This is a genomic window from Isoptericola sp. Y541 (assembly GCF_059445465.1).
In genome coordinates this window covers 674,867-777,563 of the sequence record NZ_JCAIUJ010000002.1, presented here as the reverse complement: position 1 = coordinate 777,563, position 102,697 = coordinate 674,867, and the positions used below count along the sequence as shown (strand labels likewise).

General features: G+C 73.2%; 103 protein-coding genes, 1 tRNA gene, 2 pseudogenes and 1 riboswitch (1 of these 107 only partly in view). Of the genes and pseudogenes, 58 read left to right on the top strand and 48 right to left on the bottom strand.

Translation table 11 applies throughout. The annotated features are described in order from the left end of the window. The 4 genes and pseudogenes from AC1C2V_RS08385 to AC1C2V_RS08370 form a co-directional block, all read right to left on the bottom strand. A pseudogene (locus tag AC1C2V_RS08385) lies at nucleotides 1-109 on the bottom strand (superoxide dismutase); the annotation flags it as partial. Nucleotides 110-203: 94 nt separating this feature from the next. After that, nucleotides 204-1,526, bottom strand: a complete 1,323-nt coding sequence (locus AC1C2V_RS08380) for an L-fuconate dehydratase (protein ID WP_495389116.1) — start codon at nucleotides 1,524-1,526, stop codon at nucleotides 204-206. 141 nt (nucleotides 1,527-1,667) lie between these two features. After that, nucleotides 1,668-1,949 carry a hypothetical protein gene (locus AC1C2V_RS08375; protein ID WP_495389115.1) on the bottom strand — a complete coding sequence of 94 codons (282 nt, stop codon included), beginning with the start codon at nucleotides 1,947-1,949 and terminating at the stop codon, nucleotides 1,668-1,670. A gap of 131 nt (nucleotides 1,950-2,080) precedes the next feature. Then, entirely contained in the window at nucleotides 2,081-2,854 is a 774-nt protein-coding gene (locus AC1C2V_RS08370; RefSeq protein ID WP_495389114.1) for an alpha/beta fold hydrolase, read from the bottom strand. 92 nt (nucleotides 2,855-2,946) lie between these two features. On the opposite strand from AC1C2V_RS08370, the gene AC1C2V_RS08365 reads away from it, so the two are divergent. Next, nucleotides 2,947-3,486, top strand: coding sequence for a PadR family transcriptional regulator (locus AC1C2V_RS08365; protein ID WP_495389113.1), 540 nt, complete (start codon nucleotides 2,947-2,949; stop codon nucleotides 3,484-3,486). Nucleotides 3,487-3,499: 13 nt separating this feature from the next. On the opposite strand, the gene AC1C2V_RS08360 is transcribed toward AC1C2V_RS08365, so the two are convergent. Further along, the gene (locus AC1C2V_RS08360; RefSeq protein WP_495389112.1) at nucleotides 3,500-3,922 is read right to left on the bottom strand and encodes a GrpB family protein; all 423 of its coding nucleotides are present in this window, start codon (nucleotides 3,920-3,922) and stop codon (nucleotides 3,500-3,502) included. Then, nucleotides 3,919-4,470: a GNAT family N-acetyltransferase gene (locus AC1C2V_RS08355; RefSeq protein ID WP_495389111.1), complete on the bottom strand. Its 552-nt coding sequence runs from the start codon at nucleotides 4,468-4,470 to the stop codon at nucleotides 3,919-3,921. Before AC1C2V_RS08355 ends, AC1C2V_RS08360 begins: the two co-directional genes overlap by 4 nt. Nucleotides 4,471-4,613: 143 nt before the next feature. Here AC1C2V_RS08355 and AC1C2V_RS08350 point away from each other — a divergent pair, with 143 nt between their 5' ends. From AC1C2V_RS08350 to AC1C2V_RS08330, 5 genes are all read left to right on the top strand, one after another. Beyond that, entirely contained in the window at nucleotides 4,614-5,153 is a 540-nt protein-coding gene (locus AC1C2V_RS08350; protein WP_495389110.1) for a helix-turn-helix transcriptional regulator, read from the top strand. Between the two features lie 58 nt (nucleotides 5,154-5,211). Further along, entirely contained in the window at nucleotides 5,212-5,493 is a 282-nt protein-coding gene (locus tag AC1C2V_RS08345) for a VOC family protein (RefSeq protein WP_495389109.1), read from the top strand. Between the two features lie 68 nt (nucleotides 5,494-5,561). Further along, nucleotides 5,562-7,280, top strand: coding sequence for a PP2C family protein-serine/threonine phosphatase (locus tag AC1C2V_RS08340; protein ID WP_495389108.1), 1,719 nt, complete (start codon nucleotides 5,562-5,564; stop codon nucleotides 7,278-7,280). 127 nt (nucleotides 7,281-7,407) lie between these two features. Next, the gene (locus tag AC1C2V_RS08335) at nucleotides 7,408-9,495 is read left to right on the top strand and encodes a bifunctional copper resistance protein CopD/cytochrome c oxidase assembly protein (protein ID WP_495389107.1); all 2,088 of its coding nucleotides are present in this window, start codon (nucleotides 7,408-7,410) and stop codon (nucleotides 9,493-9,495) included. A gap of 55 nt (nucleotides 9,496-9,550) precedes the next feature. Next, nucleotides 9,551-11,008 carry an ATP-binding protein gene (locus tag AC1C2V_RS08330; protein WP_495389106.1) on the top strand — a complete coding sequence of 486 codons (1,458 nt, stop codon included), beginning with the start codon at nucleotides 9,551-9,553 and terminating at the stop codon, nucleotides 11,006-11,008. 13 nt (nucleotides 11,009-11,021) lie between these two features. Here the strand turns inward: AC1C2V_RS08330 and AC1C2V_RS08325 are convergent, their stop codons facing one another. Then, the gene (locus tag AC1C2V_RS08325; protein WP_495389105.1) at nucleotides 11,022-12,125 is read right to left on the bottom strand and encodes an FAD-dependent oxidoreductase; all 1,104 of its coding nucleotides are present in this window, start codon (nucleotides 12,123-12,125) and stop codon (nucleotides 11,022-11,024) included. Between the two features lie 139 nt (nucleotides 12,126-12,264). Here AC1C2V_RS08325 and AC1C2V_RS08320 point away from each other — a divergent pair, with 139 nt between their 5' ends. Further along, on the top strand, nucleotides 12,265-14,487 hold the full coding sequence (locus AC1C2V_RS08320) for a S9 family peptidase (protein ID WP_495389104.1): 2,223 nt from the start codon (nucleotides 12,265-12,267) through the stop codon (nucleotides 14,485-14,487). Between the two features lie 137 nt (nucleotides 14,488-14,624). Here the strand turns inward: AC1C2V_RS08320 and AC1C2V_RS08315 are convergent, their stop codons facing one another. Next, nucleotides 14,625-15,167 (bottom strand): TetR/AcrR family transcriptional regulator, encoded by a 543-nt coding sequence (locus AC1C2V_RS08315; protein ID WP_495389103.1) that lies wholly within the window; start codon nucleotides 15,165-15,167, stop codon nucleotides 14,625-14,627. A 261-nt stretch (nucleotides 15,168-15,428) separates the two neighbouring features. Between AC1C2V_RS08315 and AC1C2V_RS08310 the strand changes: the two genes are divergently transcribed. Together AC1C2V_RS08310 and AC1C2V_RS08305 are read left to right on the top strand one after the other, a co-directional pair. After that, entirely contained in the window at nucleotides 15,429-18,341 is a 2,913-nt protein-coding gene (locus AC1C2V_RS08310; RefSeq protein ID WP_495389102.1) for an MMPL family transporter, read from the top strand. After that, entirely contained in the window at nucleotides 18,338-20,617 is a 2,280-nt protein-coding gene (locus tag AC1C2V_RS08305; protein ID WP_495389101.1) for a YhgE/Pip family protein, read from the top strand. The genes AC1C2V_RS08310 and AC1C2V_RS08305 overlap by 4 nt, the downstream gene beginning before the upstream one ends. Nucleotides 20,618-20,648: 31 nt before the next feature. Here the strand turns inward: AC1C2V_RS08305 and AC1C2V_RS08300 are convergent, their stop codons facing one another. After that, complete coding sequence (locus AC1C2V_RS08300) at nucleotides 20,649-20,855, bottom strand: hypothetical protein (protein WP_495389100.1); 207 nt, start codon at nucleotides 20,853-20,855, stop codon at nucleotides 20,649-20,651. A gap of 70 nt (nucleotides 20,856-20,925) precedes the next feature. On the opposite strand from AC1C2V_RS08300, the gene AC1C2V_RS08295 reads away from it, so the two are divergent. Next, nucleotides 20,926-21,942, top strand: coding sequence for a chymotrypsin family serine protease (locus tag AC1C2V_RS08295; protein WP_495389099.1), 1,017 nt, complete (start codon nucleotides 20,926-20,928; stop codon nucleotides 21,940-21,942). A 192-nt stretch (nucleotides 21,943-22,134) separates the two neighbouring features. Here the strand turns inward: AC1C2V_RS08295 and AC1C2V_RS08290 are convergent, their stop codons facing one another. From AC1C2V_RS08290 to AC1C2V_RS08275, 4 genes are all read right to left on the bottom strand, one after another. Further along, the gene (locus tag AC1C2V_RS08290; RefSeq protein ID WP_495389098.1) at nucleotides 22,135-22,596 is read right to left on the bottom strand and encodes a PTS sugar transporter subunit IIA; all 462 of its coding nucleotides are present in this window, start codon (nucleotides 22,594-22,596) and stop codon (nucleotides 22,135-22,137) included. Beyond that, nucleotides 22,596-22,826, bottom strand: a complete 231-nt coding sequence (locus AC1C2V_RS08285) for a PTS sugar transporter subunit IIB (RefSeq protein WP_495389097.1) — start codon at nucleotides 22,824-22,826, stop codon at nucleotides 22,596-22,598. Before AC1C2V_RS08285 ends, AC1C2V_RS08290 begins: the two co-directional genes overlap by 1 nt. A gap of 72 nt (nucleotides 22,827-22,898) precedes the next feature. After that, nucleotides 22,899-23,156 carry a PTS sugar transporter subunit IIB gene (locus AC1C2V_RS08280; RefSeq protein ID WP_344247124.1) on the bottom strand — a complete coding sequence of 86 codons (258 nt, stop codon included), beginning with the start codon at nucleotides 23,154-23,156 and terminating at the stop codon, nucleotides 22,899-22,901. Beyond that, nucleotides 23,153-23,992 carry a GntR family transcriptional regulator gene (locus AC1C2V_RS08275; protein ID WP_495389096.1) on the bottom strand — a complete coding sequence of 280 codons (840 nt, stop codon included), beginning with the start codon at nucleotides 23,990-23,992 and terminating at the stop codon, nucleotides 23,153-23,155. Before AC1C2V_RS08275 ends, AC1C2V_RS08280 begins: the two co-directional genes overlap by 4 nt. Nucleotides 23,993-24,220: 228 nt before the next feature. Here AC1C2V_RS08275 and AC1C2V_RS08270 point away from each other — a divergent pair, with 228 nt between their 5' ends. Beyond that, nucleotides 24,221-25,597, top strand: coding sequence for a PTS transporter subunit EIIC (locus AC1C2V_RS08270; RefSeq protein WP_495389095.1), 1,377 nt, complete (start codon nucleotides 24,221-24,223; stop codon nucleotides 25,595-25,597). Beyond that, nucleotides 25,594-27,276, top strand: coding sequence for a phosphoenolpyruvate--protein phosphotransferase (gene ptsP, locus AC1C2V_RS08265; RefSeq protein ID WP_495389094.1), 1,683 nt, complete (start codon nucleotides 25,594-25,596; stop codon nucleotides 27,274-27,276). Before AC1C2V_RS08270 ends, ptsP begins: the two co-directional genes overlap by 4 nt. A gap of 78 nt (nucleotides 27,277-27,354) precedes the next feature. Here the strand turns inward: ptsP and AC1C2V_RS08260 are convergent, their stop codons facing one another. The 3 genes from AC1C2V_RS08260 to AC1C2V_RS08250 all read right to left on the bottom strand — a co-directional run bounded on the left by AC1C2V_RS08260 (nucleotide 27,355) and on the right by AC1C2V_RS08250 (nucleotide 29,129). Beyond that, nucleotides 27,355-27,915 carry a vitamin K epoxide reductase family protein gene (locus tag AC1C2V_RS08260; RefSeq protein WP_495389093.1) on the bottom strand — a complete coding sequence of 187 codons (561 nt, stop codon included), beginning with the start codon at nucleotides 27,913-27,915 and terminating at the stop codon, nucleotides 27,355-27,357. 59 nt (nucleotides 27,916-27,974) lie between these two features. Beyond that, nucleotides 27,975-28,244, bottom strand: coding sequence for an HPr family phosphocarrier protein (locus AC1C2V_RS08255; RefSeq protein ID WP_495389092.1), 270 nt, complete (start codon nucleotides 28,242-28,244; stop codon nucleotides 27,975-27,977). Between the two features lie 75 nt (nucleotides 28,245-28,319). Continuing rightward, entirely contained in the window at nucleotides 28,320-29,129 is an 810-nt protein-coding gene (locus tag AC1C2V_RS08250) for a TetR/AcrR family transcriptional regulator (protein ID WP_495389091.1), read from the bottom strand. A gap of 89 nt (nucleotides 29,130-29,218) precedes the next feature. Between AC1C2V_RS08250 and AC1C2V_RS08245 the strand changes: the two are divergent. Further along, nucleotides 29,219-29,563 (top strand): annotated as a pseudogene (locus AC1C2V_RS08245) (ATP-binding cassette domain-containing protein); the annotation flags it as partial. 773 nt (nucleotides 29,564-30,336) lie between these two features. Further along, nucleotides 30,337-30,480 carry a hypothetical protein gene (locus AC1C2V_RS08240; protein WP_495389144.1) on the top strand — a complete coding sequence of 48 codons (144 nt, stop codon included), beginning with the start codon at nucleotides 30,337-30,339 and terminating at the stop codon, nucleotides 30,478-30,480. A gap of 26 nt (nucleotides 30,481-30,506) precedes the next feature. Here AC1C2V_RS08240 and AC1C2V_RS08235 read toward each other — a convergent pair whose 3' ends face one another. Further along, nucleotides 30,507-31,346 (bottom strand): aldo/keto reductase, encoded by an 840-nt coding sequence (locus AC1C2V_RS08235; protein WP_495389090.1) that lies wholly within the window; start codon nucleotides 31,344-31,346, stop codon nucleotides 30,507-30,509. A 167-nt stretch (nucleotides 31,347-31,513) separates the two neighbouring features. Here AC1C2V_RS08235 and nrdI point away from each other — a divergent pair, with 167 nt between their 5' ends. Next, entirely contained in the window at nucleotides 31,514-31,999 is a 486-nt protein-coding gene (gene nrdI, locus AC1C2V_RS08230) for a class Ib ribonucleoside-diphosphate reductase assembly flavoprotein NrdI (protein ID WP_495389089.1), read from the top strand. Nucleotides 32,000-32,037: 38 nt separating this feature from the next. Here the strand turns inward: nrdI and AC1C2V_RS08225 are convergent, their stop codons facing one another. Beyond that, nucleotides 32,038-32,760: a cation diffusion facilitator family transporter gene (locus tag AC1C2V_RS08225; RefSeq protein ID WP_495389088.1), complete on the bottom strand. Its 723-nt coding sequence runs from the start codon at nucleotides 32,758-32,760 to the stop codon at nucleotides 32,038-32,040. 139 nt (nucleotides 32,761-32,899) lie between these two features. Between AC1C2V_RS08225 and AC1C2V_RS08220 the strand changes: the two genes are divergently transcribed. Beyond that, nucleotides 32,900-33,121 carry a hypothetical protein gene (locus tag AC1C2V_RS08220; protein WP_495389087.1) on the top strand — a complete coding sequence of 74 codons (222 nt, stop codon included), beginning with the start codon at nucleotides 32,900-32,902 and terminating at the stop codon, nucleotides 33,119-33,121. A gap of 12 nt (nucleotides 33,122-33,133) precedes the next feature. On the opposite strand, the gene AC1C2V_RS08215 is transcribed toward AC1C2V_RS08220, so the two are convergent. Continuing rightward, nucleotides 33,134-33,682 (bottom strand): TetR/AcrR family transcriptional regulator, encoded by a 549-nt coding sequence (locus AC1C2V_RS08215; RefSeq protein WP_495389086.1) that lies wholly within the window; start codon nucleotides 33,680-33,682, stop codon nucleotides 33,134-33,136. Nucleotides 33,683-33,785: 103 nt separating this feature from the next. On the opposite strand from AC1C2V_RS08215, the gene AC1C2V_RS08210 reads away from it, so the two are divergent. The 4 genes from AC1C2V_RS08210 (at nucleotide 33,786) to AC1C2V_RS08195 (ending at nucleotide 38,199) form a co-directional block, all read left to right on the top strand. Next, entirely contained in the window at nucleotides 33,786-34,982 is a 1,197-nt protein-coding gene (locus tag AC1C2V_RS08210; RefSeq protein ID WP_495389085.1) for an FAD-dependent monooxygenase, read from the top strand. Nucleotides 34,983-35,085: 103 nt separating this feature from the next. After that, the gene (locus AC1C2V_RS08205) at nucleotides 35,086-37,098 is read left to right on the top strand and encodes an NHL domain-containing thioredoxin family protein (RefSeq protein ID WP_495389084.1); all 2,013 of its coding nucleotides are present in this window, start codon (nucleotides 35,086-35,088) and stop codon (nucleotides 37,096-37,098) included. A 43-nt stretch (nucleotides 37,099-37,141) separates the two neighbouring features. Continuing rightward, nucleotides 37,142-37,333 (top strand): hypothetical protein, encoded by a 192-nt coding sequence (locus AC1C2V_RS08200; protein ID WP_495389083.1) that lies wholly within the window; start codon nucleotides 37,142-37,144, stop codon nucleotides 37,331-37,333. Then, nucleotides 37,330-38,199, top strand: coding sequence for a carbohydrate kinase family protein (locus AC1C2V_RS08195; protein WP_495389082.1), 870 nt, complete (start codon nucleotides 37,330-37,332; stop codon nucleotides 38,197-38,199). The genes AC1C2V_RS08200 and AC1C2V_RS08195 overlap by 4 nt, the downstream gene beginning before the upstream one ends. 219 nt (nucleotides 38,200-38,418) lie before the next feature. Here AC1C2V_RS08195 and AC1C2V_RS08190 read toward each other — a convergent pair whose 3' ends face one another. Together AC1C2V_RS08190 and AC1C2V_RS08185 are read right to left on the bottom strand one after the other, a co-directional pair. After that, on the bottom strand, nucleotides 38,419-39,129 hold the full coding sequence (locus tag AC1C2V_RS08190; protein ID WP_495389081.1) for a response regulator: 711 nt from the start codon (nucleotides 39,127-39,129) through the stop codon (nucleotides 38,419-38,421). Continuing rightward, entirely contained in the window at nucleotides 39,126-40,517 is a 1,392-nt protein-coding gene (locus AC1C2V_RS08185; RefSeq protein WP_495389080.1) for a sensor histidine kinase, read from the bottom strand. The genes AC1C2V_RS08190 and AC1C2V_RS08185 overlap by 4 nt, the downstream gene beginning before the upstream one ends. Nucleotides 40,518-40,648: 131 nt before the next feature. Here AC1C2V_RS08185 and AC1C2V_RS08180 point away from each other — a divergent pair, with 131 nt between their 5' ends. Next, nucleotides 40,649-41,512 (top strand): GAP family protein, encoded by an 864-nt coding sequence (locus AC1C2V_RS08180; protein WP_495389079.1) that lies wholly within the window; start codon nucleotides 40,649-40,651, stop codon nucleotides 41,510-41,512. Nucleotide 41,513: 1 nt separating this feature from the next. Here the strand turns inward: AC1C2V_RS08180 and AC1C2V_RS08175 are convergent, their stop codons facing one another. Together AC1C2V_RS08175 and AC1C2V_RS08170 are read right to left on the bottom strand one after the other, a co-directional pair. Beyond that, a complete protein-coding gene (locus tag AC1C2V_RS08175; RefSeq protein WP_495389078.1) occupies nucleotides 41,514-42,506 on the bottom strand; it encodes a phosphotransferase family protein in 993 nt (330 codons plus the stop codon). Nucleotides 42,507-42,557: 51 nt separating this feature from the next. After that, entirely contained in the window at nucleotides 42,558-43,202 is a 645-nt protein-coding gene (locus AC1C2V_RS08170) for an HAD family hydrolase (protein ID WP_495389077.1), read from the bottom strand. A 200-nt stretch (nucleotides 43,203-43,402) separates the two neighbouring features. On the opposite strand from AC1C2V_RS08170, the gene AC1C2V_RS08165 reads away from it, so the two are divergent. Beyond that, a complete protein-coding gene (locus tag AC1C2V_RS08165; protein ID WP_495389076.1) occupies nucleotides 43,403-44,275 on the top strand; it encodes a sugar phosphate isomerase/epimerase family protein in 873 nt (290 codons plus the stop codon). A gap of 16 nt (nucleotides 44,276-44,291) precedes the next feature. On the opposite strand, the gene AC1C2V_RS08160 is transcribed toward AC1C2V_RS08165, so the two are convergent. Beyond that, nucleotides 44,292-44,894: a TetR/AcrR family transcriptional regulator gene (locus AC1C2V_RS08160; protein ID WP_495389075.1), complete on the bottom strand. Its 603-nt coding sequence runs from the start codon at nucleotides 44,892-44,894 to the stop codon at nucleotides 44,292-44,294. Nucleotides 44,895-44,946: 52 nt separating this feature from the next. Between AC1C2V_RS08160 and AC1C2V_RS08155 the strand changes: the two genes are divergently transcribed. From AC1C2V_RS08155 to AC1C2V_RS08140, 4 genes are all read left to right on the top strand, one after another. Next, nucleotides 44,947-45,513, top strand: a complete 567-nt coding sequence (locus AC1C2V_RS08155) for a DinB family protein (RefSeq protein WP_495389074.1) — start codon at nucleotides 44,947-44,949, stop codon at nucleotides 45,511-45,513. Between the two features lie 840 nt (nucleotides 45,514-46,353). Continuing rightward, entirely contained in the window at nucleotides 46,354-47,421 is a 1,068-nt protein-coding gene (locus tag AC1C2V_RS08150) for a pirin family protein (protein ID WP_495389073.1), read from the top strand. Between the two features lie 147 nt (nucleotides 47,422-47,568). Further along, nucleotides 47,569-47,871, top strand: coding sequence for a putative quinol monooxygenase (locus AC1C2V_RS08145; RefSeq protein ID WP_495389072.1), 303 nt, complete (start codon nucleotides 47,569-47,571; stop codon nucleotides 47,869-47,871). Between the two features lie 46 nt (nucleotides 47,872-47,917). Continuing rightward, the gene (locus AC1C2V_RS08140; RefSeq protein ID WP_495389071.1) at nucleotides 47,918-48,670 is read left to right on the top strand and encodes an AraC family transcriptional regulator; all 753 of its coding nucleotides are present in this window, start codon (nucleotides 47,918-47,920) and stop codon (nucleotides 48,668-48,670) included. Here the strand turns inward: AC1C2V_RS08140 and AC1C2V_RS08135 are convergent. From AC1C2V_RS08135 to AC1C2V_RS08110, 6 genes are all read right to left on the bottom strand, one after another. Beyond that, nucleotides 48,615-49,151, bottom strand: a complete 537-nt coding sequence (locus tag AC1C2V_RS08135; RefSeq protein ID WP_495389070.1) for a nitroreductase family deazaflavin-dependent oxidoreductase — start codon at nucleotides 49,149-49,151, stop codon at nucleotides 48,615-48,617. The two genes, AC1C2V_RS08140 and AC1C2V_RS08135, sit on opposite strands and share 56 nt — an antisense overlap. Nucleotides 49,152-49,240: 89 nt before the next feature. Then, a tRNA-Gly gene (locus AC1C2V_RS08130) sits at nucleotides 49,241-49,314 on the bottom strand. Nucleotides 49,315-49,382: 68 nt separating this feature from the next. Then, on the bottom strand, nucleotides 49,383-49,760 hold the full coding sequence (gene crcB, locus AC1C2V_RS08125) for a fluoride efflux transporter CrcB (protein WP_495389069.1): 378 nt from the start codon (nucleotides 49,758-49,760) through the stop codon (nucleotides 49,383-49,385). Further along, complete coding sequence (locus tag AC1C2V_RS08120; RefSeq protein WP_495389068.1) at nucleotides 49,757-50,230, bottom strand: fluoride efflux transporter FluC; 474 nt, start codon at nucleotides 50,228-50,230, stop codon at nucleotides 49,757-49,759. The genes crcB and AC1C2V_RS08120 overlap by 4 nt, the downstream gene beginning before the upstream one ends. After that, complete coding sequence (locus AC1C2V_RS08115) at nucleotides 50,230-50,748, bottom strand: universal stress protein (RefSeq protein ID WP_495389067.1); 519 nt, start codon at nucleotides 50,746-50,748, stop codon at nucleotides 50,230-50,232. Before AC1C2V_RS08115 ends, AC1C2V_RS08120 begins: the two co-directional genes overlap by 1 nt. 47 nt (nucleotides 50,749-50,795) lie before the next feature. Beyond that, on the bottom strand, nucleotides 50,796-54,050 hold the full coding sequence (locus AC1C2V_RS08110) for an FUSC family protein (RefSeq protein ID WP_495389066.1): 3,255 nt from the start codon (nucleotides 54,048-54,050) through the stop codon (nucleotides 50,796-50,798). 443 nt (nucleotides 54,051-54,493) lie between these two features. Between AC1C2V_RS08110 and AC1C2V_RS08105 the strand changes: the two genes are divergently transcribed. The 8 genes from AC1C2V_RS08105 to AC1C2V_RS08070 are packed head-to-tail and all read left to right on the top strand — an operon-like array spanning nucleotide 54,494 to nucleotide 61,354. Beyond that, a complete protein-coding gene (locus AC1C2V_RS08105; RefSeq protein WP_495389065.1) occupies nucleotides 54,494-54,799 on the top strand; it encodes an urease subunit gamma in 306 nt (101 codons plus the stop codon). Nucleotides 54,800-54,802: 3 nt separating this feature from the next. Further along, nucleotides 54,803-55,708 (top strand): sirohydrochlorin chelatase family protein, encoded by a 906-nt coding sequence (locus AC1C2V_RS08100; protein ID WP_495389064.1) that lies wholly within the window; start codon nucleotides 54,803-54,805, stop codon nucleotides 55,706-55,708. Between the two features lie 51 nt (nucleotides 55,709-55,759). Next, nucleotides 55,760-56,245, top strand: a complete 486-nt coding sequence (locus tag AC1C2V_RS08095) for an urease subunit beta (RefSeq protein WP_495389063.1) — start codon at nucleotides 55,760-55,762, stop codon at nucleotides 56,243-56,245. Beyond that, a complete protein-coding gene (ureC, locus tag AC1C2V_RS08090; protein WP_495389062.1) occupies nucleotides 56,245-57,969 on the top strand; it encodes an urease subunit alpha in 1,725 nt (574 codons plus the stop codon). Before AC1C2V_RS08095 ends, ureC begins: the two co-directional genes overlap by 1 nt. Nucleotides 57,970-57,977: 8 nt before the next feature. Continuing rightward, nucleotides 57,978-58,673, top strand: a complete 696-nt coding sequence (locus tag AC1C2V_RS08085) for an urease accessory protein UreF (protein WP_495389061.1) — start codon at nucleotides 57,978-57,980, stop codon at nucleotides 58,671-58,673. Between the two features lie 58 nt (nucleotides 58,674-58,731). Next, a complete protein-coding gene (gene ureG / locus AC1C2V_RS08080; RefSeq protein ID WP_495389060.1) occupies nucleotides 58,732-59,367 on the top strand; it encodes an urease accessory protein UreG in 636 nt (211 codons plus the stop codon). Then, on the top strand, nucleotides 59,364-60,404 hold the full coding sequence (locus tag AC1C2V_RS08075) for an urease accessory protein UreD (RefSeq protein WP_495389059.1): 1,041 nt from the start codon (nucleotides 59,364-59,366) through the stop codon (nucleotides 60,402-60,404). The genes ureG and AC1C2V_RS08075 overlap by 4 nt, the downstream gene beginning before the upstream one ends. Nucleotides 60,405-60,418: 14 nt before the next feature. Further along, nucleotides 60,419-61,354 carry an urea transporter gene (locus tag AC1C2V_RS08070; protein WP_495389058.1) on the top strand — a complete coding sequence of 312 codons (936 nt, stop codon included), beginning with the start codon at nucleotides 60,419-60,421 and terminating at the stop codon, nucleotides 61,352-61,354. A 120-nt stretch (nucleotides 61,355-61,474) separates the two neighbouring features. On the opposite strand, the gene AC1C2V_RS08065 is transcribed toward AC1C2V_RS08070, so the two are convergent. After that, nucleotides 61,475-61,678 carry a cold-shock protein gene (locus AC1C2V_RS08065; RefSeq protein ID WP_495389057.1) on the bottom strand — a complete coding sequence of 68 codons (204 nt, stop codon included), beginning with the start codon at nucleotides 61,676-61,678 and terminating at the stop codon, nucleotides 61,475-61,477. 561 nt (nucleotides 61,679-62,239) lie between these two features. Here AC1C2V_RS08065 and dcd point away from each other — a divergent pair. The 9 genes from dcd (at nucleotide 62,240) to AC1C2V_RS08020 (ending at nucleotide 71,732) form a co-directional block, all read left to right on the top strand. Beyond that, entirely contained in the window at nucleotides 62,240-62,815 is a 576-nt protein-coding gene (gene dcd, locus AC1C2V_RS08060) for a dCTP deaminase (RefSeq protein WP_495389056.1), read from the top strand. Nucleotides 62,816-62,892: 77 nt separating this feature from the next. Next, a complete protein-coding gene (locus tag AC1C2V_RS08055; RefSeq protein ID WP_495389055.1) occupies nucleotides 62,893-64,017 on the top strand; it encodes a hypothetical protein in 1,125 nt (374 codons plus the stop codon). A gap of 80 nt (nucleotides 64,018-64,097) precedes the next feature. Continuing rightward, the gene (locus tag AC1C2V_RS08050; RefSeq protein WP_495389054.1) at nucleotides 64,098-67,055 is read left to right on the top strand and encodes a Na+/H+ antiporter subunit A; all 2,958 of its coding nucleotides are present in this window, start codon (nucleotides 64,098-64,100) and stop codon (nucleotides 67,053-67,055) included. Then, the gene (locus AC1C2V_RS08045; RefSeq protein ID WP_495389053.1) at nucleotides 67,052-67,687 is read left to right on the top strand and encodes a Na(+)/H(+) antiporter subunit C; all 636 of its coding nucleotides are present in this window, start codon (nucleotides 67,052-67,054) and stop codon (nucleotides 67,685-67,687) included. Before AC1C2V_RS08050 ends, AC1C2V_RS08045 begins: the two co-directional genes overlap by 4 nt. Further along, nucleotides 67,684-69,306, top strand: a complete 1,623-nt coding sequence (locus AC1C2V_RS08040; RefSeq protein WP_495389052.1) for a Na+/H+ antiporter subunit D — start codon at nucleotides 67,684-67,686, stop codon at nucleotides 69,304-69,306. The genes AC1C2V_RS08045 and AC1C2V_RS08040 overlap by 4 nt, the downstream gene beginning before the upstream one ends. Then, nucleotides 69,303-69,905, top strand: a complete 603-nt coding sequence (locus tag AC1C2V_RS08035; protein ID WP_495389051.1) for a Na+/H+ antiporter subunit E — start codon at nucleotides 69,303-69,305, stop codon at nucleotides 69,903-69,905. Before AC1C2V_RS08040 ends, AC1C2V_RS08035 begins: the two co-directional genes overlap by 4 nt. Before the next feature lie 11 nt (nucleotides 69,906-69,916). After that, on the top strand, nucleotides 69,917-70,291 hold the full coding sequence (locus AC1C2V_RS08030) for an MrpF/PhaF family protein (protein WP_495389050.1): 375 nt from the start codon (nucleotides 69,917-69,919) through the stop codon (nucleotides 70,289-70,291). Continuing rightward, complete coding sequence (mnhG, locus tag AC1C2V_RS08025; RefSeq protein ID WP_495389049.1) at nucleotides 70,288-70,644, top strand: monovalent cation/H(+) antiporter subunit G; 357 nt, start codon at nucleotides 70,288-70,290, stop codon at nucleotides 70,642-70,644. Before AC1C2V_RS08030 ends, mnhG begins: the two co-directional genes overlap by 4 nt. Before the next feature lie 23 nt (nucleotides 70,645-70,667). Continuing rightward, nucleotides 70,668-71,732, top strand: a complete 1,065-nt coding sequence (locus AC1C2V_RS08020; protein WP_495389048.1) for a cation diffusion facilitator family transporter — start codon at nucleotides 70,668-70,670, stop codon at nucleotides 71,730-71,732. Between the two features lie 178 nt (nucleotides 71,733-71,910). On the opposite strand, the gene AC1C2V_RS08015 is transcribed toward AC1C2V_RS08020, so the two are convergent. The 4 genes from AC1C2V_RS08015 to AC1C2V_RS08000 form a co-directional block, all read right to left on the bottom strand. Then, nucleotides 71,911-72,522 carry a methylated-DNA--[protein]-cysteine S-methyltransferase gene (locus tag AC1C2V_RS08015; RefSeq protein WP_495389047.1) on the bottom strand — a complete coding sequence of 204 codons (612 nt, stop codon included), beginning with the start codon at nucleotides 72,520-72,522 and terminating at the stop codon, nucleotides 71,911-71,913. A gap of 63 nt (nucleotides 72,523-72,585) precedes the next feature. Next, the gene (locus tag AC1C2V_RS08010) at nucleotides 72,586-74,205 is read right to left on the bottom strand and encodes an AlkA N-terminal domain-containing protein (protein WP_495389046.1); all 1,620 of its coding nucleotides are present in this window, start codon (nucleotides 74,203-74,205) and stop codon (nucleotides 72,586-72,588) included. 151 nt (nucleotides 74,206-74,356) lie between these two features. After that, complete coding sequence (locus AC1C2V_RS08005; protein WP_495389045.1) at nucleotides 74,357-75,349, bottom strand: alpha/beta hydrolase; 993 nt, start codon at nucleotides 75,347-75,349, stop codon at nucleotides 74,357-74,359. Further along, nucleotides 75,342-76,322 carry an LppM family (lipo)protein gene (locus AC1C2V_RS08000; protein ID WP_495389044.1) on the bottom strand — a complete coding sequence of 327 codons (981 nt, stop codon included), beginning with the start codon at nucleotides 76,320-76,322 and terminating at the stop codon, nucleotides 75,342-75,344. Before AC1C2V_RS08000 ends, AC1C2V_RS08005 begins: the two co-directional genes overlap by 8 nt. Before the next feature lie 250 nt (nucleotides 76,323-76,572). Here AC1C2V_RS08000 and clpB point away from each other — a divergent pair, with 250 nt between their 5' ends. Further along, a complete protein-coding gene (gene clpB, locus AC1C2V_RS07995; protein ID WP_495389043.1) occupies nucleotides 76,573-79,215 on the top strand; it encodes an ATP-dependent chaperone ClpB in 2,643 nt (880 codons plus the stop codon). A gap of 120 nt (nucleotides 79,216-79,335) precedes the next feature. On the opposite strand, the gene AC1C2V_RS07990 is transcribed toward clpB, so the two are convergent. The 4 genes from AC1C2V_RS07990 to AC1C2V_RS07975 all read right to left on the bottom strand — a co-directional run bounded on the left by AC1C2V_RS07990 (nucleotide 79,336) and on the right by AC1C2V_RS07975 (nucleotide 83,086). Beyond that, nucleotides 79,336-80,181, bottom strand: a complete 846-nt coding sequence (locus tag AC1C2V_RS07990; RefSeq protein WP_495389042.1) for a C40 family peptidase — start codon at nucleotides 80,179-80,181, stop codon at nucleotides 79,336-79,338. Nucleotides 80,182-80,184: 3 nt separating this feature from the next. Further along, nucleotides 80,185-80,350, bottom strand: a riboswitch (cyclic di-AMP (ydaO/yuaA leader). Nucleotides 80,351-80,606: 256 nt separating this feature from the next. After that, nucleotides 80,607-81,275, bottom strand: a complete 669-nt coding sequence (locus AC1C2V_RS07985; protein WP_495389041.1) for a septum formation family protein — start codon at nucleotides 81,273-81,275, stop codon at nucleotides 80,607-80,609. A 50-nt stretch (nucleotides 81,276-81,325) separates the two neighbouring features. After that, nucleotides 81,326-82,222, bottom strand: a complete 897-nt coding sequence (locus tag AC1C2V_RS07980) for an exodeoxyribonuclease III (protein ID WP_495389040.1) — start codon at nucleotides 82,220-82,222, stop codon at nucleotides 81,326-81,328. A gap of 48 nt (nucleotides 82,223-82,270) precedes the next feature. After that, entirely contained in the window at nucleotides 82,271-83,086 is an 816-nt protein-coding gene (locus AC1C2V_RS07975) for a MerR family transcriptional regulator (protein WP_495389039.1), read from the bottom strand. A gap of 203 nt (nucleotides 83,087-83,289) precedes the next feature. On the opposite strand from AC1C2V_RS07975, the gene AC1C2V_RS07970 reads away from it, so the two are divergent. Continuing rightward, nucleotides 83,290-84,294, top strand: a complete 1,005-nt coding sequence (locus AC1C2V_RS07970) for a ScyD/ScyE family protein (RefSeq protein ID WP_495389038.1) — start codon at nucleotides 83,290-83,292, stop codon at nucleotides 84,292-84,294. Nucleotides 84,295-84,301: 7 nt separating this feature from the next. Here AC1C2V_RS07970 and AC1C2V_RS07965 read toward each other — a convergent pair whose 3' ends face one another. Beyond that, nucleotides 84,302-84,814: a VOC family protein gene (locus AC1C2V_RS07965; RefSeq protein WP_495389037.1), complete on the bottom strand. Its 513-nt coding sequence runs from the start codon at nucleotides 84,812-84,814 to the stop codon at nucleotides 84,302-84,304. A gap of 68 nt (nucleotides 84,815-84,882) precedes the next feature. Here AC1C2V_RS07965 and AC1C2V_RS07960 point away from each other — a divergent pair, with 68 nt between their 5' ends. After that, nucleotides 84,883-85,656, top strand: coding sequence for an SDR family NAD(P)-dependent oxidoreductase (locus tag AC1C2V_RS07960; RefSeq protein ID WP_495389036.1), 774 nt, complete (start codon nucleotides 84,883-84,885; stop codon nucleotides 85,654-85,656). Between the two features lie 87 nt (nucleotides 85,657-85,743). Continuing rightward, the gene (pyrE, locus tag AC1C2V_RS07955; protein ID WP_495389035.1) at nucleotides 85,744-86,322 is read left to right on the top strand and encodes an orotate phosphoribosyltransferase; all 579 of its coding nucleotides are present in this window, start codon (nucleotides 85,744-85,746) and stop codon (nucleotides 86,320-86,322) included. 19 nt (nucleotides 86,323-86,341) lie between these two features. On the opposite strand, the gene AC1C2V_RS07950 is transcribed toward pyrE, so the two are convergent. Further along, on the bottom strand, nucleotides 86,342-86,632 hold the full coding sequence (locus AC1C2V_RS07950; RefSeq protein ID WP_495389034.1) for a hypothetical protein: 291 nt from the start codon (nucleotides 86,630-86,632) through the stop codon (nucleotides 86,342-86,344). Further along, nucleotides 86,625-87,365 carry an HAD-IIA family hydrolase gene (locus tag AC1C2V_RS07945; RefSeq protein ID WP_495389143.1) on the bottom strand — a complete coding sequence of 247 codons (741 nt, stop codon included), beginning with the start codon at nucleotides 87,363-87,365 and terminating at the stop codon, nucleotides 86,625-86,627. The genes AC1C2V_RS07950 and AC1C2V_RS07945 overlap by 8 nt, the downstream gene beginning before the upstream one ends. 89 nt (nucleotides 87,366-87,454) lie before the next feature. On the opposite strand from AC1C2V_RS07945, the gene AC1C2V_RS07940 reads away from it, so the two are divergent. Beyond that, entirely contained in the window at nucleotides 87,455-88,159 is a 705-nt protein-coding gene (locus AC1C2V_RS07940; RefSeq protein ID WP_495389033.1) for a TrmH family RNA methyltransferase, read from the top strand. 110 nt (nucleotides 88,160-88,269) lie between these two features. Then, complete coding sequence (fbaA, locus tag AC1C2V_RS07935; RefSeq protein WP_495389032.1) at nucleotides 88,270-89,289, top strand: class II fructose-bisphosphate aldolase; 1,020 nt, start codon at nucleotides 88,270-88,272, stop codon at nucleotides 89,287-89,289. A 124-nt stretch (nucleotides 89,290-89,413) separates the two neighbouring features. Here the strand turns inward: fbaA and AC1C2V_RS07930 are convergent, their stop codons facing one another. Then, on the bottom strand, nucleotides 89,414-89,773 hold the full coding sequence (locus AC1C2V_RS07930) for an STAS domain-containing protein (RefSeq protein ID WP_495389031.1): 360 nt from the start codon (nucleotides 89,771-89,773) through the stop codon (nucleotides 89,414-89,416). A 180-nt stretch (nucleotides 89,774-89,953) separates the two neighbouring features. Here AC1C2V_RS07930 and AC1C2V_RS07925 point away from each other — a divergent pair, with 180 nt between their 5' ends. Beyond that, nucleotides 89,954-92,125 carry an ATP-binding SpoIIE family protein phosphatase gene (locus AC1C2V_RS07925; protein ID WP_495389030.1) on the top strand — a complete coding sequence of 724 codons (2,172 nt, stop codon included), beginning with the start codon at nucleotides 89,954-89,956 and terminating at the stop codon, nucleotides 92,123-92,125. 127 nt (nucleotides 92,126-92,252) lie between these two features. Here the strand turns inward: AC1C2V_RS07925 and AC1C2V_RS07920 are convergent, their stop codons facing one another. Continuing rightward, nucleotides 92,253-92,702 carry a DUF3151 domain-containing protein gene (locus AC1C2V_RS07920; protein ID WP_495389029.1) on the bottom strand — a complete coding sequence of 150 codons (450 nt, stop codon included), beginning with the start codon at nucleotides 92,700-92,702 and terminating at the stop codon, nucleotides 92,253-92,255. 89 nt (nucleotides 92,703-92,791) lie between these two features. On the opposite strand from AC1C2V_RS07920, the gene AC1C2V_RS07915 reads away from it, so the two are divergent. The 5 genes from AC1C2V_RS07915 to AC1C2V_RS07895 all read left to right on the top strand — a co-directional run bounded on the left by AC1C2V_RS07915 (nucleotide 92,792) and on the right by AC1C2V_RS07895 (nucleotide 98,112). Beyond that, entirely contained in the window at nucleotides 92,792-93,151 is a 360-nt protein-coding gene (locus tag AC1C2V_RS07915; RefSeq protein ID WP_495389028.1) for an STAS domain-containing protein, read from the top strand. Nucleotides 93,152-93,311: 160 nt separating this feature from the next. Further along, nucleotides 93,312-94,604, top strand: a complete 1,293-nt coding sequence (locus AC1C2V_RS07910) for an adenylosuccinate synthase (protein ID WP_495389027.1) — start codon at nucleotides 93,312-93,314, stop codon at nucleotides 94,602-94,604. Between the two features lies 1 nt (nucleotide 94,605). Further along, the gene (locus AC1C2V_RS07905; RefSeq protein WP_495389026.1) at nucleotides 94,606-95,322 is read left to right on the top strand and encodes a transporter substrate-binding domain-containing protein; all 717 of its coding nucleotides are present in this window, start codon (nucleotides 94,606-94,608) and stop codon (nucleotides 95,320-95,322) included. Between the two features lie 143 nt (nucleotides 95,323-95,465). Further along, nucleotides 95,466-96,779, top strand: coding sequence for a phosphoribosylamine--glycine ligase (gene purD / locus AC1C2V_RS07900; protein WP_495389025.1), 1,314 nt, complete (start codon nucleotides 95,466-95,468; stop codon nucleotides 96,777-96,779). A 307-nt stretch (nucleotides 96,780-97,086) separates the two neighbouring features. Continuing rightward, entirely contained in the window at nucleotides 97,087-98,112 is a 1,026-nt protein-coding gene (locus AC1C2V_RS07895; protein WP_495389024.1) for a phosphoribosylaminoimidazolesuccinocarboxamide synthase, read from the top strand. Between the two features lie 26 nt (nucleotides 98,113-98,138). Here AC1C2V_RS07895 and AC1C2V_RS07890 read toward each other — a convergent pair whose 3' ends face one another. Next, the gene (locus AC1C2V_RS07890; protein WP_495389023.1) at nucleotides 98,139-99,026 is read right to left on the bottom strand and encodes a DUF4190 domain-containing protein; all 888 of its coding nucleotides are present in this window, start codon (nucleotides 99,024-99,026) and stop codon (nucleotides 98,139-98,141) included. A 224-nt stretch (nucleotides 99,027-99,250) separates the two neighbouring features. On the opposite strand from AC1C2V_RS07890, the gene purS reads away from it, so the two are divergent. From purS to AC1C2V_RS07875, 3 genes are read left to right on the top strand one after another with little or no spacing between them, the layout of a single operon-like run. Continuing rightward, nucleotides 99,251-99,538: a phosphoribosylformylglycinamidine synthase subunit PurS gene (gene purS, locus AC1C2V_RS07885; RefSeq protein WP_495389022.1), complete on the top strand. Its 288-nt coding sequence runs from the start codon at nucleotides 99,251-99,253 to the stop codon at nucleotides 99,536-99,538. Continuing rightward, nucleotides 99,538-100,275, top strand: coding sequence for a phosphoribosylformylglycinamidine synthase subunit PurQ (gene purQ, locus AC1C2V_RS07880; protein WP_495389021.1), 738 nt, complete (start codon nucleotides 99,538-99,540; stop codon nucleotides 100,273-100,275). Before purS ends, purQ begins: the two co-directional genes overlap by 1 nt. Then, nucleotides 100,272-100,796, top strand: coding sequence for a GNAT family N-acetyltransferase (locus AC1C2V_RS07875; RefSeq protein WP_495389020.1), 525 nt, complete (start codon nucleotides 100,272-100,274; stop codon nucleotides 100,794-100,796). Before purQ ends, AC1C2V_RS07875 begins: the two co-directional genes overlap by 4 nt. 74 nt (nucleotides 100,797-100,870) lie before the next feature. Here the strand turns inward: AC1C2V_RS07875 and AC1C2V_RS07870 are convergent, their stop codons facing one another. The 3 genes from AC1C2V_RS07870 to AC1C2V_RS07860 all read right to left on the bottom strand — a co-directional run. Continuing rightward, complete coding sequence (locus AC1C2V_RS07870; RefSeq protein ID WP_495389019.1) at nucleotides 100,871-101,257, bottom strand: VOC family protein; 387 nt, start codon at nucleotides 101,255-101,257, stop codon at nucleotides 100,871-100,873. A 60-nt stretch (nucleotides 101,258-101,317) separates the two neighbouring features. After that, entirely contained in the window at nucleotides 101,318-102,232 is a 915-nt protein-coding gene (locus tag AC1C2V_RS07865; protein WP_495389018.1) for an LLM class flavin-dependent oxidoreductase, read from the bottom strand. Nucleotides 102,233-102,295: 63 nt separating this feature from the next. After that, nucleotides 102,296-102,697, bottom strand: partial view of an MBL fold metallo-hydrolase gene (locus tag AC1C2V_RS07860; RefSeq protein ID WP_495389142.1) — the 3' portion only. 336 nt of this gene lie beyond the right edge of the window; 402 of the gene's 738 nt are visible here — the last part of the coding sequence; the start codon falls outside the window, past its right edge; it ends in the stop codon at nucleotides 102,296-102,298.

The following is a 102,697-nucleotide window of genomic DNA, read 5'->3' as shown; positions in this document are numbered from 1 at the left end:
CGTAGGCGGCGTGGTGCTTGTCGTGGTGCAGCTCCATGATCTTGCCGCTGATGTGCGGCTCCAGGGCGCTGTAGTCGTACGGCAGGTCGGGCAGGGTGTAGACGGACATGTGATTCCCTTCGACGGTGCTGGTGTCGTTGCTGGTCACGCTACGACCTGAACCCTCGTTGAGGTCAACCTGTTCCAGGTGACCGCCGGCCAGGTCACGACGCCCAGGTCGCCCCGTCCGGGAATCGGAACCGCGCCACGGACTCGGGGCGCATCTGCGTGGAGTACCCGGGTGCCGTGGGCAGCACGTACGACACGCCCTCGCCGGCGTCCTTCACCACGCACGGGTCGGTGAAGTGCTCGTGCAGGTGGTCCACGAACTCGGTGATCCGACCGTCCAGCGAGCCGGAGACGGCGACGTAGTCGAGCACGGACACGTGCTGCACCATCTCGCACAGCCCGACGCCGCCGGCGTGCGGGCACACCGGGACGCCGAACTTCGCCGCCAGGAGCAGCACCGAGACGATCTCGTTGATGCTGGCGAGCCGCCCGGTGTCGAGCTGGCAGTAGTCGATCGCGCCGGCCTGGAAGAGCTGCTTGAACATCACGCGGTTGTGGCAGTGCTCGCCCGTGGCGACGCGCACGGGGGCGACGCCCTCGCGCACGGCGGCGTGGCCGAGCACGTCGTCGGGCGACGTCGGCTCCTCGATCCACAGCGGGTCGAACTGCTGCAGCGCGCGCACCCACTCGATCGCCTCGGGCACGTCCCACACCTGGTTGGCGTCGATCATGAGGGTGAGGTCGGGGCCGATGATCTCGCGCGCGATGCCGAGGCGGCGCACGTCGTCCTCGAGGCTTGCACCCACCTTGAGCTTCACGTGCCGGTACCCGGCGTCCACGGCCTCCCGGGTGAGCCGGGCCACCTTGGCGTCGTCGTAGCCGAGCCAGCCGGCCGACGTCGTGTACGCGGGGTAGCCGCGACGCTCCAGGTGGGCGATCCGCTCGGCCTTGCCGGGCTCGGCGGCGCGCAGGATCTCCAGCGCCTCGTCGCGGGTGAGCGCGTCCGACAGGTACCGCAGGTCGGCGACGTCCACGAGCTGCTCGGGAGTCATGTCCGCGAGCAGCCGCCACAGCGGCTTGCCGGCCCGGCGGCCGGCGAGGTCCCACGCGGCGTTGAGCACCGCGGCGAGCGACAGGTGCACCACGCCCTTCTCCGGCCCGAGCCAGCGCAGCTGGCTGTCGGCGGTGAGGTCCCGGTAGGTGGCGCCCATGTCGCCGACCACCTCGTCCACGTCGCGCCCGACGAGCAGGTCGGCCTGCTGCCGCGCGGCGAGCACGACGACGTCCGTGCCGCGGCCGATCGTGAACGTCAGGCCGTGGCCCGCCAGCGGCGCGCCCTCGCCGTCCGTGCCGTCGGTGTGCAGCACCACGTAGACGGCGGAGTAGTCGGGGCTGTCGTTCATCGCGTCCGAGCCGTCGGACTCGAGGGACGTGCGGAAACGGACGTCGGTGATCTCGACGTCGGTGATGGTGGGCATGCGCACCTCTTCGTGGCGGTCGAAGCGGGAAACATCGGATGACTAAGCGCAACGATAGGGCCCGGACGCCAGGGTCACAAGGATCCAGGCGCCCGGGCCCGGGCAGAGGTCTGAGGAAAGGCGTCGATCAGCCCGTCTCGATCAGCTCGCGGGGGAGATGCTCATCTCGCCCGCGGGGCACTGCCGGTAGGCGGTGAAGTACCCGTTGGTGGCCAGCGCATTCTCGGCCGTGTCGTCGAGGTAGCTCCACACCGGCTCGCCGTCCACGCGCAGCACCACGCGGGTGCCGCCGGTGACGTCGACGGCCCCGAACGTGACCTCATGGGTCGAGCCGGGCGCGATCACGGTGTTGGGGAAAGTGTCGACCATGAAGACGGCGGGAGCCCACCGCTGCATCTCGATGACGTCCTCCTTGATGACCACGAGGTAGCCCGAGCTGCTGTTGGTCCACTCGGGGCGCCGCCGCGTCGCAGCTGTTCGAGGCGCGCGCGGCCGGGACGCTGCTGGAGGGTGACGGCTCCGCGACGGTGGAGTGACGGTGAGCGCCGCGGTTGTCAGGCGGGGGAGCTGTGGCAGGCGATGTCAGCGACCTGCTCGGGCACGGAGAGGAACGGGGAGTGTGACGCCCTCAGGGCTCGGACGTGGGTGGGCTGCGCAGGGAAGGCGGCGTCCGCGTCGGCGATGAGCCGGCGCTGCACCGCGACCGGGATCACCGCGTCGTGCTCGGTGGTGACATAGGTGCGCGGCACCGATCCCCAGCCGGCGGCGGTCAGCGTGGTCGTGCCGGCCGCCACGCCGAGCGGTGCGTCGGGGTTGAGCATCGTGATCGCCGCTCCGGCGGTCGCGGGGTCGACGTCCCCGTAGAACATGTCGCGCAGGCGCTGGCGACCGTCGGCATCAGCCGGGGTGACGTCGAGGCGCAGCGCTCGCGCGGCGGGGTCGGGGCGGAGCAGCGCGGAGAGCCGCGGGGCCTGGGCGTAGGCGAGCGCGGGCGTGTCCGTCGCGGGCATGAAAGCCGCCAGGTAGACCGCGTGCGCCACCAGCTCGGGCGCCTGCTGCGCGGCCCGGGTGAGCACCGTCCCGCCCATGCTGTGGGCGACCACGGTGACCGGGCGGCCTCCGCCGAGCCGCTGGATCTGGTCGACGAGGAAGTCGCCCGTGCGGTCGAGATCGATGTCGGAGGTGCGCACGCCGGCCCGTAGGCCGTGGCCGGGCAGGTCAACGGCATGGCCGACGCGTCCGGCGGATGCGGTGCGGGCGAGGACGTCCGTCCAGCACCAGGCGCCGTGCCAGAAGCCGTGGACGAAGATGATGGGTGTGCGGGGCATGGCGCCTCCTCCGTCGTGGCGGGTGGTCCCGTCACCCAGGACGATGACGCCTACATCTGTACCTGTCAATCTGGACATGTCAGGATGAGGGCATGTCACTGCGACACGCCCTGCTCGGGCTGCTCGAAGATGGGCCGGCCAGCGGATACGACCTGACGGCGCGCTTCGAGAAGTCCCTCCACGCCTACGTCTGGACGGCCCGGCAGAGTCACGTCTACCCCGAGCTGAACCGCATGATTGCCGACGGCCTCATCGAGGTCGTCGAGCGCGGTGCCCGGGGCAGGCGGACCTACGCGATCACGGGGCCGGGCCGCGCAGAGCTGCGTGCGTGGCTGCTGGCACCTGCCGGCCCCCGCGCGGTTCGCGACGAACGTGTGCTGCGGATGGCGCTGCTGTCCGCCCTCTCGGACGACGAAGCACGACGTCTCGTCCTCGGCTATCTCGCCGACGCCGAGATGGCGGAGTCCCAGCTCGTCGGCGTCGCCGCATCCGCCGACGCCGACGACCACGAGCGGGGCCGGCTGCGCTTCGGCCGCCTGGCCCTCGAGTACGGCATCCGCAGCTTCCGGGCGCAGCAGGAATGGGCCCGATGGGCGCTGGAGCAGCTCGACTCCGCGGCGAAGCTGCTGTAGGCCACCGGTGGCTCTAGACCTGCCACCCGGCCTCCGCTGCCCACGCCTCCGCCCGGGTGGTGATCTCGGCGATCAGGCTGCCTTTGGCGTCCGCGTAGTCGTTCATGCTCGGCCAGTCCCGTGCGGCGAGCTCACGCTTGAGCGCGGCGTAGGCGGCCCGGTCGTCGGCGTCGTGCCGGAGGAGGTCGCGGAACAGCAGGTGCAGACGCTCCCAGTCGCTGCCCGCCGAGCAGACGTGCACGTGCACGTCGCGCGCGGGCGTGCGGACCAGGCGGTGACCGGGCTCGCGGGCGCGCAGCTCGTACCCGGCGGCCAGCAGCGCGGGCAGGTAGGCGCCCTCGTCCTCGACGTCAGGCACGCTGACGTCGATGTCGACGATCGGCTTCGCGGGGAGCCCGCGCACGGACGTCGACCCGACGTGCTCGCCGCCCGTCATGCCGACGCGCCCCACTCCGGCGCCAGCACGGACCAGACCTCGACGTCGAGGCGCTCGTCCCGGTGCAGGTGCTGCCCGCGCAGCACGCCGTCGCGGCGCATCCCCAGCCGGCGGGCGACGGCGATGCTGGGGACGTTCGCGGGCGCGGCCCGCCACTCGACGCGGTGGATGCCGCGCTCCCGGACGGCCCAGTCGATGATGAGCCGGGCCGCCCGCGTCACCAGCCCGCGTCCAGCGGCGGCGGGCTCGAGCCAGCAGCCGGCCTCGGCCGTGCCCTGGGCGACGTCCATCGTGCGGAACAGGACGCCCCCGACCAGCGTGCCGTCCGCCCAGATGCCGTAGAGGCGGCCCGTGTCGGTCGCGGCCTTCTCGGCGTACGAGGTCAGGAACCCGCGGCTCGACGCTAGGTCGGCGACGGCGTCCGGCAGCCCGATGAACCGCCCGACGAAGTCGCGGCCGCGATCCATGTGGGCCAGCAGCTCCTCCGCGTGCCACGGCTCCAGCGGTCGTAGCTCGGCGCCGTCGTCCCCGAGGGACCTCGCGAACATCGTTCCTCCCACGGCCGATGCCGGTCCACGCGACCGGCGTTCGTCGGGGATCCTCCCACGTCGAACGGGACGGACGGCGAACGGGACGGACACGGCGAACGGGACGGACCGGCGCGGGCCGGCCCTCCGCGTAGGGTCGCCGGGTGAACCGGACCGACCGGATGTACGCGATCGTCGAGGAGCTGCGCGCCGTCGCCCCGCGCCCGCGGAGCGCGTCGTGGTTGGCCGTCGCGGTCGCCCTGGGCGGCCTGGCCGGGACGCCGTTCGCGGGCGGCGGGTCGACGGCGCTGCGGAAGATCCTCGCGGCCATGCGCGACGACGACGCGGCCGCCGCGCACGACCTCGCCGCCCGCGTGCACCTGCTCGGGGCGCCCCTCGAGGGGCCCACGATCCCCACCGTCCTCGCCGACGCGATCTCCGCGCGCCGCGTCCTGCGGCTGCGGTACACGGACCGCGAGGGGGCCGCGACCACGTGCGACGTCGAGCCGCTCGGCTTCGTCGGGTCCTCCACCGGGTGGTACCTGCTGGCCTGGTGCCGGCTGCGCGAGGGGATCCGCGCCTTCCGCCTCGACCGTGTCGACCGGGTCACGGCGACCAGCGAGCGGGCGCCACGGCGGGTGGTCCGGCCGGAGGACATCCAGGTGCCGGAGGGCGACCTGCGGACCCTCACCCTCCTGGGCTGACCGTCGCGAACGCCGACGGCCGACTCGTCGAAAACACCGACACAGGGGTGTCGCCGAGGTGCGCACGCCGCAGGGCACCCTCGCCATCGGCAGCACCCGCACCGTCCAGCTGTTCGGCCCCGGCTCCGCGGTGCCCGCGAGCAATCGCACCGCCATCGTGGAGTTCCGCGTCGAGGACGCTGACGCGCTGTTCGCCGGGCTCGACGACACGGTCGAGGTCGTCACCCCGCCGACCATCATGCCGTGGGGCAACCGGTCGCTGCTGGTGCGCGACCCGGACGGGACGCTGGTGAACTGCTTCACGCCCTTGAGCCCGGAGGCGCTGGCGAAGTTCGCCTGATCCACCGGGCGCCGGCGTCGGAACCCGCCGCCGAGGCGGTTCGGCGACGATCTCGGTAGCATTTGGCTGTGGACGAGGAGTGGTTCGAGGAGGCGACGGAGCATAGCGCCGTGGGCCGCGAGGCATGGTCCGTCGCGTGGGAGGCCACGCCGCTCGGCCCCCCGAGCAAGTGGCCGGTCTCGCTGCGTCAGTCCATCCGGCTGTGCTTCTCCACGCGCTTCCCGGTGATGATGGTCTGGGGACCGGACCTGACACTGATCTACAACGACGGCTTCCGCGACATACTCGGCACGGACAAGCACCCGGCCGCGTTGGGAGCGCCCGCGGCGGTGGTCTTGCACGAGATCTGGGACGACATCGGCCCGCTCTTCGACAGGGTCCTGACCACCGGCGAACCGACGTGGAGCCGGGACCTGCCCCTGCTGATGAACCGGTCGGGCTTCGACGAGGAGACCTACATCACGTTCTCCTGCAGCCCGCTGCGGAACGACGACGGCCAGATCGCGGGCGTCCTGGACATCGCGACCGAGACGACGCAGGCGGTCGTGAACCAACGGCGTCTGACGACGCTCGACGAGGTGCACTCCGCCCTGCCGACGTCCTTCACGAACCTGCGGAACTTCGCCCGGCCCGTCGTCGAGGCGATCTCGGCCGGCGCGGATCTTTCGCGGGTCGCCGTCTACGACGTGACCGGCCCCGAGGTCGTCCTGGAGGCGGGAGAGGCCCGGGACCCGGGTGAGATGGCCCTCGTCGCGCGCGCCCTCGGCTCCGGCCAGCTGCTGACGTCTCACGGCATAGTGGTGAAACCTGTGCGCGAGGGGCGCGGGCGGGGCATCCTTGCGGTTCTGGTGCTGTGCGCGACCCCCGCGCAGCCCTGGGACGCGGACTACGCGCGCTTCCTGGCGGTGCTGGTGAGGACGGTCGCTGTAACGCTGCGTGACCTCGTCCGGCGCCGGGGCAGCGACGATGCCCTGCGACGCCGCGCCGTGCTTTCGGAGGAGGAGGGTGCTCGGGCCACCGAGGTCTCCCTCGCCCTGCAACGGGCGGTGCTCACCGACCCGCCGCAGCTCGACGACCTGGAGGTCGTCGTGCACTACCAGCCGGCCGAGCTCGAACGGGACATCGGTGGCGACTGGTACGACGCGTTCGAGACGCGGGACGGGGCGACGACCCTGGTGATCGGGGACGTCGTCGGGCACGACCTGAGCGCCGCCGTGGCCATGGGCCAGCTCCGCGCCCTCGTGCGCGCGATCGGCTACGACAGCCAGGAGACGCCCGCGAGGGTGCTGGAACGGGTCGACGCGGCGATCGCCGGGCTCGCGCTCGGCAGTGCGGCGACCGCCACCGTGCTCGTCGCCCGCATCGAGCAGACGGCGGGGCAACGCCGCCGCCACGTCCGCATCGTGCGCTGGTCCAGCGCGGGCCACCTGCCCCCGATCCTGGTCCGCGCCGACGGCAAGACCGAGATCCTCAGTGCCCGCAACGACCTCCTGCTCGGCGTCGTCCCGTCGGTGCCCCGTTCGGAACATACGATCGCGGTCCATCCCGGCGACACGCTGGTGCTCTACACCGACGGGCTGGTCGAGACCCGGAAGGACGGCCTGCGCGACCGCCTCGACGAGCTCGCCGCGGTGCTCGAGGGCACCCACGCCACCGACCTGCACGCCGTCGTCGAGGCGGCCCTGTCCGGCATGCTCACCGGGACGATCGACGACGACGTCGCGCTCATCGCGGTGCGCTCCCACCCGCAGGGTCCTGCGCCGTCGGGCGGCTCCGTCAGCCCGTGACGCCGTCGCGAGGGCTCCCGGGGCGAGTCGTCGATCATCGTTGGATCGGAGTTGAGCTGCCGCGGGGACGACCGGTCTCACACCGGATTCGGCCGGAGCGTGATGGCGCGGCCCATAGGCTGGGTGGGTGACCTCCACAGCCCCCGCCGTGCAGCGGCCGGGCGGCACCCCGAGCGTGCCGCCGCGGCCCTGGTGGCTCGTGGCCGCCGGGCCGGCCGCCGTCCTCGTCGCCGTCCTCGCCGTGCTGTGCGCCGGGGCCTACTCGGGCGCGTTCCAGGCCCTGAGCGGGTTCGTCGACCCCGGCGCGGTGGTGCGGTACGGGCTGCCCGTGCTCACCGTGCTCACCGAGCTCGGCGTCTCCGTGACGCTCGGGGCGCTCCTCGCCGCCGCGTGCCTGCTGCCGCCCGGGCGCGCGCAGAGCCGGGTGCTCGCCGCCGCCGGGGCCGCAAGCGCGGTGTGGGCCGTCGCCGCCGTCCTGCAGCTGGTGCTGCGCTACTCCAACATCTCCGGCACGTCGCCCACCTCCCCGGCGTTCGGGCAGGGGCTGGCGCAGTTCGTCACCGATCTCGACCTGGGCAAGCTCTACCTGGCGATCATCGTGGTCGCGGCGCTCACGTCGGCCCTCGCGATGGCGGTGCGCGGCCCGGTGGGCGCCCTGTGGACGGCGGCGCTGCCGGTCGCGGCCCTCGCCATGCAGTCCACCACCGGGCACGCCGCCGGCGCGGCCGACCACGAGTTCGCCGTCGGCGCGATGCTGCTGCACCTCGTGGGCGCGGCGGTGTGGGTGGGCGGCCTGGGCGCCCTGCTCGTGGTGGTGCTCGGCCCGGCCGGGAAGGATGGTGGGCAGGACGGCGGGCGGCCCACCGGCGACGGGCGCGCGACGGCCGCCGCGGTCGCGCGCTTCTCGCCGATCGCCGGCTGGTGCTTCGCCGCGGTAGGCATCTCCGGGGTGCTGAACGCCTGGATCCGGCTGGAGTCGGTGGGCGATCTGCTCACGCCCTACGGCATCCTGCTGCTCACCAAGGCCGTGCTCCTGGTGGTGCTGGGCGCCCTCGGCTTCGGGCACCGGATGTGGGTGGTGGACCGGCTGGGCAAGGCCGTCGGGGCGGGCGCGGTACGCCGCCTCTTCTGGCGCCTGCTCGCGGTCGAGCTGCTCGTCATCGGGGCCGTGTCCGGGGTGGCCGTGGCGCTGGGCTCCACCGCGCCGCCGGCGGGTGACGACGTGCCCGTCGACGTCTCACCCGCCTTCCAGCTCACCGGCGAGCCGCTGCCGCCCGAGCCGACCATGGCGCGCTGGTTCACCGAGTGGAGCCTGGACCCGCTGCTGGCCTTCGCCTGCGTGGCTGGGCTGGTGGTCTACGTGCGCTGGGCCGTGCGGCTCGCGCGCCGCGGCGACAAGTGGCCCCTGAGGCGCACGGTGTCGTGGTGCCTGGGCATGGTCGTGATGTTCTGGGTCACCAGCGGCGGGCCCGCCGTGTACGGGCACGTCATCTTCAGCGGCCACATGGTGCAGCACATGGTGTTGGCCATGCTGGCTCCGCTGTTCCTGGTGCTCGCCGCCCCCGTGACCCTGCTGCTGCGCGCCATCCCCGCCCGCAAGGACGGCAGCCGCGGCCCGCGCGAGTGGGTGCTGGGGCTCGTGCACTCGCGGTTCGGCCAGTTCCTCGCCCGGCCGGTGGTGGCCGCGGTGCTCTTCGCCGGCGGCATGATCGCGTTCTACTACACGCCGGCATTCGAGTTCGCCCTGCGCAACCACGCCGGGCACGTGTGGATGATCGTGCACTTCACGCTGGTGGGATACCTGTTCGCCAACGCGCTGGTCGGCATCGACCCGGGCCCGAAGCGCCCGCCGTACCCGCAGCGGCTGCTGCTGCTCTTCGCGACGATGGCGTTCCACGCGTTCTTCGGCGTCGTGCTCACGTCCGGCACCTCGCTGCTCGTGGCCGACTGGTTCGGCAACATGGGCCGGTCGTGGGGGCTGCCCGCGATCGAGGACCAGCAGCGCGGCGGTGGCGTCGCGTGGGGCATCGGCGAGCTCCCGACGCTCGCGCTGGCGATCGCCGTCGCCGTGCAGTGGACGACGTCCGACGAGCGTGAGGCCCGCCGCCGCGACCGCAAGGCCGACCGCGACGGCGACGCCGAGCTCAAGGAGTACAACGCGATGCTCGCCAAGATGGCCGAGCGCGAGGACGACGGCGGCCCCGCGCCTCGGTGAGGGCCGTGCTGTGCTCACCATGCAATAAACTGACACCGGACGTAAGATTCATCGGGTGAGTGTGACATCGGGTGCGGGTTTCGTCGGTCGTGGCGCCGTGCTGTCGTCGTTGACGGACCACCTCGCTGCGATCGAACGATCCGGTGCCGGCAGGATCCTGGCCGTTCGAGGGCGACGGCAGGTGGGCAAGTCGACCGTCGTCGAACGGTTCGTCGAGCGGATCGCGCGGCCGTCTGCGTTCGTGACGGGGGTTTTCGGGGCGCCCACCCGCCAGCAGCTCGCGGACGCGACGCGGGCGATCGCGGAGTCTCGCCGCCCGCTCCCGGACGCGGAGCTGCTCACGGCGTCGACGGCGACGTCCTGGCGCGAGTGGCTCGGCAGGCTCGCGCTCGCCGCGCGCTCCGGCCCGATAGTCGTGGTTCTCGACGAGTTTCCCTGGATGGCTGCGGCCGACCGGACGCTCGAGGGCGAGCTGCAGGTGCAGTGGGATCGAGTGCTCGAGAAGCTTCCCGTGCTGCTCATCCTTGTCGGCTCGGACGTGGCAATGATGGAGCGGCTCGCCGAGCACGGCCGACCCCTGTACGGACGGCTGCGACCCTTGGTGGTCTCCGCGCTCGACCCGGCCGAGGTTGCTGAGGCGCTCCCGGGCAGGCCGGCATTCGAAGTCTTCGACTCGTACCTGGTCACCGGCGGGTATCCCCGCCTCGTGACGGACCTTGCCGTCGACGCGGCGGGCACCGCCGCCGGCTACGTCCGCCACGCGCTGACGGACCCTTTCAGCCCGCTGGTCACCACGGCGCGTCTCAGCCTTGACGCGGAGTTCCCCGAACCGCAGACGGCGTCCCAGGTGCTCTCGGCGATCGGTGCCGACGAGACGGCCAGGCCGGGATTCAACGACGTGCTCTCGACCATCAGCGAACCCACGGAGCGCAAGCGGATGGAGACCGCCGTGTCGCGCGCCCTGCGGACGCTGACGGAGGTCAAGGGGCTGATCGAGCGCGAACAGCCTGCCTGGGCGGAACCCTCCTCGAAGCTGCGTCGCTATCGCGTCACCGACCCGTACCTCCGCTTCTGGTTTCGCTACGTCGAGAAACAGACCGAGCGGATCTCGCGCGGACGACCCGACATCGCCGTCGCGGCCTTCGACCGCGACTGGTCGAGCTGGCGAGGGCGCAGCATCGAGCCCGTGGTCCGCGACGCTGTCGGGCGATGGACCAGGGGCCGGACAGAGCTGGCCGACGTGGACGTGGTCCGGCCGTGGTGGGTGCGCGACGGAAGCGTCGAGGTCGACGTCGTCGCCCAGGCACCCCGACACACCGCGATGATCGGCAGCATCAAGTGGCGCGAGTCGGGCGGAGTCACCGCCCGCGAGATCGACCAGCTTCGGCATCACCGAGACCAGGTCCCGCGCAGTGCAGACGCTCTGCTCGCCGCGATCAGCCCGAGCGGGGAAGCACCGGCCGGGGTCGACGTCGCCCTGTCGGCCGAGGACCTGCTTGCCGCGTGGCGTTGAAGCACGCGACGGGTCAGAGCAGCCCGTCGACCACCTTCGCGGCCAGGCCGAACGCGGTGGCCCAGCGCTGCAGCACCTGCACGGGCTGCCCGAGCAGTGCGGCGGCCTCGCGCAGCAGCAGCGCGTCGCCCGCCTCGGAGCGCTCCGGGTCGCGGTCGAGGCCGGCATCGGGCCGTCGTTCGGACTCCGGGCGGTGCGCGTCGCCCAGCAGCAGCGACCCGCCGCCGGCGCCCGTATAGGGGGTCAGGGCGAGGTGGACGTCGGCGTCGAGCAGCTCCGGCGCCGCGGTGCGCAACCGCTCGCGCACGTCCGACAGCGCGGGGCTCTGCGCGGACGCGGCTTCGCGCAGGAGGGTCGTGCCGCCCAGGACGGCGGGCGCGGTGGGGTCGAGGTCACGACCGGGGACGGCGACCCGCAGCACCTGGCGCACGTCATGGTGCACGCCGACGTGGGCGGCCTCGTCCGGGAAGAACCGGTCCAGGTCGGCGCCGACGGCGACGAGCACGCGCCGCGCCACGACCTCGCCCCGGGACGTGCGTACCAACGTGCGCCCGGTGCCCGCCTCGAAGGTGAGCGCCGTCGTCGACCACGCGACGTCGGCCCGCGGTCGGGTGTCGAGCCAGGCGGCGAGGGAGCGGAGGGCGTCACGAGGGTCGACCCGCAGGTCGAGCGGGAGGAACGCGCCGCCGACGACGACGTCGGCGGGAACGTGGGCGCGCTCGGCCGTCAGGGGGGCGCCCAGGAGCTGTGCGTCGCCGTCGCGGGCGGCGACCAGGTCGTCGAGCACCGCGAGCTCGTCCGCGGACCGCGCCACCACCACGGCGCCGGTGTCCTTGACCCAGAACCCGGCCTCGCGGCCCAGCTTGAGCCAACGCTCGCGGGACGCGAGGGCGCAGGACAGGGTGACCGCGTCCTGGGTGGTGACGGCCACGTGCCCGCTCCGGCGCGCGGACGCCCCGTCGGGCCGCGGGCCGCGCTCGACGACCACCACCGAGCGCCCCCGCGCGTGCGCTTCGATCGCGTGCGCGAGGCCCACGATGCCGGCCCCGACGACGACGAGGTCGGCTGAAGCGGGCAGGGGCGGCTGGTGGGCGGTGCGGGGCGACGGCAGTCTCACGACGAGACCGTGCCCGATGACGGCGCCCCTGCTCAACCGCAGGAGGCACCCTGGCGAACAAGTTCAGGCAACGTTCATCCGGAGTTCCCCGTGGGCCCGGAACCCGCCTGCTCGGCAGACGCTGTGGTAGACCGGCGTCGTGACCCAGGACACACCGACCACCGCGACCGATCAGGCGCCCCCTCCCACCCCGTTCCACGACCTCGACCGCTACCTGGAGGTGCCGCGCGTCGGCGGGCTCGCGCTGAGCCCCGACGGCTCGCGCCTCGTCACTACGGTCCAGAGCCTCGACGCCGAGCGCACCGGCTGGACGACGGCCGTCTGGGAGGTCGACCCCGCGGGCGCGGCCCCGGCCCGGCGGCTCACGCGCAGCCGTAAGGGCGAGTCGTCCGCCGTGTTCACGGCGTCGGGCGACGTGCTGTTCACGTCCGCCCGTCCGGATCCCGACCCCCGACCCGGCGCCGAGAAGGACGTCGGCGAACCGAGGCCCGCGTTGTGGCTGCTGCCCGCGGACGGCGGCGAGGCGCGCGTGGTGGCGACGGCGCCGGGCGGGCTGGGCGGCGCGCTGGCTGCCCGGGAGTCCGACGTCGTCTCGGTGAGCGCGCCGGTGCTGCCACGCGCGGCCGGCCTCGCCGAGGACGCCGCGCTGCGCACGGAGCGCACCGACCGCAAGGTGTCCGCCATCCTGCACGCCGGGTATCCGGTGCGGTTCTGGGATCACGACCTCGGGCCGGACGAGGAGCGCCGGTTCGTGTTCTCGCCGGTCGAGCCTGTCGAGACCGGCGGCGTGGTCTCGACCCTTCGACAGGCTCAGGAGGGCGCAAGCTCGACCGACAACTCGATCGGCAAGGATTCGCTACGGCAGCTCACGGGCGCGGGGCGTCAGCTCGACGAGCACGAGGCGGCACTGAGCCCGGACGGCGGCACGCTGGTCACGACGTGGGCCGTCTCGGACCCCGGCGCCGCGCGCCGCACGATCCTCGTCGCGGTCGACACCGCCACGGGAGAGCGTCGCACCCTGGTGGACGACCCCGACGCGGACGTCTTCGGCCCCGCCGTCTCCGCCGACGGCCGGTGGGTCGCGTACGGGTCGGAGACGATCACGACGCCCGAGGATGCGCCGGTGATGCGGCTCGGCCTGGTCGCCCTCGACGGGGACGCCGACCCCGAGGTCCTCGCCGACGACTGGGACCGCTGGCCGTCGTCGGTCGCGTGGCTGCCCGACGGCTCCGGGCTCGTGCTGACCGCCGACGAGGACGGCCGCGGGCCGGTGTTCCTGCTGACCTTCGGCCTCGGCGGGCCGGGGCCTGAGGGTTCGGGCACGTCCGAGCTGGTCACGGTGGAGCGGGTGACGGCGGACGACGCGACGTTCTCCGACGTGCAGGTCGCGCCCGACGCCTCGGCCCTGTACGCGCTTCGCACCAGCTACGCGGCGCCGTCCGAGCCGGTGCGCATCGACCTCGCCGGCTTTGTCGCGTCCGGCGCGCCGGGGGAGCGCACGCCAGTCGCGGCGGCCGTGCTCCGCGGGCCGGTGCCCGCCCCCGCGCTGCCCGGCACCCTTACCGAGGTGGAGACCACGACGGCGGACGGCGCGCGCGTGCGCGCCTGGCTCGCACTGCCGGAGGGCGCGTCCTCGGACGCGCCGGCGCCCCTGCTGCTGTGGATCCACGGCGGGCCGCTGAGCTCGTGGAGCGCCTGGAGCTGGCGCTGGAACCCCTGGCTGATGGCGGCGAAGGGGTACGCCGTCCTGCTGCCCGACCCGGCGCTGTCCACCGGCTACGGGCAGGACTTCGTGCAGCGCGGGTGGGGCGCCTGGGGCGACGCGCCGTTCACCGACCTCCTGGCGATCACCGACGCCGCCGAGGCTCTGCCCGAGATCGACGAGACACGCACCGCCGCCATGGGCGGATCGTTCGGCGGATACATGGCGAACTGGGTGGCCGGGCACACCGACCGGTTCGCCGCGATCGTCACACACGCCAGCCTGTGGGCGCTCGACCAGTTCGGCCCCACCACCGACTCCGGCTTCTACTGGCAGCGCGAGATGACGCCCGAGATGGCGGAGGCGAACAGTCCCCACCGCTCCGTGGCCGAGATCCGCACCCCGATGCTCGTCGTGCACGGCGACAAGGACTACCGCGTCCCGATCGGCGAGGGCCTGCGCCTCTGGCAGGAGCTGCTCACGAAGTCGGGCCTGCCCGCCGAGGACGACGGCACGACGGTGCACCGGTTCCTATACTTCCCGGACGAGAACCACTGGGTGCTCGCGCCCCAGCACGCGAAGGTCTGGTACCAGGTGGTGCTGGGGTTCCTCGGCGAGCACGTCCTGGGCGACGAGACGGAGCTCCCCGCCTATCTCTGACGGATCGCTGGTTGAGCCTGTCGAGACCGCTGGTTGAGCCTGTCGAGACCGCTGGTTGAGCCTGTCGAAACCCGCTGGTTGAGCCTGTCGAGACCGCTGGTTGAGCCTGTCGAAACCGACAGGCTCAACCAGCGGGATCAGGTGGGGGTGACGATGAGGTCGACGAGGACCTCGAGCATGGAGTTGGGGTCGCGGCGGGCGGTGGCGGCCGGGAGCATCGCGGCGCGCTGACCGGCCTCGTGCGCACCGAGGAGCAGGTCGATGGCGACGTGCTCGTCGACGGCGAACCGCAGACCGAGCGCCGACATCACCCGGTTCAGCGCGGCGATCATCTCCTCGCGCAGCTGGTGCTGCTGGTCCACGTAGCGCTGCGCGACCTGCGGGTCGCGCAGCGCGAGCAGCTCGAACTCGAGCTCCATCACGGTCCAGGACTGCTTGGCGGCCGGGTCGGGCAGCACCGACGCGATGACCTCCCGCACGGTGGTGCGGAATCCGTCCTGGGTGTGCAGCGTGGCGGGGTCCACCGTGGCCACCGACCGCTCCAGCGCGCCCAGGTGGGTGCGGGCCTCGCGCTCCGTGAGCGCGAGGAACAGCTCCTCCTTGCTCGCGAAGTTCGAGTAGAAGGCGCCGCGCGTGAAGCCGGCCGCCTCGCAGACGGCCTCGATCGATGCCGCCTGCACGCCGACCCGCGCGAATACCTCGAAGGCGGCGTCGAGCAGGCGCTCGCGGGTGCGCTCGCGGCGGGGCGAGCGGGCCGCGGCGTCGTCGGGGGCGGCGCTGTCGGTGGTCAGGGGTCCTCCTCGGTTCCGCCGGGTTCCCGGCCCGACCGGGCGTCGTCCCGGACCGGCCTCACTCTAGCCAATACAGCGACGTATCGGATACGTTGGTGCATCGGATACAGTGCCGTATCGAACCCCTGCTCCGTCGTCCCGGGAGATCCTGTGTCCTCCGTCCTGTACTCCCTCGGCCACTGGGCTGCCCGCGCCCGACGCCTCGTCGCCATCGGCTGGGTCCTGGTGCTCGCCCTGGTCGGCGGCGCCGGCGCGCTGCTCTACCAGGGATTCGACAACTCGGTGACCATCCCCGGCACGGAGTCGCAGGACGCGCTGGACAGCCTGTCGTCCACGTTCCCCCAGGTCAGCGGCTCGTCCGCGCAGGTCATCGTCGTCGCCCCGGACGGCTCGACGATCGAGGACGCGGCGGTGCGCGGCCCGGTCGAGGACACCGTCGACGAGATCGGTGACCTCGAGCAGGTGGCCGCCGTCACCTCGCCCTACGACGACCAGTCGCCCGCCTCGATCAGCGACGACGAGCAGGCCACGCTGCTGACCATCCAGCTCGACGGCGACCAGTCGCTCATCACCGAGGACACCAAGGAGTCGCTGCAGGACGCGACCGACGACCTCGCCACCGCGCTCCCGGCCGGCTCCGAGACGAGCCTCGGGGGTGAGCTCTTCAGCGTCGAGTTCCCGGCGCTGACCGTCACCGAGGCGATCGGCGTGGTCGTGGCGCTCGTCGTCCTGATCCTCACCCTCGGCTCGTTCGTCGCCGCCGGCCTGCCGCTGGTCAACGCGCTCATGGGCGTCGGGGTCTCGATGCTCCTGCTGCTCACCGCCACCGCCCTCGGGCCGATCAACTCGACGACGCCGATGCTCGGGCTCATGCTCGGCCTCGCGGTGGGGATCGACTACGCGCTGTTCATCGTCTCCCGGCACCGCGAACAGCTCGGCCAGGGGCTCGGCGTGGAGGAGTCGATCGCCCGGTCGGTCGCGACGGCGGGCTCGGCCGTCATCTTCGCCGGCCTCACCGTGATGATCGCGCTGGTGGGCCTCGGCGTCGCCGGCATCCCGTTCCTCACCGTCATGGGCGTCGCCGCGGCGTTCTCCGTCGGCATCGCCGTGCTCGTCTCGCTCACGCTGCTGCCTGCGCTGATGTCGCTCGCGGGGGAGCGGCTGCGCCCCCGCGAGCCGCGCGCCGCGCGGTCGTCCCGCAAGCAGGCCGGCAAGGGCAGGCGCGTCGCTACGCCGGCGTCCGGCGTGCGGCACAACCGGTTCTTCGACGCATGGGTGCGGGGCGCCACCCGCTTCCCGGTGCTGACCATCGGCGTCATCGTCGTGGCGATCGGGGCGCTGACCCTGCCGGCCATGAACCTGCGACTCGCCCTGCCGGACGCCGGTTCGCTGGCCGAGGACAGCCCCGCGCGCGTGACGTACGACCTGGTGGGTGAGGAGTTCGGCGACGGCTTCAACGGCCCGCTGATCGTCACCGGCTCGATCGTCACCAGCAACGACCCCGTGAAGCTCATGGACGACCTCGGCGACGAGATTGCGACGCTGCCCGGTGTCGCCGACGTGCCGCTGTCCACGCCCAACCCCTCCGCGGACACCGGCATCGTGCAGGTGGTGCCCGAGGGCGGGCCGACGTCGCAGGAGACCAACGACCTCGTCACCGAGATCCGCGCCCAGCACGACCATTACCTCGACAAGTACGGCGTCGACCTGTCCGTCACCGGGTTCGCCGCGGTGGGCATCGACGTCTCCGACAAGCTCGGCGCGGCGCTGGTGCCGTTCGGCCTGGTCGTCGTCGGCCTGTCGCTGGTGCTGCTCACCATGGTGTTCCGCTCGATCTGGGTGCCGATCAAGGCGTCCCTCGGCTATTTGCTGTCCGTCGGCGCGGCCTTCGGCACCGTGGCCCTTGTCTTCGAGAACGGCGTCTTCGCCGACGCGCTCAACGTGACCACGCTGGGCCCCGTCATCAGCTTCATGCCGATCATCCTCATGGGCGTGCTGTTCGGTCTGGCGATGGACTACGAGGTCTTCCTCGTTTCCCGCATCCGGGAGGACTACGTGCACGGCGGCGACGCACGCAGCGCGGTGCGCACCGGCTTCCTGGGGTCGGCCAAGGTCGTCACGGCCGCGGCCGTCATCATGTTCGCCGTCTTCGTCGCCTTCGTGCCCGAGGGCGACATGACGCTCAAGCCGATCGCGCTCGGCCTCGCGGTGGGCGTCCTCGTGGACGCGTTCGTCGTGCGCATGACGCTCGTCCCCGCGGTCCTCGCGCTCCTGGGCGAGCGGGCGTGGCACATGCCGCGCTGGCTCGACCGCCTGCTGCCCACGTTCGACGTCGAGGGCGAGGGGCTCGCCAAGGAGCTGCGCCTCGCGGAGTGGCCCGAGCCCGGCGCCTCCGACGCCGTCGTCGCCCGCGACCTCGAGGTCGCCGGGCCCGACGGCGCCGGGCGGGGGCGGCCCGTCGTGGGGCCGGTGAGCGTGCGCGTGCCCGAGGGCGGCACGCTGTGCGTGCACGGCGACGCCACCGCGCCGGTGTCCGCGCTGCTGCTCGCGCTCGCCGGGCGGATGTCGCTCGACGCGGGCGCCGTGAAGGTGACCGGCCTGGTGCTGCCCGAGCGCGCCATGACGGTGCGCGGCCGCGTCTCCGTGGTCGACGCGCTCGCGGAGCGGGGCCGCCCGGCGGCCGCGGTGGACGCCGCCGTGCGCGACGGCGCCCGGGTCGTGGTGGTGGACCGCACCGAGGTGGTGGCCGACCGGCCGGACCGGGAGGAGCTCGCGGGCGCGCTCGCCCGGGCGCAGAGCCGCGGCGTCGCCGTGCTGCTCGGCGCCAGCGGCATCGCCGCGACCGACCTGCTCGACGACGGCGCGGGCCGCGAGGTCCCGGTGCTCGACGTCGGGGCCGGCTGGGGCGCCCCGAGCGTGCTCACCGGGGCGGCGGTGCCGCCGCCCGTCCCGCTGGTCGGGCCTGTCGAAACCCAGGACCCGCCGGTCGAGCCTGTCGAGACCCCAGGCTCGACCAGTGATTCGAACGACGAGAACACCCACGTGCAGGAGGTGCGGGCATGACCGCCCCGACCATCATCCCGACCCCAGCCGGCACGGTGCGCCGCAACCCCTGGCGCATCGCCGCCGTCGCGCTGCTGCCGATCATGGTGCTCGGGCTGCTGCTCGCCGCGCTGTGGAACCCGCAGGACCGGCTCGACCAGGTCCCCGCGGCCATCGTGAACCTCGACGAGCCGGTAGAGGTGGACGGACAGACCGTGCCGCTCGGCCGCCAGCTCGCGTCCGGCCTGGTGAGCGGCGGCGCGACCGCCGACGGCGCCAAGGCCGCCCGGCCCGACACGGACGCCACGAACTTCGACTGGACCATCACGGACGCCGACAGCGCGGCCGACGGCCTCGTCGACGGCACCTACTCCGCCGTCGTGACGATCCCGGAGGGCTTCTCCGCGGCGGCGACGTCCTTCGGCGGGGACGACGCGTCCTCGGCGCGGCAGGCGACCGTCGACGTCAGCACGCCGCCCGGCGGCCGGGTGGCCGACGACGCGCTCGCCCGGGTGGTCGCCGCGACGGCGACGTCCGTCATGTCGTCCAGCCTCACCGAGACCTACGTGGACAACGTGCTCGTCGGCTTCGACCAGCTCGCCGACGGCATCGGCGAGGCACAGGACGGCGCCGTCCAGCTCGCCGACGGCGCGGACGAGGCCGCCGGCGGGGCCGGGCAGCTCGCCGACGGCGCGGGCAGCGCCCACTCGGGTGCCGACGAGCTCGCGGGCGGCGCCGACCAGCTCGCCGGCGGCGCTTCCGAGCTCGCGGGCGGCGCCGGCCAGCTGGCCGACGGTGTCGGGCAGAGCGCGTCCGGTGCGGACGGCATCGCCGGCGGCGTGGAGGACCTCGCCTCGGGCACCCGCGGGCTCGCGGGCGGTGCCCGTGAGCTGGCCGACGGCCTGGGGGACCTCGATGAGCAGGCCGGGCAGCTGCCCGAGCAGGCGAAGCAGCTCGCCGACGGCTCCGACCAGGTGGCGACCGGCGTCGAGGGGCTCGCCGGCCAGCTGTCCGCCGCCGGCGAGACCGCCGACGGCACGCTCGCCCAGATCGGCACCGCGCTCGGGTGCGCGGGCGGCGCCTCGGCCGTGGACGACCTGCTGCCGCCCGAGGTCCGGGAGCTCATGACCGACGAGCAGGTGCAGGAGATGGGGGAGGGCCTCGCGGCCCAGTCGTCGGAGACCTGCACCCAGATCGAGGACGCGCAGCAGCAGATCGACACGCAGGGCGGGCAGCTCGACCAGCTCAGCGCCGGCGCGCGGGAGGTGGCCGACGGCAACGCGGCGCTCGCGTCCGGCCTCGGTGAGCTGTCCGGCGGCGTCGGTCAGCTCGCCGACGGCGCCGACGGCCTCGCGGACGGTGTGGACGAGACCGCGGACGGCGCGGGCGACCTCGCGACCGGGGCGCGCGGCCTGGCCGACGGGCTCGGCCAGCTCAGCGGGGGCGCCGACACGCTGGCGTCCGGGGCGACCGAGCTCTCCAGCGGGACCACGGGGTTCGCGTCCGGCGCGGGAACGCTGTCGGACGGGATCGGCGACCTGGCGTCCGGCGCGGGCGACCTGTCGGACGGCGTGGGCCAGCTCGCGTCCGGTTCGGACGACCTGGCGTCGGGCCTCGGCGAGGCTAAGAACCAGATCCCGACATACACGGACGACGAGCGCAAGACGCTGTCGTCGGTGGTGGCCGAGCCGGTGGCCGCGCCGTCGGCGAGCGGGCTGAGCACCGGCGCGTCGGGGCCGCTGTTCGCCGTCGTGGCGCTCTGGCTGGGGGCGCTGGCCCTCATGACCGTGTTCCCGCCGGTGTTCGCGCGGGCCCTCGGCTCGACGCGGGACTCCGTGCGCCTGACGCTGTCCGCGTTCGCCGTGCCGGCGGCCGTGGCTGCGGGCACGGGCGTCGCGGTGGGCGTGATCCTCGCGGCCGTCCAGGACCTGGACCTCGGCGGCTGGGTGGGGGCGATCCTCGTGGGCGCCGCCGCGTCGGTGGCGTTCGTCGCCGTGCACCAGGGCTTCCTGGGGCTGCTCGGCAACCTGGGGCGGGGGATCAGCCTGCTGATCGCCGTCCTGGTGATCGCCACGGGGGTGGTCGCGACCGTCCCGGCCCTGCTCCAGGGCGCGGTCGACCTGCTGCCCGTCGGGGCGGCGCGGGAGGCCCTCACGGCGATCGTGATCCCCGCGGCGGGCGGCCTCGGCACCCCGGTGGCCGCGCTGGTCGTCTGGGGGCTGGCGGGTCTGACGCTCGCCACGCTCGTCACCGCGCGTGGGCGTCGGCTCGGCGTGCGGGTGCTGCTGCGCACCTGACGCCGGTCGTCCGGGGTCGCCGGAGGGGCCGTCAGAGGGTGGCGCACGCGCCCGCGCGGGCGGCGGCCCGCTGCCAACGCAGCACCAGCACGGTGTCGGCCCGGCGGCGGGCGGCCGCCCCCAGGTGGGCGATCTGCCGGTGTTCCAGCAGGGCGTGCAGGTCGTGGTCGAGCGCCCAGGTCAGGGCGCGGCTGACGTCGTCGTACTCGGGGGACAGCGGGGACGGTGCAGGTCTCACGGGGGGAAAGATGTCCGACTCGCCGGTTTGTGACACCCGGTGTGTCACAGGTCTGCAGCAGACTCGCCGCATGGACCTCACCCAGGCGCGCGAGACCAAGTCACGGCTGTCCGAGTTCGCCCGTGACCTGGCCGAACGCCACGGCGTGCCGGCGTCCCCGTACGCCGTCGGCGACGACGCCACGCCGGCCGACGTGGTGCGCGCGCCCACCCTGTCGCTCGGCCTCGCGCCGCAGGGGGAGGGGCGCTACGCGATCGCCGTGCGGTACCGGCTCGGCGTGCCCACCGCGCGGTCGTTCGCGCGCAAGCTGGCCGCCGAGGCGGGCGACGCCGTCGACGTGCGCCGCACCGGCCGCATCCGCACCCTCGCCCGCGCGGTCCGGCCGCCGGTCGCGACGGCGCAGGCCGCGGGGGAGACCGACCGCGTGCGGCCCCTGCGCCCGGGCGTCTCGATCGCGCACGTGGACGTGACCGCCGGCACGCTCGGCGCCTTCGTGACCCGCGCCGACGCCGCTACGTTCGTGCTGTCCAACTTCCACGTGCTCGCGGGGTCGCCCTCGGCGCAGGTCGGGGACGTCGTCGTGCAGCCGGGCCCCGCCGACGGCGGCCGCTCGCCCGAGGACCGCGTCGGCACCCTCGCGCAGATGGTCCCGCTGACCCCCGGCGAGCCCGCGACCGTGGACGCGGCGCTGGCCCTGGTGGACGACGGGGTCGGGACCGACCCCGCGTATCCCGTCGGGCGGGTGACCACCACGGCCGTCGCGACCGGCGGCGAGGCGGTGGCGAAGATCGGCCGCACCACCGCGCTCACGCAGGGCCGGGTCACGGCGATCGAGATGGACGACGTCGTCGTCGGGTACGGCGAGGAGCTCGGCGCCCTGTCGTTCGACAACCAGATCGAGGTCGAGGGCACCGCCGGCGCCTTCTCCCGCGGCGGAGACTCCGGTTCGCTCGTCTACCGCGAGGACGGCGTGGCCCTGGGCCTCCTGTTCGCCGGCTCCGAGACCGGCGGTGCCGACGGCAGCGGGCTCACCTACTGCAACCCGATCGACGCCGTCCTCGAGGCGCTGGGCGTCCAGCTCGCCTGACCCCCGCCGAGGTAGTCCGGAAATTCGCGAGGTAGTTCGAAAATCCGCGAGGTAGTTCGAAAATCCGCGAGGTAGTTCCAAATCTCGCGAGGTAGTTCGGGACGCGCCGAGGTAGTTGCCTCCCCGCCGCACGTCGGACTACCTCGCGAGATTTGGAACTACCTCGCGGATTTTCGAACTACCTCGGCGGGATCAGGCCCAGGTGAGCAGGTCCTCGCCGTGCTCGATCATCGTGCCGACCTGCGCGAGGCGGTCGACGACGTCGGGCGTCGCCTCGAGCGCCACGACGGGGCAGACGGCGGAGCGGCCGCCGTCGCGGACCGCGGCTGGGTCCCAGGAGACGAGGACGGTGCCGCGCTGGACGTCGGCGCCCTCCTCGACGTGCGCGGTGAAGCCCTCGCCGCCGAGCTTGACCGTGTCGATGCCCAGGTGCACGAGGACGGCGCGGCCGTCGGCGTGCTGCACGACGAACGCGTGCGGGTGCAGCTTGACGAGCTTGCCCGTGATGGGCGCCACCGCCTCCCGGCCACGGACGCCGTCGGGCTCGATCGCGAGGCCCGGGCCGACGAGGCCGGCGGAAAACACGGGGTCGGCCACCTCGGACACGTCGACGACCGTGCCGGCGACGGGGGCGAGGACGGTCAGCGCCGTCATCAGCGCAGGTCCTCGATGTCCGAGGCGAGCGTGTCCGCCTCGGGGCCCACGATGACCTGGATCGCGATGCCGGACCGGACGACGGCGATCGCGCCGGCCGCGGTGAGCGCGGCGTCGTTCACCTTGGCGGGGTCCTCGACCTCGACGCGGAGCCGGGTGATGCACGGCTCGAGGTCGACGATGTTGTCGTCGCCGCCGAGGGCGTCGAGGATCTGCTGTGCCTTGCTCATGATGCTCCTTGGTCGGTCCGGGATCCGTGGGTCAGGGGTTCCGGCATCACGCTGGCCTGGCTTCACACGGGCTCACATGAGCTCGGCGAGGTCGGAGGCGATCGTGTCCACGCGCGGGCCCACCACGACCTGCACCACCCGCCCGTTGATCATCACTCCGAACGCCCCGGCGCGCCGCAGCAGGGCGGCATCCACCAGGGCGGGGTCCTTGACGAGAGACCGGAGCCGGGTGGTGCACGGGTCGATCTCGTCGATGTTCTCCACCCCGCCGAGGCCGGCGAGGATCGACGCGGCGAGCCGCGCGTCGGGGTCGCTGTCGGGCTGGCTCATCGAGGGCTCCCTTCGGGGATGCGTCCGGGGACGGGTCGTCCTGACGGGGTCGAGCGGGGCACCAGCGTCGGGCGCGCCTCGCGCAGGGGCACGAAGACGCTGTACCGGTCGCCGCGGTAGCTGGCGCGCGAGTACATGAGGGCGGCGTCGCCGCCGAAGGTGCGGCGCACGGTGCGCATGACGGCGCGCGAGGACTGCATCTGCAGCGACTCGAGCTCCTCCGGAGTGCCGTCCGCGGCCGTGATGGTCTCCTCGCCCCAGGACGGGTCGAGGCCGCGCTCGCGCAGAGCGGCGTAGAGGCTGTCGGGCACGCCGCCGTCGAGCAGGTCGGGCGCGAGGTCGACGGGGATCCAGGACTCCTCGACGCTCATCGGGTTGCCGTCTGCGGTGCGCAGCCGCACCACGTGGTGCACGGGGGTGCCGACCTCGCGGTCCAGCGCCTCGGCGACCGGGGCCGGCGCGGGCAGCGACTCGCACCGCAGCACCGTCGCCCCCGGCGTGAGGCCGCGGCGGCGGGCCTCCTCGCCGAAGGTGGTCAGGCGCATCTCGAAGTCCGCGCGCGGCGGCGCCACGAAGGTGCCGCGGCCCTGCGCGCGCTCCAGCACGCCCTCGGTGACCAGCGCGTCGATCGCCTGGCGCACGGTCATGCGGGAGACGCCGAACTGCTCGGTGAGGCTGCGCTCGGAGGGGACGGCGTCCCCGACGGACAGCTCGGTCGACACGAGCCCGGCGAGGTACGCGCGCACCGCGAGGTACTTGTGCTCGCCGCCGCGAACGCGTGCCCTGACCATCGTCGTGTCCTGTCCTGCCCTGTGATCGGCATCGATCAGCGTCATGTCCGACATCGTGCCCAAGTATCGGGCCGTTCCTCCCGGCGGAAGCACGGGGTTGACACATCATGAGGTCTAGACCACTCTTCCTGCAAGTGGTCCAGACAACCTGCCGATGGCAGCGTAGGGATCACCGGCAATGCCGCCGCATCGACGTCGCGACACTGCCGCCGGACGACGCAGGCCCGGGCCTGCAGGACCCGCCCGCACCGGGCCACCCATCGGAGGAGAACCATGACCACGGTCGCTGAGACCAAGCAGAAGCGGGGCTTCCCCGGCCTGGCGCAGCTGCAGCGCGTCGGCCGCTCGCTGATGCTTCCCATCGCCTCGCTGCCCGCCGCCGCGTTGCTCCTGCGCCTGGGTCAGGCCGACATGCTCGGCGCCGACGGGGTCGCCGGCACGCTCCCGTGGATGCAGTACGTGGCCGACGTGGTCGGCGCCGCCGGCAGCGCGCTGATCGACAACCTGCCGATCATCTTCGCCCTCGGCGTGGCGGTCGGGTACGCCCGCAAGGCGGACGGCACCACCGGGCTCGCGGCCCTCATCGGCTACCTCGTCTTCACCGGCGTCACGGACGCGCTGTCCCCGGCCATCGGCCTCGGCGTGGACGCGAACGGTGAGCAGGTCCTCATCAACTACGGCGTGCTGGGCGGCATCATCGTCGGCCTCACGGCCGCCCTGCTGTACCAGAAGTACTACCGGATCAAGCTGCCGGCCTACCTCGCCTTCTTCGGCGGCCGGCGGTTCGTGCCGATCGTCACTGCGGGGATGTCGCTGGTCATCGGCGTCGTCGCCGCCCTGATCTACCCGGCCTTCGACTGGCTGATCAACGACCAGATCGGCGTCTTCGTCACCGGCTCGACCGTGCTCGGAGGGTTCGTCTTCGGCACCCTGAACCGCCTCCTCCTGCCGTTCGGCCTGCACCACCTGCTGAACTCGCTGCCCTGGTTCCAGTTCGGCTCCTTCACGACGCCCGGCGGTGCGGTCGTCAACGGCGACATCGCGCGCTTCCTCAACGGCGACCCCACCGCGGGCACGTTCATGACCGGCTTCTTCCCGATCATGATGTTCGCCCTCCCGGCGGCGGCGCTCGCGATGATCCACACCGCCAAGCCGCAGAACCGCAAGGCCATCGGCGGCGTCCTCGGCTCCGCCGCGCTGGTCGCCTTCGTCACCGGCGTCACCGAGCCCCTCGAGTACGCGTTCGTCTACGTGGCGTACCCGCTGTACGCGATCCACGCGGTCCTCACCGGCAGCTCCCTCGCGCTGGTCAACGCGATCGGCATCCGCGACGGCTTCGGCTTCTCCGCGGGCGTCATCGACTACCTGCTCAACTTCCGCATCGCCGAGATGCCGCTGCTGCTCATCCTCATCGGGCTGGGCTACGCGGTCATCTACTACTTCCTGTTCCGGTTCGTCATCACGAAGTGGAACCTCAAGACGCCTGGCCGCGAGGACGACCCGGAGGCCGCGGCCGCCGTCGTCGCCGACCAGGCCACGGAGCAGCAGGCCACGGAGCAGCAGGCCGCCGACCAGGCGGCCGGGGACCAGAAGGCCGCCGGGTCCGACGCCGGACCCGCGGCCGCGAAGGAGAAGGGCTCGGACAGATGAGCATCACTCTCACCGGTGCCCCGGTGAGCCCCGGGCGGGTGGCCGGCGTCGTCGTGACGATGCCGGCCCCCGTCCCGGAGCCCCCGGCGGCGACGATTGACACGTCCGACCCGGCAGGGGCCGACGACGCGGTGTCCCGCCTGGGCGCCGCGTCGCGGGCCGTCCAGGACCGCCTCACCGCGCAGGCGGCCGAGGCCACGGGCACGGCGGCGGACGTCCTCACGGTCACGGCCGCCATGGCCGCCGACCCGACGCTGGCCTCCGACGCCGAGCGGCGCGTGCGGGGGTCGTCGTCGACGCCCGAGCGGGCCGTGTGGGACGCCGCGAACGCGCTGGCCGCGCAGCTCGAGTCGCTCGGCCCGCCGCTGAGCGAGCGGGCCCGCGACGTGCACGACGTGCGCGACCGGATCGTCGCGGAGCTCACGGGCGTGCGCCCACCGGGCGTGCCCTCGCCGGGGCACCCGTTCGTGCTCGTGGCGGACGACCTCGCGCCCGCGGACACGGCCACGCTCGACCCGGCCGAGGTGGTCGGCATCGTGACCAGGGGCGGCGGCCCGACCTCGCACACCGCGATCCTGGCGCGCGCGCTCGGCATCCCCGCCGTCGTCGCGACCCACGGGGCCGACGAGCTCGCCGAGGGCGAGACCGTCGTCGTCGACGGCGGCGCGGGCACGGTGGTGCGCGACCCGTCCGACGCCGAGGTCGAGGCCGCGCGGCGCGCCGTGCGCGTGGTGCGGACCTTCGACGGCACCGGCCGCACCGCCGACGGGCACCGGGTGGAGCTGCTCGCCAACGTGGCCGACCCGGAGGCGGCGCAGGCGGCCGTCGCGGCGCACGCCGAGGGCGTGGGCCTGTTCCGCACCGAGTTCTGCTTCCTCGGGCGCGACTCCGAGCCGTCGGTCCAGGAGCAGGTCGCGGCCTACCGCGGCGTGCTCGCCGCGTTCGGCGGCCGCAAGGTCGTGGTCCGCACCCTCGACGCGGGGGCGGACAAGCCGCTGCCCTTCGTGACCGCCGACGACGAGCCCAACCCGGCGCTCGGCGTCCGCGGCCTGCGCACCGCCGTCGCCCACCCCGAGGTGCTCGACCGGCAGCTCCAGGCGATCGCGGAGGCGGCCGCCGCCGAGGGCGCCGACGTGTGGGTCATGGCGCCCATGGTCGCCACGACCGACGAGGCACGGTCGTTCGTCGCCGCCTGCGAGACGCACGGGCTGCACCGCGCCGGCGCGATGGTGGAGGTGCCGGCGGCCGCGCTGCGGTCGCAATGGATCTTCGAGCACGCGACGTTCGGCAGCATCGGCACCAACGACCTCACGCAGTACGCGATGGCGGCCGACCGCATGCTGGGTGACCTCGCGGCGCTCTCCACGTCGTGGCAGCCCGCCGTGCTCGAGCTGGTGCGCACCACCTGCGGGGGCGCGTACTCCCGCGGGCGTCCCGTGGGCGTGTGCGGCGAGGCGGCGGCGGACGCCGTGCTCGCCCCCGTGCTCGTGGGGCTCGGCGTGAAGTCGCTGTCCATGACGCCGCGCGCCCTCGCCGACGTCGCGGCCGTGCTCGCCGAGGTCACGTTCGTCCGGTGCCGCGAGCTCGCGCGCGTGGCGCTGGAGCAGCCCGACGCCGACGCCGCGCGCTCCGCCGTCCGGCGCGAGCTGGCCGACGTGCTGGAGCCGCTCGGACTGTGACGATCCGCTGGTTGAGCCTGTCGAAACCCGCCCCGGTGGTTGAGCTTGTCGAAACCCAGGACCGAGGTTTCGACAGGCTCAACCAGCGAAGAGCGCGGCGCCGTACTTGAACAGCACCGCGGCGGCGAGCAGGGCGAACCACGCCGCGGTGAGGATGCCGAACGCGCCGGACCGCACGAGGGACATCGCCCAGGCCTGCAGGCGCGGGGGCCAGTAGAGGGTGTCCTCGAGGATGTTCCAGTGCAGCATCGACGCGAACACGAGCGTCGTGGAGACGGTGATCGTGAGGCACCAGGGGCACAGCGCGCCGATGACGAACATCGACTGCCAGAGCAGCCAGTAGGCGAAGACGAACCCGAGCAGGTAGACGGTCTGCGCCGCCGTCATGAACCACCGCGGGAACCGCACCCCGGCGAGCCCGGCGACGGCGACGGTGATGACCACGGACTCGGCGATGAGCCCGAGGAAGGCGTTGGGGAACCCGAAGAGGCTCGCCTGCCATGACGTCCCGACGGTGCCGCAGGAGATCACGGCGTTGATGTTGCACGACAGCACGGCGTCGGGGTCGGCGGCCAGCTCGACGGCGTCGACCGACAGGACGAAGGCAGCGACCAGCCCCACGAGCGCGCCGACGAGCATCTCGCCGAACAGCCAGCCCGCCGAGTGGAAGAAACCGCTCGGGCGGTGGGCCCGGTCCGTCAGGCCACCGCTTCGGAGGAGAGGAAGTCGACCAGCGCGTCCAGCGTGGCCGTGGCGTCGTCGCCGTCGGTCTCGGTGCGCAGCACCACCTCGTCGCCGGCGTCCGCGCCGAGCGTCATGATCCCGAGGATGCTCGCTGCGTCCACCGGGACGCTGCCGTTCTTGGCGATCTTCACGGGGACCGGCTGCTGGCCGGCCTTCTGCGCGAACAGGGCGGCCGGGCGGGCGTGCAGGCCCTCGGTGATGGCGACGACGACGGTGCGTTCCATGGAGTCCTCCGAGACGGGTGGTCTGGACCAGTTAATCGTAGGGATCGCAGGCCGGGAAGGGAAGCCCGTCCCTGGTCAGCGAGGGACGCGGGCGCGGTCGATCGCCATCCCGACGGAGTCGAGCAGCCGTTCTATCGAGGCGTCGAAGGGCGTGGCCTCGGCGTCGAAGCCCCCCGCCTCCCAGATGCGCGTCATGGTGGGGTACCGCTGCGGGTCGAACCAGTCGGCCCAGAAGCTGCTCATCGAGGTCCAGTACTCGTCGTTGCTCTGGCCCGAGGCGTCGTTCTCGGCCACCTCGGCGACCGTGGCACGCGCGAGGCCGCGCACGAACGCGTCGACCAGCCCGATGATCTCGACCACCTGGCGCTCCGGGAGCCCCGTGTCGACGAGGCTGCGCAGGCCGCACTCCTGCGCGTCCAGCACCGCGGGCGTGGGCGGCAGCCGCCACATGTTGGTCTGCAGGATCCACGGGTGGTGCTGGTACAGGTGCCAGTGCTGGCGGGCGTAGGCGCCGAGGCCGTCGCGCCACGTCGCGTCGGAGGGGAGCAGGTCGAGCTCGGCGAACGCGCGGTCGATCATCAGGTCGAGCAGCTCCGTGCGCCCCGGCACGTACGTGTACAGCGACATCGCCCCGACGCCGAGCCGGGCGGCGACCTTGCGCATCGACAGCGCGTCCAAACCTTCCGCGTCGGCGATCGCCGTGCCCGCGGCGATCACCTCGTCGAGGGTGAGGCGGGCCTTGCGCCCGCGCCCCGACGGCTGTGGCGGGTCCCAGAGCAGCGCCAGCCGGCGCACGACGTCGGGCGGACGGGGGATCCCGTCGGCCGGTTCGACCGGTGGTTCCGGGCCGGCCGACGGCCCCGGCTCTGGCGTAGTGCTCGACATGGCTCGTCATCCTCCCACCGCCACGACCGTGGCCCGTTGCCGGACCCCGTTGCTAGTCTTGAAGCTAGTTCCAGTACAGTGTACGAGAGATGCGGGGAGAGGGGAGCGCACTCCTGGAGCCGACGGCGGGCGAGGCCACCGTCGCGGGGTTCGACGTCGTAGCCCACCCCGGGCAGGTGCGCGCCCGGCCCGGTTTCATCGGGCAGGGCAACGGCGGCGGCTTCAGCTACAAGGTGATCGACGAGCTGCACGACCAGGGCCGGTTCTACGGCCTGTCGCCGCAGGTCTACGTCGCCGCAGGTCTACGTCGCCGCAGGTCTACGTCGCCGCAGGTCTACAAGGACCGGGCCGCCGACCTGATGGCGGCGCTCGAGCTCACGGGGCTCGAGGGGCGGTCCGTGCAGTCGCTGTCCGGCGGGCAGCGCCGCCGGCTCGACGTCGCGCTCGGGCTGATGAACCACCCGCCGCTGCTGTTCCTCGACGAGCCCACCGCGGGCCTCGACCCGCACTCGCGGGCCAACCTCTGGGGCCGCCTCACGGCGATGCGCGAGCGGTACGGCATGACGGTGGTGCTCACCACCTACTACCTCGACGAAGCGGACAGCATGGCGGAACGCGTCGTCGTCATCGACCACGGGGAGATCATCGCCGACGCCGCGCCCGACGCCCTCAAGCGCCGGCACGCGGACGACGCCCTCACGCTGGTGGTCGCCACCGACGACGGCGCGGCGGTGCGCGCCGCGCTGCCCGACGGCCTCGGCGACGTCGAGCTCACGCCGCACGAGCCCGGGCTGCAGGTACGGGTGACCACCGCGAGCGGCGCGGACACCCTGCCCGGCGTCATCGGGTCGCTGCGCGTGGCGGGGGTCGCGACGTCGTCGGCGAGCGTGCGGCAGGCGAGCCTCGACGACGTGTTCCTCAGCGAGGCACCGCAGAGGGCACGCCAGGAGCGAACAGCAGGACCGGGCAGACCCGCACCACTCACACGGGCACGGGGCAGACGGGCACGGGGCAGACGGGCACCGGGCAGAGGGACACGGGGCACGAGGCCCCCGCATCGTCACCCGCACCGGCCCGGGCAAGTTCTTCGCGGACACGGGCGCCGTCTTCACCCGCGAGATCCTGACTCTGCGCGACCCGTTCACGCTGGTCTTCTCCCTGCTGCAGCCGCTGATCTTCCTCGGCCTGTTCGGCCCGCTGCTCACCGGTGCGTTCGGCGGCGGCTTCCGAGCGGATGCTCTTCGGCGCCACGTTCGCCGACCCGGCCGTGCTGTGGGGGACCGTCGCCGCGGCGCTCACGTGCGCCGTCGGCCTGCTGGTCGGCATCCGCGCCACCCGCAAGTCGGTCTGAGGGCGGCCGCTGGTCGAGCCGGAATCTCAGCGGCCGGTGTCGTTCATCTCGTCCGGGTGGGAGCCGATGCGCTCGCCGCGGTCCAGCGCGGTGATGTCGGCCAGGTCGGCGTCGGTGAGCTCGAAGTCGAAGAGGTCGAGGTTCTCGGCGATGCGCGCCGGGGTCACGGACTTCGGGAAGATGACGTCGCCGCGCTGGAGGTGCCAGCGGAGCACCACCTGGGCAGGGGTCTTGCCGTGCTCGGTGGCGATGCGGACGATCGTCGGGTCTTCCAGGACGCGGCCCCGGCCCAGCGGGGACCAGGCCTCCGTGACGATCTGGTGCTCCGCGTCGAAGGCGCGGACCTCCTCGTTGCCGAGCCACGGGTGCACCTCCACCTGGTTCACCGCGGGCACGACGGTGCCCTCCGCCAGTACCCGGCGCAGGTGGTGCGGCTGGAAGTTCGAGACGCCGATGGCGCGGGCGCGGCCGGAGCGGTAGATCTCCTCCAGCGCGGTCCACGCCTCGGCGAACTTCCCGACGGCGGGCAGGGGCCAGTGGATGAGGAACAGGTCGACGTGGTCGAGGCCGAGCTCGTCGAGCGAGAGGTCGAAGGCGATGAGCGCGTCGTCGTGCGCGTGGAACGCGTTGTTCAGCTTGGTAGTGATGAACAGGTCGTCGCGGGGCAGACCCGCCGCGGCGACGGCCTCCCCGACGCCCCGCTCGTTGCGGTACATCTGCGCGGTGTCGATGTGCCGGTAGCCCGCCTCGAGGGCGGTCAGCACCAGGTCGCGCGTCTGCTCCGGCGGGATCTTGAACGTGCCGAAGCCGAGCTGCGGGATCGACGTGCCGTTGTTCAGGGGCAGGGACGGGATCGCGGTGCTCATGACCCCATCCTGTCCCGGTACCGCCGGCCACGCAGGGAGGCGAGCGTCGAGATGACCCGGTGGCGTGATCGATCCCATCGCGCCGAAGTTCTCCCGGGGACCGTCGCCGGGAGCACGCTGGAGGTGTCGCCCCGGCCGCCAGGGCGGTCGCCCCGTGAGGAGATCCGATGCCGTTCGACCAGATGCCGTTCGACCAGATGCCGTTCGACCAGATGCCGTTCGACCAGGTGCACGTCTACTTCGCCTCGTCGGCCTCGGGGATGGTTCGCCAGTTCTGCGAACGCCTCGGTCGGCCCGTGCACGACCTGGGCGACCGGGAGGTGCGCCGCTCGGTACCCCGGGGGCCGTGGGTGCTGGTCACGCCGTCGTACAAGACCGGCAACCCGGACAACGACACTCTCCCCGAGCCGGTGCGTCGGTTCCTGCGCACCCCCGTCACGCGGCGTCGGCTGGTGGGGATCATGGGCTCGGGTAACCGGAACTTCGGCCAGCACTATCAGGCGGCCGCGCGGCAGGTGGCCCGGGCGTCCGGCCGTCCGGTGCTCTTCGAATTCGAGCTGCAGGGCACGCGGTGGGACGTCGAGCAGGCGCGGGAGACCCTCGCCGCGCTCGACGCCGGGCTCCGCGACAGGCGCCCACGTGTGCCGGTCTGAGCCGGTGGGGTGGCCGGCTCGTCGGCGCCGAAGGACGGTCAGCGTGGACCGGCCGCCCCGCCGTCGCGGTGAGCGCAGCACCCGTCGTCGCACCCGTCCGCACAGCCGTCCTCGCCCCCGAGGAGCGCGCCGACCGACGTGCTGCAGGTGTCGCCGCGCCAGGCCTCGATACCCTCCTTGACCGCGAAGCCGGCGATGACGAGCGCGGCGAGCGGGTCGGCCCAGGTCCACCCGAGCGTGGAGTTGAGCACGAGCCCGACGAGCAGCACCGCGGACAGGTAGGTGCACAGCAGGGTCTGCTTGGAGTCGGCGACGGCGGATGCGGAGCCGAGCTCCCGGCCGGTGCGCCGCTCGAACCAGGAGAGGAGCGGCATGACGGCCAGGCTCACCGCCGCGAGGGCGATGCCGACGGGAGAATGGTCGGGCTCTGCGGCGCCGAGCAGGGTGCGCACGGCGTCGACGGTGACGAACAGTGCGAGGCCGAAGAACGACACGGCGATGAGTCGCAGCGCCACGCGCTCGCGGCGGTGCGGGTCGGGGGCGGCGAACTGCCAGGCGACCGCGGCCCCGGACAGCACCTCGACGACCGAGTCCAGCCCGAAGCCGACCAGGGCCGCCGACGATGCCGCGCGCCCGGCGGTGATCGCGACGACGGCCTCGATCGCGTTGTAGCCGATCGTCGCGGCCACGATCCACCGCACGCGGCGCTCGAGGAGCGCGCGGCGTGCGGGCTGCACGGGGCGGAGCGGGAGGGCGGTCACCAGGCCGACGGTACACGGAATGATGTATCGTCGGAAGGGCGCCGACGGCCGGCAGCTTTGGGGCCGGGCGCAGGTCACGCGGCTCGGGCTGTGCCCGTGTCGGCGTCGGGCGCACAATGGGAGGACCCGGAGGTGTTCCATGGTCACGATCGACGAGGCGCGCGCCGCCAAACCCGCCCTGCGCGAGGCGCTCCAGAGCGTCGAGGGGGTGTGCGGCGTCGGGCTCGCCCAACGCGGTGACGAGGCGGACTGGGTGCTCCAGGTGAACGTCGTTTCCCTGAGCGCGCGCAAGGACGTGCCACCCGCGGTGGACGGCGTGCCCGTTCAGGTGCAGGTCGTCGGGGCGGTCACCGCGTTCTGACGCCCCCCGGCGTCAGGCGACCCGCGCGACGAGCGACGACGCGTCGGCCAACAGGTCGTCGGCGTCGATGATGTCGGAAGGATCGAGCAGCACGCGCGCCACCGCGCCCAGCAGGAGCATCTGCAGGAAGGCGCCGTGCTCGGCCGGAAGTCCGAAGAGCTCCGCCAGTGCCGCGCGGGCGTCAGAGCTCGCGGCAGTCACGGCAGCCGCTCGTTCCGGGTCGCGCGCCGCGGTCGCGATGAGCTCGAGCTGCACCGCCCAGAGGGCCCTGTCCTCGGCGACCGACGCCGTCACCCGCTGCCAGACCGCGCCGAACCGCTCCCTGGGGGAGGATCCGAGGTCCTGCGCCCCGATGGACTCGAGCACGTCCCCCCAGTCGCGCACGGCCGCCACGAGCGCGTCGTCCAGCAGCGCCTCCTTGCTCCCGAAGTGGTAGCCGATCGCGGCGAGGCTGACGCCGGCGGCGCCGGCGATGTCGCGTGCGGTGGTGCGCGCGTACCCCTTCTCGCGGAGGCAGTTGCGTGCCGCGGCGAGGAGCGCGGCCCTGTTGCTCGAACTCATCGGCCCATGGTAGCTCAGGCGTCTCACACGAACGTCTTGCACAAGTGTCTTAGATGCTTGTAGCGTGGCGCGCACCAACTTCCTCACGGTCAGGAGAAGCCCGATGAACCGCACCGTCCTCATCTCCGGCGGGGGTGTCGCGGGCCTCGCCCTCGCGCACCAGCTCGCCGCCCACGGCGACACCCCCACCGTCGTCGAGCACGCCGCCGCGCCCCGCGCCGGCGGGTACAAGGTCGACGTGCGGGGCGCCGCTCTGCAGGTTCTCGACCGCATGGGGCTCCTGGCCGAGGCTCAGGGCCTGCGCACCGAGGTGCGGTCCGGCACGGTCGTCGACGGGCGAGGACGGCGGGCCGCGAGCATGGACGGCGACACCTTCGGCGGCCGCGTGCACGACGACGTCGAGCTGCTGCGCGGGGACCTGCACCGCCTCCTGCGCGAGAGCCCGTCCGGTGCCGAGCACGTCTACGGTGACTCGATCGCGACGCTCACGGACACCGGAGACGCCGTCGAGGTCGGGTTCGCCTCCGGCCGCACCGGGCGCTACGACCTGGTGGTCGGCGCCGACGGGCTCCGGTCGGCCACGCGCAACCTCGTGTTCGGGCCCGACGAGAAGTTCCTTACCGACCTCGGCTACTACGTCGCCGTCGCGACGGTCCCCAACCGGTTGAACCTCGACCGCGAAGAGGTGACGTACGTGGGCCCCGGCCGCACCGCGCTCGTGTACGCCACGGCCCGGGAGGCGGGGGCACGGGCGATGTTCCTGTGGTCGTCGGGCCCGCTGGATCACCAGGGGCTCGACCGCGCCGGGCGCGAGCGGCTGCTGGCCGAGGCGTACGCCGGCGAGGGGTGGGAGGTGCCCGCGCTGCTGACGGACGTGCCCGCCTCGCCCGACCTGCTGTTCGACTCCCTGAGCCAGGTGCGCATGGACCGCTGGTCGCAGGGGCGCACCGTGCTGATCGGCGACGCCGCGCACTGCGCGTCCCCCGCCTCGGGGCAGGGCACGAGCATGGCCCTCGTCGGGGCGTCCGTCCTGGCCGCCGCGCTCGCCGGGCACGACGACCACGCGGCCGCGTTCGCGGACTACGAGCGGAGGATGCGCCCCTTCGTGGAGGCTAACCAGGCGCTCGGCCCGGCCAACGTGAAGCGCATGGTGGTCCGCACGCGAGGTCAGGTGCGCGCGTCGCTCGCGATGCTGCGGATCATGGACCGGCTGCCGGGCAAGGAGCGGATGCTCGCGCAGGTGACGGCGCCGATCCACCGGGCGGCCGACGCCATCGAGCTCCCCGAGCTCGTGGGCTGATCGTGGTGCGGGCCGTCCGGTCGGGGTTCACCCGTTCACTCCGGGGCGGCCCCGGCGTACTCGACGAACCGACGGGAGCCGCGCCGTCGGAGACCTGGCCACGATGGCGCAGAATGGCGGGGTGACCTCCTCGTCCCGTCTGCCCCGCGTCCGCGCGTCCGAGCTCGTCGGCCGCCGCTGGCTCAACACCGGCGGCCGCGACGTCACCCTCGCCGACCTGCGCGGCAAGGTCGTGGTGCTGGATTTCTGGACCTTCTGCTGCATCAACTGCCTGCACGTGCTGGACGAGCTGCGCGAGCTGGAGGAGCGGCACCGCGACGAGCTGGTGATCGTGGGCGTGCACTCGCCCAAGTTCGCGCACGAGGCGGACCCGGTGGCGCTCGCGGCCGCCGTCGAGCGGTACGAGGTGCACCACCCCGTGCTCGACGACCCGGAGCTCGTCACCTGGGGCGCATACACCGCGCGGGCCTGGCCGACGCTCGTCGTCGTGGACCCCGAGGGCTACGTCGTCGCGCAGATGGCGGGGGAGGGACACGCGTCGGCGATCGAGGCGATCGTCGAGGAGCTGGTGGCCGAGCACGACGCGAAGGGCACGCTGCACCGCGGCGACGGCCCGTACGTGCCGCCCGAGCCCACGCCCAGCACGCTGCGCTTCCCCGCCAAGGCCGTCGTGCTGCGGGGCGGGAACCTGCTCGTCGCGGACGCCGGCCACCACTCGCTGGCCGAGCTCGCGCCCGATGCCGAGACGCTGGTGCGGCGCATCGGCTCCGGCGAGCGCGGGCTGGATGACGGGGCCGCCGACGTCGCGCGGTTCAGCGAGCCGAACGGCCTGTGCCTCGTCCCCGACGAGCTGCGCCCCGCGCTCGGGTACGACGTGCTCGTCGCGGACACGGTCAACCACGCGCTGCGCGGCGTGCGGCTCGACGACGGCGCGGTGACGACGGTCGCGGGCACCGGCGAGCAGTTCATGGTGGGCGGGCAGGAGAACGTCGTCGGGGCGACCGGCGGGCTCGACCTCGGCGCCGTCCACCCCGCGAGGTCCGTGCGGCTCAGCTCCCCGTGGGACGTCGTGTGGTCGCCACGGCTCGGGGCGTTCGTCGTGGCGATGGCCGGGAACCACACCCTGTGGGCCTTCGACGCCCTGCAGGGCACGGTCGGGCTGCTCGCCGGCACGATGAACGAGGGGCTCGAGGACGGGCCGGGCACCGAGGCGTGGTTCGCCCAGCCGTCCGGGCTGGCGCGGGCGGGCATCGGCTCGACAGGCTCGACAGGCTCGACCGACGGGGACGCGCTCTGGCTGGCCGACGCCGAGACGTCGGCGCTGCGGCGCGTCGAGTTGTCAGGGCCACGCGAAGGTCTTGATGCGCCTGGCCCTGACAACTCGCGGGGGGTGCGGGTCACGACCGCCGTCGGGCAGGGGTTGTTCGACTTCGGGCACCGCGACGGCGAGGCCCGCGAGGCGCTGCTGCAGCACCCGCTGGGCGTGGCGTCGCTCCCCGACGGCAGCGTCGTCGTCGCCGACACGTACAACGGCGCGCTGCGCCGCTACGACCCGGCGTCGGACACCGTCACGACCCTCGCCACCGGGCTCGCGGAGCCGTCGGACGTCGTGGTGCAGGTCGAGGGGGACCGGGTGCACCTGCTCGTCGTGGAGTCGGCCGCGCACCGGCTCACGCGGGTGGCCCTGCCTGCCGACCTGGCGGGCGAGGTGCTCGACGGCGGCTCGCACCGGATGGCGCGCCCGGCCACGGAGGTCACGCCCGGGGAGCTGCGGCTGGACGTGCCGTTCGTGCCCGCCCCGGGGCAGAAGCTCGACGACCGCTGGGGCCCGTCCACCGAGCTGCGCGTCAGCGCCACCCCGCCCGAGCTGCTGCTCGACGGCGCGGGCGACGGCGTCGACCTCGAGAGGGGCCTGGTGATCAACCCGGACATCGTGGAGGGGGTGCTGCACGTGACGGCCAAGGCCGCGTCGTGCGACGTCGTCCCGCTCGGGCTCGACGGCGAGCCCGACCCGGACGTCTTCCCCGCGTGCCACCTCGCCCAGCAGGACTGGGGCGTGCCGGTGCGCGTGACGCCGGGCGGCGACGCCTTGCTGACGCTCCCGCTGCGCGGCTGAGGAACAGCGCCTCGGGTCGGTGGCGGGCGGTACGGTCCTGCGCATGATCCACGTCACGGACGGCGACGGCCAGGAGGACCCGCGCATCACGAGCGCCAAGCCGTACACCCAACGCCTGTTCGTGCACCACTTCCGGGTCTCGGAGGTCGAGCAGCTCGACGACGAGTTCGCCGGGTGGCTGCGCGAGGCGTACGCCGTCGGTGCGGGCGCGCACGTCGGCCGGGCCGACCGGTGAGCGGGCTCGGCGGCACGGGCGAGGTGCTCGTCGCGGGCCCGGCGGCCTGGAACCGCATCGTCCACGTGGACGCGCTGCCGACCCCGACCCCGCACACCGTCTTTGCCCGGGACTCCTACGACGCCGTCGGCGGCACGTCCGCGGGCAAGGCGCTCAACCTGGCCCGCCTCGGGCGCAGCGTCGTGCTGCGCACGGTGCTCGGGTCGGACGACGAGGGCGGTCGGGTGCGCGACGTCCTGGCGGGCGCCGGGGTGCGCGTGCTCGCCGAGCCGTCGCCCGACGGGCGCACCGAGAGCCACCTCAACCTCATGGACGGCGACGGCGGGCGGCTCTCGGTCTACCTGCGGGCACCGGGCGAGGTGCCCGCGTCGGGGCCGGGCTGGGACGCCACGCTCGCGGCGCTCGACGCCGCCGCGGCCGTGGTCGTGGACCTCGCCCCTTCAGCCCTACCGGTCCTGGCCGCGGCGAGTGAGCGAGGGCGGGACGTCTGGGTCGACCTGCACGACTACGACGGCGTCACGGACTTCCACCGTCCCTGGGCGGCAGCAGGCACGCACGTGTTCTTCAGCTCCGACCGGCTGGCCGACCACCGCGCGTTCATGACCGCGCGGCTCGACGCCGGGGCGCGGCTCGTCGTGTGCACGCACGGCGCGCGCGGGGCGACGGCGCTCACGGCCGACGGCTTCGTCGACGTGCCCGCGGACGTCGTCGACGACGTCGTGGACACGAACGGCGCGGGCGACGGGTTCTTCGCCGGCTACCTCGACGCGCACCTACGCGGGGCGGACTTCGCGGAGGCGCTCACCGCGGCCGCCGCCCACGCCGCGCAGGTGGTGCGCAGCCCGGGCCTCGCGCCCGCGAACTGAGGCGACCGCGGACTGAGGCGAAATGGACTCCAGCTCAAGACGTGTGCATCTTTCGAACTGCTTGCTCAGCAGGAATGCTGACTCGTCACCCGGCGGGAGTCTTGCCTGGCAGGAGACTCCCGTGACACAGGAGTCGTGATCGCTGGCGAGGAGAGAATTCCGGCGCGCCGACAGGAGTGAAAACACAGACGCCTGCGCGGGGACGAGTGCCAGGGCTGCTCAGGCCAGGCCGGCGTCGCGCGCGACGATCGCCGCCTGCATGCGGGACACCACGCCCAGCTTGGCCAGCACCCGCGAGACGTGGGTCTTCGCGGTGGCCTCGGTGATGACAAACTCCGCGGCGATGCCCTGGTTGGACAGCCCGCGCCCCAGTGCGGCGAGCACGTCCACCTCGCGCGGGGTGAGGTCGGCGAGCCGGGGGTCGTCCCGGTCGGGCCGAGCGTCGTTCGCCCGGGGAGCGGGCCGGCCGGCGCCGCCCCCGGCGAGCTGGGCCAGCACCCGCCGCGTCACCTCGGGGGCGAGCACGCCGTCGCCGGCCGCGACCTGCCGCACGGCGTCGAGCAGCGCCGCCGGCTCGGCCGTCTTGAGCAGGAACCCCGCCGCCCCGGCCTGCAGGGCGCCGTCCACGTACTCGTCGAGATCGAACGTGGTGAGCACCAGCACGTCGGCCAGGCCCTCCGCGGTGATCGCGCGCGTGGCCGCGATACCGTCGGTGCCGGGCATGCGCAGATCCATGAGGACGACGTCGGGCCGCAGCGCGCGCGCGTTTGCCACGGCCGCCATGCCGTCGGCCGCCTCGCCCACCACCTCGACGTCGTCGGCGGCGTCCAGCAGCAGCCGCAACCCGGCGCGGATCGCCGCGTGGTCGTCGGCCAGCAGCACGCGCACGGGCGCGCTCCCGCCGGTCCGCCCGTTCCTGGTCGTCGTCATCCGGCCTCCCGTCCGGTCGCTACCCTGCCGGTCGCTACCCTGCCGGTCGCTACCCTGCCGGTCGCTACCCCGCCGGTCTCCGTCCCGGCCGGCACCCGCGCGCGCAGGGCCCAGCCGCCGTCGTCCACCGGCCCGGCCTCGAACGTGCCGCCGAGCGCCTCCGCGCGCTCGCGCATGGTGATCATCCCCGTGCCCGCGCTGAGGGCGGGGTCGCTCGCCCCGAGAGCACCGGCCGTGGCGCCCGCCGGGGCGGGGTTGCGGACGCTCAGCGTCACGACGTCCCCCGCCGCGGCGCGCTCACCGCCCAGCAGCTCGAGCCGCACCGTCACCGGGGCTCCGGGCGCGTGCTTGCGCGCGTTGGTCAGCGCCTCCTGCGCGATCCGGTACACCGTGTGCCCGACGGCGGCGGGCAGCCTCGCCCGCGCCACGCCGTCCGGGTCGTCGAGGGTGACGTCGACCCCCGTCGCGCGGGCAGTGTCGAGCAGGTCGTCCAGCTGGTCGAGCCCGCCGGGTGCGGCGAGCGGGTCGCGGGCGGCGTCGGCGCGCAGGAGCTCGATCATGGACCGCATCTCGGTGAGCGACGCGATGGAGCTCTCGCGGACCTGCTCGAGCGCCGCCCGGTCCCGGTCCGTGTCCGGCGGCGTGCTGAGCACCGCCCCCGAGTGGATCGCGATGGTGGACAGGTGGGAGGCGATGACGTCGTGCAGGTCCCGCGCCATCGCGGCGCGCTCCGCCTGCACGGCCTCGTGCCGATCGAGCTCCGCGATCGTGACGAGGTCCGTCGCGCGCTCGCGCTCCAGCTCGGCGGCCCGCGCCGCCTCGTCGGCCCGAGAGCGCTCCAGCCCGGCCAGCTCGGACTTCTGTCGCACGTTGTCCGCCCACCACATCGGCACCAGCAGGATCCCGCCGAACTGCAGGCCCCCGTAGACGAAGGCGCGCACGTCCTGCTCGATCTCGCCGGCCGCGACCGCGCCGCCGACGGCGAGCGTGACCGCCGTGCCCCACAGCCAGCGGCGCGCCGTCGACCCGGACCACATCGCCGCCGCGAACAGCAGGTCCCACAGCACGAGCATGATCGCGAGGCTGCCGCCCCACGCCACGTCGACCAGGGTCACCACCACGCCACCCGCCAGTGCGAGCATCGGCCGGACCCTCTTGGCCAGCGTGATCGCGCAGCCCACGGCCAGCAGCGCCACCCGCCACCAGGGCTCGGGCGGCGCGACCAGCGGCGGATCCCCCGTGTACATGTCCACCAGCCCGACCTGCAGCAGCAACCAGCCGAGGACGAACAGCGTCACGGCGTTGGCGACGTCGCCGCGCCGGTCGTCGCCGCCCCACACCTCGACCAGCCTGCGCAGGCGCGTGGTCGCGGTGGGTCCGGTGGTCACCGTCCCATCCCAGCACAGGGGCGGCTCCGGGGGATCGTCCGAAGGGGGTATCCGTGCCGGGGGCGCGCGACGCGCGAGGATCACTCCTTCGGCCGACGACCGGGCGGGCGTCGCGCCGCCAGGATCGAGGCATGGAACTTCTGGATCTCGGAGGGCTCGGGGGCGCCGGGCTCGGCGCCATGGCCGGCGCGCTCGTGGTGCTCGCGCTCATCGACTCGACCAGCTTCGGCACCCTGCTGATCCCCGTCTGGCTGCTGCTCGCCCCCGGCCGCGTGCGCCCGGCGCGGATGCTCGCCTACCTCGGCACGGTCGCGGTCTTCTACCTCGCGGTGGGCGTCGCGGTGCTGCTCGGCGCCGGCGCCTTCCTGGAGCGGTACGGCGACGTGCTGGAGTCGCGGCCCGCGATGATCGCGCAGCTCCTGCTCGGCATCGGGCTGTTCGCGCTGAGCTTCCGCTTCGACGGCAAGCGGGCCCGGGCGCGCGCGGAGCGCGAGGGCGCGCGCCCGGGGCGGCTGGTCCGCTGGCGGGAGCGCGCCATGGGGATCGAGTCCGGTGGCCTCGGCGGGAGCGGTGCCGACGCCCGCCCGGTGCCCGGCATGCTGGCACCGACGTCGACGACGACCTCGACGGCGGTGCGCCCGCGCACGTCGCTGCTGCCCCTCATGGGCCTCGCCCTCGGCGCGGTGGCGCTCGAGGTCGGCACGATGCTCCCGTACCTGGCGGCGATCGGCTTGATCACGACGTCGGAACTCGCGACCGGCACGAGCGTCGGCGTCCTCGCCGCGTACTGCGTGGTGATGGTGCTCCCGGCGCTGCTCCTGCTCGGGGGCCGGCTGGTCGCGGCGCGCGCCGTCGACCCGCTGCTGCGCCGGCTGGAGGGGTGGCTGTCCAAGAACGCCGCGGAGATGACCGGCTGGGTGCTGGGCATCATCGGCGTGCTGCTCGCGCTCAACGCCTTCGGGGCGCTTGGGTGGACCGCCCTGCGGATCCAGTGACTCAGACGCCCAGCTCGTCGAGCACCCGCCCCAGGTTGGCGCGTGCCGTGCGCTCGTGGTCCGCCACCCACGGGCCGGCGTAGGCGCGCGGCACGATCTCGACCACGAGCAGGCAGGCGAAGTACGCCCGGTACAGCCGCAGGCGCTGCCAGGCCTCGGGGTCGCCTGAGCCGAGGCTGCCGTCCCCGACGCCGAGGTCCCCGCCCGCATCGCGGTACCCGGCCAGCAGGTCGGGGTCCACGGCACCGGCGCCGAGCTGGTCCGCGCCGACCAGCTCGAACACCGGGTCGCCCCACAGCGCCCGCTCGCCGTCGAGGGCGCCCACGAGGGTGTGCTCGACGGGGTCGAGGAGGATGTTGCCGGGCCACAGGTCGGCGTGGACGAGGCGGGCGGTAGTGATCGCGGAGAGCAGGTCGTGGTGGCGTTCGACGGCGTCGAGCAGCCGCCCGGCAGGCAGGGCCACGCCCCAGCGCGCGGCGTCGTCGAGCGCGGCGCGCACCATGGCCGCGAACGCGTCCGGCCAGGTCGCGGCGCTCAGCCCGGCTTCGGGGGCGGGGTAGCCGAACCGGTCGCCGGTGATCCGGTGCAGGGTCGCCATGAAGCCGCCGAGGGAGCGGCGGGCGCGGCCGGTCGCGGCCGGGTCCAGCTCGAGGGTGCTCCACAGACCGCCGTCGAGGAACGTCGTGACCAGCGCGTCGCCGTCCAGGTGGGCACGCGTGGTGTCGACGTGCAGCACCCGCGGCACGGGCAGCCCGGCCGCGCGCGCCAGCCGGTCGACGGCAGCCTCCGTGCCGAGCACGCCGTGCTCGTACTGCAGCAGGCGGGACGTGTCCGCGCCCGTCACCTTGACCACCACGGAGCGCCCGTCGGCGAGGTCCGCGCGCAGCACGCTCGCGAACAGGCCTCCCGTCAGCGGTGCGACCAGGCGCACCGGCCCGAGCGGCGCGAGCAGCGCGGCGACCTGATCGTCGGTGACGGCCGTCTTGGTGAGCACGCGGGTGAGCGTAGTGCCCGTCACGTCGTGACGCGCGACCACCGGTCGTGCCTACGGCGCGAGCAGCGCGGGCAGCTCCAGCAGCGAGTCGACGACCGTGGCGCGCGCGGCATCGGGGCGCTCGGCGTGCAGATACCCCCACGGGCCGCGGCGGATCAGGATCGGCCGCATCCCGGCGTCGGCGGCGGGCAGGACGTCGTTGTCGAGCCGGTCACCGACGTAGGCGATCTCGGCGGCCGGGACCCCGGTGAGCTCGGCGACCTTCGCGAAGAACCCGGGATCCGGCTTCTGGACCCCCCACTCGTCGGAGGTGCGGATCGCGTCCACGGGCAGGTCCATCGCCTCGAGCGCGGCCCGGGCCTGCGGCGGCTGGTTCCCGGCGACGACGACGGCGAGCCCGGCGGCCCGCAGCGCCGCCAGCGCCTCCCGCACGTCGGGGTAGAGGTCGTCGGCGTCGAAGTTCTCCCGCAGCCCGTCGGGGTCGTCGCGGGCCCAGTGCTCGATCTCGGCGGGCACGTCCACGTCCGGCCGCACCATCTCGAAGGCGTGTCGGTGCGAGAGGTCGAGCGCCGCGCACCCGCCGAGCGCCGCCATCAAGGTCAGGGCGGGTACCCCCAGCCGGTCGGCCCAGCGGGTCCAGATCCTGGTCTCGTCGATCAGGGTCTCGCCGACGTCGAACACCACTGCGCGCACCATGCCCGCGACCCTATCCGCACCGTCGGTTGAGCTTGTCGAAACCAGCACCGTCGGTTGAGCTTGTCGAAACCAGCACCGTCGGTTGAGCTTGTCGAAACCACGGTCCGCTGGCTTCGACAAGCTCAACCGACGACGGTCGTGGCTCCGGCGGCCGGCCGTTCGTCAGTTCCCGTTCAGCAGTGACCGCTATCGTGCGAAGCATGGTCGGCGCGAGGATTCCCGTGACACTCTCGACCGCGTCGGTGTACCCGCGCCGCGCGGCGTTCGCGTTCGAGGTCGCGGCCGAGCTCGGGTACGACGGGGTCGAGGTCATGGTGTGGGCGGAAGAGGCCACGCAGGACGCGGCGGCCCTGAAGCATCTCGCCGAGGAGCACGGCGTGCCGATCCGGTCGGTGCACGCGCCCACGCTGCTCGTGAGCCAGCGCGTGTGGGGCCGGGCGCCTGCGGACAAGCTGCGCCGCACCGTCGACATGGCCGGCGAGCTGGGCGCCAGGACCGTCGTCGTGCACCCGCCGTTCCGCTGGCAGTACAAGTACGCCCGGCAGTTCCAGGACCTGGTGCACGAGCTCAACCAGGCCAGCCTCAACCAGGCCGACGGCGTCATCGTGGCGGTGGAGAACATGTACCCGTGGCGGCCCCGCTCCCGCGGCGAGCGCGAGCTGAAGGCCTACCTGCCCGGCTGGGATCCCCTCGAGCACGACTACGACGCCGTCACCCTCGACCTCTCGCACGCGGCGATCGCCCACCAGGACGGGATCACGCTCGTCGACGACTTCGGCGACCGGCTGCGGCACCTGCACCTGGCGGACGGGACGGCGTCGGGGCGCGACGAGCACCTGGTCCCTGGTCGCGGCGACATGGCCTGCGACAAGGTGCTCGAGGAGCTGTCGCGGCGGGACTTCGCCGGGGACGTCGTCGTCGAGATCTCCACCCGCAAGGCGCGCAGCGCCCGCGAGCGGCACGCGGACCTGGAGGTGGCGCTGCACTTCGCGCGGGCCCACCTCGCTCCCGTCCCGGAGCCGTACCAGCCGCCGCCGCCCGAGCACCACCACCTGCCCGCCGACGCGTGGTGACCGCAGCAGGATCTCGTCAGGCGGCGACGCCCCGGGCGCCGACGGCGCGCAGCACGAACGCCTCGGTGGCGCGCACGGCGCGCTCCCGCGCGGCGGGCTCGTCCGGGACGAGGCGACCCGACAGGCAGGCGTTGACCAGCTGCACCGTGGGCTCGATGTCCTGCTCCGGGAACTCGCCCTCGGCGATCCCGGCGCGCAGGATGCGCTTGAGGATGGACTCCACGATCTCCGCGTGCTCCCGCAGCCGCGCCTGCGTGGTGCGCGACAGCACGGAGCGCAGGTCGGGGCCCGGGGCGAGGTGGAAGACGCGGGTGAGCTGTGCCTGCTGGCGGATGTACGTCCGGAGCTGTTCCACCGGGTCGTCCACCTCGACGAGCGCCCGCTCCAGGGTCTGCGCGTACTGCTCGGTCTCGTGGGTGATGAAGCCCAGCAGCAGCGCCTCCTTGTCGGGGAAGTGGTTGTAGACCGCGGTACGCCCGACGCCGGCCGCGATCGCGATGTCGGCCAGCGTGACGGAGTCGAACCCGCGCTCGGACATCAACGTCGAGAGCGCGGTGAACAACTTGTGCCGGGTCATCTGCCGGTGCTCGTGCAGGCTCTTGCCGATGATCTTGGGCATGCTGACATCATAGGCATCCGTTGTCAGCACCTCGGGACGCTAGGGTGCCGGTGTGACAGAGCCCACCGGACCGTCCCAGCCGACCCCCGCCGCGCAGCCGGACGGCATCGTGCCGGACACCAAGGACTGGACCTGGGTGCTGGCGCGCGCGTGCCCGGACTGCGGGTTCGTCGCAGCGGACGTCGCCACGTCCGACGTCGGCCCGGCCCTGCGGGAGGCGCTGCCCCGCTGGCGCGCCGCGCTCGCCCGCCCGGACGCCGCGGCGCGGCCGCGGCCCGACGTCTGGTCGCCGCTCGAGTACGCCGCCCACGTGCGCGATGTCTTCGTGATCTTCGACGAGCGGCTCGCGCAGCTGATCGCCGAGGACGACCCGGCGTTCGCCAACTGGGACCAGGACGTCGCCGCCCTCGATGGCGACTACGCCCACCAGGACCCGGACGCCCTTGCCGACGAGCTCGACGTGGCCGGCCGGGTGGTTTCAGCGGCCTTCGATGCCGTCGAGCCGGGCCAGGAGGAGCGCGCGGGCCGCCGGTCGGACGGGTCGGTCTTCACCGTGCGCACGCTGGGGCAGTACTTCCTGCACGACATCGTGCACCACCTGCACGACGTGCGCGCCTGACGCCCGACCGGCGCCTGGAGGCGCAGGCGCCCGGGGCGGGTTGCCTGGGTGTGACGGTTTCGTCGTCCACAGGTTCTTTCCACAGGCTGATGTGTGATGGCGGGCTCGTGCCGTCCTGTGCCCTCACCTGCGGGGTTCCAAGCTGGAACGGGCGTAGCGGGGGTGCGGCAACGCCTCGCAGGGTGGCGCGGCCGGGCCGATTCGCCCCGTAAGAACGTTGGGATCATGCGGTTTCCGGGCCCAGAGCAATCGCCTGCCGTGCCGTCGGGTCGTCGGCGCGGCTCACGCGGTGGTCGGCGGTGGTCGGGCCGACGCGTGTCGCGCCCGGCGCGTCGTCCACAAATTTTGTCCACAGGCCTGTGGGCGGTGTGGGGATTCCGCGGGTCACCTTGTGGACGAACCTGTGACCGGAGATTGACCCCCGAAAACCTGCTCCGCACCCCTTGCACAGCACCCGATGCAGGTCTAGAAACGTGTCTACCGGTCTTGCGGAGATCGGGCCTGCGATCCCCTGCGAAGCACGGTCGTGCGCCTCCTCCACGGGACACGGTCGACCGGAGAACGACGGGCCGTCCCGTACCGCGGTGCGGGTTGTGGGTGACGACACAGGTGTCTGTACGGGGCCGGAAGACCACCCGCGTCCGGCAGCTCGTGGAGAACGGGTCTCGGAGGGGCGACGACGCACCAGGCCTCGAGGAGACCCGACGAGCCGCCGGGGTCGTGACGTCGCCACGGCGCCCCTGGTCCCTGGACCGTCGACCAGGGGTACGCGGTCATCTCCGAGGCCCCCCGGCCGCCCCGGGGGGCCTCGGCTTTTCCGCCGGCCCTACGCTCACCTGCATGAGCAACCTCGAGACCCGGCCCACGGAACGCACCTGCACCGCCGGGGACCGGCCCGCGGGCGTCGAGCTGCTCACGGCTCGCGAGGTCCCGCTCGGCGGCCCGCGCGCGATGAACGTGCGCCGCACCATCCCGCAGCGGCAGCGCTCCCTGGTCGGCGCGTGGTGCTTCTGCGACCACTACGGCCCCGACGACGTCTCGCTCTCGGGCGGGAGGTCGGCGGGCATGCAGGTGCCGCCGCACCCGCACATCGGCCTGCAGACCGTGTCGTGGCTGTTCGACGGGGAGGTCCTGCACCGCGACTCGGTGGGCTCGCTGCAGACCGTGCGCCCGGGGGAGCTCAACCTCATGACGGCCGGCGTCGGCATCTCCCACTCCGAGGAGTCGCCGGCCGACGAGCGCCCGCCGTTGCTGCACGGCGTGCAGCTGTGGACGGTGCTGCCGTCGTCCGACCGGGAGGCGGCCCCGCACTTCGAGCACCACGCCGACCTGCCCGTGGCCACGGTGGACGGCGCGCGGGTGCAGGTCTTCCTGGGGTCGCTCGGCGTCGCGGGGCGGCGGCTCGCGTCGCCGGCGCGCACCTACACGCCGCTGGTCGGCGCCCAGCTCGACCTGCCCGCCGGCGCCACCGTGACGCTGGACGCCGACCCGTCGTTCGAGCACGCCCTCCTGGTCGACGCGGGCGATCTGACGTTCGAGGACGAGCCCGTGCCGCCGGCCCAGCTCGGCTACGTGGCGCCCGGCCGGGAACGGCTCGTCGTGACCGCGGGGGACACGCCGGCGCGCGCCGTCCTCATCGGCGGGGAGCCGTTCACCGAGGACGTCGTCATGTGGTGGAACTTCGTGGGCGGCAGCCACGACGACGTCGCGCGGGCGCGTGCCGACTGGATGGCGCAGGTGGCCGACGACCCGTCGACCGGCTCAGGAGGGTCCGGCGCAGGGCCGGACACCCGCTACGCCGCCGGCGCCGAGAGTCGCCGGTTCGGTCAGGTGCACGGGTACGCGGGCGGGCCGCTGCGTGCGCCGGCCCTGCCCGACGTCCGGCTGCGGCCGCGCTCCCACCGCTGACCCTCGTCACACGGCCTCAGGGGCTTGGCATCGGTGTCCGCTGGGAGCGTGAATGCGTCCGGCCGGCGGAGGCGTGCCGGGCGGATGCCGCCGGAGGATCGAGGCATCGGATCCGCGGCCCGTCGCCGCACTACTCAGGAGGTTCTCGTGCTCATCGCGATCGTCGACTTCAGGACTGCTGCCCCCGACCGGCCCGCTGCCCTCGCCCAGTTCGACGGGGAGGCTCGCCGGGTACGGGCCATGCCGGGCAACCTCGCCTTCCGGGTCTATGCCGCACGTGCGGACGACACCGCGGTCACGGTGATCCACGAGTGGGACGACGAGGCGTCGTTCGCCGGCTACCTGGGGTCGGACACCTTCGCGCGATCGGGCGAGGTGATCCGGCCGCTGATGATCGAGGCCCCGGTGAGCCGGCGCTTCCACGCCGACCTGCTGGAGGCGGTGGCCTGACCGGCGTCGCGCCCGGCCTCTAGGCTCGGCCTGTGCGAGACCGTCGATGACCCGCGGGGCGTACAGCTTCGTCCGCACGTTCGCGCCGGAGCCCCCTCGCGACCTGTGCGTGGACCGGCACTACCTGCTCTGCGCCTCGGCCGGGACCCTCCGGCTGGAGGCGCAGGGCCAGGCGTGGTTGCTGCCGCCGGCGCGGGCCGCGCTGATCGAGGCGGGCGAGCCGATCCGGGTGAGTATCCCGCGGCCGGTGACGACCGCGTCGATCCTGTTCGACACCGGCTTCGCCCCGCCGCCGCCGGCGCCCCTGACCGTGTTCGACCTCGACCCGCTGGCACGCGCGCTCCTGACCGAGTGCCGTACGTGGGGCGAGGGCGACGAACCTCTCACGGCGTACGCAGAGACGCTGTTCGCCGCGCTCGCCGCGGTCACCTGGCGGCTCGCCCGGCAGCCGAGCCCGGTCGTCGTGCCGGCGGGACGATCACCGGAGCTGCGCCGGGCCCTCGAGCTGACGGAGCAGCGTCGCGGCGGTGAGGTCCGGTTCGAGGACCTGGCGGTCGAGGTCGGCCTCGCGCCGCGGTCGCTGGCCCGGCGATTCGAGGAGGAGGCCGGCATGTCCTGGCGGGCGGTCCTGCGCCGGATGCGGGTGCTGGGCGCCATCGAGGAGCTCGCCGCGGGTGACACCCCGGTCACCACGATCGCCTTCAGGGTCGGGTACACCTCGCTGTCGGCGTTCAACGCCGCCTTCAGGGAGCTGACCGGCCGTACGCCGACGGAGTACCGGGCCAGCTTTCTCCCCTGACCGAACCAGGTGCCGCGAGCCGCAGCTCCACCACGGGCACCACGCACAGCCAGTCGGGCTCGCCGCGCTCGCGGGCGAGCGGCTCGGCCCACTCGGCGAGCACCGGGCGCAGCTGCGCCCAGGGGCCGGGGTGGGCGGCGGTGTACGCGCGCAGGACGGCGGCGCCGTCACCGGGCGCGAGGACGACCGCCCGCGCCTGCGCGTCGCGCCGCGTCCCGATCGAGACGAGCACGCGCGGGTCGGCCTGGACGTTGCGGTACCACTGCGACCGCGGCCCGAGTCCGGCGACCACGGCGGCGACATCCGGCGCCGGGCGCGCGACGACCTCGAGGACGACGTACCTCCGTTGCCCGCTGGTGCGCCCGCGGTGCTGCATCATCAGCAGCCGCCCGCCGGCGAGGAAGCCCAACCCGGCGCGGAAGAGCCAGATCGGGGCGCGGACGAACCACCGGGTGTGCAGCGCGCGGGAGGCGAGGCTCATGCGCGCGAACCTACCGCTGTCCTGATCCACCGCGCCCGCACACGACAAAGGGCCAGACCTGAGCGCTTGCTCTGATCTGACCCTCGTGGTGGAGCGGGTGACGGGAATCGAACCCGCGCTATCAGCTTGGGAAGCTGAAGTTCTACCATTGAACTACACCCGCGCAGCAGCACCGTAGACGATGTGCGCGCCCCGAGCATACCCAACACGAGCGGATGCTTCGAACCCGCGTCAGAGGGCGGCGCCCCAGCGGTAGCCGAGGTAGGCCAGCGCCACGCACACCACGACGATGCCGATCGAGTAGGCGAGGGCCGTGCCGTAGCGCTTCTGCTTGATGAGCTGGACGGCCTCGTAGCTCGCGGTGCTGAACGTGGTGTAGCCGCCCAGGAAGCCCGTCCCGATGACCGCGCTGACGTCGGTCGAGGCGAACTTGCTGACGACCAGGCCCGTGAGGACGCCCAGCACCAGCGACCCGGTCATGTTGATGATCGCGGTGGGCCAGGGGAAGGCGGTCTTGATCTTGGAGCGGATGAGCCCGTCGACCACGAAGCGCGTGCCCGCGCCCAGGCCGCCCGCGACCGCGAGGAGGAGGAAGACACCGAGGGTCATCGCGTCGCCCCCTGGTCGGTCGAATGGTCGGCGGTCTGGTCGGCGGTCTGCTTGCGGGCGTTGACCTTGGTCGCCACGACGATGCCGGTGAAGGTCGCGACCGCACCGATCAGAACCGTCGCGAGGACGTAGATCAGGGCGAGGTCGACGCGTGACTTGTCGAGCAGGACCGCGGTGTCGGTGGCCAGCGAGCTGTAGGTCGTGAAGCCGCCGCAGAAGCCCGTCCCGAGGAGGAGCTTGAGCCGGGGTCCGAGCGGGTCGTCGGGCAGGCGGCGGGCCACGGCCTCGTAGAGGTAGCCCAGCAGGAATGCCCCGACGATGTTGACGATCGGGATCGCGATGGGCAGCTCGTCGATGTCCGGCACCGCGAGCGTCACGCCCTCGCGACCTGCGGCCCCGAACGCGCCGCCGAGCATGACGATGCCGATGGAGGCCCAGCGCAGGTAGCTGGGCCTGGCCTCCGCGGCCATCAGTCCGACATCCAGGGCAGGGGGGACTCGACACCCGCCGGCCGGGCGGGGACGACCACCACGGGGCGGTTCTGGCGGTGCGCGAGGTGCACCGCGATCGACCGGTTGAAGAACTCCTGGACGCCGCCGCCGAACCCGCGCTCGTGCGTGCCGACGACGATCATCGCCGCGTCGACCGTCTCCGCGAGGTGGCCCAGGGCCTGGGCGGTGTCGCCCACCAGCAGCCGGGTGCTCCACCGCACGCCGCTCCGGTCGAGCACCGAGGCCAGGTGCGCCGCGAGCGCGGGGTCGAACTCGTCTTCGCGTGTGTCGTGGAAGTCCGGGTCGATCGAGGACGAGGTCATCTGCCCGTCCGCGCCCTCCGACACCGCGAACCGCCCCGCATTCACGTAAGCGCAGATCAGCTCGGTGCCGAACTGCGTCGCGAAGCGGGCCGCGTCGTGCAGGATGTGGTCGGGTTGCCCGGGGGCGACGCCGAGGACAACTGGTTGCGGATCGAACCCGCTGTTCTCTCCCATGCCCCGAGCGTAGGGCCGACCCTCCGGCCATGCCCTTCGAGCGCCTGTCAGCCTGCGCCCGGCGACGCCGTGCCGGCCGGCACCGCCCCGTCGGAGGATCTGCCGGCGCTCACGGCGCCCGGCGAGATGGTGCTGAGCAGGAGCAGGGTGGTCTGGTTGATGGACTCGAGCTGACGCAGCACGGCGTCCTCCGGACGCGCGGGCGGCTCGGCGGAGCCGGGTTCGCTCCCGAGATCGAGGTCGTCGTGCACCGACCCGGGGAGCTTGCCGGCGAGCGCCACGGTGAGCGCCGAGAGGTTGTCGCCCGTGAGGCGTCGCAGCCCGGGCCAGTCCTCGGTTCCAGGGCCCACGCCTTCGTCCACGGCCTGCTCGACGGCGCGCACCAGGCGGCGCGTGTTGTACGTCAGCGACCACACGGCCGTGAGCTGCGACTCGATGCCGCCGACCTCGAGCGAGCCCGACGCGCGCCGCAGCGGAGCGGCCGTGACGTTGACCTGGCGCACGTGCTGGTCGAGGCTCAGGAGCCGCCGCTCGATCGCGGTCTTCGAGATCTCCGTGTCCCCGCCCAGGCGCCCCAGGCTCGCGAGGACGACGACGCGGATGTCCGTGACGAGCGTCGTCATGTCGTGGTCGAGCTTGGAGCGTGTGTGCGTCGGCAGGACGAGCCACGCGACGAGCAGGGCGACCGCGGCACCGATCAGGGTCTCGAGCACCCGGATCTCGAGCGCGAGCGTCGTCAGGCGCCCCAGGAACTCGTAGATGAGCGCGAAGATCATGGTCGTCCAGAACATCGATACGGCCGGCGACACGGGCCGGTAATACGTCGAGGCGAAGACGGCCACGGCGAGCAGCGGCACGATGACGGCCGGGTCCCCTCCGGTCCAGATCGCGACCCCGAACCCGGCGGCGGCGCCGAAGACGGTCCCGATGATGCGCTGCGCCCCCTTGACGAAGGTCTCGCCGTCCGTGCCCCCGAGCACCTGGTACGCCGCCAGCGCCGCCCAGTACTGATGGGTCGCGGACACGGCGTCGCCGATCAGGAGCGCGGCGCCCGTCGTGAGGGCCGCCTGCACCGCGCGCCGCGTCGGCGGTGCGAGCCGCCGGCCGCCCGCGGCGGACGCCGCGGTGGGCGCCGGCTCCTCGAGCCGTGCGAGCTGGTCCGCGTCCGCGAGGTCGTCGGTGTCGGGGCGCGTCAACGGCGGCGCCTCGGGGTCGAGCGCTGCGAGCGCGGCGTCGCGCAGGGCGGTCGTGGCGCGGTAGAGCTCGTCAGTGGCGTGGTGCAGCGCGCGCGCCTGCGGCGGCCAGGTGGCTGGGGGAGGTTCGTCGGGCCAGGGTGCGGACGGCGGTGCCGCGTCGCCCGGCGGGAGGTCGACGAGCGCCTGGAGGTGCGCCTGCAGGAGCTCGAGGCGGCCTGCGAGCCGCCCGCGCAGCTCGAGCTGCACGGTGGTGCCCGTGACGGCGCGCGCCGCGACCGCGAGGTTCACGGCGGCGAGCTCGGTGTCGAAGACCCGCAGGCGCAGGAGCGCGCCGTGCGCGCGGTCCACGCCGGTGGCGCCCGGCTCCCCGGTCAGCTGCCCGGTGAGGAACGACGCACCGCGGTGCAGCTGGCGCGTGTCGAGCGCGACGCGCTTGCGCACGTCCACGTCCCACCGGGCCCATGACACGGCGTCGACGAGTGCGTCCATCGACGTCACGAGGCGCTCGCCGAAGCTCTCGACCCCGTGGCGCAGCACACTGCGCGGGCGCTCGGCGAGCACCACGTGGTTGAGGAGGTAGGCCCAGGCGGTACCGAGCACCGCCGCCGCCGTGAAGAGCAGCACGTCCGACAGCTCGAGCCGCAGGATGAGGGCGAAGTAGTACGACATGAAGGTCACGCGGCCGATCGATGCCCAGCGCGGGCCGAAGCGTCCCGCCCCGACGCTCACGAGGGCGACCGCCATCAGCAGCACGCTCGTCCAGACGAACGACCCCGAGGCGAGCGCGCCGAGCAGCACCACGAGCGCGACCGGTACGACGACGAGCAGGCTCGTCACCTTGCGGCCGCGGACGGTCTTGTCGCCCGAGATGCCGGTGCTGAGCATGGCGACGAAGCCGCCGAAGAACGCCGGTTGGACCGCGTTCTCCCCGAGGGCGTCGAACAGCAGGTAGAGGGACGCGACGGCGGCCGCTGCCGCCGTCGCCGCTCGCACGGCCGCGCGCAGGCGGGCGTGCCCCGGGTCGACGAGCGACATGTGCCGGCCGACGAACGTGCGCCACCGGGAGAGGTGGCTGTGCGGTTCCGTGTCCTGCGGGCCGGGCGGGGGCGTGGGCACCGGCTGCTCTTCCGCGAGGCTCCGCAGGGCGAAGTCGTCGGCGTGCAGGATCGAGACGGGCGTGTCCGACATGATGATCGGCTGGTAGTCCAGGTCGCGGCTCACCGCGAGCGTGATCTGCTGCGCGCGGTAGGCGAAGGGCAGCCACTGCGCGTACCGGCGGTAGGCGTCGTCGACGTCGGCGAGCGGCGTCAGGCCCGCGAGCGCGGCCATGTCGCGGTCGAGCGCGACGAACCGGGCGACCCACTCGTCGCGCAGGTGCGGGTCCGCGACGAGGCGTGCGAACTCCTCGGGCCCGACCACCTCGGGGACGCCGACGCTCTTCCAGTGCGCGGTGCGCTCGAGGTACTCGCCGAACTCGAGGAACTGGAATGTCAGGGGCACGAGCCCGGGCTGCGTCGTGGCGGGGTGCCCGGACGGCAGGCCCCAGCGCACCGCGCCCAGCGTCCCGCCCAGCATGCGCACCGCGTACGGGAGGGCGAACCGGTCCCGACCGCTCTGGAAGTAGTAGGCGGAGTGGTGCAGCCGCAATCCGTCGCTGTACGAGGCGAAGGAGCCGGCGATGCCGTCGAGGTGCCCGTCGAGGCCGCTGGGCTGCCCGTCGTTGAAGTAGGGACCGAGGCTCGCAACGGGGGACCCGGCGCCGCGCTCGGCGCTGAAGAACCGGGTGCACAGCGCGCTGAGGTCGCCGATGACCGAGTAGACACCCAGCAGAAAGGTGAGGATCAGGGAGACGAGGACGACGCCGGTGAGGGACTCGGCGATGCTGAGGAAGCGCAGCACGTCGGTCTCGGCGGTGAGATAGGACCCGCCGACCGTCGCGAGCTGTGCGGCGCTGAAGTACAAGGCGCCGAAGAAATTGAATGCGGCATCTGTGCCAGATGCGGAGAATGAGGAGCTTGTCATGAGCCCGTAGTAGATGAGCCCGTACCCGAGGATGACCCCGAACAGCCATACGACGACGACCCCGACGATCTGCAGGCCCGTCACCTGACGCAGTGCGACCGGTCGCCAGCGCCTCGACATGCGTCGGGTCACCCGACGCAGGCCCCGCCATTGCAGGCTTGAGACGCGCCCGGCGATAAAGCCCGATTCGTCATAGTTGAGCGCCGTGAGGAAAACGTCGAGAAGCGTCGCGGCCAGAATAACGATCCCGAGAATCAACCAGACGGTTTCCACCCGCCCACGGTAGACGAGCGCACCGCCCCCGTCCTGCGAAAGGCCGCGGGACGGTTTCTCTGCCGTGCTAGCAGGAGTTTTCACCAGGCACCGACAATGCGGAATCGGTGACTGGTTAACAGTGAATGCCCTGGTCAGAGCCGTGCGTTCCTTCTCCGGTTGTGGGTCGGGGCGGCCCAGGTATCTTCGAAAGACGACACGTCAGGGCTGGTTCGTATCGTTCCAGCCGTTACTTTCCGGAAGTCGGGCAGGCCATGAACCTCACTCCACGAGAGATCGACAAACTGATGGTTTACCAGGTTGCGGACCTCGCGCGGCGTCGCCGCGAGCGGGGCACCAAACTCAACCTCAGCGAGGCACAGGCCCTCATCTCGGAGGCCATCCTCGAGGCGGCGCGCGACGGCAAGTCGGTCGCCGAGTGCATGGAGCTGGGCAAGCACGTCGTCGGGGAGGGCGACTGCATGCCGGGCGTCCGCGAGCGGCTCGCGCTGCTCCAGGTCGAGGCGACGTTCGTCGACGGCAGCAAGCTCGTCTCCTGCCACGACCCCGTGGCGGCCTGAGGCATGCCGTCGACGCCGGGGGGCACCGCTCGGATCATCCTCGTCGGAGGGCACGAGAGTGCCGGCGGGGCCGAGCTCGAGCCGCTCCTCGACGCCCTGCCGGGCGCCGTCGCGACCCCGGCCGGCCGGCCGCTCCACGAGGCCGTGATCGGGCTGCTCGCGGCGGGGGACGGCCCGGTGGCGGTGCTGCCCATGACATGGGGCCGCGACCCCGTCATGGTCGCGGACGCCGCGAAGGCGCTCGCCTGGGTCGCGTCAGGGCCCGGCGCAGGCCGGGTCGCGCTGGGCGTGAGCCTCGGCACGATCGACCACCTCGTCGCATGGTTGCGGCGGGCCGCGACCCAGGTGGCGGCGCACGGTCCGGCCACGGGGATGGTCGTCGCCGCACCGGCGGCGAATCCGTTCGACGACGCGGAGCTCTACCGCGTCGCCCACCTCGTGCGCACGCACGGCAGCGTCGCCCAGGTCGAGGTGGCGTGCTACGACGACGGGGCCGACCTCGCCGAGGCGGCCCGGCGGGCGCGCCTCCTGGGGTCCGACGACGTGGTCGTCGTGCCTGCGGGGTTCGCCCGCGCGGCGCCCGCCGGCCTCGGGGAGGCGGAGCACGCTTCTTGGTACGGGCCGCTCGTGTCCCGCCAGGGCCTGCTCCACGTCGTCGGGCAGCGGGTGGACGCCGCGCTGCACGACCTGTCCCACGGTCACGACGGCATCGCCACCGGCCTCCAGGCCGACCACGGGCACGGGTACGCCCACTCGCACGCGTTCGAGGAGGGCGGCGGGGGGCGCGACCACCCGCACGACCACCCGCACCCCCATGCACCCGCCCATACCCACGTCCACCACGACGAGGCGCACGAGACGTCCACACCCGACGCCTCTCACGACGAGGTCCTCGCCTCGCACCACTGACCGAACGGTCCGCGCGGCGTCATGCACGCCCGCGCAGCGGAGGGAAGAACGATGCTAGGCAGCCCCAAGTACCACCACCTGAGCGACGACATCGAGATCAACGCCGGTCGCCCCACCGTCACGATCACCGTGAGCAACACGGGAGACCGCGCGGTGCAGGTCGGGTCCCACTTCCACTTCTTCGAGGTCAACCGCGCCCTGCTCTTCGAGCGGGAGAAGGCCTACGGGATGCACCTCGACATCCCGGCCGGCACCGGCGTACGGATCGAGCCGGGCGACACGCGCGACGTCACGCTGACCGCATACGCCGGGACGCGGCACGCCGTGGGGTTCAACAACCTCGTCGACGGCGGTCTCGACGCACGGCAGACCCGCATCGACTCGCTGGTACGCCTGCACGAGGGCCAGTTCAGCGACGGCAGGCCGACCGCCAAGCCGACACGCACGCCGGCGGGAAAGAAGTCAACGGCAGGCAAGCCTGCGGCAAGCAAGCCGACGGCCCGCAAGAGCGGCAGCCGCGGGAAGGGGAAGAGCTGATGGCCATCGTCTCGCGCAAGCAGTACACCGATCTCTTCGGGCCGACGACGGGCGACAAGGTCCGCCTCGCCGACTCGAACCTCGTCATCGAGATCGAGAAGGACTACAACGAGGGGCACTACGGCGACGAGGTCGTCTACGGTGGCGGCAAGTCCGCCCGCGACGGGATGGCGGCCGACCCGCAGGCGACGAGCGCCCAGGGCGCGCTCGACCTCGTCATCACCAACGCGATCGTCCTCGACCCGGTCCTCGGTGTCGTCAAGGGCGACATCGGCGTCAAGGACGGCCGGATCGTCGGCATCGGCAAGTCCGGGAACCCGCACCTGCAGAGCGGCGTCGACCCGCGGCTCGTCGTCGGCGCCGTGACCGAGGTCCTCTCGGGCGAGCACTGCATCGCGACCGCGGGAGCGATCGACAGCCACGTGCACTACATCTCGCCGCAGCAGGCACAGGCGGCGCTGTCGAACGGCATCACCACGCTGTTCGGCGGCGGCACCGGGCCGACGGACGCGACGAACGGCGTCACGACGACGCCCGGCGCGTGGCATCTCCACCGCATGATCCAGGCGGCCGAGGAGATGCCGGTCAACATGGGCTTCCACGGCAAGGGCAACGGATCCCTGCCCGCTGCGCTCGTCGAGCAGATCGAGGCCGGCGCGTCGTCGCTCAAGGTCCACGAGGACTGGGGCTCCACGCCCGCCGTCATCCGCAACGCGCTGTCCGTGGCCGACGAGTACGACGTCCAGGTCTCGATACACACCGACAGCCTCAACGAGGCGGGCTTCGTCGAGGACACCATCTCGGCGATCGACGGCCGGACGATTCACACGTACCACACGGAGGGTGCGGGAGGCGGGCACGCGCCGGACATCATGAAGGCGGCGGGCTACCCGAACGTGCTGCCGTCGTCGACGAACCCGACGCTGCCGTACACGGTCAACTCGGTTGACGAGCTGCTCGACATGGTCATGGTGTGTCACCACCTGGCGCACGACATCCCGGAGGACGTCGCCTTCGCGGACTCGCGCGTGCGAGCCGAGACCATCTCGGCCGAGACGGTGCTGCACGACGAGGGCGTGCTCTCGATGTTCTCGTCGGACTCTCAGGCGATGGGGCGGATCGGCGAGTCGGTGACCCGCGCGTTCCAGACCGCGCACCACAGCAAGGACCAGCGTGGGCCGCTGCCCGAGGACACCGAGGGCAACGACAACTTCCGCGTGCTGCGCTACCTCGCCAAGGTGACGATCAACCCCGCCATCACGCAGGGCGTGGCCGACTACATCGGCTCGCTCGAGGACGGCAAGCTGGCGGACATCGTGCTCTGGCCGACCGACTCGTTCGCGGTCAAGCCGCGGATGGTGGTCAAGGGCGGCCTCATCAACTGGGCGCTCATGGGCGACCCGAACGCGTCGCTGCCCACGCCGCAGCCCGTCTACTACCGGCCGATGTTCGGCGCCTTCGGCCCTGCCCAGCAGGCGACCCGCGTCACGTTCATGTCGCAGGCCGCGATCGACAAGGGCGTCCCGGAGCAGCTCGGGATCAAGAGCCAGGTGCTGCCGGTGCGCCGTTGCAGGGGGATAGGGAAGGAGCACATGGTCCGCAACGGCGAGACGCCCGTCATCGAGGTCGACCCCGAGACGTACAAGGTGACGTTCGACGGGAAGCGGGCGCACATCGAGCCGGCCGCTTCGCTGCCCATGTCCCAGCTGTTCTTCCTCGCCTGAGGCCGGGCATGTCGTCGGCCGCCGTACGAGACCTCCTGGTCAGCCTCCAGCTCTCGGACTCCGCGTTCCCGAGCGGCTTCTACACGATGTCGCACGGGTTGGAGGGCTTCAGCCAGGCGGACGAGGTCGAGCCGGCGGGCGTCGAGGGGCTGCTGCGGGGCCTGCTGCTGCACTCCGTAGGCCCGGGCGACGCCACGGCGCTCGCCCGGGCCCACGAGGCTGCGCAGGCCGACGACTGGGAGCGCGTGCGGCTCGTGGACCGGATGCTGTTCGCCACGAAGCTCAACGCCGAGATGCGTCGTGCGTCGGTGCGCAGCGGTCACCAGCTCACGGACATCGCGCTCGAGTCGATCGGCGGGCCCGGCCTCACGGAGTGGGGCCGGGCCGTGGTGGCCAAGGAGACGCCCGGGTGCCAGCCGGTCGCGACGGCGGTCGCGTACGCCGCGGCGGGCGTGGGCACCGAGCAGGCGGTCGCGTCCGACCTGTCCGCGTTCGCCGTGAGCTTCCTCGGGGCGGCGCTGCGCCTGCAGCTCGCGGACCACCGGAAGGTGCAGGTCGCGCTGCACGCCGTGGGCCCGGTCATCGCCCGGGCGGCGGCCGACGCGGTCGACCGCGAGCTGGAGGACATGGGCGGGTTCGTCCCGATGGCCGACGTGATGTCGGCACAGCACGAGCGGGCCGAGGCGCGGCTCTTCGCGAGCTGAGGTCTCACCTGAGACCGCACCGACCCGAGATCAGACCGACGAGAGAGACGGTGGACGAATGAGCGACAACGTGTTGAGGATCGGCATCGGCGGCCCCGTGGGCTCCGGCAAGACCGCGCTCGCGGAGGCGCTCGTGCCGCGCCTCCTGGCGGCGGGTCGCCAGCCCGCCGTCATCACCAACGACATCTACACGCAGGAGGACGCGCAGCACGTGCGCCGCGAGCTCGCGGGCATCCTCGACCCCGAGCGCGTCGTCGGCGTCGAGACCGGGGCGTGCCCGCACACCGCGGTCCGCGACGACCCGACCATGAACCTCGCGGCCGGCGCCGAGATGATCGAGCGCTTCCCCGACGTCGACACCATCGTGTACGAGTCCGGTGGGGACAACCTGACGCTCACGTACTCGCCGCTGCTCGCGGACGTCTTCGTCTTCGTGCTCGACACGTCGGAGGGCGAGAAGATGCCCCGCAAGCGGGGCCCGGGGATCACCAGCTCGGACATCCTCGTCATCAACAAGATCGACATCGCGCAGTACGTGCGCACCGACCTGGCGGTCATGGAGTCGGACGCGATCCGCGTGCGCGACGGCAAGCCCGTGGTGCTGACCAACTCCCTGACGGGCGAGGGCATCGACCGGCTCCAGGAGGAGATCCTCGCCGTCTGGGACGCCCGCTCCGCCGCGTTGGCCCGATGAGCGCCCAGCCCGTCGAGGACGACGTGCCAGCCGGCGGCCCCGACCCGCGAGGGGGTGGCGACGTGGTCCCGCTGCGGGGCGCGGGCCCCGCGGCCGGGTACGGCGGGCCCCGGCTCGAGCGGGCCCACTACGAGCCCGACCGCATCCCGCTCGAGGTGCGCCGGCACAGCGGGGTGCCCGACACCCTGCCCAGCGGCAGCCCCGGGAAGGTCGGCATGCTCGAGCTCGAGTTCGCCCGGACGGGGCACGGTACGGAGCTCGTCGAGCACTACCAGAAGTCGCCGCTGCAGATCATGCGGCCGCTCTACTACGACCTCGCGCGCCCCGACATGCCGTACACCTACCTGATGGCGACGGGCGCCGGGATCATGCAGGGCGACCGGCTGCGCACCGACCTCGGGTTCGGCCCCGGCACGTCGGCGCACGTCACGACGTCGGCGTACACGCGCGCGCTGCGCATGGAGTACGACTACGCGGTGGCCCAGACGAACATCCGGGTCGACGACGACGCGTACGTCGAGTACCTGCCGGACCCGGTCATCGCATTCGCCGACTCGCGTCTCTACCAGCGCACGCGCGTCGAGCTCGCGCCCTCGGCCACGCTGCTCCTCGGCGAGACGCTCGTCAGCGGGCGCCTCGCGCGTGGGGAGCGGCACGCGTACACGGTCCTCGCGTCGGACGTCGAGGTGCGTCGCCCGGGCGGCGAGATCGTCGCGATCGACCGCGTGCGCCTCACCCCGACCGATGGCGCGACGGGCGGTCTCGCGGTGCTCGACGACCACGACGTCGTCGCCATGCTGTACGTGCTGACCCCCATGGCCCCGGCCGCCGAGCTGAGCGACCTGCTGCACCGCGAGCTGGAGTCGTCGCCGCCCGGCGTGCTGGTCGGGGTCTCCGCGCTCCCCGGCGACGCCGGGGTGTGGATCCGCATCCTCGGGGACGACACGCAGGACGTGCTCCGGACGACCACGGCCGCCTGGCGCACGCTGCGCCGCCGGCTCACCGGGCACGACGCTCCGAAGATCCGGAAGACCTGAGGCAGGGAGCTGACATGTCGACGACTGGAGCCGCAGCGAGGGCACGACCGAACACATGGGTGTCCTCGCTCAAGACCCTTCCTGACGGGGTGTCCCAGATCTTCTTCCAGCGCAACGTGTGGACGGGGTTGCTGATCCTCGCGGCCTTCGTCGTCGCGGACTGGAAGATGGCCGTGCTCGTGGTCATCGGAGCCGTCGCCTCGACGCTCGCGGGCGTGGTCCTGCGGGTGGGCTCAGACTCCCTGTCCATGGGCATGCAGGGCTTCAACGGTGCGCTGCTCGGCGCCGCCGTCTTCACCGCGATGGGTGGGGACCAGGGCTGGTCGTACGCCCTGGCCGTCATCGGCGGCCTCGTGTGTGGGCCCGTGACCTGGTTCTTCGGGTGGCTCTTCGCCTCGCGCCCCCTCGCGCGCTTCGGGCTCCCGTCGACCACCGCCCCGTTCTGCACCGTCGCGGGGATCGTCTACATGTCGACGACGAGCCTGCACGTGTCCTCGACGCCCCAGCACGTCACCGACGGGACGGGGGAGTCGGTGCTGCGATCGCTGCTCACGAACGTCTCGGAGGTCGTGCTCGTCAACAGCATCTGGGCCGGGGCGCTCATCCTGCTCGGCCTGTTCATCGCGTCGTGGAAGGTCGGGCTCGCGGCCGTGATGGGCAGCGTGATCGGCAGCCTGTGCGCGCTCGCCCTCGGGGAGACCTCGAGCACGATCGCGGAGGGTCTCGCCGGGTACTCGGGCGTGCTGACCGCCATCGCCCTGTCGGTCACGTTCCTGCGCAGCAGCACGGCGTCGTGGCTCTACGCGGCGCTGGGCGCGATCGTGACCGCGGTGGTCACGCTCGTCATGACCGACCTCACCAGCGCGCCGCACTACACGTGGCCGTACATCCTCACGACGTGGATCCTGCTCGTCGTGGCCACCTTCGTGCCCGCTCTGAAGCGTCCGTGACACGTCGCTGAGCGGTCGGCCAAACTGTCGGCCGGACTGTCGGCCGGGCTGCGGGCCGGCCGGAAGGTGGGAAAGCCGGTCGCCTGCACGCCGCATGCGCGGCGTGCAGGCGGCGGGGTGTCAGAGCGGCCGGATGTTCGAGGCCTGCGAGCCCTTGGGGCCCTGGGTGACGTCGAACTCGACCTGCTGGCCCTCGTTGAGGGAGCGGAAGCCGTCGGCGGCGATCGCGGAGTAGTGCGCGAACACGTCGGCGGTGCCGTCGGAGGGGGCGATGAAGCCGAACCCCTTCTCCTCGTTGAACCACTTCACAGTTCCGGTGGTCATGGTGTCTTCTTTCGTTGTTGCGACGGACCCGCGAACGTGGGCCCGGTCGTCGTGCCCGGACGGGCGGTGACGTTGTGGGCGCGGGCTCGACGAGCCCGCGCGGTGCCTCGGCGCGACGGGGCATGCGGCCGCGTCGCCTGGGCGAGGGAGGGGACGACTGCGACCAGCCGCGTGTAGCGGTCGTGGACGTGGAAGCCGTCGGAGTTTCGGGTGATCATGCCGCCGTACTCGCCGTCTACCGTCGCGACCCACAGGTCGTCGTCGGCGCGGCGCCACACAGGGGCCGATCCAGATGTGCCCTCTGCCGCGGGTGCGGTCGAGGGCCGTTCAAGGGTGGAAGAAGTGATGCTCTCTGCTTTCGCTCCGCACTCTGTGTGCGGAGATATTCGTTGGACAGCGGTGCTGTCGCGTGCGCCGGACCTGGCTTCGATGCGTAGGTACCGAAGGGTGCCGTGGGATCCATCCCCGCGGCGTGCGCAATCTCCAGGGTACACGAGGAACGTCCCGCCCCGCCCGGCACGGCTCAGCACACGCGACCGGCGCGCCGGTTACCGTTGCCCCGTGCTGCTCTCCGACCGTGACATCCGGGCCGAGCTCGACGCCGGGCGGGTCGTTCTCGACCCGTACGAGGCGTCGATGCTCCAGCCCTCGAGCATCGACGTGCGCCTCGACCGGTACTTCCGGCTGTTCGACAACCACAAGTACCCCTTCATCGACCCGTCGCAGGAGCAGCCGGAGCTCACGCGGCTCGTCGACGTGGTCCCGGGCGAGCCGTTCGTGCTGCACCCCGGCGAGTTCGTGCTCGGCTCCACCTTCGAGTCCGTCACGCTGCCCGACGACGTGGCCGCGCGCCTGGAGGGCAAGTCGTCCCTCGGCCGCCTCGGGCTGCTCACGCACAGCACGGCCGGGTTCATCGACCCGGGGTTCTCGGGGCACGTGACGCTGGAGCTGAGCAACGTCGCGACGCTGCCGATCACGCTGTGGCCGGGCATGAAGATCGGCCAGATGTGCTTCTTCCGCCTGTCCTCCCCGGCCGAGCACCCGTACGGCTCGGACGCGTACGGCTCGCGCTACCAGGGGCAGCGCGGCCCGACGGCGAGCCGGTCGTGGCAGTCCTTCCACCGGAGCGACGTCTGAACGGGACCGGACGTCGCTACGCTCGGTCCCGCCGCGCCGGCACCGGCGCACCCCGGTCCCGGAAGGAGCTCCGTCAGATGGCCCAGAACCAGGCGGCCCACACCCTGCCCCCGCTGCCCCCGGTCTCGGCGCAGGGGCACCAGGCGCGTCACCTGATCGGGGTGCCCTCGGACGTCGTCGTCGACGAGATCGAGGTGCTGGCGATGTCGCGCTTCGTGGGCACGCGGTGGGACGTCGTTCCTGCAGACCTACCGGGCGCGGACGTCCCGATGGGCCGGATGGCGAACCCGGGCGAGCCCGGCGTGCTGCGGCTGTCGCGGCACAGCACGGTGGCCGGCCCCTACGCGCCGTCGGGCAAGGGGGTCGACGCCGGCCTGCCCTCCGGCACCACGTTGGTGTTCGACGTCGTGTGCCCGCGGGAGCGCTGGGACGACGCCACCCGGTACGGCGGCGACCGGGACGGAGTGGGCCGCGCCTTCCCCGCGGCGATGCCGAACCGTGAGGAGCAGCGGGTCGTGACCTGGCTGCTGCAGGCCGCCCGTCGTCTGGGCGGCTCGGTGCGCCTCGACGTCGCCGGCACCTGGGACGAGGCCGACGGCGGCCGCCGCAGCGCGGGGCCCGGCATGGTGCTCACCCCCGATCCCGGGGTGGCCGTGGACCTCACCGTGTACTCCGACATCTGGCTGGACCCGCAGGCCGCGCACCGCGTGCTGCAGGCCGTGCACCCTCGCGTCGTGCTCGCCACCGAGGGCAAGCCGTACCAGGGCCCGCCGAAGGGGATCGCGGACCGCCCCCTGTACCCGGGCGAGCCGCTCGACCCCGAGGTGCGCACGTCGATCCACGCGCGTGCCGACGACATCGACATCGAGGCGCTCCAGGCGCCGATGGTGCTCGACGCCTACGGCCTGGCGAGCGATCTCGGCCTCGACGGCTCCGTCACGGTCGAGGTGATCGGGGAGGAGACGCTGCCGCTGCTGGTGCGCGACCTGCCCTGGGCCGCGTCGGGGGCCATCTGCTACCACGTGCGCTGGGACCCGCCGGACCTCTACGAGGCGAACCAGGAGTTCCCGCAGCCTGCGCACGTCGTCGCGCGACGGCGCGCGGCGGACGTCGTGGCGAAGATGGCGGTGGCGATCCAGGTCGCCGTGGGCGGGGAGATCGCCGACGAGGCGGACTTCCTGCTCGCCCCCGAAGACCTCTGACAGCGGCCCCACCGGCGGAAGCATCGGCCGCGGGACGGTAAGATAAGCCATCGCCCCGCCCCTCGACCGGACGGAGTGCTGTGCTCTCAGTGCTGCTCTTCATCTTCCTGCTGGCCCTTGCGGCGCCGGCTCTGGTGGCATGGCTCGGGAGGCGCGCATTCCGGGTGCTGGCGCTCGGCCCGGCCGCAGCGGTCGTCTACGCGCTGGCCATGACCCCGCGGGTGACCGCCGGCGACTTCCCCACCACGGACGTCCCGTGGGTGCCGGGCCTGGGGCTCTCGATCACTCTGCAGCTCGACACGCTCGCGTGGTTCATGCTGCTCGTGGTCGGGGGCGTCGGCGCCCTCGTGCTCCTCTACTGCTCGGCCTACTTCGCGCGTGACGCCTTCGGCCTGGGCCGGTTCGCCGCCGTCCTCACGGCGTTCGCCGGGGCGATGGTCGGGTTGGTCACGGCCGACGACCTCCTGCTCCTGTTCGTCTTCTGGGAGCTCACCACGGTCTTCTCCTACCTGCTGATCGGCCACTACGCCGACCGCAAGGCGTCCCGACGCGCGGCCATGCAGGCGATCATCGTGACGACGGCCGGCGGGCTCGCCATGCTGGTGGGCCTCATCATCCTGGGCGTCGTCGGCGACACGTGGCGCGTCTCGGAGGTGGTGGCGAACCCGCCGTCCGGCACGGCGGTGACCTGGGCGGCCGTGTGCCTGCTCGCGGGCGCCGCCACGAAGTCCGCGCTCATCCCGTTCCACTTCTGGCTCCCCGCGGCGATGGCGGCCCCCACCCCGGTGTCCGCCTACCTGCACGCGGCGGCCATGGTCAAAGCGGGGGTCTACCTCGTCGCCCGCTTCGCCCCCGCGTTCGCGGACCTGCCCGTGTGGCGCTGGCTCGTGCTCGTCCTCGGCGGCGGCACGCTGCTGCTGGGCGGATACCAGGCGCTGCGCCAGCACGACCTCAAGCTGGTTCTGGCGTTCGGCACCGTCTCCCAGCTCGGCCTGATCGTGCTGCTCCTCGGGCTGGGCAACCGTGCCCTGGCGCTCGCCGGCCTGGCCCTGCTCGGGGCGCACGCGATGTTCAAGGCGGCCCTGTTCCTCGTGGTCGGCGGCATCGACGTCGCGACCGGCACCCGCGACCTGCGCAAGCTCTCCGGGCTGTGGCGCACCATGCCGTTGACCACCGTGGCGGGCGTGCTCGCGACGGCGTCGATGATCGGGTTCCCGCCGTTCGCGGGGTACGTGGCCAAAGAAGCCGCGCTCGAGGGCCTGTGGCACGACGTCACGCACGGCGCGGGCGCCGTCGAGGCGATCGCGCTCGTCGCCGTGGTCGTGGGCTCGGCCCTGACGGTCGCCTACGGCCTGCGGTTCGTGTGGGGCGCGTTCGGCACGAAGCGGCGGCCCGGTGCGGCGGCGGCCGGGGCCGGCGTCGTCGAGGGCGAGGGGCGGGACGCCGCGGCGGAGCCTGCCCCCGCGACGCCGGTGCGGCGCCATCCCTGGCTGTTGGTCGGCCCGCCGCTCGTGCTCGCGGCGGGCGGCCTGGCGGTCGCGCTAGTGCCGGGGACGGGGGAGCGCCTCCTCGCTCCGTACGCGGACCGCTATCCCGCCGGGGAGCCCGGGCACCTGGTGCTCTGGGGCGGCCTGACCCCCGTCCTCGGGCTCACTGTCCTCGTGCTCCTGGTCGGGTTCGTGCTGTTCTGGCAGCGCTCGTGGGTGGAGCGGGCCCAGGGCGCCCTGTGGTCCCCGCGCGGGGCCGACGTCGTGTACCGGCGCACGATGCGACGGCTGGACGACGTCGCGGCCGACGTCACGGCCGTCACGCAGCGCGGTTCCCTGCCGGTCTACCTCGGCATCATCCTCGTCGTCCTCGCCGTCGCCCCGGGCACGGTGATCGCGACCGGGTTGATCCGTGGCACGCCCCGGATCGAGGTCGTGCCCTGGGACCGCCCGGCCGATGTCGCGGTCGTCGCGATCATCGTCGTCGCATGCGTGCTGGCCGCCCGCGCGCGCCGCCGCCTCAAGGCCGTGGTGCTCGTCGGCGCCGCGGGCTACGCCAACGCGACCCTGTTCATGCTGCACGGCGCCCCCGACCTCGCCCTCACCCAGGTGCTGTGCGAGACGATCACCCTGGTCATCATGGTGCTGGTGCTGCGGCGCCTGCCCCCGTACTTCACGGACCGGCCGCTCACGACCAGCCGCTGGCTGCGGCTCGCGCTGGCCGTGGTCACGGGCTTCGTCATGATGGCGTTCACGGTCGCGGCGCCGCTGGTGCGGGTGGCCGAACCGATCAGTACCAGCTTCCCGGCCGAGTCGGTGGAGTGGGGCGGCGGCAAGAACATCGTCAACGTGACGCTCGTGGACATCCGCGCCTGGGACACGGTCGGCGAGATCTCGGTGCTGCTCGTCGCGGCCACCGGCGTGGCGTCCCTCGTCTTCCTGCGGCAGCGCAGCGGCGAGGTGCTGCGGCTGTCCCGGGTGGACGAGGTCAGCCAGGCCGACCCGCACACCCGCCGGGTGTGGCTCGCCGCGGGCAGCACGATGGAGCCCGAGCGCAGGTCCGTGCTGTTCGAGGTCATCACCCGCGTGATCTTCCATGCCATGATCGTGTTCGCGGTGTTCCTGCTGTTCAGCGGTCACAACGCGCCCGGAGGTGGCTTCGCGGCGGGGCTCGTGGTGGGTATCGCGTTCGCGGTGCGCTACCTCGCGGGTGGGCGCTACGAGCTCGGCGAGGCCGCTCCGGTCAACCCCGGCGTGCTGCTGGGCACCGGCCTGTTCCTGTCCGCCGGCGTGGGGCTCGCGACGCTCGTCGCCGGCCAGGAGGTGCTGCAGAGCACCATCTTCCACTGGTACGACGTGCCCGTGCTGGGCGACGTCCACCTCGTGACCTCGCTGTTCTTCGACATCGGCGTGATGCTCGTCGTGGTGGGTCTGGTGCTCGACCTGCTGCGCACGCTCGGCGCCGAGATCGACCGGCAGGACCCGCGGCCCGCGCGCACCGTCGTGGCCGAGGTCCAGGCGCCCGACGAGCGTGAGGGGGCCGCCCGATGACCGTCCTCGAGAACACCCCGTCCGCCGTCCTCGTGGTGGCCATCGGCGTCCTGTTCGCCACGGGCGTCTACCTCCTGCTGGAGCGGCCGCTCACCCGCGTGCTGCTCGGCTTCGTGCTCATCGGCAACGGCGTCAACCTCATGCTGCTGGTCGCGGGCGGCCGCTCGGGCGCCTCGCCCATCGTGGGCAACGCCCCCGACGGCGAGCGGATGAGCGACCCGCTCGCCCAGGCGATGGTGCTCACCTCGATCGTCATCACGCTGGCCCTCACCGCGTTCGTGCTGGCCATGGCCTACCGGTCGTGGCAGCTGCACGGGCACGACGAGGTGGCGGACGACGTCGAGGACCGGCGCGTGGCCCGCCACGCCGCCCTCAACGCGCCGGCGTTCGAGGACGCGGACGACACCGAGCCCGACAAGACGCTCGACGAGGAGGCCGCCGACGTCTACGACGACGTCGACGACAGCTCGGACGAGGTCGGCGGGGCCACCGACAAGCGTGCCACCGACAAGCGTGCAACCCACAAGCGTGCCACCGACAAACGTGCTGACGACAAGCGTGCTGACGACGAGCGTGCTGACGACGAGCGTGCTGACGACGAGCGTGCTGACGACGAGGAGGGACGCTCGTGACCCCCTGGTCCGTCGAGACGCTCGTGCCGCTGCCCGTCATGCTGCCGCTGTTCGCGGCGGGGCTGACGCTCGCCCTGCACCGCTACGCCAAGCTGCAGCGCATCATCAGCGTCACCGCGCTCGCCGCCGTCACCGCGGCGTCCGTGGGCCTGCTGTTCGCGGCGGACTCCGGGCCGATCGTGGTGGAGATCGGGAGCTGGGCCGCGCCGGTCGGGATCGACCTCGTGGCCGACCGCATCTCCGCCGTCATGCTCACGGTCTCCAGCGTGATGCTGCTGTGCGTGCTGCTGTACTCCCAGGGGCAGGGCGTGCCCGAGGGGGAGGACGAGCCCGGCACCCAGCGCGGCGACATGATCCCGGTCGCGATCTTCCACCCGACGTTCCTCATCCTGGCCGCCGGCGTCGCGAACGCGTTCCTCACCGGCGACCTGTTCAACCTCTACGTCGGCTTCGAGATCCTGCTCGCCGCGTCGTCCGTGCTCCTGACGCTCGGTGGCACCGCCGAGCGCATCCGCGCAGGGTCGGTGTACGTCGTCGTCGCGCTGCTGTCGTCTTTGCTCTTCCTCACCGCCATCGCGCTCATCTACGGCGCCACCGGCACGGTCAACATGGCGCAGCTCGCGGAGCGGCTGCCCGAGATCGACCCGACCGTGCGGACCGCGCTGCAGATCCTGCTGCTGCTCGCCTTCGGCATCAAGGCCGCCATCTTCCCGCTGTCCGCGTGGCTGCCCGACTCGTACCCGACGGCGCCCGCGCCGGTCACGGCCGTGTTCGCGGGCCTGCTCACCAAGGTGGGCGTGTACTCCATCCTGCGCACGCAGACGCTGCTGTTCCCCGACAACCCGACGGTGGACCAGGTGCTGATGGTGCTGGCGCTGCTCACCATGGTGATCGGGATCCTGGGCGCCGTGGCGCAGAACGACGTCAAACGACTGTTGTCGTTCACCCTGGTCAGTCACATCGGCTACATGATCTTCGGCATCGCGCTCGCCTCCGAGGCGGGGACTGCCGCGGCCATCTACTACGTGGTGCACCACATCTCTGTCCAGACGGCTCTGTTCCTGGTGGTGGGGCTCGTCGAATGGCGTGGCGGGTCGACCTCGCTGGACCGGCTCGGTGGCCTCGCCAAGCTCGCGCCGGGCCTGGCCGTGCTGTTCTTCGTGCCGGCGCTCAACCTGGCGGGCATACCACCCCTGTCCGGGTTCCTGGGCAAGGTGGGTCTGCTCACCGAGGGCGTGCGCGTCGGCACCGAGCTGTCGTGGGTGCTCGTCGTGGGCTCGGTCGTGACGTCGCTCCTCACCCTGTACGCCGTGGTCAAGGCCTGGAACAAGGCCTTCTGGCAGGCGCCGTCGGAGGAGATCGAGTCCGACGTGCCGCTACCGCGCGGCATGGTCTGGCCCACCGGGGCGCTGGTCGCCTTCGGCCTGCTGCTCACCGTCGCCGCCGGGCCGCTCTACAGCTACGCGGAGCGCGCAGCCACCGCGTCGATGGACGGCCACACGTACGTGGACGCCGTCTTCCCCGGCGGGGCCGAGCGCGGCCAGGGCGAGTCCCACGTGGTGTCCGACGACGCGTCGGACGGCGGGTCGTCGGACACCGGGGGGAGTGACGGCCCGTGAGCCTGCACCCGCGCCGCCGCCCCGTGCGCCTGCTGCGCCGTCTCGGCTCGCAGTGGCACGCCCTGGCGCTGCTCACCCTGATCTGGGTGCTGCTGTGGGGCGACCTGTCGTGGGCCAACGTCATCGCCGGCGCGGCGCTCGCCGCGCTGGTGCTGACCCTGTTCCCGCTGCCGCCCATCACGATGCACGGCACGGTCCGGCCGTGGCGCGCCGCGGTGCTGGTGGGCCGCTTCGTGTCCGACCTGTTCGTGGCCTCGTTCGACGTCGCCTGGGCGGCGATCCGGCCCGGGCCCACGCCGCGCGGCGCGATCGTGGCGGTGCGGCTGCGCAACCCCGAGGACGCATACCTCACCATCACCGCCCTGATGTCGTCGCTGGTGCCGGGGTCGCTGGTCGTGGAGGCGCGCCGCAGCACCGGCATCGTCTACCTGCACGTGCTGGACATCGACGCGGCCGGAGGGCCCGAGGCCGTGCGTCGCGACACCCTCGCGCTCGAGGAGCGCGTGCTGCGCGCCTTCGCGAGCGCGCCGGTGCTGGCGCGGTGCGGATTGGAGCCCGACGCCGCCGGCGTCGGACACCCCGGGAAAGGGGACGCATGATGCTCGTCGCCGTGATCGCAGCTGCCGTGCTCGTGGCGGTCGCCGCGCTGCTCGCGCTGGTGCGCGTGGAGCGCGGGCCGTCGATGCTCGACCGGGCCGTCGCGTTCGACACCCTCACCGTGACCCTCGTGGGCGCCATCGCGATCGAGGCCATCTGGTCGCGCCGCACCGAGACCATCCCGATCCTCGTGGCGCTGTCCATGGTCGGCTTCGTCGGCTCGGTGACGATGGCGCGATTCGCCGCGCGCGAGCCTGAGAGCGAGGGCCGGGTGCGCACCCCCGAGGAGGTCGCCGCCCAGGCGCGGGCGGCCGACGTGCCCCGCGGCGAGGTACGCGACGGCCCGCGCGGGGCCGAGGCCGAGGACGAGGGAGGTGAGCGGCGATGACCGAGGTGGACCCGGGCCTGTGGACCACGGTCGCGGACGTCATCGCTGCCGTGTGCCTCCTCGCGGGGGCGTTCCTGACCCTCGGCGCCGGCGTGGGGCTGCTGCGGTTCCCGTCGTTGCTCGCACGGATGCACGCCGTCACCAAGCCGCAGGTGCTGGGGCTGATCCTCATGCTCATCGCGCTCGCGCTGCGGGTGCGGAGCTGGTCGGCCATCGCGATGCTCGTGCTGGTCGTGGCGTTCCAGCTGATCACCTCGCCCGTCGCGGCGCACATGGTGGGGCGGGCCGGGTTCCGCACCGGCAAGGTCCACCCCGAGGACCTGCGGCCCAACGAGTTCGGCGAGCCCGACTGACCGACGGCTGGTAGACCGGCTACATGGCACCTGCCGATCCCGACCCGCCGTCGTCGTCCGCGCCCGAACCCGACCCGTTCGCGGCGCTCGGCGGGCCCGTGGCACCCGAGCCCGGGGCTGCCCCGCCGGAGCCGGGCGCCAGCCCGCGGGTCGTCCAGGACACGGGCTCCGGCGGGGAGAGCACCCGCACGGTCGTGATCGCCTTCGCCGCCAACGCGTTCGTGGCGCTGGCGAAGTCCGCCGCGGCCGTCATGACGGGCTCGGCGTCGATGCTCGCCGAGGCCGTGCACTCGTGGGCCGACACCGGCAACGAGATCTTCCTGTTCGTCGCCGACCGCCGGTCGCACCGACCCGCAGACCTGCTGCACCCGCTCGGCTTCGGCCGCGAGGCCTACGTGTGGTCGATGTTCGCCGCCATCGGGCTGTTCGCCGTCGGCGCCGGCGTGTCCATCACGCACGGCATCCAGGAGCTGGTGCACCCCGAGCCCGCCAGCGACTTCGGCGTCGCGTACGCCGTGCTCGGCCTGGCGTTCCTGCTCGAGGGCACGTCGTTCCTCCGGGCCACGCGGCAGGCGCGGGCCGAGGCGAAGAAGGCCGAGCACGACGTGCTGCACCACGTGCTCGTCACGTCCGACCCCACCCTGCGCGCCGTCTTCGCCGAGGACGCCGCCGCGCTCATCGGGCTCGTCGTCGCGTTCGCCGGCGTGCTCGCCCACCAGCTCACCGGGTCGCCCGTGCCCGACGCCCTCGGCTCGATCGTCGTCGGCGTCGTGCTCGCCGTCGTCTCGCTCGTGCTCGTCGACCGCAACCGGCGTTTCCTCGTCGGCGAGGCGGCCCGGCCCGCGACCCGCGCGGCGGTGCTCGCGCACCTGATCACGATGCCGCAGGTGGAGCGGGTGACCTACCTGCGGTTGGAGTATGTCGGGCCGCGATCGCTGTACCTCGTGGCGAGCGTGGACCTGCGTGGCAACGAGCAGGAGGCGACCGTCGCGGGTCGGCTCGACGACCTCGAGCGGGCCGCCACGCGGGTGCCCGCCATCGCGGGGGCCGTGTTCACCGTGTCGACGCCGGAGGAGCCGTCGCTCTGACCGCTGGTTGAGCTTGTCGAAGCGTCCGCTGGTTGAGCCTGTCGAAGCGTCCGCCGGTTGAGCTTGTCGAAGCGTCCGCCGGTTGAGCCTGTCGAAACGTCCGCTGGTTGAGCTTGTCGAAACGCCCGCTGGTTGAGCCTGTCGAAACCGGTCTCGACAGGCTCAACCAGCGTGTCGCTCAACCGGCGTGGCGGGCCTCGTGGGCGAGGAGGCTGCGCTTGACGTCCAGGCCGTAGCGGAAGCCGCCGAGGCTGCCGTCGGTGCGGAGCACGCGGTGGCACGGGACGAACAGGGCGGCCGCGTTCATCGCGCAGGCGCCGGCCGCGGCGCGGACGGCCGCGGGCCGCCCGGAGAGCTCGGCGTAGCGGGTGTACGTCACGGGCTCGCCCGGGTCGACCGTGCGTAGCACGTCCCACGCGTGGGACCGGTACGGGCCGGAGACCTGGCGGACCGGGACGGCGTCGATCGCGCGCACGTCACCCGCGTAGTAGGCGCGCACCGCAGCGGCGGCGGTGGCGACGGCCGGGTCGTCCTCGGGCACGGGCGCCGTCCCGCCGGGCCGCACGTCCGGGTGCGTGAGCCCGACCAGCGCCGCCGGGTCCGGCGTCCAGCCGGAGGCGAGCACCGTGCCGTCGGGGTCGGCGACGATGGTGAAGGGCCCGTCCGGCGTGGCGACGGTGGTGGCGCGGGCGGTGGTGGTGGGTGCGGTCGTCGTGGTGGTGGGTGCGGTCGTCGTGGTGGTGGGTGCGGTCGTCGTGGTGGTGGGTGCGGTCGTCGTGGTGGTGGTCATCAGAACCTCCAGGTCAGGTGCCGAACAGGCAGTTCGGGTCGGACGGTGGCTGGAAAGCGAGCGCTACTGCATGGTCGGCGGGAGGGCGGCGCGCCACAGGTGCATCGCGGCGTACGAGCGCCAGGGTGCCCAGCGTTCGGCGCGGGAGGCGAGGGCGCGGGACCGGGCGGCGCGGGAGGCGTCGTCGGGGAGGCCGGGCAGGTCGACGCCGGCGGCGCGTGCTCCGGCGAGCAGCGCGACGTCGCCGTCGAGCCAGGCGTCCGGGTCGCGCAGCACCCGCATCGCCACGTACGCCGCGGTCCAGGGCCCGATGCCGGGCCGGGCAACGAGCGCGGCGCGCAGCTCGTCGGCGTCCTCCCCGACGCCGACCGCGAGCGAGCCGTCGTCGAGGGCTCGGGTGGTGTCCGCGAGGGTCGCGAGCGAGCGCGCCGGCAGGCGCAGGTACGTAGCGGCGGAGGCGGTGACCTGGGCGGGGGTCGGGAAGAGCCGGGCGAGGCCGGGCACGGCCGACGCGTACGGGGTGCCCGCGCCGACGGCGAGCCGGCCCAGGTGGGTGCGCGCGGCCGCGACGCTGATCTGCTGACCCACGATGGCGCGGACCACCAGCTCGTGCGGGTCGACGGCGCCGGGCACCCGGAGGCCCGGGGTCGCGGCGACCAGCGGGGCGAGCGCCGGGTCGGACGCGAGGGCGGAGTCGACGGCGGCGGGGTCGGCGTCGAGGTCGAGCATCCGGCGCAGGCGCGTCACCGCGACCGAGACGTCCGCGGCGGAGGCGAGCTCCAGCCGCACCGCGACGCGGCCCGGCCCGACACCGGGACCGGCCTCGATCTCCGCCGCCCCCGGCCCGTGCGGCAGGTGCAGCGTGCGGGCGTACCGCACGTCGTCCCCGGCCACGTCGGCGACCTCGACGCCGTCGACCGCGCGTGCGGCGAGGAACGACAGCACCCCGCGCGCGTCGAACGGCTCCCGCACGGGCAGCTCGAGGGCGAGCCGCACTCCCGCGACGGCGCACCCGGCCGCGACGTCGGGACCCTCGCCGTCGGCACGCCACGCCCGCGGGGCCGGCACCGTGGGCACGGACCGGCGCCGGGCGCGGGCCCGCAGCTCGCTCGGCGTGACGTCGAAGACCTCGACCACCGTGTCGTTGAACTGGCGGATCGACCCGAAGCCGGCGGCGAACGCGACGTCCGAGAGCGGGAGGTCGGTCGCGACCACGAGGCTGCGGGCCGTCTGCGCGCGCTGGGCGCGGGCGAGGGCGAGCGGGCCGGCCCCGAGCTCCGCGGCGAGCAGCCGGTGCACGTGCCGCGAGCTGTACCCGAGCCGGCCCGCGAGGCCGTCGGTGCCCTCCCGGTCCACGACGCCGTCGGCGATGAGCCGCATGGCCCTGGCGGCCAGGTCGTGGCGTAGGTCCCAGGCGGGTGTGCCGGGCGCGGCCTCGGGCAGGCAGCGCTTGCAGGCGCGGAAGCCGGCCTCGTGCGCCGCGGCCGACGTCAGGTAGAACGTGACGTTCTCCGGCTTGGGCGTCCGGGCCGGGCACGACGGCCGGCAGTAGATGCCCGTCGTGCGCACCGCGGTGAAGAACTGCCCGTCGAACCGCGTGTCGCGCGCGGCGATGGCGCGGTACCGCTCGGCGAAGACCTGCGGGTCGTCTGCCGTCGCGCGGGGGTGGGCTGTCGTGGTCATGACCCCATCCTCACGCCCGGCACCGGCGGGGGCTAGCGGGAATCGGACACGACGGAGACCGCCGCTCGGCCCCCCGCTGCCGAACAGGCGGTTGACACCGTGATGGGGCCGTCTTCGGACGCATCACGGTGTCAACCGCCTGTTCGGCGAGCTAGGGGAGCTCGTCGACCCAGTCGAGGACGGCGGCGAGGTAGGTGTCGCGGGCGGGCTCGGGCGACAGGGCGAGGTCGTGCGCGCCGCCGGGGATGATGCGGAGGGTGACGTCCGTGCCCAGGCGCGGCGCCCGCTCGCGGATGTGCTCGACGTCGAGCACGGAGTCGGTGGTGACCAGCTCAGGGTGCCACGCCCGGGCAGGGCCGGAACGGTTCGAGGAGAGCGCCAGCACCGGGATCGTCAGGTCCAGACCGCGGCCCACCCGCCGGTGCGCGCGACGCACCGAGCGGAGCCAGCCCGCGCGCGCAGGGAAGCCGTGGTGCGGCTTCCAAGCGAGGTCGAAGTCCCACTCGCCACCCGACTCGTGGTGCAGTGCCGGCCCGTAGTGCTCCCCGGGCGAGCCGACGACGAGCCGCGGCGCGAACCTCCCGACGACGTCGATCGCCCACGTCACGGGTCCGCGCTTCAGCCAGCCCTCGTTGAGCTCGAGCCAGGGGCTGTTGAGCACCAGCGCGTCCGCCCGCCCGGGGCGGGCGGACGCCCACAACGGGGCGATCAGGCCGCCCGTCGAATGCCCCAGCACGACCAGCCGCTCGTGGCCCGCCGCCCGGACGGCGTCGGCCGCGGCGTCGAGGTCCTGGGCGTACAGCGCGAGGTCGGTCACGAGGTTCGGGTCGTGCCCCGCGGCCGTGTGCGCGGCCAGCGCCCGCCCGTGGCCGCGCAGGTCGACGGCGTAGAACGCGGGGCCACGGTCGGCGACCGCGCGCGCCACGTGCGGGTGGAAGAAGTAGTCGACGAAGCCGTTCACGTACAGGACGGCGGTCCGGGCGGGCGGGGTGCCGGTGTCGCTGCCCGGGGTGGACGGGACGTGCCGCACCAGCACGGCCTCGGCGCCGCCCGGGAGCGGCAGGCTGCGGGCCTCGAAGTCCGCGCCGAGGACGTCGGCTCGCCACGCCCCGACGGCGCCGGCGGCGCCGCGCGCGTCAGGCACCCTGGGGCGGGTCGGTCGGGCGGCGCTCGGTGTCGGGGCCGTCGGTGTCGGGGCCGTCGGCGCGCGTCTCCGGCTCGATGGGCTGGGTCGGCTGGCTCGGCTCGAGCGGCTCGGCGACCGGGCCGGTGGTCGGCCCGGACGGCGCGGGCGAGTCGGGGGCGGGCTCGGGTTCCAGAGGTTCCGCGACGGGGCCGGTGCCGGGCTCGGCCCCGGGCTGGGCGGTCGGCGCCGCAGCCGCCGGGGGCGCGCCGAACACCTGCTCCTCCGGCGTCGGGCCGGCTCCGGGCGCTGGGCCGGCTCCGGGCGTCGGGCCGGCTCCGGGCGTCGGGCCGGCTCCGGGCGCGGTGCCCGCAGCGAGGGCGGAGTCGCCGGTGACGGCGGTGGAACGGCGGTTGTTCCGCACGACGAACCAGACGATGAGGCCGATGACGATCGGCCCCACGACGAGCCCGACGATCCACCACGGGAAGTCGCCCGCGCCGGGCTCGGCCGCGCCCCGGGCGTGGATCTCGGTGGTCTCGCCGAACGCGGGCGTCCAGGTGACGGTGCTGCCGTCGACCGTGCCGTTGGTGTCGCCCACCGCGCCGGGGAACGTGACCGAGATCTGCACGTCGAACGAGTCCATGACGCCCTCGGGCAGCGAGCCCATCTGGTCGGCGCCCTCGGACAGGTCCATGGTGCCGTCCACCACGTACTCGTCGCCGTCGCGGGTGACGCTCAGCTGCTCGCCGGTGGCGCCGCCGGAGTCGAACTCCTCGAGCGGGATGTCGGCGAAGGTGATCTGGGTGCCGGTGTACTCGTCGTCGGAGTACGGCTCATGGGTGGCGCCCTCGGGCAGGTCCTGCTGGAGCTCGCTCCCGGCCTGGTCCCAGAGCTCGCTGGGCTCCATGCCCATGGTCTCGGCCAGCTGGTTGGAGAAGGCCATGATCATGGTGCCGGAGACGCTGTCGTCCTCGGACAGCGTGAGGTCCATGTCGACTTTTTCATGCAGCCGGCGAGGGCGAGGAGGCCGACGGCGGCGAGCGTCGCCGCGATCGCGGTGCGGAGACGGCGGCGGCCGCCGGTTCGAGTGGTCACCGCCCCAGCATCCCCTAGCCGTGGGCGGCGAGCCACCGGGCTCGACCAGCGCACACGCTGGCGGTTGCGACCAAAGTTGAGCGGAATAGACTCAACTTTGGAGGCGTTCCCCGAACAGACGTTTTCCCTGTCATCACGGAGGTCCCATGGACATCAAGCTCACGACCATGTCGCAGCAGGCGCTCGGCGACGCCGTGCAGTCGGCGTCGGCGGCGGGCAATCCCCAGCTCGAGCCCGTGCACCTGCTGTCCGCCCTGTTGCAGCAGCAGGGCGGCGTCGCTGCCGGCCTGCTCGATGCCGTCGGCGCCAACGCGCAGCAGATCGGCCAGCGCACGCGGGCCGCCCTCGTCGCGCTCCCGCAGGTCAGCGGCTCCGCCGTCGCCCAGCCCTCGCCGTCGCGCGCCATGAGCGCGGTGCTCGAGAACGCCGGCAAGGAGGCCGAGTCCCTCGGCGACGAGTACGTCTCGACCGAGCACCTCCTCATCGGGGTGGCGGCCGGGCAGTCGCCCGCGGCGCAGGCGCTCACCGAGGCGGGCGCCACCGCCGACGCTCTGCGTGCCGCGCTCCCCGCCGTCCGCGGGTCGAGCCGCGTCACAAGCCCCAACCCCGAGGGCACGTACAAGGCGCTGGAGCAGTACGGCACCGACCTCACGCAGGCTGCGCGCGACGGCCGGCTCGACCCGGTCATCGGGCGCGACGCCGAGATCCGCCGCGTGGTGCAGGTGCTGAGCCGTCGCACCAAGAACAACCCCGTGCTCATCGGCGAGCCCGGCGTCGGCAAGACCGCCGTCGTCGAAGGGCTGGCCCAGCGGATCGTGGCCGGCGACGTGCCCGAGTCGCTGCGTGACAAGCGCCTCGTCGCCCTCGACCTGCCGAGCATGGTCGCGGGCGCCAAGTACCGCGGCGAGTTCGAGGAGCGGCTCAAGGCCGTGCTCGAGGAGATCACCTCGTCGGACGGCGAGGTCGTGACCTTCATCGACGAGCTGCACACCGTCGTCGGAGCGGGCGCCGGTGGCGAGGGCGCGATGGACGCCGGCAACATGCTCAAGCCCATGCTCGCGCGCGGCGAGCTGCGGATGGTCGGCGCCACGACGCTCGACGAGTTCCGCGAGCACATCGAGAAGGACCCGGCCCTGGAGCGGCGCTTCCAGCAGGTCTTCGTGGGCGAGCCGTCCGTGGAAGACACGGTCGCCATCCTGCGCGGGCTCAAGGAGCGGTACGAGGCGCACCACAAGGTGACGATCGCCGACTCGGCCCTGGTCGCCGCCGCCGCGCTGTCCGACCGGTACATCACCGGCCGCCAGCTCCCGGACAAGGCGATCGACCTCGTCGACGAGGCCGCGTCGCGGCTGCGCATGGAGATGGACAGCTCGCCGATCGAGATCGACGAGCTGCAGCGCGCCGTCACGCGCCTCGAGATGGAGGAGGTCGTGCTCAAGGACGCCGAGAGCACCGGCGACGCGGCGTCGCGCGAGCGGCTGGAGAAGCTGCGCGCCGACCTCGCCGACCGTCGCGAGGAGCTCGCCGCGCTCACGGCGCGGTGGGAGTCGGAGAAGGCCGGCCACAACCGGGTCGGCGACCTGCGCGCCCGCATCGACGAGCTGCGCACCGAGTCCGACCGGCTGCAGCGCGAGGGCGACCTCGAGGGCGCGGCCCGCATCCTGTACGGCGAGATCCCGCAGGTCGAGCGCGAGCTCGACGCGGCCGAGCGCGCCGAGGCGGAGTCGTCGGTCGGGGCTGCCGAGACCGAGGAGCAGGGTTTCGACCAGCTCAACCCGCAAGGTCCGATGATCGCCGACAAGGTCGGCGCGGACGAGATCGCCGAGGTGGTCTCCGCCTGGACCGGCATCCCGGCCGGGCGCATGCTGCAGGGCGAGTCCGAGAAGCTCCTCCACATGGAGGACGTCATCGGCGCGCGGCTCATCGGCCAGAAGGCGGCCGTGCGCATGGTCTCCGACGCGGTGCGGCGCTCGCGGGCCGGCGTCTCCGACCCCGACCGGCCCACCGGGTCGTTCCTCTTCCTCGGCCCCACGGGCGTGGGCAAGACGGAGCTCGCCAAGTCGCTGGCGGACTTCCTGTTCGACGACGAGCGCGCCATGGTGCGCATTGACATGTCGGAGTACTCCGAGAAGCACTCGGTGTCCCGGCTGGTCGGCGCGCCCCCCGGGTACGTCGGCTACGAGGAGGGCGGCCAGCTCACGGAGGCCGTGCGGCGCCGGCCCTACTCCGTCGTCCTGCTGGACGAGGTGGAGAAGGCCCACCCCGAGGTCTTCGACATCCTGCTGCAGGTGCTCGACGACGGCCGCCTCACCGACGGCCAGGGCCGCACCGTCGACTTCCGCAACGTCATCCTGGTGCTGACGTCGAACCTGGGCTCGCAGTTCCTCGTGGACCCGGCCCTGGACGACGCCGCCCGGCGCGAGGCCGTCATGGCGGCCGTGCGCGCGTCGTTCAAGCCGGAGTTCCTCAACCGGCTCGACGACGTGGTGATCTTCGACGCCTTGAGCGTCGAGGAGCTCGGCGAGATCGTCGACCTGCAGGTCGCGGCGTTCGCCCAGCGGCTGGCCGACCGGCGCATCACGGTGGACGTCACGCCCGCCGCGCGGGAGTGGCTGGCGCTCGAGGGGTTCGACCCCGCGTACGGCGCCCGCCCGCTGCGCCGACTGGTGCAGCGCGAGATCGGCGACCGGCTGGCCAAGGAGCTGCTCGCGGGCACGGTGTCCGACGGCAGCACGGTGGTCGTGGACCGGGCGCCCGACGCCGCTGGCCTCGTGGTGACCGTCCTCTGACGCCGAGATAGAGAAGCTGGTTCGCCGAGATAGAGAAGCTCGAAGGACGCCGCGATCTGTCGCGGCGTCCTTCGAGCTTCTCTATCTCGGCGAACCAGCTTGTCTATCTCGGCGAGAAGGTCAGATCGCCTTGCTGCTGACGCGGATGAACTTGGGGCTGCTCTGCCAGATCGAGCGCTTGACCACGCCGACCCCCGGGCGGGCGGCGTCGATCTGCTTGCCGTTGCCGACGTAGATGGCGACGTGCCCGGGGGACCAGATGAGGTCACCGGGCTTGGCCTTGCTCCGCGAGATGACCTTGCCGACGTTCCTCTGGGCGGAGGACGTCCGCGGGAGCTTCTTGCCGATCGCCTTCTTGTACACGTACGAGGTGAGACCGGAGCAGTCGAAGGAGTTCGGGCCGGCGGCGCCGGACACGTAGCGCTTGCCGACCTGCTTCTTGGCGAGCGCCACGACGGACGACCCGGTCTTCTTGGTCACGCCGGTGGTGCGCGACGACTTGTTCGCGAGGTTGTTCGACGTCGGGTAGACGACGATGCGTACCCGGTTCTTGCCCGACTTGTACGTGGACCAGTACGGCTTGAACGTCGACTTGCCGCTGTGCAGCTTCCTGGTCGAGACGACCTTGCCGTTCAGCACCAGCTTGGCGCGACCGGAGACGGCCTTGCCGGCGTGCGTGACCTTCATCGAGAACGCGGGGCGGTACTTGCCCGAGGTCCTGGCGACGGTGTGCTTGGTCGCCTTGAAGACGGTGCGGGGCTTGGTCTTGGCCTTGGCGGTGTGGACGGCGACGGAGCTGACGCTCGCGGACGCCGAGCCGGTCGCGGCGGAGGCGTGGGGGGCGGTGGCGACGAGGCCGCCGCCGGTGAGGGCTGCGGCGAGGCCGAGGGCGACGATGGCGCGCCGGGGGCGGGAGGCCGCCACGGCGACGGTGCCGGGGCGCGCAGGGTCGAGGGTCGTGGGCATGGGTGGACCTCCAGCCTGCGAGATGAGCTGTCGGGTGAGGCCGAGATCGTTGGCCTGCCATCGAAAGATGGCTGAACCCCAAGGCCGGGAGCGTCCGGACCGTGTCGGTCCGGGCGGCCGGCCGGAAGAGATGTGGGTCTCCCGCTGCTGCCGTGAGTTTCGTGGTCACCGGGACGCCGGCAGCACTCGGCTGCGTCCCGGTCGGCCGGCACCTGGAGCAGGCGCCGTCGAAGGACGCTAACCCCGCCGACCCTCCGTGGGCACGTTCCGATAACACCGGGCGTGGTGCGCCCGGCGACGACCTCCCAGCGTCCGCGCAGGACGAGTCCGGACATCACCCTCCGAACCGGGCGCAAGGCCTGGCGCCGAATGTGACGAAGATCACTGTAGCCATCGGCGCCGGGACGTATCAGCGTCGGTGCGGCTCAGGACAGCAGGTCGACGGCGCCGCCGCCCTCCGGCACCGCGAGGCACAGCCCGGCGCGGTCCCCCGCCTCCCACCCCGCCTCGGAGGGCGTCAGGACGACGAACTCCACGCCCTCGACGTCGCGACCGGCGGGCCCGAGCTGCTCCGGCCCGCACACGGCGGAGGTCCGGCGCACCAGGGCGTCCGTGCCCGGCCAGACGGCGTCCGGGGCGGCGTCGGTGCGGCCCACCACCTGCGCGGCGTGGTCCTCCCCGCACGGCACCGCGGTGACCCGGGCGAGGTCGCCGTCCGGCAGGTCGCGCAGGCACGAGCCCAGCACGAGCTGCACGGCGTTCGCCTCCTTCGGGGACGCGACGTCGGGCGGCAGCGGCGCCCACGCCCGGTCGCGCGCTGTCGCGACCCCGAGCGCGAGACCGCCCGCGACCGCGGCGAGCGCGACGACGCCCGCGGCTGCGCGGGTGGCTCGCCGCCGCCCGCGGGCGCGGTCCCCAGGCGAGGGGGTCGGGCGGGACGACGTCGCCGGGAGGGCCCCCGTGGAGCCGCCGGGGAGCGGCGCGTCGGCCAGACCTTCGGCCGGCAGGACGCCGGGCGGGGTCGGCGCCGCAAAGGTCGGGTCCGGCGGGTGCTGACCCACCGCGGCGTCGGGGGTCGACGGGTCTGTGCTCATGGTCTGCTCATCGCGTGCTCACGGCCTGCTCCTGGAGGTCCCGGCCCGCCTCAGGCGGCGTCGGACAGGTCGAGGATCACCGGCACGTGGTCGCTCGCGCCCTTGCCCTTGCGCTCGTCGCGATCGATCGCCACGCCGGTCACGCGACGCCGCACCGCGGGCGAGGCGTACGCGAAGTCGATCCGCAGGCCCTTGTTCCGGGGAAAGGCGAGCTGCTGGTAGTCCCAGTACGTGTAGGTGTGCTCGGCCGGCAGATGCTCGCGCGTCACCTCGGTGTATCCCGCGTCGGCGAAGGCGGCGAACGCCTCCCGCTCGGCGGGGGTGACGTGGGTGTGTCCGGCGAATGCGGCCGGGTCGTAGACGTCCGTGTCGAGCGGGATGACGTTCCAGTCGCCCACGAGAGCGACCTGGGCGTCGGGGTCGGCGGCGAGCCAGCCGCACGCGTCCTCGCGCAGCGTGTCGAGCCACGCGAGCTTGTAGGCGTAGTGCGGGTCGCCGATCGCGCGGCCGTGCGGCACGTACAGCGACCAGACGCGCACGCCGCCGCACGTGGCACCCAGGGCGCGCGCCTCCACGGGCGGCGGGACGTCGAGCAGGGTGGCCGGCACCTCGTCGGGTGTCGCGTCGGGCGCCTCCGCCGGCGCATCGTCGTCCTTGCTCGCGGGGGAGCGCGGCGCCGCGGGCTTGGCGAAGCCGGGCTGCCCGGGGAACGACGTCTCGACGTCGGCGATCCCGACCCGGGATGCGATCGCGACGCCGTTCCATGCCGAGTGCCCGACGTGCGCCACCTCGTACCCCGCGGCCTCGAACGCCGCGATGGGGAACTGCTCGTCGCGGCACTTGGTCTCCTGGATCGCGAGCACGTCCGTGCCGGAGCGTTCCAGGAAAGCGATCACGCGGTCGAGGCGGGCACGGATGGAGTTCACGTTCCAGGTGGCGAGGCGCACGGGCGCCAGGCTACCGGCGGACCGCGGGGGAGCGGGCGGGCCTGTGGATCACTCCCAGGTCGCGGTGTCCGGGTCGACGCCGTGCGCGCGGGCGTTCGCGTCGATCACGTCGCGCAGCCACGCGGTCAGGCCGGGCCGGCGCGAGTCGTGGTTGGCGGCGAAGTCCGGGTCGGCGGCGTACATATGCCCGATGACCACGTGCATGGCGGGCGTGACGTCGAAGTACGCGCCGAGCGACGCACGGTGCCGCTCGGCCGACGCGTCGGCCTCGACTGTGCCCGGCCGCACGCCGCGTCCCATGGCGTCGGCGAGCGCCACGAGCACGGCCTCGGCCTCCGCGCCGACCTCCTGCCATTCCTCCGGGCTGCGCTCGGCCGCTCGTTCCGCGAACTGGGCCCACTGGGCGGTGTCGCCCCAGCGCTCGCGCGCGCCGGCCGCCCACGAGGGCTGCCAATGGTCGCCGAACAGCGTGACCTGCTCCTCGGGAGACAGCAGGACGCCGCGCTCGCGCGCCTCGACCAGCCGGTCGAGGGCGCCGGCCGCCCGCTCCAGGCGGCGCAGGCGCTCGCGCACCAGGTCGCGCTGTCGGCGCAGGGACGCGTCCGCACCCTCGGGCGCGTCGAGCAGCGCGGCGATCTCGTCGAGCGGCACGTCGAGGTCGCGGTACACGACCACGCGGTGCACCCGCGTCAGGTCGGACGCCGTGTACAGCCGGTACCCGGCGGCCGTACGCGCGGACGGGTGGACCAGGCCCACCGCGTCCCAGTGGTGCAGCGCGCGGACGGTGACGCCCGCGGCGCGGGCCGCGACGCCGACGGTGAGGCCGTCGGCGCGGGAACGCTGGTGCGTCGGTCGGGGCGTCATGCCCTCAGTCTCCCCGGCCTCGTCCCCGCGCTCCCGGCCGGCGACGCTTGCCCGCCGCACCGGCCCGTGACGGCGGTGCCCGGCGGGCGTAATGTCGATCGGCGAGGGGGCAGCGCCATCTCCCGACCCGGTACGCGGACGTCATCGGACGCGCCGGGCCCGACCCACAGTTGTGCAACGACGCGCCCATGGGAGGGGTCCCCATGCGTACCCCACGCCGCATCACCGCCATCGTCCTGTCCACGCTCCTCGCGACCACCGCGGCGTCCGCAGCCGTCGCGACCTCACCACGGCCCGGCCCCGGGCACGCCGACCCGGCGCTGCTGGCGTCCGACCTGTCCGGCGGCGGCGGCAGCGCCGTCGGCCCCGACGGCGCCCTCTACGTCACGGAACCGCAGTCGGGGGAGGTCTCCCGGATCGACCGCCGCACCGGTCAGGTCACGACGTTCGCGTCCGGCCTGCCCGAGCAGGTCGAGGGGACGCCGGGCGGTGCGCTCGACGTCGCCTTCCTCGGCCGCACCGCGTACGTCCTCGTGACCCTCGCCGCCGACCCGGACGTCTCCGGCCTCTACCGGGTCGGCCGGTCCGGGTCCGTCACCCCCGTCGCGGACATCGGCGCCTGGTCCGTCGAGCACCCGCCCGAGACCGACTTCTTCGTGCCGACCGGCGTGCAGTTCGGCCTCGAGACGTACCGCGGCGCCTTCCTGGTCACCGACGGCCACCTCAACCGGGTGCTGCGCGTGTCGCCGCGCGGCTCGATCACGGAGGTCCTCACCCTCGGCAACGTCGTCCCCACAGGGCTCGAGACCGTCGGCCGCACCGTACTGGTCGCCCAGGCCGGCCCGGTGCCGCACCTCCCCGCGGACGGGAAGGTCGTGGCGTTCCGGCCCGGGCGCGCCGGCGTGCAGGAGGTCGCCTCCGGCGGCCGGCTGCTCGTCGACGTCGAGAAGGGCCGCAGCGGGCTGTACGCGCTCGCGCAGGGCGTGTTCACGCCGACCAACCCCGAGGGGTCGCCCGCGGACCCGAACACGGGCCAGCTCATGAAGGTCGGGCGGGGCGGCGCCCTGCGCGTCGTCGCGTCCGGCCTGGACCAGCCGACGTCCGTCGAGATCGTCCGCGACACGGCGTACGTCGTCACGCTCACCGGGGAGGTGTGGACGGTCCCCCTGGGGCATGGGCATGGGCACGGGCACGGCGGGGGTCACTGACCCCGGGTCACGCCTCCGGGGCCCCGAAGCCCAGGTCGTCGCGCACGGTCTGGGCCTCCGGGCTGGCGGGGTCCCAGGGGCGGGCGGCGGTCATGACCACCCGGGTGCGCTCGGGGGTCACGACCTCCAGGTCGAGGGTGCCCCACGGCTGTAGCCGCGGGCCGGTGGACGAGCCGGGGGCGACGCGCTCGCAGGCGGCCGCGATCTCGTCGATCTCGCCCTGCACGCAGGAGAAGCTCAGGCTCAGCGGCCCCGGCTCGGCGGCGGGCGCGGCGGGCACGAGCAGCACGTCCTGGAACGCCCAGCGACGCAGGTGCACCACGGTGCCCGGCGCGGCGAAGAACTCGAAGAAGCCTAGGCCGTTCACCCAGAAGTCGGTCGACGCCTCGAGGTCGTCCGTGGGGACGTTGGCGAACATGGGCATGCCGTAGATGCCGCGGAACTGTTCGGGCGGCTGCACACCGGCACCGGGCAGCGGCACCGGGCTGATGCTGAACGCGGGGAAGGTGTTGTCGGTCATGCGGCCAGCGTGCAGCCTCACGCCGCGTCAGGGTCAAGTGTCCCTGCCGGGCCGTCTAGGCTGCCCCCATGGGAACCGCGCTCGTCACCGGCGCCACCGCCGGCCTCGGCCTGGAGTTCGTCTGGCAGCTCGCCACCGCGCGGCATGACGTCGTGCTCGTGGCCCGCGACCGCGACCGGCTCGAACAGCTCGCCACGCAGGTGCGCGCCGCCGCGGGGGTGCGCGTGGAGGTGCTCTCGGCCGACCTGTCCGTGCCCGAGGACCTGGACCGCGTCGCCGCCCGGCTCGCCGTCACCGGCGCGGAGGATGGCGACGACCGGCGCCCGGTGGGCCTGCTCGTCAACAACGCCGGGTTCGCGACGGCGCAGCGGTTCGTGGGCGGCGACCTCGCGGTCGAGCTGTCGGCCCTCGACGTCATGGTCCGCGCCGTGCTGGTGCTCTCCCACGCCGCTGCCGGGCAGATGACCTCCCGCGGCCGCGGCGCGATCCTCAACGTGGCGTCCGTCGCCGCGCTCACGGCCGGCGGCACCTACGCGGCGGCCAAGGCGTATGTGCGGTCGTTCACCGAGGGGCTCGCGGTGGAGCTCAAGGGCACCGGCGTCACCGCGACCGTGCTGTGCCCCGGCTTCGTGCACACCGAGTTCCACGACCGGGCCGGCGTCGACATGACGTCCTTGCCCGAGATCGGCTGGCTCGAGGCGCCGGCGGTGGTCTCCGAGGCCCTGGCCGACGTGCGCCGGGGGGTCGTCATCTCCACGCCCTCCGTCCGGTACAAGGCGGCCTCGGCGCTGCTGCGCCTCGCGCCCCGGGCCGTCGTGCGCGCGGTCGGCAAGTACCGCTGACCCCTCCCGCTGACCGCCGCTGACCCCCGCCGACCCCCCGCTGACCGCCGCTGATTCCGTGGTGCCCGGCCCCGTACCCTGGTGCCCGTGACCACCGCCGACTTCTCCCCGACCCCCCGCGAGCAGCTGCGTGACCTCATCACCGAGCTCGCCGTCGTGCACGGCAAGGTGACGCTGTCGTCCGGTAAGGAGGCCGACTACTACGTCGACCTGCGCCGCATCACGCTGCACCATCGCGCTGCCCCGCTCGTCGGCCACGTGCTGCTCGACCACCTCGAGGAGGTCGGCCTCGGCACCGCGGAGATCGACGCCGTCGGCGGCCTGACGCTCGGCGCCGACCCCATCGCGGACGCGCTGCTGCACGCCGCCGCGTCGCGCGGGCAGGACCTCGACGCGTTCGTCGTCCGCAAGGCCGCGAAGGCGCACGGCATGCAGCGCCAGATCGAGGGCCCCGAGGTCGCCGGCCGCAAGGTGGTCGTCCTCGAGGACACGACGACGACCGGCGGCTCCCCGATCCAGGCCATCGAGGCGCTGCGCGCCGCTGGCGCCGAGGTGCTGGGCTGCGCCACCATCGTCGACCGCGCCACCGGAGCCGGCGAGAAGATCGAGGCGCTCGGTGTCCCCTACCACTACCTCTACGACCTGGCGGACCTCGGCCTCGTCTGAGCGAGCGAGTCCTGCGGCGTCAGCGCCGTCGGCGCCCCAGGAGGAAACCGGTACCCAGCCCGACGAGCAGCGCGCCGACGCCGATCATCGCCGGCGGGAGCCAGTAGTTCGGGATCCTCGGCGCGAACGTGGTGTCCGACAACGGGGCGTAGGCGAACCAGCCGAACGAGAAGTCCCAGGTCAGGGCCTGCCACGTGCCCACGGCGGCCAGCAGCGCACCGACGACGACCGCCGCGACCGGGAGCACCACGGATCGACGGTCGTGGGCCGTCGGGTCCTCGTCCGGGCCCGGTGCGGTGGTGTCAGACACGGTCGATCAGGTCGGCGATCGAGTCCACCACGTGCGACGGGCGGAACGGGTAGGTGTCGACCTCGTCCGCGGTGGTGGAGCCGGTCATGACGAGGAAGGTCTCCAGCCCGGCCTCGATGCCCGCGACGACGTCGGTGTCCATGCGGTCGCCGATCATCGCCGTGGTCTCCGAGTGGGCGTCGATCCGGTTGAGCGCGGAGCGGAACATCATGGGGTTCGGCTTGCCGACGTAGTAGGGCGAGCGCCCCGTCGCGGCCTGGATCATCGCCGCGACGGCGCCGGTCGCGGGCAGCGGCCCCTCCGCCGACGGGCCGGTGGTATCCGGGTTGGTGGCGATGAACCGAGCGCCGTCGCGCACGAGGCGGATCGCCTTGGTGATCGCCGTGAACGAGTAGGTGCGGGTCTCGCCCAGCACCACGTAGTCCGGGTTCGACTCGGTGAGCGTGTAGCCCCCCTCGTACAGGGCGGTGGTGAGGCCCGCCTCGCCGATCACGTACGCCGACCCGTTCGGGATCTGGTCGGTGAGGAACTGCGCCGTGGCGAGCGCCGACGTCCAGATGGCCTGCTCCGGCACCTCGATGCCGGACGCCTTGAGCCGGGCCCGCAGGTCGCGCGGCGTGAAGATCGAGTTGTTCGTGAGGACGAGGAACGGGCGCTCCGCCTCGCGCAGCGCCCGGACGAACTCCGCCGCCCCGGGGATGGCCCTCCCCTCGTGCACGAGCACGCCGTCCATGTCGCTCAGCCAGGAGTCGATCCTTCGTTCACTCACAGCCGCCACCCTAGTGCGCGGGCCGCCGCCGTGCGTGGGCCAGGATGGTGCGTATGACGACGGGCGGGGACGACGGGCGGGAGGTCGGCGTCGGCCCATGGCCTGGCGGCCCGGACGCGTGGCCGCGTCTGCCCGGCGGCGCCCCCGACCCGCGCTACGACCCCGAGCTCCTCGCGCACGGCGACCGGCGCAACGTCGTCGACCGGTACCGGTACTGGTCGGTCGAGGCTGTCGCCGCCGACCTGGACGCCCGCCGCCCGCCCGACCGCACCCTGCACGTCGCCATCGAGAACTGGGCGCACGACCTCAATATCGGCTCCGTGGTGCGCACCGCCAACGCGTTCAACGCCGCCGGGGTGCACGTGGTCGGCCGCCGGCGGTGGAACCGGCGCGGCGCCATGGTCACCGACCGCTACCTGCACACCCACCACCACCCGGACGCGGCGGCGCTCGCGGCATGGGCGGCCGCCGAAGGCCTCCCCGTGCTCGGCGTCGACAACGTGCCCGGCTCGGTGCCGCTGGAGGGATACGCGCTGCCCGCGCGCTGCGTCCTGCTCTTCGGGCAGGAGTCCACGGGCCTGACCCCCGAGGCGCAGGCGGCGTGCGTCGACGTCGTGCACATCACCCAGCACGGGTCCACGCGCTCCCTCAACGCGGGTGCCGCGGGCGCGATCGCGATGCAGGTCTGGGCGTCGCGGTGGCTCTCTCCGGCGGCCCCCTCGACGGCGTCGCCGTCTCACGGACCCGACGGCATGTGACTCTCCCGACCGGGCGTGAGAAAATCAGGCTGCATGCGGGCAGCTCGGTGTCCGGTCGCGACGTCGCAGCCCGATGCATCCCCGTACGCCCCGTCATTGGAGTACCGCAGATGCCTATCGCAACCCCCGAGGTCTACGCCGAGATGATCGACCGGGCGAAGGCCGGCAAGTTCGCCTACCCCGCCGTCAACATCACGTCGTCGCAGACCGTCACCGCCGCGCTCCAGGGCTTCGCCGAGGCCGAGTCGGACGGCATCATCCAGGTGTCCGTGGGCGGCGGCGAGTACGCGTCGGGCTCCACGATCAAGGACCGCGTCGTCGGCTCGCTGGCCCTGGCGGCGTACGCCACCGAGGTCGCGAAGAACTACTCGGTGAACATCGCCATCCACACCGACCACTGCGTCAAGAAGAACCTCGACTCCTGGGTGCGCCCGCTGCTCGCCCTCGAGGCCGAGCAGGTCAAGGCGGGCAAGAACCCGACCTTCCAGTCGCACATGTTCGACGGCTCGGACATCCCGCTGGACGAGAACCTTGTCATCGCCGCCGAGCTGCTCGAGCTCTCGCAGGCCGCGCGGACCCTCCTCGAGGTCGAGATCGGCGTCGTGGGCGGCGAGGAGGACGGCCACGAGGCCGCCATCAACGACAAGCTCTACACCACGGCCGAGGACGGCCTGGCCACGATCAGGGCGCTGGGCGCCGGCGAGAAGGGCCGCTACCTGACCGCCCTCACGTTCGGCAACGTGCACGGCGTGTACAAGCCGGGTGCGGTCAAGCTGCGCCCGTCGATCCTCGCGGACATCCAGAAGTCCGTCGGCGACGAGATCGGCAAGGCGAACCCGTTCGATCTCGTGTTCCACGGTGGCTCGGGCTCCACGGCCGAGGAGATCTCCGAGGCCGTCGACAACGGCGTCATCAAGATGAACATCGACACCGACACCCAGTACGCGTTCACGCGCCCGGTCGTCGAGCACATGTTCAAGAACTACGACGGCGTCCTGAAGATCGACGGCGAGGTGGGCAACAAGAAGGCCTACGACCCGCGTGCCTGGGGCAAGCTGGCCGAGGGCGGCATGGCGGCACGCATCGTCGAGGCCGCACAGCAGCTTCGCTCCGCCGGCCACAAGATGTGACCCTCGCGTCGAGGTAGTTCGAAAATCGCCGAGGTAGTTCACAAGAGGCGGCCCGCACCTCGTGCGGGCCGCCTCTTGTGAACTACCTCGGCGATTTTCGAACTACCTCGACGCGAGGCACTGGTTATCTCGTTGTCTTGGTCGAGTCGCCCAGGTCGAAGCCCGGGTCGACGTCGACGATCTCGAGCAGCTCACCGATCCGGGTGACCTCGAGGAGGAAGCGCACCGTGGGCGGCGCGCGGAGCACACGCACCCGGTGCGGGCTGCGCGAGGCGAGCCGGGCGAGGAACGCGACGCCCGAGGAGTCCATGAAGGTGACGTGGTGGGCGTCGATCTCGACGGGAAGGCCGGAGCCCTCGGCGTCCGAGATCGCCTCGCCGAGCTCGGCGCCGATGTCGGCGTCGATCTCGCCGGACAGCACGACGCGGGCGCGTGACGCGCCGACGATGACGTGCACGCTCGCGGGGTCGCCCAGCTCGGGCATAGCGTCTGCCTCCCACACGTCCGCACGCCGCGGGTCACGTGGGGTCGAGTTCGATCCGTCGTGCACGGTGCTCCTTCCACGCGCGGGGCGTTCGCCTCAAGTCTCGGCGGACACCAATCTACGGTTGAATGACCAGCAAGAACACCAACCAGAGCGGGGAATCTCGGCAGTGGAGGCATTATGACCGATTCATCCGGTCCTGTGCCGCCCCTCCCTGGGGGATTTCTCGATGCGGCGCTCTCGAGCGCCATCATCCCAGCCTTCGTCACCGGAATGTGGGACGACGGCATGCCGGTGCTGTGGGTCAACGCCGCGTTCGGCCGGGAGACTGGCATCGGGGTGTCCGACCTCGCCGTCCTGGGCAAGCACCCGCTGCTGGAGCTCGTCGACGACGATGTGGAGCGGGAAGGCAGCCAGGACGACCTGCGCGCGGGCCGCCCAACCACCCGGATGGTGCGCGGCCGCCACCCCGCCGGGGGCGTCACGTGGTGGCAGGTGACGATGTCCCCGGTGCCCGACGACGACGGCGAGGTGCGCCGCTGGTTCGGCACCGCGACCGACGTCTCGACGCACGTGGAGCGGCAGGCCGCGCAGCTCGCCTCCCTCGAGGTCGAGCGCCGGGAGCGCGCCGACCTCGACCTCATCGCCCAGACGACCGAGCTGCTCGGCGACCTGGAGTACCCGTACGCCCTTCGCGACATCGCCGACCTGCTGCGCGCCCTCGTGCCGTGGGCCGGGTTCTACGTCAACGACGACGGCCTCCTCTTCGCCGGCGGCGTCGACGTCGCCTCGCCTCCGAGCGGCCGCGGCCGGCGGCACGCCCGCTACGTGCCCGACGCCCCTGAGGCAGACGTCCAGGACGAGCCCCACGAGCTGGTGCGGGACCAGGTGCAGGACCTCCTCGAGGGCGTCGTCGAGGGACCCGTCCTCCTGCGGCTCGACGCCCGCTTCCCCGCGCACTCGGCCTCCGGGTGGCTGCGCCGCGACCTGTTGCGCCGCGTGGTCGAGGAGACCGGGGCGCTCCCGCGGGCCATCGTCGTGCACGCCGTCGCCGGGCGCCGTCGCGTGCTGGGACTGCTCGCCACCTGGCACGGCGTCGGCGTGGCGGCCGACGGCACAGTCACCGAGGAGTCTTGGGCCAACCCGTCCGAGCCGCACCACGTGCACACCGTGATCGAGGTCGTGGCGCGCCGCGCCGGCACCGCGATCGACAACGCGCGCCTGTACGCGCGCGAGCACCGGCTCGCCGAGGCGCTGCAGCGCGCGATGCTGCCCGAGCAGGCAGACGTCTCCGGGCTGGACGTGTGGACCTACTACGCCCCGAACGCCGAGCACGCCCAGGTGGGCGGCGACTGGTACGACGTCATGCAGATCAGCGACGACACCGTCGGCCTCGTCGTCGGGGACGTCGTCGGGCACGACGTCGAGGCGGCCGCGGCCATGGGGCAGCTCCGGTCGGTGGTGCGGTCGTACGCGTTCGAGCTGGCGACGCCAGGGATCGTCGTGGACCGGGTGGACCAGCTGGTGACCGGGATGCGGATCCCGCGCTCCGCGTCGATGGTGTACGCGACCCTGCGGCACCAGCAGGACAGCGACGCCTGGACCGTGCAGTACACCAGGGCCGGCCACCTGCCGCCCCTGCTGCTGCGCGACGGGAAGGTCACCCAGCTCTCCGGCGGGGCCGGGTCGCTCATCGGCTTCGGCACCCGACCGCGGACCACGGGGCAGGTCGAGCTGCGCCGCGGGGACGTGATGCTCTTCTACACCGACGGCCTCATCGAGCGCCGGGACCGGTCGCTCAAGGTCGGTCTGGACGCCCTCATCGAGACGTCCGGCCGGATCACGGCGCGGGACGCCGCCGGGGTGGGGGAGGAGCTGCTCTCCCGACTCGCCGACGCGCCCGAGGACGACGTGGCGCTCGTCGTGGTCCGCGTGCCCGACCCGATCGCCGACTCCCAGATCCAGCCGCTGAGCCCGCGGTCGCGGCGCTGGCTGCTGCCCAGCGAACCGGCATCGATCGGGCGGGCCCGGCACGCCGTCCTGCGCACCTGCCAGGCCTGGGGGCTGCCCGAGTCCGCCTCCGCCGAGCTCGTCGTCTCCGAGCTGGTCGCCAACGGGGTGCTGCACGGCTGGGGCAACATCGCGCTGCGGCTCTTCGACACCGGCGACGGGCTCCGCATCGAGGTGGAGGACTCCAACCCCGCACCGCCCGTCACCACCGACGGCCACCCCAACCGCGTCGGCGGGTTCGGGATGCAGATCGTGGAGCGGCTGGCCGACTGGGGGTGGCGGCCCGCCGGCTCCGGCAAGCTCGTCTGGGCCAAGCTGCGCGCGGACGCCGCGGCGCCCTAGTAGCCGCCCGTCCCGTCGGTCGAGTGCCGCTCGTCCTCGTCGGACGAGCCTGTCGAGACCACGGATCGGATTTCGACAGGCTCAACCAGCGGGTTCGACCCTTCGACGAGCTCGGGACGACGCGAGCTCAACCAGCGAGCGCGCGGACCTCCTCGGCGGAGGTGCCGGAGTCGCGGAGGAACTGCTCGCAGCGGTCGGCCTCGGCGTCCTCGCCGATCTGGCGGGCGGCCGTGGCCAGGGCGGCGAGGGCGCGCAGGAAGCCCTGGTTGGGCACGTGGTCGGCGGGGATCGGGCCCTGGCCGCGCCAGCCGGCGCGGCGCAGCGCGTCGAGGCCACGGTGGTAGCCGGTACGGGCGTACGCGTAGGCCGCGACCGAGCGGGCGGCGCTCGGCCCCGCGTCCGTGCCGGCGAGGATGCGCTCCGCCAGCACGGCCCATGCCAGGGACGACGTCGGGTGGTCGGCGGCGAGCCGGGCCGGGTCCTCGCCGGTGTCGAGGCCCTCGCGCACCTGGGGATCGTCGTCGGGCAGGCGGGTGGTCGGCGGTCCGCCGAGCAGGTCGTCCAGGGGGGAGGTCATGGCACTCATTCTGGACCGGATCCCGGCAGCGCGGTGTCCCTTGGCTCCTCGCGCGTCGCGCGGGGCCCGGCGCGGGTACGCTCGGCATCATGATCGAGATCGCGACGTCTTCGACGACGACGACGCTCGTGGTCGCAGGGGACCTCGACCTCGCCGAGCGCGACCAGTTCCCGGAGATCGCCACCCGGGTGGTGGGACTGCGCCGGCAGCTGCTGGTGATCGACATGTGCCGGGTCACGTTCATGGACTCCACGGGCGCGGCGTTCCTCATCTCCCTCGCCGACGCGGGTCGTAAGCGCGGCGGCGCCACCGTGCTGCGCGGCGCGGACGAGCGCGACCTGTTCGTGCTCGAGGTGTGCGGCGCCCTCGACCTGTTCCGCATCGACCGCGACCACCGGTGCGAGTCCGCACCCGCACCGCCCGCGCCGGCGTCGCACCGGCCCGGCTGAGGTCGCGCCACCGCTGGTTGAGCCTGTCGAAACCCCGCCGAGGGGTTTCGACAGGCTCAACCAGCATCCGGACCACGGCCGGGTAAACTCGGGCGCGGCCCGGCCGAGGACGGCCCGCTGACGGGTGACATGCCGGGCCTCGTCGATGCGAGGAGATTTCATGCCAGCCGTGGTGCTCGTCGGTGCCCAGTGGGGCGATGAGGGCAAGGGGAAGGCCACGGACCTGCTCGGGTCCCGGGTCGACTACGTCGTGAAGTTCAACGGCGGCAACAACGCGGGCCATACCGTCGTCATCGGCGACGAGAAGTACGCCCTCCACCTGCTGCCCTCGGGCATCCTGTCGCCCGGCGTCGTGCCGGTGATCGGCAACGGCGTCGTCGTGGACATCGACGTGCTGTTCGAGGAGCTCGACGACCTCATCGAGCGGGGTGTGGACGTCTCCAGGCTCCTGGTCTCGAGCCAGGCGCACGTCATCGCCGGGTACCACCGCACGCTCGACAAGATCACCGAGCGCTTCCTCGGCAAGCGCCGCATCGGCACCACCGGGCGCGGCATCGGCCCCGCGTATGCCGACAAGATCAACCGGGTCGGCATCCGCATCGCCGACCTGTTCGACCCCAAGATCCTGCGGGAGAAGGTCGAGGGCTCCCTCGACCAGAAGAACCACCTGCTGGTCAAGGTCTACAACCGGCGCGGGGTCGACATCGACGAGACCGTCGACGAGCTGCTCGCCCACGCCGAGCGGCTGCAGCCGATGGTCGCCAACACGCCGCTGGTGCTCAACGAGGCGCTCGACGCCGGCAAGAACGTCCTCTTCGAGGCCGGCCAGGCGACGATGCTCGACATCGACCACGGCACGTACCCGTTCGTCACGTCATCGAGCGCGACGGCCGGCGGCGCGGTGACCGGCTCCGGCATCGGGCCCACGCGGATCGACTCCGTCATCGGCGTCATCAAGGCCTATACGACGCGCGTGGGCGAGGGCCCGTTCCCGACCGAGCTGTTCGACGAGATGGGCGAGTACCTGCTCAAGACCGGCGGCGAGTACGGCGTCACCACCGGCCGCGCCCGGCGGTGCGGCTGGTACGACTCCGTCATCGCGCGGTACGCGTCGCGCATCAACGGGCTGACGGACCTGGTGGTCACCAAGCTGGACGTGCTGACCGGCCTGGAGAAGGTCCCGGTGTGTGTGGCCTACGACGTGGACGGCACGCGGTACGACGAGATGCCCGACGACCAGTCGGCGTTCCACCACGCGACCCCGATCTACGAGGAACTGCCCGGGTGGTGGGAAGACATCTCCACCGCCCGGACCATCGAGGACCTGCCGAAGAACGCGCAGGCCTACCTCGAGCGGCTCGAGGAGCTCTCCGGCTGCCGCATCTCCGCGGTGGGCGTGGGCCCGCGCCGCGACGAGATCATCCCGGTGCACGACCTGATCCACGCGCGCTGACGTGGGCGCCCCCGAGCAGGTCATGACCGCCCTCGCGCCGCAGGGGACGCTGCGCGCGGTGATCAACCTGGGCAACCCCGTGCTGGCGCAGGGCACGCCGCAGGCACCGTCGGGCGTCACGGTCGACCTGGCACGCGAGCTGGCGCGCCGACTCGACGTGCCCGTCCACCTGGACTGCGTCGACGCGGCGCGGCTGTCGTTCGCGGCCGTTGCGGAGGGCCGGGTCGACGTCGGCTTCCTCGCCGTCGAGCCCGAGCGGGCCACCCAGGTCGCGTTCACCGACCCGTACGTGCTGATCGAGGGTGTCTTCGCCGTGCCCGAAGGCTCGCCCGTACGCATCGCCGACGACGTCGACCGGCCCGGCGTGCGCGTCGGCGTCAAGGAGGGCTCGGCGTACGACCTGTTCCTCACACGCACCCTGCAGCACGCGGAGGTGGTGCGGGGGGCCGACGGTGTGGAGGTCTTCGCGCGCGAAGGGCTTGAGGTCGCGGCGGGGATCCGGCAGCCGCTGACCCGCTACGTGGCCGAGCGTCCGGGACTGCGCCTCGTCGAGCCGCGGTTCACCGAGATCCGGCAGGCCGTCGCCACCGGGCGCGACCGCGACCCGGCCGGCGTGGCGTGGCTGCGCGACGTCGTCGCCGGGCTGACGGCGGACGGGTTCGTCACGGATTCACTGGCCCGCTCCGGCCAGGACGCCACCGTCGCGACGCCGAGATAGAGAACCTCCACCCGCGAGATAGAGAACCTCCGCCCGCGAGATAGAGAGCGCGGAACGATGTTTCCGCGATCTCTATCTCGCGGCTCCCGCCTCTCTATCTCGCGGGCGGAGGTTCTCTATCTCGGCGGTTAGCATGGCTGCCCGTGAAGATCCTCGTCGTCGGGACCGGTGCCCGCGAGCACGCCATCGTCCACGCCCTCGCGTTCGAGGCCGCCGACGGCGCCCCCGGATCGGCCGCGGAGCCGGCGCACGAGCTGCACGCCGCCCCCGGGAACCCGGGCATGGCCGCGCAGGCCACACTGCACCCGGTGGACGCGAACGAAGGCCGCGCCGTCGCCGCGCTGGCGCGGTCGCTCGGCGTCGACCTGGTCGTCGTCGGGCCCGAGGCGCCGCTCGTGGCCGGGGTCGCGGACGCCGTCCGCGAGGCCGGGGTGCCGTGCTTCGGCCCGTCGGCCGAGGCAGCGCAGCTGGAGGGGTCGAAGGCGTTCGCGAAGGACGTCATGGCCGCCGCGAACGTGCCGACCGCGATGGCGCACGTGTGCACGACTGTGGAGCAGGTGGCAGACGCGCTCGACGCGTTCGGTGCGCCCCACGTCGTCAAGGACGACGGGCTCGCCGCGGGCAAGGGCGTCGTCGTGACGTCCGACCGCGCCGCCGCCCTCGAACACGCCCGCGAGGCGCTCCGGGCCCGCGGGGAGGGCGGCCGGGTGGTCGTCGAGGAGTACCTCGACGGCCCCGAGGTGTCGGTCTTCTGCCTGTGCGACGGCACGAGCGTGGTGCCGATGGTGCCGTCGCAGGACTTCAAGCGCGTGGGCGACGACGACGCCGGCCCGAACACCGGCGGCATGGGCGCCTACACGCCGCTGGACTGGGCGCCGTCGGGCCTGGTGGCCGAGGTGATCGACCGCATCGCGCAGCCCACCGTCGACGAGATGGCCCGCCGCGGCACGCCGTTTTCCGGCGTCCTGTACGTGGGGCTCGCGCTGACCGGCCGCGGCACCCGGGTGGTGGAGTTCAACGCCCGCTTCGGCGACCCCGAGATCCAGGCCGTGCTGGCGCGGCTGCGCACCCCGCTGTCGGGCGTGCTGCTCGCGTCCGCCACGGGCCGGCTCGACGGCATCGAGCCGCTGCGCTGGTCGGACGACGCGGTGGTCAACGTGGTCGTCGCCTCCCAGGGTTACCCGGAGTCGCCGCGCAAGGGCGACGCCATCACCGGGATCGACGACGCCGGGTCGGTCGACGGCGTGCACGTGCTGCATGCGGGTACGGCGCTGGCCGACGACGGCACGCTGGTGTCCGCGGGCGGCCGAGTGCTCTCCGTGGTCGGACGCGGGGCGGACCTCGCCGCCGCGCGGGCCGCGTCGTACGCGGGGGTTGCGAAGATCGCCCTGGACGGGTCGCACCACCGCAGCGACATCGCGCTGAAGGCCGAGCGCGGCGGGGTCGCCGTCCCCTGAGCGTGTCGCGCGGCCCGTACCGATCGAGCGAGCGCGACGCCCGTCACCTGGCGTGGCTATGCGACGAGCTGGGTGACACCTTCCGACGCGGTGTCGTCCTCCACACGGGGAGGCTCACCTGTCAGCTCGGAGAGCGCATCTGGGCGATGCCGATCGCGTCGATCTGGCGTGGATGAGATCGTCGTGATCAGAGAGTCTCGATCCCGGTCGGGATGACCGTCAGCCCGGTTCAACGCGTCGTCCTCCGACACCGCCGGAGCAGGAGGTGCGCCGTTTCCCGCCGCCAAGGGGTGGAAGACTGGGCGCCGTGACTGAGACGCGCGACGCCGACCAGCCCGACGCCTTCGCCGGGGGACCGCTCGACCTGCCGGGGTGGCGGCACGTCTATTCCGGCAAGGTCCGCGACCTGTACGAGCCGGACCTGCCCGCCATGGGCGGGGTGCACCCGCTGGGCGACGTCGTGCTCGTCGTCGCCTCGGACCGGATCTCCGCCTACGACCACCTGCTGGCGCCTGGCATCCCGGACAAGGGCGTGGTGCTGACGCAGCTCAGCCTGTGGTGGTTCGAGCAGCTCGCCGACGTCGTGGACAACCACGTGGTGTCCACCGAGGCGAGCGCCGAGCCGGGCGACGGGCTGGTGCCCGATGTCGTCGCCGGGCGCGCGATGATCTGCCGCCGCCTCGAGATGTTCCCCGTCGAGTGCGTGGCCCGCGGCTACCTGACCGGCTCCGCGCTCGCGGAGTACCGCGCGTCGGGAGAGGTCACGGGCATCCCGCTGCCGGACGGACTCGTCGACGGCTCGCGCCTGCCGGCGCCGATCTTCACGCCGGCAACCAAGGCCGAGGTGGGCGAGCACGACGAGAACGTGCCGTTCGAGGAGGTCGCGCGCCGGATCGGGGACGCGGATGCCGCGCGCCTGCGCGACCTCACCCTCGCCGTCTACGCCCGGGCCGAGGAGATCGCGCTCGAGTGCGGCCTCATCCTGGCGGACACCAAGCTGGAGTTCGGCCTCGACCCGGCCACGGGAGCCACCTCCACCCCCGGAGTCTCCTCGCTCCGCTCCGGGGACTCCCGTGGACCCCGGATCCTGCTGGGCGACGAGGTGCTCACCCCCGACTCGTCGCGGTTCTGGCCCGCCGACGGGTGGGAGCCGGGCCGCACCCAGCCGAGCTTCGACAAGCAGTTCGTGCGCGACTGGCTCACCTCGCCGGAGTCGGGCTGGGACCGGTCGGGCGACGCCCCGGCGCCCGCTCTCCCGGCCGACGTCGTCGAGCGCACCCGCGACCGGTACCTCGAGGCGTACGAGCGGCTGACGGGGGCGCCACTGCGCTGAGGCGCCCCCGCGGTGCCGGCACGCGGCTACAGGCCGCTGCCGGCGACGCTGCCCTCGAGCGGTACGCCGTCCGACGTCTCAGCCCAGCAGAGCACCAGCCGGTCCCCGAACCCCCAGGACGCCTCGGTGGGGTACAGGTAGACCATGTCGAGGCTGGACGAGTCGTAGTCCGTGCCCACGTAGTCGGCGAACTGGTCGTAGCAGACGTCGGCGGCGGAGGTCTCGACGGAGTCGGTGCCGGGGAACTCCGCGTCCGTCATGTCGTGCACGCCCACCAGCTCGGCGCCGTGGGCGGTCGCGCAGGTCTGCGTCACGACGTCCTCGAGCTCGGTCACGTCAGCGGGCGGCTCGAAGCAGTCGCCGACGGCCAGGTTCGCGCCGGTCTGCGCCGAGTACGCCTCGTCGTAGCTCTCCTGGAAGCCGTCCTGGAACTCGTCGCTGTTCACCGCCAGCACGACCAGCCCGATGAACAGCAGCCAGGCCACCAGGCCCAGCGCGCCCAGCACGATGCCCGCGATCGCCAGGCCGCGGCCGGAGCGCCCCGTGCGCCGGGTGCGGCGCAGGCCGGCGATACCGAACCCGATCGCGAACGGGCTGAGCCAGAGGATCCCGGTGACCAGTGCGGTGATCGAGAACCCGTCGGTGCCGGGCGCGCCCTGGCCGTAGGGAGGCTGCTGGCCGTAGGGCGCCGGCTGGCCGTAGGGCGCCTGCTGGCCGTAGGGCGATTCCTGGCCGTAGGGCGATTCCTGGCCGTAGGGCGCCTGCTGGGTGTAGGGCGCAGGGGAGGGAACCGCGGGCGGCGCGGGGGCCGTCGGAGACGGTGTCGCCGGCTCGGCCGACGCCGGGCGGTTCGGGTCGGGGGCGGAGTACGGGTCGGGTGCGCTGTCGCCCGGGGGCGGAGTCGGTGCAGACATACTTCCTCGTCGTCGTGTTGTCGTGTGTGCGCAGGTCAGCGGCCCGGAATGCTCGCGGTGCTGAACGGCGTCCAGAGGCTATCGCGCCGAAGGTAGACTCGTTGCGGAATCCCGCCGTCGTGCTCCCGCTCGCCACGTGCGTGCGTCCCGGTCGGACGTCCCCGTGCCGGGACCCCGGAGCGCCGGCCACCCTGACCGCCCGGTCACGATCCAAGGAGCACCCCGTGGGACGCGTCGTCGTCGAGGTCATGCCCAAGCCCGAGATCCTGGACCCCCAGGGCAAGGCGGTCGTCGGAGCGCTGCCCCGCCTCGGCTTCACGCAGTTCAGCGGGGTGCGCCAGGGCAAGCGGTTCGAGCTCGAGGTCGAGGGCGAGGTGACGGCGGAGGTGCTCGCCGCGGCGCAGCAGGCCGCCGAGACGCTGCTGTCCAACCCGGTCATCGAGGACGTCGTGCGGGTCGCGGACGCGGCCACCGACGCGGCCGGCACCGTCACCGCCGAGGGTGTGGCCTGATGACCGCGGCGACGCCCTCCCCGTCGACCACGCTGGGCGCCGCGCGGATCGGCGTCGTCACCTTCCCCGGCACGCTGGACGACCGCGACGCCTCGCGCGCGGTGCGCCTCGCCGGCGGGGAGCCCGTCTCCCTCTGGCACGCCGACGGCGACCTGCACGGCGTCGACGCGGTGGTGCTGCCCGGCGGGTTCTCCTACGGCGACTACCTGCGCGCCGGCGCGATCTCGCGCTTCGCCCCCGCGATGGACGCCGTCGTCGACGCGGCCAAGGGCGGCATGCCGGTGCTGGGCATCTGCAACGGCTTCCAGGTGCTGACCGAGGCGCACCTGCTGCCCGGCTCGATGGTCAAGAACGACCACCTGCACTTCGTGTGCCGTGAGCAGGTGCTGTCGGTCGAGAACACCGCGACCGCGTGGACCAACCGGTACGAGCGTGGCCAGCACATCACGATCCCGCTGAAGAACCAGGACGGCCAGTTCATGGCCGATGAGCACACCCTCGACGAGCTCGAGGGCGAGGGCCGCGTGGTGTTCCGCTACCTGGGCTGGAACCCGAACGGCTCGCGTCGTGACATCGCCGGCATCAGCAACGCGCGCGGTAACGTGGTCGGCCTGATGCCGCACCCCGAGCACGCCGTCGAGCCCGGGTTCGGCCCGGACGGACAGGGCGGTCCGCGCACCGGCACCGACGGCCTGGGCTTCTTCACGTCCGTCCTGGCGTCGCTCGTCCGGGCATGACCGCCACCACCGCCGTGGCCGCGACCGCCGGTCCCGACGAGCTGGTGATCGAGGCCGTCGACTGGGAGCACCCGGCGGCCGTCGCCCTGCGTGCGGCCCAGGAGGCCGAGATGACGGTGCGGTACGGCGAGGACGACCCGGCGCCGGCGATCGACCCGCGCACCATCGTCGTCGCGCTCGTCGCGCGGCTGGCGGGCGAGCCCGTGGGGACCGCCGCGGTGCGCGACGTCTCCGGCACGGACGACCTCCGGGGGCGCGGCACCACACACCCCGCGGCCACCGGCGAGGTCAAGCGCGTGTACGTGGACCCGGACGTCCGCGGGCGCGGCGTGGCCCGGCGCCTGATGGCCGAGCTGGAGCGTGCGGCACGCCAGGTCGGATTCCGCCGCTTCGTGCTGGAGACCGGCACGGCGCAGCCCGAGGCGATCGCCCTGTACGAGGCGATCGGCTACGAGCCGATCGAGAAGTTCGGCGACCACGCCGCCTTCGAGCAGCAGCGCTGCTACGGCAAGCGGCTCTGACCGTGTCCGCTGGTTGAGCTTGTCGAAACCCAGCTCCGGGTTTCGACAGGCTCAACCGAGCGGTTTCGACAAGCTCAACCGGCGTTGGCAGCGGACCACGCCGGCAGCTGCTGCAGCGTCCAGGAGTTGCCGTCCGGGTCGTCGAACGTGACGAACCGGCCCCAGGGCTGCTCGTCCACGCCGCGGGCCTCGACGCCGACGTCGCGCAGGTGGGCCAGCGCCTCGTCCGCGTCGGGCACCACCACCTGGATGGTGTCCTGCCGGCCGGGCTCCAAGGTGCCGTCGAGGCCCGTGCCGAACGCGATGGAGCACGCGGAGCCGGGCGGCGTCATCTGCACGAACCGCAGCTCGTCGTTGACCTGCTGGTCGTGGTCGGGATGGAAGCCGACCCGCTCGTAGAACTCCTTGGCGCGGTCCACGTCGCTGACCGGCACGTGGATCAGCTCGATCTTCCAGTCCATGCTGCGCTCCTCGTTCCTCGGTGGTTCCTCGGTGGTTCCTCGGTCGTTCTGGGTCCGTCGTCAGGCCTGGCCGAGCAGCGGCCGCACCTCGCGCCCGAGCAGCTCGACGAATCCGGCCAGGTCGGGCTCGTCGGCGGTCGGCTGGATCGCGACCGAGCTCGCCCCGGCGGCGGCGAGGCGCAGGACGGCGTCCGCGATCGCGCGGGCGTCACCGGCGGCGCCGATGCCGCGCCCGGGCTCGGCGCCCCACAGCGGCAGCTCGGCGTCCAGACGCTCCTGCGCGCCCGGCCCGGTGGCCGCGATGAGCGTGGCGTACACGTTCGGAGGGGGCCAACCGGCCTGCTGCGCCGCCGCCCCGGCCGTCTCGGCCGCCGCGCGGACGTCGTCGGGGGTGAGCGCGTTCGCGAGGATCACGCCGTCGCCGAGCTCGCCCGCCAGGGCGAGGGAGCGCGGGCCCACGCCGCCCAGCACGATCGGGACGTCGGGCGCCGGCCACTCCAGGCGGACGCCGTCGAGCTGGACGTAGCGGCCCGACCTCGTCACCTCCTCGCCGGCGAGCAGGCTGTGCAGCGCCTCCGTGTGCTCGCGCAGCAGGGTGAGCGGGGAGTCCACCCGCACGCCCGCCTGTCCCATCCACTCCTGCACGCCGTGCCCCACCGCGGGCACGAATCGGCCGGGGAACAGGCGCGCCACGGTGGCGAGCTCCATCGCGGTGATCGCGGTGCTGCGCAGCGGGGCGGGCATCAGCCCGAGCCCCACGCGGATGCGGTCCGTCCAGGCGAGCGCCGCGCTGGCGGAGGCCAGCCCGCTCTGCTTGAAGCAGTCCTCCCACACCCACAGGTCGTCGAGGCCGGCGGCCTCGACGGACGTGGCGAGGGAGCGCAGGGTCTCCGGGGCCTGGGTCGGGGCGAACGCGACGCCCAGCCGTACAGGAGCTGGCCGGGCGTCCGGGCGAGGGGCAGCGGTGACCGTCATCCCGCCATCGTGCCGTGTGACACCGACACGCGACAGGGGCCTGCCGTGGTCTGTTTGGACCCGTCAGGTGCGCTCGTCGCGCAGGTACGCGAGCTGCGCTGCCACCGACTGCCGCGCCGCGCCCAGCACGGACGGGTCGACGTCGGCGTAGACGCGCACGACGACGGCGTCCGCGTCGGCGTCGGCGCCGAGCTCGCGCAGCGCGGCCTCCACCTGCGCCAGCCGCTCGTGCCGGTGCCGCCGGTATGCGCGCACCGCCTCGCCGAGGTCGTCGAGGGCGGGCCCGTGCGCCGGCAGGCCGGGTCGCCCGTCGCCCACGCGCTCCAGCACGTCGAGGCTGGCGAAGTAGTCGCGCAGCGACCCGTCCGGCGCGGCGATGACCGTGGTGCCGCGACCCAGCACGGTGTCCCCCGTGAGCACCACCGGGTCGTCCGCACCGTCCTTGCCGTCGTCGCTCAGCGTCGT

Bases quoted from the DNA above. Each gene is read 5' to 3' on its own strand.
- AC1C2V_RS07945 (WP_495389143.1), bottom strand. From the start codon at position 87,365: ATGGACGGCGTGCTCGTGCACGAGGGGAGGGCCATCCCCGGGGCGGCG.
- AC1C2V_RS08045 (WP_495389053.1), top strand. From the start codon at position 67,052: ATGACCGTCCTCGAGAACACCCCGTCCGCCGTCCTCGTGGTGGCCATC.
- AC1C2V_RS08360 (WP_495389112.1), bottom strand. From the start codon at position 3,922: ATGACGGGCGGCGAGCACGTCGGGTCGACGTCCGTGCGCGGGCTCCCC.
- AC1C2V_RS08190 (WP_495389081.1), bottom strand. From the start codon at position 39,129: ATGACGACGACCAGGAACGGGCGGACCGGCGGGAGCGCGCCCGTGCGC.
- AC1C2V_RS07865 (WP_495389018.1), bottom strand. From the start codon at position 102,232: ATGACGGTCACCGCTGCCCCTCGCCCGGACGCCCGGCCAGCTCCTGTA.
- AC1C2V_RS08290 (WP_495389098.1), bottom strand. From the start codon at position 22,596: ATGACGGCGCTGACCGTCCTCGCCCCCGTCGCCGGCACGGTCGTCGAC.
- AC1C2V_RS08370 (WP_495389114.1), bottom strand. From the start codon at position 2,854: ATGCCCCGCACACCCATCATCTTCGTCCACGGCTTCTGGCACGGCGCC.
- AC1C2V_RS08220 (WP_495389087.1), top strand. From the start codon at position 32,900: ATGGTCACGATCGACGAGGCGCGCGCCGCCAAACCCGCCCTGCGCGAG.
- AC1C2V_RS08150 (WP_495389073.1), top strand. From the start codon at position 46,354: ATGAGCAACCTCGAGACCCGGCCCACGGAACGCACCTGCACCGCCGGG.
- AC1C2V_RS08285 (WP_495389097.1), bottom strand. From the start codon at position 22,826: ATGAGCAAGGCACAGCAGATCCTCGACGCCCTCGGCGGCGACGACAAC.
- AC1C2V_RS08250 (WP_495389091.1), bottom strand. From the start codon at position 29,129: ATGTCGAGCACTACGCCAGAGCCGGGGCCGTCGGCCGGCCCGGAACCA.
- AC1C2V_RS07965 (WP_495389037.1), bottom strand. From the start codon at position 84,814: ATGACCGACAACACCTTCCCCGCGTTCAGCATCAGCCCGGTGCCGCTG.
- AC1C2V_RS08000 (WP_495389044.1), bottom strand. From the start codon at position 76,322: ATGGACCTCACGCTGTCCGAGGACGACAGCGTCTCCGGCACCATGATC.
- AC1C2V_RS07975 (WP_495389039.1), bottom strand. From the start codon at position 83,086: ATGACGCCCCGACCGACGCACCAGCGTTCCCGCGCCGACGGCCTCACC.
- AC1C2V_RS08055 (WP_495389055.1), top strand. From the start codon at position 62,893: ATGGCCCAGAACCAGGCGGCCCACACCCTGCCCCCGCTGCCCCCGGTC.
- AC1C2V_RS08160 (WP_495389075.1), bottom strand. From the start codon at position 44,894: ATGCCCAAGATCATCGGCAAGAGCCTGCACGAGCACCGGCAGATGACC.
- AC1C2V_RS07915 (WP_495389028.1), top strand. From the start codon at position 92,792: ATGATCGAGATCGCGACGTCTTCGACGACGACGACGCTCGTGGTCGCA.
- AC1C2V_RS08180 (WP_495389079.1), top strand. From the start codon at position 40,649: ATGGAACTTCTGGATCTCGGAGGGCTCGGGGGCGCCGGGCTCGGCGCC.
- AC1C2V_RS08365 (WP_495389113.1), top strand. From the start codon at position 2,947: ATGTCACTGCGACACGCCCTGCTCGGGCTGCTCGAAGATGGGCCGGCC.
- ptsP (WP_495389094.1), top strand. From the start codon at position 25,594: ATGAGCATCACTCTCACCGGTGCCCCGGTGAGCCCCGGGCGGGTGGCC.
- AC1C2V_RS08075 (WP_495389059.1), top strand. From the start codon at position 59,364: ATGAGCGCCCAGCCCGTCGAGGACGACGTGCCAGCCGGCGGCCCCGAC.
- AC1C2V_RS08355 (WP_495389111.1), bottom strand. From the start codon at position 4,470: ATGTTCGCGAGGTCCCTCGGGGACGACGGCGCCGAGCTACGACCGCTG.
- AC1C2V_RS07940 (WP_495389033.1), top strand. From the start codon at position 87,455: ATGACGACGGGCGGGGACGACGGGCGGGAGGTCGGCGTCGGCCCATGG.
- ureC (WP_495389062.1), top strand. From the start codon at position 56,245: ATGGCCATCGTCTCGCGCAAGCAGTACACCGATCTCTTCGGGCCGACG.
- AC1C2V_RS08070 (WP_495389058.1), top strand. From the start codon at position 60,419: ATGTCGACGACTGGAGCCGCAGCGAGGGCACGACCGAACACATGGGTG.
- crcB (WP_495389069.1), bottom strand. From the start codon at position 49,760: ATGACCCTCGGTGTCTTCCTCCTCCTCGCGGTCGCGGGCGGCCTGGGC.
- AC1C2V_RS08210 (WP_495389085.1), top strand. From the start codon at position 33,786: ATGAACCGCACCGTCCTCATCTCCGGCGGGGGTGTCGCGGGCCTCGCC.
- AC1C2V_RS08205 (WP_495389084.1), top strand. From the start codon at position 35,086: ATGGCGCAGAATGGCGGGGTGACCTCCTCGTCCCGTCTGCCCCGCGTC.
- AC1C2V_RS07960 (WP_495389036.1), top strand. From the start codon at position 84,883: ATGGGAACCGCGCTCGTCACCGGCGCCACCGCCGGCCTCGGCCTGGAG.
- AC1C2V_RS08215 (WP_495389086.1), bottom strand. From the start codon at position 33,682: ATGAGTTCGAGCAACAGGGCCGCGCTCCTCGCCGCGGCACGCAACTGC.
- AC1C2V_RS07875 (WP_495389020.1), top strand. From the start codon at position 100,272: ATGACCGCCACCACCGCCGTGGCCGCGACCGCCGGTCCCGACGAGCTG.
- purQ (WP_495389021.1), top strand. From the start codon at position 99,538: ATGACCGCGGCGACGCCCTCCCCGTCGACCACGCTGGGCGCCGCGCGG.
- AC1C2V_RS07920 (WP_495389029.1), bottom strand. From the start codon at position 92,702: ATGACCTCCCCCCTGGACGACCTGCTCGGCGGACCGCCGACCACCCGC.
- AC1C2V_RS08135 (WP_495389070.1), bottom strand. From the start codon at position 49,151: ATGAGCCTCGCCTCCCGCGCGCTGCACACCCGGTGGTTCGTCCGCGCC.
- AC1C2V_RS08305 (WP_495389101.1), top strand. From the start codon at position 18,338: ATGACCGCCCCGACCATCATCCCGACCCCAGCCGGCACGGTGCGCCGC.
- AC1C2V_RS08380 (WP_495389116.1), bottom strand. From the start codon at position 1,526: ATGCCCACCATCACCGACGTCGAGATCACCGACGTCCGTTTCCGCACG.
- AC1C2V_RS08280 (WP_344247124.1), bottom strand. From the start codon at position 23,156: ATGAGCCAGCCCGACAGCGACCCCGACGCGCGGCTCGCCGCGTCGATC.
- AC1C2V_RS08015 (WP_495389047.1), bottom strand. From the start codon at position 72,522: ATGACCACCACCACGACGACCGCACCCACCACCACGACGACCGCACCC.
- AC1C2V_RS08260 (WP_495389093.1), bottom strand. From the start codon at position 27,915: ATGCTCGTCGGCGCGCTCGTGGGGCTGGTCGCTGCCTTCGTCCTGTCG.
- AC1C2V_RS08095 (WP_495389063.1), top strand. From the start codon at position 55,760: ATGCTAGGCAGCCCCAAGTACCACCACCTGAGCGACGACATCGAGATC.
- AC1C2V_RS08295 (WP_495389099.1), top strand. From the start codon at position 20,926: ATGGACCTCACCCAGGCGCGCGAGACCAAGTCACGGCTGTCCGAGTTC.
- AC1C2V_RS08200 (WP_495389083.1), top strand. From the start codon at position 37,142: ATGATCCACGTCACGGACGGCGACGGCCAGGAGGACCCGCGCATCACG.
- AC1C2V_RS07985 (WP_495389041.1), bottom strand. From the start codon at position 81,275: ATGAGCACAGACCCGTCGACCCCCGACGCCGCGGTGGGTCAGCACCCG.
- AC1C2V_RS08235 (WP_495389090.1), bottom strand. From the start codon at position 31,346: ATGAGCACCGCGATCCCGTCCCTGCCCCTGAACAACGGCACGTCGATC.
- AC1C2V_RS08065 (WP_495389057.1), bottom strand. From the start codon at position 61,678: ATGACCACCGGAACTGTGAAGTGGTTCAACGAGGAGAAGGGGTTCGGC.
- AC1C2V_RS07870 (WP_495389019.1), bottom strand. From the start codon at position 101,257: ATGGACTGGAAGATCGAGCTGATCCACGTGCCGGTCAGCGACGTGGAC.
- fbaA (WP_495389032.1), top strand. From the start codon at position 88,270: ATGCCTATCGCAACCCCCGAGGTCTACGCCGAGATGATCGACCGGGCG.
- AC1C2V_RS07890 (WP_495389023.1), bottom strand. From the start codon at position 99,026: ATGTCTGCACCGACTCCGCCCCCGGGCGACAGCGCACCCGACCCGTAC.
- AC1C2V_RS07990 (WP_495389042.1), bottom strand. From the start codon at position 80,181: ATGCCCACGACCCTCGACCCTGCGCGCCCCGGCACCGTCGCCGTGGCG.
- clpB (WP_495389043.1), top strand. From the start codon at position 76,573: ATGGACATCAAGCTCACGACCATGTCGCAGCAGGCGCTCGGCGACGCC.
- AC1C2V_RS07925 (WP_495389030.1), top strand. From the start codon at position 89,954: ATGACCGATTCATCCGGTCCTGTGCCGCCCCTCCCTGGGGGATTTCTC.
- AC1C2V_RS07930 (WP_495389031.1), bottom strand. From the start codon at position 89,773: ATGCCCGAGCTGGGCGACCCCGCGAGCGTGCACGTCATCGTCGGCGCG.
- AC1C2V_RS08270 (WP_495389095.1), top strand. From the start codon at position 24,221: ATGACCACGGTCGCTGAGACCAAGCAGAAGCGGGGCTTCCCCGGCCTG.
- AC1C2V_RS07910 (WP_495389027.1), top strand. From the start codon at position 93,312: ATGCCAGCCGTGGTGCTCGTCGGTGCCCAGTGGGGCGATGAGGGCAAG.
- AC1C2V_RS08120 (WP_495389068.1), bottom strand. From the start codon at position 50,230: ATGGCCGCGGAGGCCAGGCCCAGCTACCTGCGCTGGGCCTCCATCGGC.
- AC1C2V_RS07970 (WP_495389038.1), top strand. From the start codon at position 83,290: ATGCGTACCCCACGCCGCATCACCGCCATCGTCCTGTCCACGCTCCTC.
- AC1C2V_RS08105 (WP_495389065.1), top strand. From the start codon at position 54,494: ATGAACCTCACTCCACGAGAGATCGACAAACTGATGGTTTACCAGGTT.
- AC1C2V_RS08010 (WP_495389046.1), bottom strand. From the start codon at position 74,205: ATGACCACGACAGCCCACCCCCGCGCGACGGCAGACGACCCGCAGGTC.
- AC1C2V_RS08255 (WP_495389092.1), bottom strand. From the start codon at position 28,244: ATGGAACGCACCGTCGTCGTCGCCATCACCGAGGGCCTGCACGCCCGC.
- AC1C2V_RS08165 (WP_495389076.1), top strand. From the start codon at position 43,403: ATGGTCGGCGCGAGGATTCCCGTGACACTCTCGACCGCGTCGGTGTAC.
- AC1C2V_RS08085 (WP_495389061.1), top strand. From the start codon at position 57,978: ATGTCGTCGGCCGCCGTACGAGACCTCCTGGTCAGCCTCCAGCTCTCG.
- AC1C2V_RS08020 (WP_495389048.1), top strand. From the start codon at position 70,668: ATGGCACCTGCCGATCCCGACCCGCCGTCGTCGTCCGCGCCCGAACCC.
- AC1C2V_RS08100 (WP_495389064.1), top strand. From the start codon at position 54,803: ATGCCGTCGACGCCGGGGGGCACCGCTCGGATCATCCTCGTCGGAGGG.
- AC1C2V_RS08140 (WP_495389071.1), top strand. From the start codon at position 47,918: ATGACCCGCGGGGCGTACAGCTTCGTCCGCACGTTCGCGCCGGAGCCC.
- ureG (WP_495389060.1), top strand. From the start codon at position 58,732: ATGAGCGACAACGTGTTGAGGATCGGCATCGGCGGCCCCGTGGGCTCC.
- AC1C2V_RS08275 (WP_495389096.1), bottom strand. From the start codon at position 23,992: ATGACGCTGATCGATGCCGATCACAGGGCAGGACAGGACACGACGATG.
- nrdI (WP_495389089.1), top strand. From the start codon at position 31,514: ATGCCGTTCGACCAGATGCCGTTCGACCAGATGCCGTTCGACCAGATG.
- mnhG (WP_495389049.1), top strand. From the start codon at position 70,288: ATGACCGAGGTGGACCCGGGCCTGTGGACCACGGTCGCGGACGTCATC.
- AC1C2V_RS08170 (WP_495389077.1), bottom strand. From the start codon at position 43,202: ATGGTGCGCGCAGTGGTGTTCGACGTCGGCGAGACCCTGATCGACGAG.
- AC1C2V_RS08115 (WP_495389067.1), bottom strand. From the start codon at position 50,748: ATGGGAGAGAACAGCGGGTTCGATCCGCAACCAGTTGTCCTCGGCGTC.